The following is a 115,343-nucleotide window of genomic DNA, read 5'->3' as shown; positions in this document are numbered from 1 at the left end:
TATTATCGGTACGGTAAACAGCGTCAATCTGACCGATGGGCTGGATGGACTGTGTTCCGGCGTAACGCTGATTGTTTCTGCCACGCTGAATATTATTTTGCTTTCTGTCTGTCAGATGGACCGGACCCGGCATATCGCCTATCTGGCAGAAAACTACGGGGAACTGCTGATCTTTTCTGCGGCGCTGACCGGCGGCTGCCTGGGATTTTTACGTTATAATGCCCATCCCGCACAGGTTTTTATGGGGGATACGGGATCCCTTGCATTGGGAGGCGCTGTTGCGGCCCTTTCCGTTCTGCTCCGGATTCCTCTCTGGCTTCCTATAATCGGCGGGATTTATATGGTCGAGGCCCTTTCCGATATTATTCAGGTGGTTTCCTTCAAGCTGAGAGGAAAACGGGTTTTCAAAATGGCACCCCTGCATCATCATTTTGAGTTGTCAGGTATGCCGGAGACCAGAGTGGTTGCCATGTTTATGATTGCGACAGCAATCCTGTGTCTGGTTGCCTTAATGAGTCTTTAGGGAACGGGACGATGTTCGCAACAGGAGGCCCGTGCCTGTTTGAAACGGGTATCTGGAAGGAGAGGTAGTATGGATTTCGCGGATAACGTGAAAGGAAAGGCAATATTGGTTGCAGGACTGGCCCGGAGCGGCGTGTCTGCAGCAAAACTGTTGGATCGATCGGGAGCCAGGGTCCTTGTCAGCGATACCAAAACGCAACAGGAAATTCCCGAAGCGGCGAAGGAGCTCCGGCAGGATACCGGCTGTCGGTTCTTTTTTGGAAAAAATCCGGACGATCTGGTCAGTCAGGTGGATGGAATTGTGATCAGCCCGGGAATTCCGGTGGATTCTTCCTTTGTGAAAAAAGCGCTGGATCTGGGAATTCCGGTCATAAGCGAGGTGGAGCTTGCATATCGATACAACAAGGCTCCGATTATTGCAATAACCGGTACCAATGGGAAAACCACGACAACGACGCTGTTGGGGGAGATGCTGAAGGCAGCCGGGAAAACCACTTATGTGGTCGGCAATATCGGAGTTCCCTTTACGGAAGTGGCGGAAAAAACAAGAGCGGACGATGTGGTTGTAGCCGAAGTCAGCAGCTTTCAGCTGGAAACCATTGATCGGTTCAAACCGGCAATATCTGTCCTGCTTAATATAACGGAAGATCATTTAAACCGGCACAAAACCATGGAAAATTATATTGCCGCAAAATCGCGTATTTTTGAAAACCAGGACAGCGGGGGATATGTGATTTTAAACAGAGATAATGATATCCTGTCCCGTCTGGAACCGGATACCGAAGCACATGTTTTCCATTTCAGCCGGAAAAGGATCCTGCCCGGAGGGGCATGGGTGGAAAACGGCTGGATCATGATGGACATTGGAAAAGGTCCGGTGCGGATCTGCAGGACAGGGGAACTTGCCATTCCCGGCGCCCACAACCTGGAAAATGCGCTGGCAGCTGTTTTGGCTGCAGGCATTGCAGGGGTGGAGTCCGCAGTCCTTGCTGGGGTTCTGAAGAAATTTCCGGGGGTGGAGCACCGGATTGAAAAAGTGGCCACCATCCGGGGGGTTACCTTTTACAACGATTCCAAAGGGACCAATCCGGATTCTTCCATCAAGGCCATTGAAGCCATGTCCGGTCCCACAGTTCTGATTGCCGGGGGCATGGATAAGAAAAGCGGCTTTTCCGACTTTGTGGATGCCTTTGATGATAAGATAAAAGCTTTGGTCTTACTGGGAGAAACAGCGGGTATGATAGCAGAGACTGCCAGAAAAAAGGGATTTCAGAATATTTACAGGGTGGATTCCATTCAGGAAGCAGTGGAGAAATCCTTTGCACTTTCCTCTTCCGGATACAATGTACTGTTATCCCCGGCATGCGCCAGCTGGGACATGTTCCGGGATTACGAAGAGAGAGGCAGGATCTTCAAGGAGGCTGTCCGAACATTGGGGAGGTAACAGGATGAGCAAAAAGCCCATTGATTTTCCGATTCTTTTAACAACTGTCATATTGGTTGCCATAGGGATTGTCATGGTGTTCAGTGCAAGCTTTTATTACGCTACCCAGAGATGGGGGGACAGCTTTTATTTTTTCAAGCGCCAGTGCCTGTGGGCAATGATCGGGTTTGCGGGAATGTTTCTTGCTTCCCGGATTGACTACTCGAGACTGCAGAAATACTCGAAACTGTTTCTGATCATCAGCATTCTCCTGTTGGTTGCTGTTTTGCTCGTCGGACAGGAAAGGAACCATGCCAAGAGATGGCTGGGAATCGGGAGCTTTACCATTCAGCCGGCGGAAGTGGCCAAGTTTGCCATGATATTTTATATTGCGGATGCTGTTTCCAGACGCAAGGGAAAAATGAAATACTTTTTCAAGGGGATGTTTCCCATCCTTGCCGTCGCCGGTGTGGTATTTGCGCTGATCCTGCTCCAGCCGAACCTGAGTACGGCAGGCAGCATTCTGCTTCTGACTTTTGTCATGCTGTTTGTCAGCGGGGCGAATCTGTGGCACATGGGAGGGCTGCTGGCTGCCGGGGCGGCAGGTGCTGTGGCACTGACCATGGCGGAGGGATATCGGAAAAACCGGCTTCTTGCCTTTCGTGATCCGTGGGGCGATCCGCTGGGAAACGGATGGCAGCTGATTCAATCCCTGTACTCCCTTGGTTCCGGAGGCCTGTTTGGGCTGGGACTTGCCAGGAGCCGGCAAAAACTTCTGTATCTTCCTTACCCGGAAACGGACTTTATCTTTGCCATCTATGGGGAAGAACTGGGTTTTCTGGGGGCCGTTGTACTGATCCTGCTGTTTCTGATTCTGATCTGGCGAGGAATCCGGGTTGCCCTGACCGCTCCGGACATGTTTGGAAGCATGCTGGCCGCTGGTATTATTTCCATGATCACCATACAGGTGGTCATCAATATTGCGGTTGTGACCGCATCCATGCCTCCGACCGGATTACCTCTTCCGTTTATCAGTTACGGCGGTTCCTCCCTGGCGATGTTCATGACCAGCATAGGCGTGCTTCTGAATATTTCCAGGCATTGCAATGCTGCATGAGATGCCTTCCGCCGGCGCGGGAAACCAGGATTGTAACACCTCAATTTTCCATGCATATCATGATATTGAACCAGGATTTGTTTTAAAATCCCAAGTGCGATATGGATGAGAACCAAGAAAGAGGTGGAACTTGAATGGATCAATACAGAATTCGAGGCGGAAAAAAGCTGGAGGGAGAAATCCGGGTGATCGGCGCAAAGAATGCTATTCTTCCGATTCTGGCAGCGGTCATATTGGCGGATCAGCCTGTTATCCTGCATGATTTTCCCAGCCTTGTGGATGTGGAGACCATGCTGCTGATATTGAGCTCCATAGGATGCCGGATAAAAAGAGAGGGCAATACATTGATTGTGGATCCTTCCGAGGTGGACAGCTGGACGATTCCGGACCGGTATGTCCGGGAAATCCGGTCCTCCATCGTGATGCTGGGCGCAGTACTTGCCAGAATGAAAAAAGCGGTTATCACTTATCCGGGAGGATGCGACATCGGGCAGCGTCCGATCAACCTGCATCTGCATGGCCTGAAACAGTTGGGCGTCGTGATCCGGGAAGAACACGGCTATCTGATATGTGAAGCGACGAATCTGGCAGGGGCTGATATCCATCTGGATTATCCCAGTGTGGGAGCCACGGAGAATATTATGCTGGCCGCCACCCGCGCCAAAGGACAGACTGTGATACGGAATGCAGCCAAGGAACCTGAGATCATGGACCTTGCGAATTTCATAAACAGTACAGGAGGAAAAATATGCGGAGCAGGGAGCAACACCATTAGAATTGAAGGTGTGGAGCATTTTCACGGGACGGAATATACCGTCATTCCGGACCGGATCGTGGCAGGGACTTATCTTGTGGCAGCTGCCGTCACGGGAAGTGAACTCGTTGTCCGTAATGTAAACGTGGAACATATTCAATCCATTATGACAAAACTGAGGGAAACCGGGTGCAGGATTACCTCCTTCCAGGATTCTGTTAAGATAGTGGCTCCCCAGCGCCTTTGCGCCATTGAGAACACCAAAACCTATCCTTATCCGGGATTTCCGACGGATATGCAGGCTCTGCTCATGAGTGTCCTGTCTGTTGCCAAAGGGACCAGCATCATCAAGGAAAATATCTTTGAGAACCGGTTCCGGCATGTTCCCGAACTGATCCGAATGGGAGCCAATATCCGGACAGAAGGCAATGTTGCCGTTATTCAGGGAGTGCCCGCTCTGAAGGGCGCAGAAGTCCGTGCCGGAGATCTCCGCGGAGGTGCGGCGCTGGTCATGGCCGGGCTGAGAGCGAACGGGGAAACCGTCGTGGATCAAATCCACCATGTGGAACGCGGATATGAAAATCTGGATGGATGCCTTCGGGATATCGGCGCGGATATCGAGCGGATCTGAAATAGTTTTGATTCCACTGCAAAAGCCCTCCGCCACTTTTTGCAGTAGAATCAATCCTATGGAAGGAATCCAAAAAGAAAGAAACAGTTTTCTGTTGTGAGGGATTATTTATGGGACGGAATGGGACAAGCAAAGGGATTATACTTTTTCTGGTTTTGCTTCTTTGCCTGACAGCAATCGTTCTTTTGGGCGCCGGGGTATTTCAGGTGAAAAAGATCACGGTGATATCCGGTGGTACCCTCAGCGAAGATGTTATAATAAACCTGTCCGGAATATCCCGCGGAGACAATATTTTTAAAATCAGCAAGGCAAAGGTAAAGAAGCGAATGGAGAACAATCCCCCCTTTCCTGTGGTGCAGTCCATCTCTTTCCGACTTCCTGCCGAGGTGGTCCTTGTGGTTCGGGAACGGGTCCCGGTTGCGGTCATCCCTTATTTAAGCTCTCATATTATCATCGATGGAAGCGGCTTTGTTCTGAATATTGTAAAGCAGCAGGACGATGAGCCCTATCCGGTGGTGGAAGGAGTTCCTGTTACCAGTCTTACCAGGGGAAGTCTGCTCTCGACGGGAGAGCATGAGAGCTACAGGGAGAAGATTCTTCTGCGTCTGCTGGGAGAGATGGATAAATGGAAGGTCGGCGGGATGCTGAAAGGGATCGGACTGGAAAATCCGGATAATATTGTGCTGACCACCAAAGATGGAATTCAGGTTCAGATCGGTCAGGCCGTGGAGCTGGACAAGAAATTCGGATGGCTGAAATCGGAAGCGTATCAGAGCGTTCTTAAAAATGGAAAGGGAGGAACACTGGATGTACGTGTGCCGGACAAAGCCGTATATCGTCCGGAAGGTGGACAGGATGCGGCGGAATAAGGAGCAGACAGAGAATAAGTGAGGTGGTGGAAACGAAAACACTGGGTGGAAAAATAGCGGTGATGCTGGTCAGTATCATTCTTGGCCTGATGTTGGCAACGCAGTTTAAAAATGTTCAGAACGTCGGTGGGGATGTATCCCTTCAAAGGACACAGGAGCTTACCAGCCAGGTTCAGAAACTGAATCAGGATATCGTGGATCAGCGGAAATATATAGAGGATCTGGAAAAGCGAATTGCGGAATACGAAAATGCTGCCAGGGATGAAGGAAAGATCAACGATACCATGTACAAGGAATTGGAGCGATCCCGTATCCTTGCCGGTCTGGTGGATCTGGAAGGTGCCGGCGTTGTGGTAACCGTAAATGTCATCCCGGTGGAAAACGGAGGAGAATCCGGTATCGTGCGGAATATTTACCATGAGGACCTGCTGATGCTGATCAACGAACTGAATGCAGCCGGAGCGGAGGCATTGTCCGTCAATGGGGAAAGGATTCTTTCCACAACGGAGATCCGCAATGCCGGGGATTATATAGTGATCAACACCAATCGATATTCCGCTCCCTTTGAGATCCGGGCCATTGGCAATCCTGATACGCTGGAGGCTTCCCTGAAGCTGTTGGGAGGGGTGACGGATACTTTGGGAGAAGAACTGGACATCAAAATACACAGGGAAGAGAAAATCCGGATTCCCAAATACAATGGCGTGTTTCAATATGATTATGCCGAACCGGTACAGTAAACAGATGGGGCGATGGGATGAAAATCAAATTGGATAACAATATGCTGCTGATTACATGCGTCTGTATCCTGTTTGGCTTCTTCGCAATTCAGGTTTTTCAAAAACCGGGCCCGGATGTGGAAATTGGAGGGGTGACATCCCTGCAGACTGTTGAAAAAATGCTGCGGCAAAAGGGCGGATTGACAGAGAAGAAGCTTGAGCTGGATGAGACGATTGCGCAAAGGGAAAAAAAGCTGGCGGTATATGAAGACTCCGCGGCGAAAACCAATGGTCAGCTTGAGCATATGAAAAAAGAGACCCAGGATGCCAGGTGGATGGCCGGACTGCTACCCGTGGAAGGGCCGGGGGTGGAAATTATCCTGAATGACCGGAAGCGGGACACGATTTTGACCGACAATCCCTATCTGGGGTATTATGTTGTCCACGACAGTGATATGCTGAATGTCATCAATGAATTGCGGGAAGCAGGAGCGGAAGCCATCGCTGTAAACGATACCCGAATCATGGGAAATTCCAGGATCAGCTGCGGCGGGCCTACCATAAACGTGGGAAAGTATGGACGGTTTGCCCCTCCTTTCGTGATCCGCGCCATCGGGGATCCTGATGCCCTGATGGCCAGCTTTCAAAGGGATGACAGTATTTATCAGAATCTGAATTCCTGGGGCCTGGAGGTTCAGATCCGAAAGATGAGTAAAATTAAAATTCCCCGCTATCTTGGGGATATGGACTATAAGTATGCGCAAGCGGTTCAGGAAGGTGATTGATATGTGGCTGCCTGTTGTTGGTGTGTTTGTTGGAATTGTGCTGGGAATGCTGCTGCCGGTTCAGGTGCCGGTTGCTTATTCCTCCTATATGTCCATTGCGGTGTTGGCTGCCCTGGACTCGGTTTTCGGCGGGATACGTGCCAATCTGGACAAGCAGTTTGAGGCCGATGTGTTCATCTCCGGCTTCTTCGGCAATGCAATCCTGGCGGCTGGTCTGACCTATATCGGAAACCGGCTGGATGTGCCGATTTATCTCTGTGCCATCTTTGTTTTCGGTTATCGGATGTTCAATAATTTTGCCCTGATCCGGCGGCACTTTTTAATCAGTCTGAGGGGAAAGCCGGAACAGCCGGATCTGGAAGAAGATTCAAAGGGTGAATAAAAGCAAAAAAATATTTTAATTTGCTTTTGTTTATGGTAATATATTTACAGGGTAGAAAGTTACTGGAGATTGGAACAGCTTACCTGTATTAGTAAAGTGAGGGCTCTTGTTTTGAACAATGCTATCATGGCAATTGATCCGGGTACGACGAAGATGGCAGTATGGGTCGGACATAGGAACCGGGACGGCTCTCTGGAGTTGTCCGGCCTGGGCAATGTACGGTATGCCGGAGTCTCCGGAGATGGCTGGAGGTCTGAGGGGATGATGTCCCGTGTTTTGGATGATGCTCTCGGACAAGCCTGGAATATGGCGGGCTTCCGGGTTGACCACTGCACCCTGGGGATTCCCAATGAATTCTGTGGCCTGATCCGCAATACCGGAGGCATGACCCCGGATCATCCGATGTCCGGGCAGGACATTGAGGAGCTGAAGAAAATGGCTGCCTCCTACTCCCTGCCTTCCCCGTGGAAGATATCTGATGTATTGTACGGAGGCTTCCGGGCAGATGGAAGCCGTGTGGGAAATCCTCTTGGCATGGAGAGGAAACGGATCCTTCTGGAGGCCTCCCTTATTTGTGTCAACAATGATTTTGCGGAACAGCTGACGCGGATCGTGACTTCCCGAAAAATCGAGGTGGAACGGATTCTTTCCGTACCGTTGGTTTGCGGAGAGATGTTTCTTTCCCGGGAAGAGAAGCAGAAAGGTGCTGTCTGGATTGATGTGGGAGGGCATTCCACAGATATTGTTGTCTATTGGAAGGGGATCCCGGTATTTTTTGACTGGATCCCGGTGGGAGGGGAAAACATTACCCAGGATATTGTGGCAGGGACCGGGGTGACTTCCGAACAGGCAGAAGAGTTGAAAAGGCACTGTATTCTCGGCCTGGCACGGGAGGAAGAGGCTGCTGCCACAGAGATACCGGAAAACGGTGATTCGGGCGCCACGGATGTTTCCCCGGCCTTTCTGCAAGAAATCGTGGAGGCCCGGGTCCGGGAGCTGCTGGAGATTGTGAAGGGCAGGATCCGGGAGGAGGGACTGCTGACCTGTTGCCACAGCGCTGTTCTGGCAGGAGGCGGGATCTCCCTGCTTCGGGGAATCAGGGGGTTGGCTTCCGGGATTCTGGCGGTTCCCATACGGCTGGGGGTACCGGATATGATCGGGCTTTCCAGTCCAACCCTGTCCGCAGTTTATGCACTGGGGTGCAGCAGCCCGGACAAAGCCGGCGGAACTTCGAAAACAATACGGACGTTTATCCGGAAAATAAAACATCGATTTTCCAATTTTATATCATTTTAAAAGGGAGGGTACGGCGTGCTGGAATTTGATATTGACACGGATCAATTTGCACAGATAAAGGTAATAGGTGTCGGAGGCGCAGGCAATAATGCGGTAAACCGTATGATTCAGCATGGCTTGAAAGGTGTGGAATTCATCTCCATCAATACGGACAAACAGGCTCTATACCTTTCGCAGGCGACGCAGAAGATACAGATAGGGGATAAAATCACAAAGGGTCTGGGAGCCGGAGCGAATCCCGATATCGGACAGAAAGCCGCGGAGGAAAGCCGGGATGAAATCCTTCAGGCCATCAAGGGAGCCGATATGATTTTTATCACTGCCGGCATGGGTGGCGGCACCGGAACCGGAGCAGCTCCGATTGTAGCCGAAATCGCCAGGGATCAGGGGATTCTGACGGTTGGCGTGGTCACCAGGCCTTTCCTGTTCGAGGGCAGGAAACGTGCAAAAAATGCGGATAACGGCATTGCTCAGCTGAAGGAGAAGGTGGATACCCTGGTCACGATACCCAATGACAGGTTGCTTCAGGTAGTGGAAAAAAGGACTTCCATGCTGGATGCCTTCAAGGTTGCAGATGATGTTCTGCGGCAGGGCGTACAGGGCATTTCCGATCTGATAGCCGTGCCGGGTCTGGTGAACCTGGACTTTGCGGATGTCCGCACCATTATGAAGGAACAGGGCCTTGCCCATATGGGGATCGGGAAGGGCAGCGGAGACAACCGTGCAACGGATGCTGCGAAGCAGGCCATTCAGAGTCCGCTGCTGGAAACCACCATTGAAGGGGCCAAGGGCGTCTTGCTGAATATCACCGGGGGACCCAACCTGGGATTGTTTGAGGTGAATGAAGCAGCGGAGCTGGTTGCCGAGTCTGCGGACCCCGACGCAAATATTATTTTCGGTGCTGTCATTGATGAAAGCCTGGAGGACGAGATTCAGATCATCGTTATTGCCACCGGTTTTGATAAGCAGGAAGAAAAGCAGGATCGGCGGAAGGCCGGCAAGACCATTGAAAAAGAAACGCCTTCCACAGCAAAGACCGATGAAGATGACCTGGATATTCCGACATTTCTGCGCCGCAACCGGATCAAATAAAGCGGTGGATTCTTTGTCACAGTGGGGAAGGGAAAGAAGCGGACACTTCTCCGGGAAAGGGATCCGTGGAAAGAAGCACGGCAAGAGCGGAATAGCGACAATAAGGAGCATTTATTGTCGTTATTTTTTTGTCCGGATGACCACCATTTGACAGGATTCTTTTTACAGATAGGTTATAATAAGGACAACAAGAGGCAGGTCCGCCTTTACAAAGGATGGGGTTGGGGTGGAGTATCGCTATCTGGATGTCATCTGGCTGGATAATCTGTTCCTTAATTTTATTTTGAACTGGATCACACGGAAGCTGTCCGGAAACGCCTCTCCCATGTGGAGATTATGGTGTTCTGCAGGCGTTGGCGCAGTCTATGCCGTCTTTCTGATCCTTCCCGGCTTTCCCATCCTTTCCCGGTTTCCATTTAAAGTACTGCTGTCCCTTGCCATGCTGGCCATCGGTTTCCGGATTTCCGGCTTCCGGGATTTTATGAAACTTTTCGGCCTTTTTTATGGCGCAACGTTTCTGCTCGGCGGAACGGCCTTTGGAATTTATTATTTCTGCAATGCCGGTATTACCGTAACCAATGGTGCCTTTTTCATCCGGGACTTTCCATTGACGATTGTCATTTTTTCCGTAGTCTGCGTGATTGTGCTGTATCGTTGGCTGTGGCCGCTTCTTCGGCTCCGGCTGAACCGTCATCAATTGATTTATCCGGTGGAGGTGGGTTTCGATGGGGAAAGCATCGGTACCGATGCTTTCCTGGATACCGGGAACGAGCTGACGGATCCGATTTCCGGAATTCCGGTTATGGTGGTGGAGTTTAAGCAGATTCAAACCCTTCTGCCGCCTGAAATAGAAAGAATATTTCAGGAAGGCAGGGAAGAAAATCTGGAGTACATTACCCGGGTGATGGCCGATTCCAGGTGGATCAGCCGGTTCCGTATGGTGCCCTATCATACCCTGGGGCATTCCGAAAGCCTTCTTCTTGCCTTCCGGCCGGACCGGGCCCGGATTCAGGCGGATGGTACCTGGACGGAAATCGGGGAGGTTCTGATTGGCATCCGGAACCAGAGATTATCCGGCAGCGAGGAATACCATGCTTTGATTCAGCCACAAATTATTCCATAGCAGGAGGAGTTGTGAATGTCCATTTATCAGAAAATCGGGATGTACTGCCGGATCCTGTGGATTCGGATAGCCGGCAGGCTGAAAATTCTGAAGAACCGGTTCATCAATTATATCAGCGGAAATGAAGCTCTGCCGCCTCCCCTGTCCGGGGAAGAGGAAACCTTTCTGATCGGCAGGCTGAGCAAAGGCGATGCTTCCGTAAAAAATACATTGATTGAGCGCAATCTCCGGCTGGTGGTCTATATTGCCCGAAAATTTGAAAATACCGGAGTCGGTGTGGAGGATCTGATTTCCATTGGCACCATTGGGCTTATCAAGGCGGTCAACACTTTTGATCCTTCCAAAAAAATCAAGCTGGCTACCTATGCTTCCCGCTGCATTGAAAACGAAATCCTGATGTATCTGCGGCGCAATGGGAAAATCAAATCGGAAGTTTCCCTGGATGAGCCGCTCAACGTCGACTGGGATGGAAATGAATTGCTGCTGTCTGATATTCTGGGAACGGAGAATGACCTGGTATACAAGTACATCGAAGATGAAGTGGACAAGGAACTTCTCAATCTGGCCATGAGCCGGCTGACCCGCAGGGAGCGCAGCATTATCGAACTTCGGTTCGGCCTTCGGGACGGCTCGGAAAAAACGCAGAAGGAGGTTGCCGATCTGCTGGGCATCTCACAATCCTATATCTCCAGGCTGGAAAAACGTATCATCAAAAGGCTGAAAAAGGAAATCAGTCAAATGGTTTAAAGGAATAAATCTCTCCGTCCAGGGCAATACTTTTTTAATAACAGGGTCCTGAATCAGATATGGATGGAGGGGAAAATGCATGCTCACGAACAAGGTTGAAATTTGTGGAGTCAATACTTCAAAGTTGCCTGTTTTGACCAACGAGGAAATGATGGAATTGTTTTCGCGTATACATGCCGGAGACGAAAGTGCCAGGGAAACGTTTATAAAAGGCAATCTGAGGCTGGTTTTGAGCGTCATACAGAGGTTTCACAACAGGGGGGAACACATTGATGATCTGTTTCAGGTCGGCTGTATTGGTCTGATCAAGGCAATTGATAATTTTGATGTGTCACAGAATGTACGGTTCTCCACGTATGCAGTGCCCATGATCATCGGCGAGATACGCAGATATCTCCGGGACAACAATTCCATTCGGGTCAGCCGGTCTCTGAGGGATACGGCCTATCGGGCCCTGCAGGTGAGGGATCAGCTGATCAACAAAAATTCCAGGGAGCCTACGGTTTCTGAAATTGCAAAAGAACTGGACCTTCCGAGGGAAGAAGTCGTTTTTGCCATGGACGCCATTCAGGATCCCATTTCCCTGTTTGAACCCATCTATCATGACGATGGAGACGCTATTTTTGTCATGGATCAGGTCAGCGATGAAAAGAATCAGGATGAAACCTGGCTGGAGGGAATCGCTCTCAAGGAAGCCATGAAAAAGCTGAATAAAAGGGAAAAGCTCATCCTTACCCTCCGCTTCTTCGATGGGAGGACCCAGATGGAAGTGGCTGAGGAGATTGGCATCTCCCAGGCACAGGTTTCCCGACTGGAAAAAACGGCATTGAAGCATATGCGCAAATATATCTGAAAATTTATCATGGACTTCCTCTGCCGGGAGTCATCTTTTTCATACTCCGCAAATACTATAGTAAAAGAGATTGGGATTGCGGGGTGGTTTTTTGCAAAAATCATCGGATTTTCGAACGAAAGAGGTCATTAACATCCGGGATGGACGAAGACTGGGCAATATTATTGATATGGAATTCAATTTGAACGAAGGCCGTATCACAGCCATTGTCGTTCCCGGAGCCAGTCGTTTCCTGGGGCTGCTGCGGGAGGGGGACGATTTGGTGATCCCATGGGAAAGAATCCGGAAAATTGGGGATGATGTGGTACTGGTGGATGTGGAAGTCCAGCCTGTGCCATAAATCGTTCCATTGGGAATCCAATGCAAATAAGGCTCAAAAAAGATGGACGAAAAGGCAGAAAGATAATATAATGGGTACGACAGACAACTTCAGGGAGGTTCTGTGAATGAAGTGCCCATTTTGTTTTGCTGTGGACAGTAAGGTGGTGGATTCTAGGCCTACGGACGAAGGCACGATGATTCGCCGCAGGCGGGAATGCGCCCATTGCGGCAAACGGTTTACCACATATGAGAAGGTGGAACATATCCCCATTCTGGTTGTAAAGAAGGACGGTCGCCGGGAGGTTTTTGACAGTGATAAGATCCTTTCCGGGCTGCTGAAGGCCTGTGAGAAACGACCGATAACCATGAAGGATCTGGAGGCACTTGTACAGGACATTGAAAAGCAGGTCTACAATTCCCTGGATCGGGAGATCACCAGTCAGCGGATCGGGGAAATGGTCATGGAAAGGCTGAAGTCCCTGGACGAAGTGGCATATGTCCGGTTTGCTTCTGTCTATCGGCAATTCAAGGATATCAACACATTTGTGGAAGAACTGAACAAGCTGATGAAAGAAAAGTAGCGATAGCTGGAGATGCATGGCAGAGAAATCAAGAGAAACCATATTCCATTGGTTTCTTTTTCGTTTTTGGTCAGGAGAATGGCATACAACTTCCTGGGAAAGGGAATGATAATCCTGAATCAAATTCAACTAGAGGTGACAAATTATGCCCTTGGGATTAGCACTCCTGGTCGTAGCAAGCATTTTGATCCTGTTCGGGATCGGCCATCGGGTTCTGGACAGGCTGAGATTGAATGACAAGCAGGCATTATTTTTTCTGGCTGCTATTTTCATAGGCGGTATTCTTCCGGATATCCCTTTTGGAAAGAACTTTTCGATCAATCTGGGTGGTGCGGTTATTCCGCTTATCCTGGCTGTTTATCTTTTTGTCAAGGCAGGCACGGGAAAGGAAAAAAGGAGGGCGGTCCTGGCATCCCTGCTGTCCGGCATCGCTGTTTACCTGGCAGGAAGATTGCTTCCTGCAGAGCCGGAAACCATGCTTTTTGACCCGAATTATATCTATGGCATTCTTGCAGGTGTCATTGCCTACCTGTTCGGGCGTTCCAGAAGAGCCTCCTTTATTGCAGGCATTATGGGTGTGATACTGGCGGATGTTGCCCAGGGAATCGAAAACCTGATCCGCAACATTCCGGCGCCCACCCGGATTGGCTCCGCCGGTGTGATGGATGCCGTTGTGATATCCGGTTTCCTTGCGGTGTTGCTGGCGGAATTTGTAGGAGAACTGAGAGAAAAGATTCAGGGCGGCACCAGCAAGAAAAATATGCATTTTGATCATGCGGAATTTACCAGCGCAGTTGGCATGAAGGCGGAGAAAAAACAAGGGGAGGAAGAGGAGAAAAAAGAGAAGAAGGAGGAGGTTACGAATCATGAAGAAGATGATCAATAGGGCCCTGATCCCCATACTGCTTTTGCTGTTCCTGATCCCAATTCCTGCATCTGCCGACGATTGGTTTGAACCGGAGCCGGGCTATTATACCCTTCTGGATGAAAACGAAAAGGAACTGACCGTAATGGGCTGGGAAGTATCCCTGAAGGATGAATATGTCAGCAGCGACAACAAGCATTATATCGTAACCAGGGTAGACAGCGAAAAGAAAACAGCCTATACCAGGCTTTTGGGAGAAGTTCCCCTTCCGGCTGTGCAAACGCAGCCGGAATCCAGGGAAGCGGCGCAGCAGGATAAGGGAAATATCCTGCTGTATTGTACCCATAACGATGAATCCTACGTTCCGACGGACGGGAAGGAAAGCATCAAGGGGAACGGCGGCATTTTCGATGTGGCGGAAGCTTTACAGGCGAACCTGAAGAAGAAAGGCATCGATGCCGTACTGAGCCGGGACAGGCACGACCCGCATGACGCGGGATCCTACCGGCGCTCCAGACGGACCGCAGTCAATCTGATGAAAAAGAATGTTCCTGTGCGTGCCGTATTTGATATTCACAGGGATGCCGTACCAAAAAGCCATTATGCAGCAAAAGTGGACGGGCAGGACATGACCGCCATCCGGATCGTACTGGGCCGGCGTAACCAGAACCGGAAAGCCAACGAGGAGCTGGCATATAAATTTAAAGCGGTTTCCGATAAAAATTATCCCGGTCTGCTGAAGGATATCTATTTCGGGAAAGGTTCCTATAACCAGGAACTGGCCCCCCGATCCCTGCTTTTTGAAGTGGGTACCTATGAGAGTTCCAAGGAGATGGCGGAACGATCCACAGCTTATCTGGCCGATATTGTTTCCAAATCGCTGTACGGAGGGACTGCCCAGAAGCATTCTCCGAAGACCGGGAAGCCGGAAGGGAAGAAAACAAAGGTTACTCCGGTCAACCATGAAAGTGGAAAATCCGGCGGCCATGGCTTTCTTTGGATGATTGGCATTGTGGCAGTCGGCATTGTTGCTTTTCTTTTCATCAGCACGGGCAGCCGGGAGAGGTTTTCCAAAATCAAGAAGTCCAACAGACAGGATTACAGCAGCTTTCTGGGCCGGAAAAAGAAAAAATAACCGGTGGCTGTACATGCTGTGGGAGGTACTGTGCGAATTATCTATTACAGTTATTGGGGAACTTATGCAGCTTATCTTATGGCATCTCTTCATGCAGGGATTTATCCGGAAAAGGAACCGCCTTCCCCGGATACCATTGACCGACAGTATGAGCTGTGCCGCCGGTATGCAAATCAGGCCGGCAATCTGATCTATGTCGGTCTGGACGATCAGTTCCGGGAAGTTTACAGTCTTGGATGCAGACAGCACAGCGGCATGCTGATCCGTGCCATTCAGAATATGAATGTGGTTTTTGGCATCTGGGAGCCGGTTCGTTTCATCCCGGCAAAACCCCGGGGAGGAATTCTTCCCGGAATTCTGCAGAATTTTCTTTTCTTTACCGGGGCGGAAAGGCTGGCTGCGCACTGGTTTCATGTTTGGTTTCGAAGGCATTATAAGGGCTGTGCCGCAGCAGTTGAAAAAGCAAAGCAATCCCTGGAAGGTGAAAAAACCGAGTGAAATTATTTTATTGTTGTTACGGAGGTGCTCACACCTCCGTAACCTGTGCCTCCATTCATCTGCATTATCTTCCGGAAAACCGGATTCCGGCATTCACTGAATTCCGTAGTGTTCCATTTTATGACAAAATGGATCATTGCAGACTGGGAACTCCGGTTTATGTGGGAACGGATGAGATGGGCTGGGACATTTACATTATAGGTATGAAGCATGAAAAACAGCTGGTGATTCCTGCCATGAAAAGCTATTTGAACGCATGCGGGGTGGATCAGACCGGCTTTTTACTGGCAAATGCTCTGGTGGAGCTTCATCCAATCACTTCTGTCGGCGGGATTCTCACGCGAAGGTTCGGAATTGTGTCCATCGGAAGGCCAATGACCGTTTGGGGAATCCGGCGGAGTTACCGGAGACTGGTCAAACTGGTGCAAAGGGTAAAGAAAAATCTGAAAGCCAGACAGGAGATTTCGGATTTTTCTTGACGAAATGCGGAATATGACAGATAATATGGGTACATTGTTGATTTGTGTCCGGCACGGGAAAATATGAAATTTACCCATATGGATGGGAATCAAATGAATTTTTAAAGGAACTGTTTGAACAGGACCGGGAGGTGTGTGTGTGGCAAAACCAATGGTGGCGATTGTCGGCAGACCCAATGTGGGAAAATCTGCTTTGTTCAACCAGTTGACCGGGAAACGGATTTCCATCGTGGAGAATACCCCAGGCGTTACGCGGGACAGAATATACGCCGATGCGGAATGGCTGGACCATAAGTTTACCTTGATTGATACAGGAGGCATGGATCCCGAAAGCCGGGACCCGCTGCTGCAGCAGATGAAAAGTCAGGCAGAGATTGCCATGGAAACGGCGGATGTGATTCTGTTTCTTACCGACGGGAAGCAGGGGGTCACGCCGGCGGACCGGGATGTGGCGGAAATGCTCCGCAGGTCGGACAAGCCTGTTGTTTTGGCTGTAAACAAGATCGACACGCAGGAGAACGAGGCAAATCTCTACGAGTTTTATAATCTGGCAATCGGGGATCCCATATCCATATCCGCAGCCCATAAACGGGGAATCGGAGATTTGCTGGATGAGATGGTGAAGCATTTTCCCAGGGAGAGACCGGAGGAGGAAAAGGCCGAAACCATCCAAATTGCGGTGGTGGGAAAGCCCAATGCAGGAAAATCATCCCTGATCAACCGGATTCTCGGTGAGGAACGGGTTATTGTGAACGATATTCCAGGTACCACCCGGGATGCCATTGATACCTCCTTTGAGAAGGATGGGCAAAGGTATGTGATCATAGACACGGCGGGGATACGGAGAAAGAGCCGGATTCATGATTCCCTGGAGCGCTACAGCGTGGTGCGGGCTCTGAGCGCCATCCGAAGATGTGATGTGGCGCTGGTGATAATGGATGCTTCGGAGGACATCACGGAGCAGGATGCGAAAATCGCGGGATTGGTTCATGAAGAGGGGAAAGGCTGCGTTCTCGTCATGAATAAATGGGATAAAATTGAGAAGGAAACCCATACCATGGAGGAATACCACAAAAGGCTCCGGAATCGTCTGAGTTTTATGACTTATGCGCCGGATGTCTTTCTTTCCGCAAAAACCGGGCAGCGGGTGGGGCGCATTATAGAGCTGGTGAATCAGGTGTATCGCCGATGTACCTTCCGGGTCTCCACCGGGGTACTGAACGATTGCCTTGCCGATGCCATAGCGGTGAACGAACCGCCTGCCGGCAAGGGGAGACGCCTGAGAATCCTGTATGGTACACAGGTTTCCGTGAAGCCGCCTACTTTTGTCCTTTTTGTCAACCATCCGGAGTTTCTGCATTTTTCCTATCAACGTTATCTGGAGAATTATTTTCGAAAGACCTTTGATCTGGAGGGTACGCCTCTTCGTATCCTGGTACGGGAGAAAACGAAACAGGGGGTTTGAAATGGGATATTATATGCTGGCAGCAGTGATTGGTTATTTTGTGGGGAACTTTTCCCCTTCCTATTTATTGGGCAGGTTTTCCAAAGATATTGACATCCGGAATTATGGAAGCGGAAACGCCGGTACCACCAATGCAATGCGTGTATTGGGAACCAAAAGTGGGCTGATTGTTTTTTTATGTGATGTCATAAAAGGCGCTGTTGCCACATGGCTGGGTATGCGGCTGACTTCAGGCAATCCGCTGGGAGGGGCAGTCAGCGGATGCATGGCAGTGATCGGCCATAACTGGCCCTGCCTGCTCCGCTTTCGGGGAGGAAAGGGAATTGCCTGTTCCTTTGGCCTGATTCTTGTTTTATTTCCGACAATCGGCCTGATTCTGTTTTTGCTTCTCATTGCCTTGGTTCTGACGACCCGATACATGTCCCTGGGTTCGATCAGTGCGGCGGTTTTGTTTCCTGTTCTTCTGGCCATCTTCCGGAAGCCGCCTGAGATGATCCTGGTCGGGGTGATTCTGGCACTTCTTGCCCTGTTCCGTCATAAAGAGAATATTAGGCGGCTGCTGAACGGCCAGGAAAACAAATTTTCCTTCTCCAAATCCGGAAAGGATATCTGATATGCGGCAGGGCTTCGGAAACGGAGACCTTCCGCATTTTTTGCTGACAACCTGTCATATTCTTTTCCGGCTCCCAATATATATGAAGTATGAAAACAGAACTGGACGTTAGATATTGGGAACTGACCGGCCCAAATCTAATTCCCAGATGGGGAGGGGAAAGTTAATGGAGAAGTTTGACCTGTACCGGGATATTGCCGAACGCACCGATGGGGATATATACATAGGCGTGGTGGGACCGGTTCGAACAGGAAAATCCACATTGATCAAAAGAATTATGGATTTACTGGTCCTTCCTAATATGGATAACGACTTTAAAAAGGAAAGATCCCGTGATGAAATGCCTCAAAGTGGTGCAGGCCGCACGATCATGACCACTCAGCCAAAGTTTGTTCCCAATGAAGCCGTGCAGATTTCGCTGCAGGAAAATGCGAATCTGAATATCCGTATGGTGGATTGTGTCGGTTACCTGGTAAAAGGGGCAATGGGTCATATGGAAGGGGAAGCTCCCAGAATGGTGAGGACTCCCTGGTTTGATTATGACATTCCATTTGAAGAAGCGGCGGAGATCGGTACACGAAAGGTGATTGCCGACCATTCCACCATCGGCCTGGTGGTTACGACAGACGGCAGTATCACCGAAATCCCACGTTCCAATTATGTGGAGGCGGAAGAACGTGTGATCCGGGAGCTGAAGGAATTACAGAAACCCTTTGTCATGATTCTCAATACCCGGACACCGGATGCAGAGGATACGATAAAGCTCAAGGGCGCCCTGGAGGAAAAATACGATGTCCCGGTTCTGGCACTGGATGTATTGAATCTGACGGATGAGGACATTCATAATATTCTCAGCAATGCGCTGTTTGAATTCCCCATCACGGAAATCAAACTGGATGTTTCCAAATGGGTATTGAGTCTGGATGACGATCACTGGCTGATTCAATACATTATGGATTCCTCAAGGGAGGTATCAGCAAATGCCCTGCGCATCCGGGATATGGATGGATTCGGCAAATCTTTCGAGGATTCCGAGTATCTGGAAAAGCCGAAGATTGAAAACATTGATCTGGGCAGCGGAAAAGTGCAGGTTCAGATGGATGTCAAGTCCGGACTCTTCTATCAGATCCTGGGAGAAGAGTGTGGCTATCATATTGAAGGCGATTATCAGATGATCGGCCTGATGAAGGAACTGGCCTTTGCAAAAAAGGAATATGACCGGGTGGCAGATGCCTTGAAAGACGTAAGGGAAACCGGGTACGGGATGGTGGCTCCGTCCATGGAGGAGCTGACACTGGAAGAGCCGGAAATCATCCGGCAGGGAGGTCGTTTCGGAGTCCGCCTGAAAGCCAGCGCGCCGTCTCTGCATATGATCCGCGCTGATATTGAAACGGAAATTTCTCCCATTGTAGGTACTGAGAAGCAAAGCGAAGAGATGATCAAATATCTGCTGGACGACTTTGAAAACGATCCGTCCAAACTATGGGAGTCCAACATCTTTGGAAAATCCCTCAATGAACTGGTGAGGGAAGGGCTTTCCAACAAGCTGATGAGAATGCCGGAGGATGCCCGGTTCAAGATCCAGGAGACCCTTCAGAGAATCATCAACGAGGGAAGCGGAGGGCTCATTTGCATTATATTATAAAGAGAATTCTCCTTCGGAAGACCCCTCCGAAACACGGATGCAATGCAGCGAACAGAAAAATAAAAATTTGAATACCGGATGTCATTTTGACGTCATTTGCAGAAAGCCTTAAGTACGGTTGCTTAGGGCTTTTATTCTTTTTCGGCGTGCTGCTTCCGCGTGGTACTCGCCAAAATGGGAAATTGGTGATAAAATAGAAGCAATTGATGTAAAATGTATCTGAGATACAGAAGGGAGTCTTTCATGTGACGATAAATGAAAAATTGGGGGCACTGAGGGAGAGTATGAAGGCGAAAGGCATCCACGCTTATATGATACCAAGTGCAGATCCCCATCTGGATGAGTATGTTCCGGATTATTACAGGGCCAGGGAATGGATCTCCGGATTTACCGGTTCTGCAGGAACGGTTGTTGTCACAATGAACCGTGCCATTCTCTGGACTGATGGGCGCTATTACATACAGGCTGCAAAGGAGATTCAGGACAGTGAGTTTGAGCTGTTCAAGAAGGAAAAGGGGGTTCCCGATTATATGGAATTCCTGGAGCAGAGTCTGACTCGGGGACAGGCAGTCGGACTGGACGGCCGGGTGGTATCCTGTGCGGACGTACGGGAGCTGAAGAAAAGACTGGAGAGGAAGGGCGTATTCCTGAAGGGCGATATGGATCTGGTGAGCGAACTGTGGACCGATCGGCCTCCCCTGCCCATGGACAAGGCGTTTCTCCTGGATGTGGCTTTTGCCGGGCTCTCCGTTCGGGAAAAACGGGCGCAGGTGCTTTCCCATATGAAAAAGAATGGAGTGGATCATTATATTGTTTCTGCTCCGGATTCCATCGCCTGGTTCCTGAATCTCCGTGGAAACGACGTTTCCTATACCCCGGTGATTCTATCCTATCTCCTGATTTCCGGGAATTCCGTTACCTGGTTTGTGGATCCCGGTAAGCTGACGGATGAAGTAAGGGATTATTTAAGGGAAAATGATATTTCTGTTCGGGATTACGGGGAAGTGTTTCGGGCTCTTGCGGACCTGCCTGCGGACAGCAGCGTGCTGGTGGACAGCGAAACAAACAGCTATGCGGTCTGCTTTGCGGTGAAGCAGGCCAAAGCCATCGATAAAAGCGACATTATCGTTCCGCTGAAAGCGGTAAAAAATCCGGTTGAGATCAGAAATTTAAAGGACACCTATGTCAAAGACGGCGTTGCCATGGTGAACTTTCTGTATTGGCTGGATACCAATGTCCCAGGGGGGAAAGTTACCGAGCTGAATGCTGCGGAAAAGCTTCTGAAATTCCGGATGCAGCAAAAGGGCTGCATGGGCTGCTCCTTTGGGACCATAGCAGGATACAATGCCAATGCTGCCATGATGCACTATACCGCCACTCCGGAGAACTACTCCGTGCTGAAGCCGGAAGGGACGCTGCTGGTGGACAGCGGAGGTCAGTATTCCGGCGGCACGACGGATATTACCCGGACCATTGTCCTGGGAGAGATCAGCGAAGAAGAGAAAAGGGATTTCACCCTGGTGCTGAAGTCCCATATTGCCATGGCTTCGGCGATATTCCTGGAAGGAACAAGCGGAAAGAATCTGGATGTTCTGGCAAGGCAGCCTGTCTGGAAATATCATATGGACTATAAATGCGGTACGGGACATGGCGTCGGCTTTTGCCTGGGTGTCCACGAGGGTCCTCATGGATTCAGCAACAATGTGCCATTGGTACCGGGCATGATCATAACCATCGAGCCAGGGGTATATAAGGAAAACCGGTATGGCATCCGGACAGAAAATGATGTGGTGGTGGTGGAGGACAAAAAGGTGGAAGACGGGCAGTTCTATCGATTTGATATGCTGACCTGGTGTCCCATCGATATCCGGGCGATGGATCCGTCCCTTTTGAACCGGGATGAGATCGGCTGGATCAATACCTATCACAAAGAAGTCTGTCAGAAGTTGAGCCCTTATCTTGGGGAAGAGCAGAAGAGCTGGCTTCGTAAGATGACATCTTCGATCTGACAGCGAACCTTTATAACGGATTTTCAGGGAGAAAAACAACGAAACAACCACGAAATTATAAGGGAAGGGGCGTGCAGATTCATGAGGGAAGGAGATCCGGCCGGGCAGGACCGGGCAAAGCAGGATATTCCGGAGGGCAGGACCGCACTGGGGATTGAACTGGGGTCCACCCGTATCAAATCGGTGCTGATCGGAGAGGACCATCAGCCCATTGCTTCCGGAAGCTACGACTGGGAGAACAAGCTGGAAAACGGAATATGGACCTATCACCCGGATGATATATGGAAAGGCCTGCAGGGCAGCTACCGGAGCCTTGCGGAGAAAGTACACGGCAAATACGGAGTGGATCTTTCCACTGTGGGTTCCATTGGCATTTCCGGCATGATGCACGGATATCTGGTATTTGACAGGGAAGGGCGTCAGTTGGTTCCCTTCCGTACCTGGCGGAACACCATAACCGAACAGGCAGCTGGCCTTCTGACGGAGAAGTTCGGCTTCAATATTCCCCAGCGATGGAGCATTGCCCATTTGTATCAAGCAATCTGCAGCAGGGAAGACCATGTCCGGGATATTTCCTTTCTGACAACACTGGCAGGGTACGTGCACTGGAAACTGACAGGGGAAAAGATCCTCGGTGTGGGAGAAGCCTCCGGAGTCTTTCCTATTGGCAAAAGCGGAAGTTATCAAGCCGCAATGATGGAGCAGTTTGACGATCTGATTTCCGGTCTTTCCCTGGGCTGGCGTCTGGAGGACATTCTGCCGGAGGTCCGGAGTGCCGGAGAGCCCGGCGGGGTATTGACCGAAGAAGGAGCCAGACTGCTGGATCCCAGCGGAAAGCTGAAGGCCGGAATTCCACTGTGTCCTCCGGAAGGCGACGCCGGCACCGGAATGGTTGCCACCAACAGCGTGGCCGAACATACAGGAAATGTTTCGGCAGGGACTTCCATTTTTGCAATGGTGGTACTGGAGAAAGAACTGAGCCGGATTTACCCCGAAATTGATAGGGTGACCACACCTGCCGGGAAACCGGTTGCCATGGTGCACTGCAACAACTGCACCTCGGATCTGGACGCCTGGGTGCGCCTGTTCGGGGAAGTCCTGGAAGCCATGGGTGTAAAGTTCGAAAAGTCGGATCTGTACGATGCCCTTTACTTCAAGGCTTTGGAAGGAGAGAGCGACTGCGGGGGACTGCTTTCCTACAATTATTACTCCGGAGAGCCGATTACCGGATTCCGGGAAGGCCGTCCACTGTTTGTCCGTACGCCGGACAGCCGGTTTCATCTGGCAAACTTTTCCCGAAGTCTGCTTCTTTCTGCTATGGCGGTGCTCCGGATCGGCATGGATATTCTCACCGGGCAGGAGCATGTCAGAGTGGAGAAAATGCTGGGCCACGGCGGATTGTTCAAAACCAGGGGAGTGGGCCAGCAGATGATGGCCGCTGCCCTGAATGTACCGGTGTCCGTAATGGAATCTGCCGGAGAAGGTGGCGCCTGGGGCATTGCCTTGCTGGCTGCCTATGGGCAGCGGAAGAAGGAAGGTGAAACCCTGGATCGTTATCTTGCGGACAGGGTGTTTGCCCAAATCCAGGGTTCCTGTGTGGAGCCCAAAATCGGTGATGTCCAGGGATTTGATTCCTATATGAAGCGGTATCTGGAAGGGCTGGCCATTCAAAAGGCTGCAGTGGAGCATTTGCATGATTCGTAGGAAATCATGATCCTATAATTTTAGTTTTATTTCAATTTTTCATTTATACCTCATATACTGAGTGAATTCCGGTCTTCTGAATTGGGATGGTATGATTTCAGATGGATACAGATCAGACAAAGTGGATACAGATCAGACAAAGATGGAAACAAATCAGATAAAGCAGAAAGGAGTAAGATACGATGAAAGAAAAACAGTATGCATTTTGGTTTGTGGTGGGGAGCCAGTTCCTGTATGGGCCGGAGACCCTGGCTCAGGTGGAACGGGACGGCCGCGCCATAGCGGACGGATTGAACGGAAGCGGCAATCTGCCATATGACATGGTGTACAAGGATACCGTGAAAACAGCCGGCGGGATTGAAAAGCTGATCCGGGAAGCCAATTATGACGATGAATGTGCCGGCATCATTACTTTTTGTCATACCTTCTCCCCCTCCAAAATGTGGATCAACGGGTTGGGGCTCCTGCAAAAGCCCTGGCTGCATTTCCATACCCAGTTCAATGAAGAAATCCCCAATGAAGCCATGGACATGGATTATATGAATCTGCATCAGAGCGCCCATGGAGACCGGGAGCATGGATTTATCGGCGCCCGGATGCGGAAGGCCCGGAAGATAGTGGTTGGTTACTGGAAGGACGAAGAAACGCAGAAGAAAATCGGGAAATGGATGCGGGCGGCTGTCGGTGCAGCAGTCAGCCGACGTATGAAGGTAATGCGCTTCGGGGACAACATGCGCGAGGTGGCCGTTACAGAAGGCGACAAGGTGGAAGCACAGATCAAGCTGGGCTGGCAGGTAAATACCTGGCCGGTAGGCACGCTGGTGGAATATATGGACGCTGTGACGGATGCTGAGATAGAGGATTGCATGTCGGAATATCGGAAAAATTATGAATTTGCGACGGATGATCTGGAAACCGTTCGGTATCAGGCGCGGGAGGAAATTGCCATAAAGCGTATGCTGGATGAGGAAGGATGTATGGCGTTTAGCAATACCTTTGAGGATCTGTATGGAATGAAACAGCTTCCGGGCCTTGCCAGTCAGGATCTGATGCGCCAGGGCTACGGATATGGCGGGGAAGGGGACTGGAAGGTTTCCGCCCTGACGGCCATTGTGAAGGCAATGACCCACGGTATGGGCGGCGGTACGGCCTTTATGGAGGATTATAACTATGACTTGAAAAACGGCATTTCCCTGGGAGCGCATATGCTGGAGGTATGCCCGTCCCTGGCGGCGGAGAAGCCCAGGATTGAAGTGCACGATCTGGGAATCGGCAACCGGGAGGCTCCTGCGCGGCTGGTGTTTGAAGGCAAGGCAGGACCGGCTGTTGTGGCCAGTCTGATAGACATGGGTGGACGCCTGCGGCTGATCGTTCAGGACATTGAGTGTGTAAAGCCGACGCAGACCATGCCCAATTTGCCTGTGGCCCGTGTGATGTGGAAGCCTGAGCCGGATTTGACCACGGGAGTGGAATGCTGGATCCTGGCCGGGGGTGCACATCATACTGTGCTAAGCCGGGACTGCGATGCGGAGATGCTTAAGGATTGGGCCCGGATGATGGACATCGAGTTTGTACATATCCATCGCGATACCCGGCCGGAGCAGCTGGAGCACGATCTCTTCCTTTCTGACCTTGCGTGGAAACTGAAAGGATAACAAGGAGGGACAAAGACAAAAAGCAAAGACAAAAGGCCAGGATAAGGCAAAGACAAAGAAAGGGAAAAGGCAAAGAAAGAGACAATAAAAGAGGGCAATCCGAAAGGCAGAAAACAGATCAGGAACAAGGGAGAGGCGATTTCATGACAAAATATATTGTAAACGCCAATCACAGAAAAAGCCGGATTCATCCGGAAATTTACGGACATTTTTCCGAACATCTGGGCCGCTGCATTTACAACGGAATTTATGTGGGGGAGGATTCTCCCGTTCCCAATACCCACGGCATCCGGAACGATGTTGTAGAGGCCCTGAGAGCAATCCGGATTCCGGTGCTTCGCTGGCCGGGAGGATGTTTTGCGGATGAATATCACTGGAAAGACGGCGTCGGACCGAAGGAAAATCGAAAAAAGATGATCAATACCCACTGGGGAGGTGTTGTGGAAGATAACTCCTTTGGCACGCATGAGTTTATGGAGCTTTGCCGGCAGTTGGGCTGTGAGCCCTATGTCAATGGAAATGTGGGCAGCGGAAGCGTCCGGGAAATGAGCGAGTGGATGGAATATCTGACCTTTGACGGCGTTTCTCCCATGGCAGACCTGCGGCGAAAAAACGGTCGGGATAAAGCCTGGCGGGTAAGGTATTTTGGCATCGGCAACGAGAACTGGGGATGTGGCGGCAATATGCGGCCGGAGTATTACGCGGATCTGTATCGCCGGTATCAGACCTATGTACGGAATTATGGAGACAATCACGTGTTCCGGATCGCCTGCGGACCCAATGCAGATGATTATCACTGGACGGATACGGTTATGAAGATTGCCGGGAAGTACATGGACGGTCTGAGTCTGCATTATTACACGATCCCGTCCGGGAATTGGCAGCACAAGGGCTCTTCCACGGATTTTAATACGGAAGAATATTACGCTACTTTAGAGGCTGCCCTGCAAATGAAGGAACTGATTTCCCGCCACAGCGGGATCATGGATCGGTATGATCCGGAAAAGCGGGTGGGTCTGGTCGTGGATGAATGGGGCAGCTGGTATGATGTGGAACCGGGAACCAATCCGGGATTCCTTTATCAGCAGAATACCATGCGGGATGCCATGATTGCGGCGGTTACATTGAATATCTTCAACAAGAACAGTGATCGGGTTGTTATGGCAAATCTGGCGCAGATGGTAAACGTGCTTCAGGCGGTTCTTCTCACCGAGGGGGAAAAGATGCTGCGGACCCCGACCTATTATGTCTTTGATCTTTATAAAAATCATCAGAACGCGGAATTGCTGGAAAGCTATCTGGAAACACGGCAGGTCGGCGGCATCCCTCAGCTTCATGAGTCCGCTTCCGTGGATGAAAACGGACAGGTTCATATTACCATTGCCAACCTTTCCGGGGAAGAGGATGCCGTGATTTCCTGCGAGCTGCTGGGAAAGCAAGCAAAGCAGGTCCGGGGGAGAATTCTGCATGGCAGCATGAGGTCCCACAATACCTTTGAAGCGCCGGAGACGGTACATCCGGAGATTTTTTCAGATTATACGGCAAAGGAAACCTGGGGAGGATCCGCGCTGGAACTTCATATGCCGCCCTGCAGTATAGTGGAGCTGGCGGTAAAATAATGTCAATCAGTATTGAGCCATGCCGCTGTCTGCTTCGTGAAATGGAAGATCAGAAAGAGTTCTGGGCTTTGGTACGAGACCGGCTGAACAATATGCCGATGGAACGGCGCACGGAGGATGGGGTGTATCGGGAAAGACTGAAAAGCTGCAGGGAGTGTGCCCATCTGGTGAATGGGTTTTGCGCTCTTTGCGGCTGCGTAGTGGAATTGCGGGCAGCCAGACGATATATGGGTTGCCCGGATTCCCCGCCTAAATGGAATGGTTCTCCCATTCCTGCTGGCTGAAGGGCCGTACAAAGGTATGATAACTGAGAATTTCGCTCCTCTCCGGATTCATTCGATATTCACTCGGGGTCATTCTTGTGAGCCGCTTGAATTCCCTGGCGAAGTAAAATTGATTGGCATATCCCACGGACTCAGCAATGTCCGATATGGGCTGACCGGATTGTTTGAGACGTCTGCAGGCCTTTTCAATCCGAAGGATTGTGGAAGAGGGTACACATCCGGATCTGCTGGCGAAAGGCGGCGTTTATTCCGCTATGTGGGCAATGCAGGCGACCGACCCACGAAGTTCGTCCCTGTCATGATTCATTTAGGGTGGATACCACAATGGCCGGATAGCCGTAAACAGCCTATAGTCCGTCTCTGTCGTGATTCATTTAGGATTTGAATATCGCTGCTCAATAGAATATAATAGAAGCGATTGCAAAATTATTGACAGGAAATAAACAGGAGGATGAACGGATGAACAAGATTGACCAGCTATGCATCAATTCCATACGTATTTTATCGGCAGAAGCAGTGGAAAAGGCAAAATCCGGCCATCCGGGACTGCCGATGGGATCGGCTCCCATGGCTTATACCCTTTGGGCAAAGGTTTTGAAACATAATCCCAGGGATCCATCGTGGGCAGACCGGGATCGGTTTGTTCTTTCCGCAGGGCACGGATCCATGATGCTTTATTCCCTCCTTCATTTATTTGGATACGGTCTGACAATGGAGGATCTGAAGAATTTCCGGCAATGGGGCAGCAGGACTCCCGGACATCCGGAATACGGCCACACAGCCGGAGTGGAGGTGACCACGGGCCCACTGGGACAAGGAATTGCCAATGCAGTGGGCATGGCAATGGCGGAAGCCCATTTGGCAGCAAAGTTCAACCGGCCCGGATATGAGATCGTAAACCATTATACCTATGCTTTATGCGGGGATGGCTGCCTGATGGAGGGCATTTCTGGAGAAGCCTCTTCACTGGCCGGCACGCTGAAGCTTGGAAAACTGATTCTTCTGTATGATTCCAATTCCATCAGCATTGAAGGAAGTACGGATATCGCTTTTACGGAAGATGTGGGCAAACGTTATGAAGCATACGGATGGCAGGTGCTGCGGGTGGAGGACGGCAACGATACGGATGCCATTGAAGCAGCATTGAAGGAAGCCAGACAGGAGACGGAAAAGCCCAGCATGATTATCGTACGTACCGTGATTGGATACGGAGCGCCTGCAAAGCAGGGTACTGCCGCTGCTCACGGCGCACCCCTCGGTGCGGAGAACGTCCAGGCTGCCAAGGAATTTCTGCATTATTATCCGGATAAATCCTTCTATGTACCGGATGAGATAAGGGAGCATATGAAGGAACTTGTCTCTCAGGGGCAAAAGGCAGAAGAGGATTGGAACAAGCTATGGGATCCCTATCAGGAACATTATCCGGATCTGGCCGCCGACTGGGAAGCCTGGCATCAGCCCTGCCAAAAGGAAGATTTGTTGGATGACAAGGAGTTTTGGCATTTTGAGGGAGATATGGCTACCCGTTCTGCCTCCGGAGAGATACTCAATCGCCTGATCAAAAAGGTTCCCAATCTGATTGGCGGGTCCGCAGATCTTGCTCCTTCCAACAAGACGGAAATAAAAAATATGGGAAACTTTTCCGCACGGGATTATGCAGGTTCCAATCTGCATTTTGGCGTTCGGGAGCATGCGATGGCAGCCATTGCCAACGGCATGACTGCTCACGGCGGGTTAACCGTCTATGTTGCCACTTTCTTTGTATTCAGTGATTACATGAAAGGCGCCATGCGGCTGTCTGCCATGATGAAGCTGCCGGTGCTTTATGTTCTGACTCATGACAGCATCGGTGTGGGAGAGGACGGGCCCACCCATGAGCCCATTGAGCAGCTGGCTTCCCTGCGCAGCATTCCGAACTTTACGGTGATCCGGCCCGCAGATTCCAGGGAAACTGCAGCAGCTTATGTGTCCGCATTGTCCCGAACCGACGGTCCCACCGCTTTGGCGTTGACCCGTCAGAACCTGCCTCTGCTGGATGGTACGGGCAGGGGTGCACTGAAGGGTGCCTATATCCTGAAGGATTCTGAAAAGGAAATACCGGATATGATTCTGATGGCTTCCGGTTCCGAAGTACAGCTGATTGTACAGGCACAGAAGGTTCTGAAAGAGCAGGGAGTCGATGCCCGGGTCGTCAGCATGCCTTCCTGGGAAATATTTGAAGAGCAGACGGAAGACTATAGGGAAAGTGTACTGCCGAAAAAGGTACGGGCCAGACTTGCTGTGGAAGCAGGCACTTCCTTTGGCTGGCAGAAATATACCGGGTTGGACGGAGATGTTATTTCCATGGATCACTTCGGCGCATCCGGCAAATATAACATCCTGTTTGAAGAATTCGGCTTTACAGTGGAGAACATTGTCAAAAAGGCGAGGGAAACAGTCCTTTGACCTGTCCAGGGATAGAATTGAAATAAATAGAAATCAATATAGGATATAGAATTTGGCGAAAACATCAACCGGATATCACGAAAGCTTCGTGGTATCCGGTTGATTGCATTTCCAATGCATTTCCAATATATCTGCAATACTTTTTCAATGCTTTTGATTGCTGTTACTGTTTTCTTCCGGATCAAAACCTGACAGAAACCAGGCATGAAAGGATGCGTCGGCATTTTATATTTTTACAAACTCTGGCTGCCTGTCTGTAAAGAAGGTTACATAGTCAAATCCGGCCTGTTTCAACCATTCCAGTGCTCTCCTGTTTTCATATCCCACATCATTCACGGCATGGGCATCGGATCCGATGGTGACAATTTCTCCGCCCAGATCCCGGTATCGTTTTAAAATGGCAGGATGTGGATGAGGCTGCCTGGAGCTGTGTTTGCAGCCTGCTGTATTCAATTCCAGGCCCTTGCCCCTTTCCACCAGCAGTTTTAAAATGGATTCTATGATTTCCATTCCGATTTTATAATCTTCCGGGGCATAGGGATAGGGCATATAACGTCTCACATAGTCCAGATGTCCCAGGACACAGTAATCGTCATATTGGCGAAGAAGATCGTAAATTTTCTGATAATAGACGGTATAACTTTTTAACTTGTCCCGTCCTTTATAGTATTCCGGGCGGTAGGGGTCCAGCCCGTCCACCAGGTGGAGCGAGGCTATGACAAAGTCAAAGGGATAGCTTCTGACAAGAGATGCGGCGGCTTCCAGAGTCCGGTCCTGAAGACCGATTTCTATGCCGGTTTTTACGGAGAGCTTTCCCTTGTATTTTTCCCGGACGGATGCAATGGATTGAATATATTGATCCATATCCGTGATTTGAAAGGCGTTTTTGTTCTCCGGCAGGTTCATGTCCATATGATCTGTAAAGGCAATTTCTTTCAGTCCTACGGACATTGCCTTTTTACATGCCTCTTCCATGGTCATTTTCCCGTCCGGAGAAAAGAAAGTATGCATATGATAATCGAGCAATACGAGTCCCCTTCATTCTGTATATATTTTCGGGCACATTGTTTCAACGATCCCAAACCGTATTGTAGTAGTCCCGCGTGGGTAAGTCAACTGGCAAAACATATTTCATGGGGTTGGGAGGAAACAGCCGTATCTATGCAGAATAGTACAGGATAGGACATAATTCTGTTTTCTTTGCTTTAGTATGGTTCATGGGAAGAGAGGCGGAAGAATGAAGGAATATCTGCGTGAAGACCTCCGATCGTTGAAACCTTATCGTCCTGTAAGGGGAGAGTTTTCCCTGAAAATGGATGCCAATGAAACCCCTTTTCCAATCCCTCTGGAAATACGGGCGCAGCTGGCTTCTGAGCTGCTCGAAGAAAACAACTATCATCGATATCCCGACCCGGATGCAGATTCCCTGCGCGAGAAACTGGCGGAGGATCTGAAGATCAGCCGGGACAGTATCCTGATTGGCAACGGATCGGATGAGTTGATCCGGATGGTTACCAATGCCTTTGTGGACTGGGGAGATGCGGTATTGTGTCCTTCGCCTTCTTTCCCTGTGTACTCCCAATGTACGCGGATTGCAGGAGGAATTGCGGCGGAATATCCACTGGGCAAGGAATTCTGCTATGATTTGGGAGAGATGGAGCAGTCGATGGAGGAATATGAGCCGAAAGTGATTTATATCGGCTCTCCCAATAATCCGACCGGAAATATCATGCCGGTTCCGGATATCCGGAAGCTGGCCCGGAGCTTTGACGGGATTGTGGTGGTGGATGAAGCTTATTATGAGTTCTGTGGAGAGTCTGTGATTTCATTCATTGATCAATATCCCAATCTGGTGGTTTTGCGGACCTTTTCCCATGCCATGGGGATTGCAGGGCTGCGGGTCGGTTACCTGGCATGCAACAAAAACCTGGCGTATGGGATTCAAAAAATAAAGCCTGTGTTCAACGTCAACTGCTTTTCGCAACGGGCGGCGGAGCTCATATGGCAGTGCAGGGAGGACCGGGAGAAACAGGTACGGGAGATCCGGGATGCCAGGGAGTGGCTTTTTCAGGCGTTGGATGGGCTCCGGGGGGTTCATCCCTATCCCACCAAGGCAAATTTCATCCTGTTCAGGGTGAAAAACGGTGCTTTGGTTTATCAGCGCCTGCTGAAAAAGGGCATTTTGGTAAGACGGTTTGCCGGGGATCCGATGTTGAAGGATTGTTTACGGGTGACGATCGGCCGGATGGAGGACAACCGGTACTTTCTTCACAGTCTGGCGGAAATACTGGTGGACGTGGAGGAACGGTGAGTGGAAATGGAGAATGGAGAAAAGTATATACCGGTTGACAGAGAATTATTCTGCGAAATTTTGACAACAAGTGGTTGACTTCTCCGCCCGGATATATTATAATCTTACTTGCTGCTGAAACAGAGCGGCGTTTGGGAGCATAGCTCAGCTGGGAGAGCATCTGCCTTACAAGCAGGGGGTCATAGGTTCGAGCCCTATTGTTCCCACCATTGGCCCGGTAGTTCAGTTGGTTAGAATGCCAGCCTGTCACGCTGGAGGTCGTCGGTTCAAATCCGTCCCGGGTCGCCATTTGTTTTTGCCTCGGTAGCTCAGTCGGTAGAGCAGTAGACTGAAAATCTATGTGTCGGTGGTTCAATTCCGCCCCGAGGCACCATAAGTCAGTATTGGGACACTTTCCGGCAGGGAAAGTTGTCACAGAAGGAAATCCAATATTGGCAGTTGGTTTTAAAATTTATGCGGGAGTGGCTCAGTGGTAGAGCATCGCCTTGCCATGGCGAATGTCGCGGGTTCGAATCCCGTCTCCCGCTCCAGATAAGGCGGCATAGCCAAGCGGTAAGGCAGAGGACTGCAAATCCTTTATCTCCAGTTCGAATCTGGGTGCCGCCTCCATTTTTTATAGGGTGCTGGGTTTCATCCGGGTTTTATTTATCTGACGAACGAACAGGCTTATTGCCGGAGTGGCGGAATAGGCAGACGCACAGGACTTAAAATCCTGCGGTTCCACAAAAACCATACGGGTTCGATCCCCGTCTCCGGCACCAGTATTGAGGGTTTCAGCATTGCTGAAATTTTTTTGTTTTTGGATGAGATAATTTTTTCATATTGTCATAACGAAATTTTTTCACTTTTTACCGTAAAATATTGTCGGGAAGAATGAACCACCTGGTTCTGCAAAAAATAAAAAGGAAAAATCGAAGTTTCGCATCCTCTTCCATGTTTGCATCATTTTCCATGTCAGCGAGTCACTGATCAACCAATTAATACATCATGACTTTGAAATGCTCATGGGAATACTATCTCCGAGGGAAACTATCCAAACAGCACGGCATATAATGAAACAGGAATTGGATACCTTACCCTTCATAATACAGCAATATCGATCCGGTTTGGCTGGATCGGTCGGAGTACTATGATAACAGCATTCTTCCCCGGAAAAAACAACAATGAGGAAGAATGGAAAGAGGATGGAAGGGAGTGGTAAAATGCAGCTTTTATCCATCGGGGTGGAAGAACGGGATATGAGCGGAAAGGAAGCGTTGTTCCGGAAAGCTCAGATCCGCAAGCCGGATGGACTGGATATCGAAGAAAAAAAAGCAGGGGATCTTTTATTCCTTAACTATACCAGCTGCCAGGATTATGACAGCGTCACCATAAAGTCGGTCCAGGATAAACTGCACCAATATGTTGCCGATACCGTATCTGAAATCATTTTGGAGGATTTGCAGTCTGAGATGGTGGAAAAGATTATCCGGGATGAATATTTTTATTTTGAGCAGGAGGAGCGCAACAAGATACTTCGGGATGCCATGGCGATTATGTGGGGCGGAAACCCCACGGTTCGTTCCGAAGTGATCCGAAGCAGATGGCGCAGCCGGGTATGGAAACGTATCATGGAGCATCTGGAGGACAATGATGAACTGGTGCTGGAAGGGTTTATCCGGTTTCGAATGAAGGATTTTACCTGCGAGCTGGAGGAAGCAGTGGATCGGGCAGTGGATGACCTGCTGATCGAAAAAGAGTACAGGGAGTTTATTAAGTTGCTTCGATATTTTGTGGAAATACAGGAGCCTAAGGTGGATGAAGTTCATGTTCAGCTGGGAGAAGATAAAAAATATATATTGCTGGATTCCAGTCTTCATGTCATCAACAACGATATGCTGGAAGATTTGGCAAGGGAAATTTCCGACAAGGAAATCAGTCACGATGATCTGCTGATCAGTTCGCTGATTACCATAGCGCCAAGAAAGATTACTATTCATCAGTGTGACCGGATCAAGAATACAGAGCTTTTGAATACCATCAGCAATGTTTTTTGCGGCAAAGTCACTATATCAAAGGAAGGTGTTCTGCCAAAGCAGTAAAGGATCCGGAAAGAGTCTATTTTCTCCTTGACAACATGGGCTTCTGCGGATATAATTGTAATAAAATCAAAAATGGCTAAAATGTGAGGAAAAGGACGAGTAAACACAGGTTCCCATGTCATCAGAGAGGAAATATCAAAGGCTGAAAGTATTTCCGGACAGGATCGGTTGAAAACCACCTTGGAGCATTTCGGCCGGTTCCCGTTAAAGGACCACATAAGCCGGGCATTATTTGCCAATCAGGGTGGAACCGCGAGCAGAGCTCTCGTCCCTTATACAGGGATGAGGGCTTTTTTGATGTATATACAAACTTTCTTCGGTTTATGGAATCCTTTATGGGCTAATAATTTTTGGGGAAAGGAAGTGCAGAGATGATTCAAATCAAATTGAAAGACGGTTCTATTAGGGAATATCAGGAAAGCATAACCGTATGGGATATTGCAAAGGATATCAGTCCGGGTCTGGCCCGGGCGACGCTGGCAGGAGAGTGGAACGAAGAGGTTGTGGACATCCGGAAGAAAATCGATGGGGATGGCACGCTGAATCTGCTGACTTTTGAGGAGGAGCAGGGCAAAAAAGCTTTTTGGCATACTTCCTCCCATATTATGGCACAGGCGGTAAAGCATCTGTTTCCGAAAGCCCGGCTGGCCATTGGGCCCGCCATTGATAACGGCTTCTACTATGATTTTGATGTAGACAAGCCGTTCAGCACAGAGGATCTGGAGGCCATTGAAAAGGAAATGGAGCAGATCGTAAAGGAAAATCTGAAGCTGGAGCGGTTTGAATTACCCAGGCAGGATGCCATACAGTATATGGAGGAGAGGGAAGAGCCCTATAAAGTGGAACTGATCCGGGATCTGCCGGAGGATGCCGTGATTTCGTTTTATCGGCAGGGAGATTTTACGGACCTTTGTGCCGGCCCGCATATAGCCTCCACCGGATCGGTAAAAGCCATCAAGCTTTTGAGTGTTGCCGGAGCCTATTGGAGGGGAAGCGAGAAAAACAAGATGCTTCAGCGCATCTACGGGATTTCATTTCCCAAAAAGAGTCAGCTGAAGGAATATATGAACCGCCTGGAGGAAGCCAGGAAGCGCGATCACAGAAAAATTGGCAAGGAACTGGATTTGTTCAGCATTCAGGAAGAAGGTCCGGGCTTTCCGTTTTTTCATCCGAAAGGCATGATCCTGCGGAATCAACTGGAAGATTTCTGGAGGAAGGAGCATGTACAAAGAGGTTATCAGGAAATCCGCACTCCCATGATTCTGAACCGTGATCTTTGGATCCGTTCCGGGCATTGGGATCATTACAAGGACAATATGTATTTTACCAAAATCGATGGGGAGGACTACGCGATAAAGCCGATGAACTGTCCGGGCAGCATGCTTCTCTATAAGAGAAAAATCTACAGCTATCGGGATCTGCCGGTACGAATGGCAGAGCTGGGGCTGGTCCACCGTCATGAGTTGTCCGGTACCCTCCATGGCCTGATGCGGGTTCGTTGCTTTACCCAGGATGATGCTCATATCTTTATGCTTCCGGAGCAGGTCCGGGATGAGATCATCGGTGTCATTGATCTGGTGGACTATTTTTACAAGGTGTTTGGCTTCCGATATCACGTGGAGCTTTCCACAAAGCCGGAGGATTCCATGGGCAGCCCGGAGGATTGGGACAGGGCAACCAATGCATTGAAAGAGGCACTGGAGATAAAGGGCCTGGATTATAAGATCAATGAGGGGGACGGCGCTTTTTACGGGCCCAAAATTGATTTTCATCTGGAGGACTGTATTGGCAGGACCTGGCAGTGCGGGACCATTCAGCTGGATTTCCAGATGCCGGAGCGCTTTGACCTGACTTATGTGGGGCCCGACGGGGAGAAACACCGGCCTGTCATGATTCATCGGGTGGTATTCGGCAGTATCGAACGGTTTATCGCGATTCTCACCGAACAGTTTGCCGGTGCTTTTCCGGTCTGGCTTTCTCCGGTGCAGGCAAAGTTCCTTTCCATTACCAATCGGTCCGATGACGCTATCGGCAAAATGATGAAAGACTTCGAAAAGGATGGGATTCGGACGGAAAGTGACCTGCGGAATGAAAAGATCGGTTATAAGATACGGGAAGCCCGGATGGAAAAGGTACCCTATATGCTGGTGGTCGGTGACAAGGAAGTGGAAGACGGTACCGTGTCCGTCCGTTCCAGAAGCAAAGGCGATCTGGGTACCATGAAGCCGGAAGATTTCAAAGCCCGGATAGAAAGGGAAATATCGGAAAAAGCACTGGATTAACATTTGATTCCATGGAAGGATTGCGCAATCCGCGAAAAATTGTTGACAGTGGGAAAGCCATGTGATATGATAATAGCACAGCAAGTAGAAGCTATCCACTTCTCACCTTCCGGCATTTTGTCAGGTAAGGTCAAAATTGATTCAGGTGGTGAATGATATTTTGGAGTGGGTAGAGAATTAACCCACTCCTTTTCAGTATTCACATTCGTTGGGTAGGGTGGAATGCTTCATCCGGGCGGATGCGGCAGAATGCTTCATGCGGTGATCAATACGTATAGCGGCAAATCAAACGAAGCTTATGAAATGGAGTAATACATTGGCTGTGGCTCAGGATTTAAAAAAGTGGAGGTGGATAAATATCAGTAGGAAAGAACTCTCCATCAATGAAGAAATAAGGGAAAAGAAAGTCAGGGTAATTGGCAACGACGGGGAACAGCTGGGCATCATGCCTACGGGAAGAGCTCAGGAGCTTGCGGATCAGAAACAATTGGATCTGGTCCTGATTGCACCCAGGGGAAATCCTCCGGTCTGCAAAATCATGGACTATGGAAAGTATCGCTTTGAGATTGCCAAGAAGGAAAAGGAAATCCGTAAAAACCAGCGAGTGATTGACGTCAAGGAAATACGTCTGTCCGCGTCCATAGAAGAGCATGATATGGCTGTGAAGGCCAGGAATGCGGATAAATTTCTGAACGCCGGGGATAAGGTAAAGGTAACCATTCGTTTCCGGGGCCGTGAAATGGCCCATCGTGAGATTGGCTTTCAGGTAATGGAGACTTTCAACTCTATGCTGACCGCAGATATCGAGATAGAACGTAAGCCAAGACTGGAAGGCAGGAGCATGATTATGGTCTTAGCACCAAAGGAATAGACCGCTTGAAAGGAGGAACAGAATATGCCTAAAATGAAAACTCACCGGGGAGCTGCCAAGAGATTCAATCTGACAAAATCCGGTAAAGTAAAGCGAGCCAAAGCTTATAAAAGTCATATTTTAACCAAGAAATCTCCCAGGAGAAAGAGAAATCTTCGGAAGGGGACCTATGTTACGGCGGCAGAGGCAAATGTCGTGAAAAAAATGATTCCATACAAGTAATTCTTAAGACGAAGGAAGGTTTAGGAAATGGCAAGAGTAAAAAAAGCAATGAATGCCAAAAAAAAGCATAAAAAAGTATTAAAACTTGCCAAGGGCTTTTACGGCACCAGCAGTAAGCAATTCCGCCCTGCCAACGAGGCAGTGCTGCGGTCGATGTCTTATGCATATACAGGAAGAAGATTAAAAAAGAGGGATTTCAGAAAGCTCTGGATTACCAGGATCAACGCTGCTGCCAGGACCAACGGCTTGAGCTACAGCAAGTTCATCAATGGTCTGAAAAAAGCAGATATTCAGGTGGATCGGAAAATCCTGGCGGACATGGCAGTAAATGATGCAGACGGCTTTACCCAGTTGGTCGACATTGCCAAAGAAAATCTGGAAGCATAACAGACAGATTGGGAAGTTTCAAAAATAGGGCCTCGGGGGAGACCTTATTTTTATGAGCAGCTGAGCGCCTGCAGATTTCCTGTTTTCCCTGGCTGTCCATCCTGTGGCCGGAAAGGAAACCTGAGATGCAAAAGGAGAAATCAATGGATTCGTTTCGTAAACAGCATGAGAAACAGCGTGAGGATCCGTTTTTAGTCCTGTCCAGCCCATCCAACCACACCGTGAAGTATGTGAAAAGCCTGTTATCTGGAAAATATAGGGAGAAGAACCACTGCTTTTCTGTGGAAGGCCGAAAGATGGTTTCGGAGGCGATGTCTTCCGGGTTCTCCGTGGACATGCTGTTGTTTTCCGAAACCGGTGCGGGCCCGGCTTCTGATCCGGATCCGTTGCTGACTCTTGCAGGGAGAAAGAACATACCATGGAGGATTACCACGGACCGGATTTTCCGGACGGTTTCAGATACGCAGACACCGCAGGGTGTCCTGGCCGTCGTCCGGGAAAAGGATTATTCTCCGGAAGAAATCATTGGGCAATCCCCCGGATTCCTGGTAATATTGGACGGAGTGAGGGATCCGGGCAATGTGGGGACCATTGTGCGTACCGTGGATGCTGCAGGAGGAAAGGGAGTGATCCTGATTCATGACTGCGCAGACCCGTATCAGCCCAAAGTTGTCCGTGGGACAATGGGATCGGTTTTCCGGGTGCCTGTTGTGCGCTGTGAGACGGAAGAGGTAACGGACAGGCTGGTTCATTTGGGATATCACGTTTTGGCCAGTCACCTTGAGGGCTCCGATCTCTTCCAATGGCAGGGAGGGTATGACAGGACGGCATTGGTGATCGGTAATGAATCCCGGGGAGTCAGCCGGCAGATGATGGACCTGGCGGACAGTCTGGTGAAAATACCAATGACTGGCGGGGCGGAGTCTTTGAATGCTTCGGTGGCGGCAGGGATTTTGATTTACGAAATTTTCCGGAAAGGGAGGAATATGGACAAGTAATCCCTTGAACGGGTCAGGCAAGTATGGTACAATTATGTAAAATAAGCCTGTAAAGGAGTTTGGTCTCCATGGTGTCAGAGTTCTTTTGGAGGATCTTCGAAACCACAGGTTCCGTAACTGCCTATATTATGTATCGAAAATTAATTCCAACAAAGGAAAGACAATGAAGGAGAAAAGTAGATTCTGATGGATGGATTCAGGGAGGGAGCGTCGTGGACTGGAAGCGCTCCTGTCATCCGGAATTGAATGTTCGCTCCGGAGCCGGAGGCTGAAACGTAATTGTTCAGGCCTTCCCGGATTTACGCCCGTTAAAACGTATTGAGGTTTCATTGTGAAATGAAGTTGGGTGGTACCACGCAGGAAACAGCCTACGTCCCATTATGCGGGACGGGGCTTTTTTTATATATTCCACACCACTTTTATATATTCCACACCACTTTAAACAGGAAAGGAGCTGTTATAGTTGATAAAGGAGAAACTGGAACAAATCAGGGGAGAAGCCGTGCAGGCCCTGAAAAATATAAGCGATCTCAATCAGTTGGAGGAGTTTCGGGTCCGTGTATTGGGGAAAAAGGGGAAGCTAACCATGGTCCTGCGGGAAATGGGAAGCCTTCCGCCGGCGGAGCGCCCTGTGATTGGTCAGCTGGCCAACAAAATACGGACTTTACTGGAGAAGGAGCTGGCTGAAAAAGCCAATGCCCTTCGGGAAGCTGCTCTCGAAAAACGGCTTTCAGAGGAAACCATTGATATTACCGTCCCGGGCAGGAAGCCTGCCAGAGGGAATCTCCATCCCAATACCAGGACACTGAATGAATTGAAGGACATTTTTTTGGGAATGGGGTTTGATGTTGCGGAAGGGCCGGAGGTGGAATGGAACGAATATAATTTTAAAGCCTTGAATACGCCGGAGAACCACCCGGCAAGGGATGTTCAGGATACTTTTTACATCAATGATGAAATTCTGCTCCGAACGCAGACATCCCCGGTACAGATCCGCACCATGCTCAGCAAAAAGCCGCCCATCAAGATTATTTGCCCGGGAAGGGTTTATCGTTCCGATTCCGTGGATGCCACCCATTCCCCGATTTTCAATCAGGTGGAGGGCCTGGCAGTGGACCGGAATATAACAATGGGAGACTTGAAAGGCGTGCTGGATGTCTTTGCGAAGCAGGTATTCGGTCCGGAAACCAGGACCAAGTTCCGGCCTCATCATTTTCCATTTACGGAACCCAGTGCGGAGGTGGACGTTACCTGTGCCATTTGCCATGGTTCCGGCTGCAGGGTATGCTCCCATACCGGATGGATTGAAATTCTGGGAGCCGGGATGGTGCATCCCAATGTGCTGCGATACTGCGGGATCGATCCGGACATTTACAGCGGATTTGCCTTTGGCATGGGATTGGACCGAATAACAAATCTCAGGTATGGAATTGATGATATCCGTCTGCTGTTCGAGAATGATATCCGTTTCCTGAAACAGTTTTAGGAGGAGGAATTGATATGTTGCTGCCGATGAATTGGGTAAAAGATTATGTGGAAGTAGAAGAAAATACCGGGACTTTGGGTGATCAGCTGACCATGACCGGCTCGAAAGTGGAGGAAATCATAACACTGCATCAGGAGATTTCCAATGTAGTGGTTGGAAAGATTCTTTCTGTGGAGCCTCATCCAAATGCGGACCGGCTTGTGGTATGTCAGGTGGATATAGGAACGGAAGCGCTGCAGATCGTAACCGGAGCCAACAATATCGCCGTCGGGCAGCGGATTCCGGTGGCAGTTCACGGGGCGAAGCTGCCGGGGGGAGTCACCATCAAAAAAAGCAAACTTCGTGGTGTGGAATCCTATGGCATGATGTGTTCCGGGGAAGAACTGGAACTGCAAGACAGCGATTATCCGGGGGCGGAAGTGGACGGCATCCTGATTCTGAAGGAGGACTATCCGCTGGGAATGGATGTGAAAGAGGCGTTGGATCTGGGCGGAGATGTCATCGATTTTGAAATCACCCCGAATCGTCCGGATTGCCTCAGCGTTTTGGGTATGGCAAGGGAAATTGCCGTAACGACCGGAAAGACATGGTCCATGCCGGAGATTGCCTTAAAGCCCGGCGTCGGCCGGATTAAGGATGAGCTGAAAGTTGAGGTGGAGGACGCCGCACTTTGCCCGAGATATCTGGCACGCGCCGTCAGGGATATCCGCATCGCCCCTTCCCCTCAATGGATGCGCCGTCGTCTGGCAGCCGCCGGTGTCCGGCCCATCAATAACATTGTCGATATTACAAATTATGTGATGCTGGAACTGGGTCAGCCCATGCATGCCTTTGATCTGGACAAGGTAGAGGGCAGGAAGATTGTGGTGCGGACTGCCAGACCGGGAGAAACCATTGTCACTCTGGATGGAAAGCACAGGGATCTGACGGAAGGCATGCTGGTGATTGCGGATACGGACAAACCCATTGCAGTAGCCGGCGTAATGGGGGGGGCAAACTCCGGGATCACGGACGGAACCAGGCAGATTGTATTGGAAAGTGCCCTGTTCCAGGGAGCCAGTGTCCGATTGACGTCCAGGGCGCTGGGATTGCGGAGCGAGGCTTCCAGTCGGTTTGAAAAGGGACTGGATATCAATATGGCACGGACGGCGGTGGACCGGGCTGCTCAGCTGATTCAGGAACTGGGAGCCGGGACCGTGGTGGAAGGGTGCATTGATGTACTGGGAGCTTCCACGGATCGAAAGACCATTACGGTAAAATGGAACCGTATCAACGAGCTGCTGGGCCTGAAGCTTTCCGCGGAAGTCATGAAAGACATCCTGACCAGGCTTGGGCTGGAAATCACCCTGGATGGAGATACGCTGTCGGCTGTTGTGCCGACCTATCGCAATGACCTGGAGGGAGTAGCCGATCTGGCGGAGGAAGTCGCCCGCATTTACGGGTATGATAAAATTCCAATGACCTTGATGGAAGGCTCCGCCTCCCGGGGAATCCGAACCCGGAAGCAAAATTGGATCGATGCCGTAAAACAGGCTATGGTTGGCATGGGAATGTATGAAACCATGACTTACTCCTTTGCCAGTCCTGCAGTGTATCAATCCATCGGCATGTCGGATCCCATGGATTTCCCCCCTGCCATAAGGATCGCCAACCCGTTGGGAGAAGATCAGAGCATGCTGCGTACGACCATGATGCCCAGTATGCTGGAGGTTCTGTCCCGGAACTATAACCGACGTCTGGAGGACTGCAGCATCTTTGAAATCAATCCGGTTTTCCTTCCGAAATCCCTGCCGCTGACGGATCTTCCCGATGAAGTCCTGACTCTGGCCATGGGGCAATACGGCGAAGGTTCTGATTTTTATTCCATGAAAGGAAAAATAGAAACAATTGCTGAGCTTCTGGGCCTGGAGTACAAAATCAGTTTCCGGGCTGTCCGGCATCCGGCTCTGCATCCTGGAAGGACTGCGGAAGTCCGGATCGGTGATCAGCCGGTCGGCGTTTTTGGAGAAGTGCATCCGAAAGTTGCAGACAACTATCAACTGGATATCCGGGTCATGCTTGGGGAACTGAATCTTGCAGTTCTGCTGGATCATGCAAAAACCGGCTGCCAGTACCGGCCCCTGCAGCGTTATCCCGCTGTTCCAAGGGATCTGGCCCTCATTGTGAAAAAAACGGTTCCGGCCGGACAGATTCTGGAGCAGATCCGGAAAACCGGCGGAAAAATTCTGGAGGATGTTTCGCTGTTTGATATTTATGAAGGCAGCCAGATACCGGAAGGATACAAGAGCATGGCATTTTCTCTGGTATATCGTGCATCCGACCGTACGTTGAAGGACGACGAAGTAAATAAAGTACACAAAAAGATCCTGGACGTTCTGGAAATGGAAATCGGTGCAAAGTTGAGATAGACATTTCCCAAAAATCATAGTAGAATTAAGTGGGAATTTATTTTGACGGGGGATAGTAACGCAAAATTTAAAATCATGATTGAATAAAATTGCAAGGCATTATCGAATAGGAAGAGGTTTCAGCCGATAGATTGATTTGAGAGGGTTATACGGAATTAAAATGTACGAGAGTATAGGGGTTGATCGCAGATGGCACAAAAAGTAAAGACCGTTGTAAAGATTGCGGGAAAGGAATATACGGTCCGGGCTTTTGAAACGGAGGAATATATCCATAGAGTGGCTATCTATGTAAATCGCAAGATGGAGGAGGTCGAAAGGACTCAGCCGGCTCTCAGTACTTCCATGACGGCTGTATTAACCGCCATAAATCTGGGAGATGAAGTTTTGAAGCTCCAGGATAAAGTGGATTCCCTTCAAAATCAACTGGAAGAGCTGGAGAATGACTCCAGAAAGTCGAATACGGATTCTCCCCACTCGAAACCTGCCCCTGTTATTTATGATGTTTCCCGGAAGGGAAAGCGTTCCTGAAAATGTGAAAAGGATTCTGTCAGAGCCCTGACTAAAACAGCCGGGGCTCTATGTGATTGGTGGAAAGCTTTTGAGAATCCGCATACTATCTGCATGGAGTACTTTGGATGAGCTCCCGGTACTTGCCGGGAGTTATGCCCTCTATCTTTTTAAATTTGCGGATGAAACTGGAGACATTCGTATACCCAACACAAAGAATGATTTCCTTGATCGGTAAATCCGTCTCTGAATCCATACAGTTTATGGGTAAATTTGGAAAAGATCACGGGGTAACCCTTGCCATGGAAAATCTTCTCCGGACCTGCCTGGGAAACTGTGCGGATGAGATCCGGGCTCTGGTGACAATAGAATGTCAAAACTCATAGACCATATCAAATGAAACACTGGACCGGTTGTTGTATCCCCGGCAGAAGATACGATTGTCCTCGCAGGCCTTTGCAACGGAGAAGGCATCTTCCAGCCGCAGTTCCGAGTGGAAGTAGGTATCCATCCGTTTCAGACGGGAAAGATTTGTTATCTCCTGTTCTGTGAAAACATCGTATGCAAATTCCCCGTATCGGCAGTTATTGACATGTCCCAGACAGTCGATATCGCTGTTTCGCACCTTACGATCCTCCACTTTAGAGAAATCCGGATGGCTTTTATTGCCTGGACCAGCCTGGATTGTAATCTCTTCCACTGCATCGATCAATGGGAACGGAAGCTCCTTTTTCCGATAAATTGAGCGCTTGCCCCGGTCCAGCAGGATGGAAAAGCTGGAGCCCTGAAATGCAATTTGATTATCCTTGTTTCGAAAGACAAATTCCCGGCGGAAATAAGGGCCCCGCCGTCCGGAATGCCAGGTGTTTGCATACAATGGAACCAGTCCCTCCACAGGTTTCCTGATTTCAAAGGACAGAGACACCAATACCCAGGCCAGGCCATATTTTGCCAGCTTATCTTCACTGAGATCAATTTTCATAAGATGCTGGTCCGCCACCACGGAAAACAATCTTTGATACGCATAGGGCTTTAAAAGGTTGTTTTCATTTAGATCCGCCACGTCCGGTTGCACTTGATAGATAAATTTCTTTTCCGTGTTTTCCTTCTTCAAGGCTCTCCCTCTTTCTGCAGTTTGCTTTTGTTCTTTTTCCACCCCTGTATTATAGCATAATAGGAGCACTGCCGGACAAATGGTGTTTTGACAAAACAGAGCAATTGCTTCAGATCTGGCACCAGAAGCAGAACAGGAAAAGAGATTTTGCGCATCCCTGTTTTCGTGATATAATGATACGAAGTTTGGCGTTCCTACTATTTACGCCGATAACAAGGAGCGAAAAATGGACGAGAGAACACTGCGTGTATTGGATTATCACAAAATTATAGGATTGCTGGCCGGGTTTACCCAATCGGAACCGGGAAAAAAGCTGGCACTGCAGCTGAAGCCGGTTTCCGACAGGGACCAGATCCAGGAATGGCAGGCGGAAACTTCAGAAGCGGAATCGATTCTTGCAGTGGAAGGGATCAGCTTTCTCTCGCCGTTTCCGGATATCCGGCCACAGCTGAAAAAGGCAAGAATCGGTTCCATCCTGAGTCCCGGGGATCTCTTGCAGATTGCCCGGGTTTTGTCCCTGATCGGCTCGGTCCGGAAGCGAATGAAGGAGCATAAGGCTAAGACGGAGCTTGTGACAATTCCTGTCATGATAGGCGAAATGGTGCCGCAGCCGGCTTTGCTGAACCACATAAACGGATGTATCGAGACGGAGGAAACCCTGTATGATCACGCCAGCCCGGAGTTGAACTCCATTCGGCGAAAGATCGATCGGGCCAATGAGAGGATTCGTGACCGGCTCAACGGGTTTCTGCATACTCCCCAGAAACTGAAATATTTGCAGGATCCGATTATTACCATGCGAAATGATCGCTATGTGATACCGGTCAAGCAGGAATGCCGTTCTGAAATTCCCGGCATTGTCCATGACCAGTCTTCCAGCGGGGCGACCCTTTTTGTCGAACCGATATCCGTGGTGGAGGCGAACAATGAAGCACGGCAGCTGATGCTGAAGGAAAAAAAGGAAATCGAGCGAATTCTGGCCGAATTGACTGCAGAAGTGGAAACGGTTGCGGATGACGTACTGTCTGCGCTGGAGATTCTGACCCGGCTGGATTTTATCTTTGCCAAGGGGGCGTTCAGCCTGTCCATTCGGGGGGTCCGTCCCCGCATCCTGGAGGATCCTGTGATTCGGGTCCAAAACGGGAGACATCCACTGATCAATCCGGACGAAGTTGTACCCATTACACTGGAGCTGGGCAGGAAATTTCATACTCTGGTGATTACCGGTCCCAACACAGGAGGCAAAACGGTCACATTGAAAACAGGCGGACTGTTTGTCCTCATGGCACAGTCCGGATTGCACCTGCCGGCAGACTTCGGGACGGAAATGGGGATCTTCCATAATGTTTTTGCCGACATCGGGGACGAGCAAAGCATTGAGCAGAGTTTAAGCACCTTTTCCTCCCATATGACCAATATCGTGCAGATAGTAAAGGAAGCGGAAAGTGATGACCTTGTTCTGTTTGATGAGCTGGGTGCAGGTACGGATCCAACGGAAGGTGCGGCATTGGCCATGTCCATTCTGGATTTCCTGCATTCCAGGCAGATTCGAACGATGGCAACCACTCATTACAGCGAACTGAAGGTATATGCCATTTCGCAGAAGGAAGTGGAGAATGCTTCCGTTGAGTTTGATGTGGAAACCCTGCGCCCCACCTATCGGCTGCTGATCGGTGTTCCGGGGAAGAGCAATGCCTTTGAGATCTCCAGACGTCTGGGCCTTGATGAGTTTCTGATCAACGGTGCAAAAGAGTATCTCAGCCAGGAAGATACCCGTTTTGAGGATGTTATGAGTACCATTGAGGAAAACCGTGTAGCCTCAGAACGGGAACAGGAAAAGGCGAAGGCCTGTCTGCAGGAGATTGAGGAACTCAAGGGGCAATATCAGAAGGAAAGGGCGGAGTTCGGGCAGCAAAAGGAAAAGCTGTTGGCCCGAGCCAGGCGGGATGCCAGAAAAGTTGTGCGGGATGCCCGGGCAGAAGCGGATCAGATCATCCGCGAGCTGCGACAGCTGAACAGGGAACCTGAAGAAAAGAATCGAAACCGTGCAATGGAGGAATCCCGAAAGGAACTGAAGAGTACCCTGGATAAGCTGGAGGACGATATGGCTCCCAAAACGGTTCGATCCTCCCGAAGGCCGCTGAAAAGTCTGAAACTTGGGCAAACCGTATCCATTGTCTCACTGGATCAGAAAGGACAGGTGCTGACTCTTCCGGATGAAGCCGGCAATGTTCTGGTGCAGGTCGGTATCATGAAGGCAAATGTTCCGGTCTCTGATTTGCAGCAGGCAGATGAGGAGCCCGGACAGGAAAGGGAGGTAAGACGGAAGGTGAGCCCAAGAATGTCTTCCGTCGCTTCCGAGCTGGATTTGAGAGGACAGGATTCCGAAAGTGCCCTGATGGAAACGGATCGTTATCTGGACAATGCGTTTCTGGCCGGGCTGAGCGAAGTCACCATTATCCACGGAAAAGGAACAGGCGTTTTACGAAATTCCATTCATAAGATGCTGCGCCGGCACCCCCATGTGGAGTCTTTCCGCCTGGGTAAATTCGGAGAAGGAGAATCCGGGGTTACGATAGTGAAAATCAAATAATCCCGTTTGAATTGTTTTGTGATGCCAGGGAGAAGAGTTTGGGGAGGAGGAGAATGGAAAGATGAACGATTATCGCATTATGGTGGTGGATGATGACTTTAATATCAACCAGCTGATCAAATTGTATCTGGAAAAAGAAGGGTTCCACGTGGAACCCTTTGAGGATGGACGTGAGGCTTTGAAGGCCTTCAAGGCCAATCCACCCCATCTGGTGGTTCTGGACCTGATGCTGCCGGGAATGGACGGATGGGAAATCTGTAAGGAAATCCGGAAAATCAGCGATATTCCGATTATTATGCTGACGGCCAAGGGGGAGACCTTTGACAAGGTATTGGGTCTGGAACTGGGAGCGGATGACTACATGGTCAAGCCCTTTGATCCCAAGGAGCTGGTTGCCAGGATAAAAGCCGTACTGAGAAGGAACAAGCCGATGAGGGAGGAGACCAAGGAGATTGCCTATCCCAATCTGAGCGTCAACCTTTCGGATTATACGGTGACCTACCATTCCAGGAAACTGGAGCTGCCGCCGAAGGAACTTGAGCTTCTTTATTTTTTGGCATCCAATCCCAATAAGGTTTTTACCCGGGAACAATTACTGGAACAGGTATGGGGATTTGATTTTTTTGGAGATTCCAGGACAGTGGATGTTCATATCAAGCGAATTCGGGAAAAACTGAATCAGGAAGAAGACAGCTGGAAGATCAAGACAGTTTGGGGCGTGGGCTATAAATTTGAGGTGAAATAGATGTTCCGTTCCCTGTTTGTCCGATTGATGTCGGCGTATTTTGTCATTATATTGTCCGCATTGCTGATTATGGGGGTTCTGATGTCATCCTTTTTTCAGCAATATCTGATGGAGACCCGTACCAGGGAGCTGATCCGGGAGGGGAGGGCTCTCTGCGGCTATATTGAGCTTTATCAGGTGGGACTGATTGACCACAGGACCCTGAATTATCAGTATCAGGTCATTGACCGATTCCTGAGCACCACCATATGGGTAACCGACATGCACGGCTATATTCTGGACAGTTACAATTCTTCGGAGCTGGACGATGTGAACTGGAAGAATCAGAAGGTAACGGTGGATGAATTCGTGCAGGTATTGAAGGGAAACACCATTACCCGGGTAGGCAGTTTCGGGGAGGCCTTCCCTGTGCCGGTTCTGACGGTTGGTCTGCCGCTGGAGATTGATGATAAAATACAGGGAACAATTTTTTTGCATTCTCCGGTCAGAGGCATGAACCGCGCGTTATGGGATACTTATGACAGCCTTTTGAGAGCTACCATTCTGTCATCCATTTTATCCATGATTCTTTTGTATTTTATATCCCGGCACTTTTCCAGGCCTTTGACGGAGATGAATACCATCTCCAGGGAAATTGCCACGGGGAATTTCAAAAGAAGGGTTCATGTACGAAGTAACGACGAAGTGGGCCAGCTTGCCACGAATTTCAATGTTATGGCGGATTCCCTGGAGAAAGTGGACTTAATGCGAAGGAGTTTTGTGGCGAATGTATCCCATGAACTGCGATCGCCTCTGACCTCCATGCGCGGATATATCCAGGGGGTTGTGGACAAGACCATTTCTCCTGAGGATCAGGATAAATACCTGAAGATCGCCCTGGAGGAAACCGAGAGAATGAACCGGTTGATCAATGAGCTGCTGGATTTGTCCCGGATCGAATCCGGAGAATTTTCCATGGATATCAGAGTGATGGATATCAACGAGACGATACGGCGGGTGCTGATTGCCCGGGAGGATCGGATCAATGCCCGGGGCATGGATGTGAATGTGGATTTTGAAAAGGATGTCTGCCTTGTTGACGGGGATCCGGATCGGCTTCAGCAGGTGGTCATCAATTTGCTGGACAATGCCATCAAGTTCAACCGGGAAGGCGGAGTGATTACACTGAAAACCTGGCTGCATAAGGAAAAAGTCTATGTAAAAGTCGCAGATCAGGGTTCGGGTATTCCCAAAGCGGAAGCCGTGCATATCTGGGAGCCTTTTTATCAGGTTGACAAATCACGAAGCAAGAAAAAAGGCGGTACCGGCCTCGGACTTTCCATTGTCAAGAAGATTATTGAGGAACATGGTCAGGACATCTGGCTCAACAGTGAGGAAGGCAAAGGGTCGGAGTTTATTTTTTCCCTGAAGGAAGCAAAGAAGCAATGATTTTTATTTTATCCTGTTTTGTTGGTTTTTGTTAACAGCATGTTCATATTTTATTCAAAAAACCTGCCTATAATAAAGCATGAAGATAAAAGAACCCAATAAGTTTTAATGGAGGTGCAATAAATGAAAGATTTCAATGAATTTGATGAAAAACGCTATCATAAGAAAAGCAGCATTAAAAACTACGTTATTATCGCTTTGTTATTTGCTGTAATAGGAGGTCTGGCAGTTTATGCCATATCCCCCAATCTTATGGGACGAAACGGAGTAAGGGCGGATCGGACGGTCCCACAGGACAGCAATGTTTCGGATAAGGCAAAGACTTCAGCAAAGGACGACCTTCCCTCCATTGGGAACATGAAAGCCATGCTGGTGGATGAGAACAATCCGGTGGTGGACATTGCAGCGAAGCTGGACAAAGCAGTGGTTGGCATCACTTCAAAATCGGAAGTGCTTGTACCGGACTACTTCTTCAATTCCCAGACCAAAAAAGACGTGGAAGGTTATGGATCCGGCATTATTATCAGTGAAGACGGATATATCGTGACCAACAACCATGTTGTGGAAGGCGCAAAAGAACTGTTCGTTGTATTGTCCGGAGAAGAAGAACCGATCAAGGCCAAACTGATCGGGACGGATCCCCAGAGTGATATTGCCGTCGTGAAGATTGACAAGCCCGATCTGACCGTGGCAAAGCTGGGAGATTCCAAAAAGGTGAAGAAGGGAGAGTTTGCCATTGCTATCGGCAATCCTCTGGGACATGAACTGGCCGGTACGGTAAACTTCGGCGTTATCAGTGCTGTGGACCGGACCTTGCAGCTGGAAGGAAAGGAATTGAAGCTGTTGCAGACCGATGCAGCCATCAATCAGGGCAACAGCGGCGGGGCTCTGGTCAATATGAACGGTGAAGTGATCGGCATGAACACTGTAAAGCTGGGCGGAGAACTGGTGGAAGGATTGGGATTTGCCATTCCCTCCAGTGTCTTCAAGCCCATTGCCCAGGAGATTATCAAATATGGCAAGGTAAACTATCCCGCAAAACCCTGGCTGGGTGTCTCCATCCAGCTGGAAATCAATAAGGATACCGCCAAAGAATATGGATATCCGGAAGGTGTTCTGATTTATGATGTTGTGGAAAACGGACCGGCAGCGAATGCGGGGATCAAACCGGGAGATGTCATTACCGGCCTGAATGACCAGAAGATTGCAAAATTTGATGATCTTAAGGCAGAGCTTGCAAAGCAGAAAGTGGGTGAAGTGGTAAACGTTAATTTGTGGAGAAACGGATCTGATTTTGTGCTGAAGGTCAAGCTGGCCGATATGAATGAAAGTCAAAACGCAACCCAAAGCCAGAATGGGGAATGATGGAACAAAACAGGATTTGTATGGGCAGAAAAAGCCCGGGGAAGGGAGGACCTTCTCCGGGCTTTTGGCTTTTCCATGCATCCGGTTAGCTTTTCAAAATTTGAAATAAGGGGGTACCATAAGGGGAGAATTCATGATAGAATAAGAACAACGTGATGAAATTGGACAGATTCCGGGTATTCTTTATTCTGTGAAAGGATACCAAAGTTCATTATGCAGGGAGTGTAGTTTTCAATGATGGATCTTTTTCGGGAGGAATCGGTGCGGAAGGTGAATACCGGCCTCAACAGCTTTTTGTTTATCCTGGCTTGGGCCGGCATGATTTTATTTGGTTTTCTGGCTTTGAGCTTTCTGATGGCACTTTTCAGTGGTGCACTGAATGTGCCTGTCATCGCGGGGCTGATTGTGTCCGGCGTACTTACTTTTCTTTGTTACAGGCTTCGCAACAATCAGAGGATCGAATACGATTACACTTTTACCAATGGGACCTTCGACATTGCCAGGGTAATCAACAACAATAAGCGGAAAAAGCTGCTGACGACGGAAATCAAGGAATTTGAGGTCATTGCTCCAACCAGTGATGAAGGATTTCAGCGGATGCTCCAGTATCCCGGTATCAAAAAGCTCAATTATTTTCTGAACCGGGGCGGCGGGCTGTACTATGGTATTTTTACCCATGAAGGGCAAAAGTCCATATTGATTTTTGAGCCCAGTGACGAGCTGATCCAGATGTTCAGGAAGACAAATCCCAGGATCGTAAAAACGGCGTGAGCGGCGGGAAACCAGCACAGCGGTAACAACAGGATAACTGTGTCAAGGCCATGATGGCAGAAAAATGCTCCCGGACAGGGGGCTTTTTTTGAGTCAGCAGGGATTCATATGAGTGGAACAATTTATTTTGTGATAGGATAGATAAGATGGAAGGGTAACGAAAGGCAGAGTTTTGTGCATTTCGTTGCAAAGGTATATATTTTACGTAAGCGGGGAGCGAAACAATGGAACAGATTTATCTGGATTATGCTGCAACGACGCCTGTTGTACCCGAGGTGGCGGAGACAGTTACCGATTGTCTGAAAAAGGACTTCGGGAATCCGTCTTCCATGCATCGGCTGGGCATTCGGGCGGAAAAGCGGATCCGAAAAGCAAGGGAACAAGTCAGTCGTTTACTGCAGGTGGAACCGGAGGAGATTATTTTTACTTCCGGCGGAACAGAATCCAACAATATGGCTATTTTGGGTACTGCATATGATAAGAGGCGCAGGGGAAAGCATTGCATTACCACGGCGATTGAGCACCCGTCCGTGCTCAATTGTTTTGCTCATCTGGAAAAGATGGGTTATGAGGTAACATATCTGCCGGTGGATCAAAAGGGTGTGATTTCACTGGAGTCTTTACAGAATGCCCTGCGGGAGGATACCATTCTGGTCAGTATTATGCATGTCAACAATGAAGTTGGATCCATAGAGCCGGTTCAACAGGTCGCGTCCCTGCTGGATCAATGCAAAAACCGGCCTGTATTCCATGTGGACGGCATTCAGTCCTTTGGCAAACTGCCGCTTTACCCCAAAGGATGGGGGATCGATCTGGTTTCACTCAGCGGCCATAAAATACATGCACCCAAGGGAATCGGCGCATTGTACCGGAGAAAGGGAGTCCGGATTCAACCCATTCTGTTTGGAGGCGGCCAGCAGGGAGGCATCCGCAGCGGTACGGAAAATATCACCGGTATTGTCGGAATGGGGACAGGTGCAGATTGGATTGCAGAAAGACATGCGGAGAATGACAGGTATCTGTATGAGCTGAAGGAAGCTCTGGTCTCCGGTATCCGGAGGGATTTTCCGGATGTGGTGATCAATGGGGATCCGGAAAACAGTGCACCGCACATTCTGAATGTCAGTTTTCCCGGCGCAAAGGGAGAAGTTCTGCTGCATACCCTGGAGGAAGAGGAGGTCTATGTCAGTACCGGCTCCGCCTGTTCCAGCAGGGAGAAGAAGATCAGTCATGTGTTGAAGGCACTGGGGCTGAATGACCGGACTGCGGACGGGTCGATCCGGATCAGTCTTTCCTACCTTACCACACCGGAGGAAATTGCGTCCTTTCTTCCAATTCTGAGCCGGTCTGTACAAAGAGTACGGGAATACACCAGGAGGTGAAGCCATGGAGCGGGTTGTTTTAATCCGGTATGGAGAGATTTATCTGAAAGGACAGAATCGTCCGTATTTCGAACGGGTGCTGTATGACAATATCAGGAAGGCGCTGGCGGAGTTTCCCGGCATACGGGTGACCAGGGCGCAAGGGCGGTTCTATGCGGAAAATTATAAAGATGAAGCGGCCGTTCTCCAGGCGCTGCAGAAGGTATTCGGCCTGGTTTCCGTCAGCCCCGCCTATAAAGTGGGCAAAGATTTTGAGACACTTTTCGAATATTCCAAAAAGATCATGACGGATCAGCTGTCCCTTTTGCAGGGGAGGGAGATTCTTACCTTCAAGGTGGAGTCCAGACGGTCGGATAAGAAGTATCCCATGAATTCCATGGAAATCAACCGGGAGATGGGCGGCAGGCTTCTGGAGGCTGTGCCGGGACTGAAAGTGGACGTTCATCATCCGGACGTGGTTCTGAATATTGAAATCCGGGAATCCGGTTATTTGTATCATGAAATTCTTCCCTGTGCAGGGGGCATGCCCGTCGGGACCAGCGGAAAGGCGGTTCTTTTGCTGTCCGGCGGGATTGACAGTCCCGTTGCCGGTTATATGATTGCAAAGCGGGGAGTCGCCCTTTCAGCGGTGCACTTTCACAGCTTTCCCTATACCAGCGATCGTTCCAGGGAAAAGGTTATCGATCTGTGCCGGATTCTTACCCGCTACTGCGGAGCAATCCGGCTGCATGTGGTACCCTTTACCAGGATACAACAGGAACTGTATAAAAAATGTCCGGACAGTCAGCTAACGGTTCTGATGCGATGCTATATGATGAAAATTGCAGAGGCGGTTGCCCGTTCAGAGGAAGCGGCCGCCCTGGTGACGGGGGAGAGCATCGGACAGGTGGCAAGTCAGACGATGGATAGCCTGGCAGTTACCAATGCTGCGGTTTCCATGCCGGTGTTCCGTCCTTTGATCGGCTTTGACAAGGTTGACATCGTAACGGTTTCCAAAAAAATCGAGACCTATGAGACGTCCATCCTTCCTTATGAGGACTGCTGTACGGTTTTCACACCCAGGCATCCCGTGACCCATCCCCGGCTGGAGAAAATTCTGGAATCGGAAAAACGGATCAATGGGGAAGAACTGATACAGGAAGCAGTTGCCAATATTGAAGTGATTGGGATCCGGCCGGGCCGGAATCGGTTCTAACCTCTTCCCTCCTGCGAATAGAATGGAGATAGGCAGGAGGTGTATGGAGGTGCGGATCATGTTCAAGAAGGTACGGCCGGGAAAAATACCTGCGGTTTTTTATATCCTTGCAATCCTTCTTTTGTACCGGGGGCTGGATTTATCGGTGTCACGGCCGGATATTTTGTCCCCTGTCGGAGAGCCGGCGCTTTCCGCGGAGAAGTCCGCTGTGGCAGAGCCGGAGGTGCAGGAAGGGAAAGCGGAAGATACAGAAGATCCATATGATATATGGATTGATTTGACACAATCCACACTTTATCTTTTTGAAAGCAACAAACTGATTAAAAAATATCCGGTTGCCCAGGGGAAATCAGGCACTCCGTCCCCCATCGGGACCTGGTATATTACCAGCAAGGCACGGCATTGGGGGACAGGATTCGGCACCCGCTGGATGGGGTTGAATGTGCCATGGGGGATTTACGGCATCCATGGTACAAACAAGCCGGGTTCCATCGGCTACCAGGCTTCCCACGGATGTTTCCGGATGAGGAACCGGGATGTGGAGGAGCTGTACAGTATCGTGCCGTTCCAAACCCGTGTCGTTGTATATGGAGGCCCCTATGGCAATATGGGAAGCTCATTTGACCGGCTGGAGCCGGGGGATCGAAAGTCTCAGGTAGTTGAAGTGCAACTGCGTCTGGAGAAGCTGGGCTATTATAAAGGGTCCATAGATGGGATTTATGGAGAAGGATTGAAGGCTGCGCTGCTGAAGTTTAAAAAAGACCATAACATGCCGCTGTCCCACTATGTGGATGGGGAAACCTATCAGGCACTGGGCATACTGGCTTTTGAATAAAGTTCAATGGAAGTATATTCGATGAAAGAGATGAAAAACCGATCGTATTCATGCACAGAACAAAAAGTAAATCAAATGAAAAAACAAATGTTATGAGAATTCTGGATACCCAGAAAATCAGCTACCAAAGCCACTGTTATGCAGATACCGATGCAGTCAGCGGCATGGAAATTGTGAAGGCCTTGAACCAGGATCCTGATCGGGTGTTCAAGACTCTGGTTACCGTCGGCAAATCAGGAAATCACTATGTTTTCATGATCCCGGCAGCAAGAGAACTGAACCTGAAAAAAGCTGCGGAATGTGTAAGGGAAAAGTCGGTTCGGATGATCAAATCCAGGGATCTGCTGCCGGTTACCGGTTATATACACGGCGGATGTTCCCCCATTGGCATGAAGAGAAAATTTCCGACAGCCATTCACGAGACAGCAGCCCGCTTTGATACTGTTTTTTTCAGTGCCGGAAAGATTGGGTATCAGGTGGAAATGAGCCTGAATGATCTGAGAAAAGTAATGGAAATCCGCCTGGCAGATCTTATCTGAGCCTGGAAAACAGGATTGAATTGTTAGCGTAAAGTTACCGTAGGGATTAGGAGTAATAAATTACCATAAGGATTGAAAAGAAGGCGACATCCTGCTAAAATATTGATCATCACAAAAATATTAAGAAAGGGTGTCACCTTCCATGTACAGTATACAAGATTTTAACGAGTTTGCAAGAAAAACAGAAAATAAGGTAAGAGAATTTTTAAGGGAAGGTAAGGATCTGGCAGAACTGACTCTGGGGCTGCAGGAGGATCTGTTTGAACTTGGTCGGAATATACTGGTGGAGACTCTTGAGGGGATGGATGAACAGCTTCGAAAGTCCGGGGTCAGGAAAAACAATTGGGAGATTGTCAGGAAAGATGAGACAGGGATCTTAACGACCTTTGGAACGATCAAGTATAATAGAACGTATTTTAAGCCAAAGAGTGGTGGCAAAAGGAAATATCTCGTTGATGAGCTTGTTGGTCTTAAGCCACATGACAGAGTGAGTGCGGATGTGGTGATCAATGTGGTGGAAGAGGCCATAGACAGCAGCTACAGGAAAGGTGGAGAAAGAGCCGGATATATGGACGAAATAAGCAAGCAGGCTGTTATGGATAAAATACATAACCTTGAGATCAGCGAACATGAGCATAAGGTGGACAAGAAGAGGGATGTCAGGATACTGTATGTTGAAGCAGATGAAGATCATGTTTCCCTGCAGGGAGAAGACGATAAAAGCAAGATAGCTATGCCCAGGCTGGTTTATGTTCATGAAGGCGTAGATCCCGAAAAAAGCAGCCAAACAAGGACCAGGCTTAAAAACGTTAAATATTTTGGCGGCATGTATGATGAGAGCGAGGATTTGTGGCTGGAGGTCATAGAATATATAGACAAGCAGTACGACATGGATTTCATTGAAACCATATACCTTTCCGGGGATGGGGCATCATGGATTAAGGCCGGGCTTGACTGGATTCCCAAAAGCAAGTTTGTGCTGGACAATTTTCATCTTAAGAAATATATGATAACTGCGACTGCACACTTAAACGATGGAGACATCTATCAGGAGTTGAAGGATGCATTGGATTGGCCGGACAAGGACATGGTCAAGGATGTTTTCAAGAAGATCCTCAAACGAACGGTTTCCAAAACGAAGAGGAAGGCAGTTAAGGATGCCAGACGGTACATATTGAATAACTGGCATGGAATAGAGATAAAGGCTGATAAGGGCCATGAACTGATAGGATGCAGTGCCGAAGGTCATATAAGCCATGTGTTTTCAAGCAGGCTAAGCAGCAGGCCTAAGGGATGGTCTGAAAAAGGTGTTGCCAGGATGTCCAAACTTATCGTATATAAGAAAAACGGTGGCAGGATCTATGACCTGGTTATGGCACAGAAGCTTAAGGAGAAGGAGAACAGGAAACATGAATTGCAGGATGAGTTAATCAAGGAAGTAAGGAAATCATCAGAAAGCAGATATGCTGGTTCATGGAGCAGCAGCCCAACTGTAATTACCATGGGGAAAAAGACAGGGCTGTTTAATGAGATGAGGAGTATGGCCGGAATACGCTATTAGGCCCTTCATAAAGCTCGTTATGGCGTTTTTAATAGCCGGGACGACATAGATCAAGCGTTTATGCCGCGAAAGCTGCTTGATAACGAGAAGTCGGTGTGGTAGCATTGAGGTACGGCAGCAACCGCTCCAAAGCCTATCCCGCTGTTAGAGATGGCTGCTGCCGACATCTGCCGTAAGCCACACCGGCAGAGGCTCGTTGTCAAGCAGATCGTGGAATAAATGTAGCTGACAAGATTGATTGCTGTTAAAATTAATGAAATCAATCAAGACCACTGTTGCTAGTAAGAATATTTCAGGATGTCTCTATTCTTTCTTTCCCTACAGTAAATTGACGCTATCGATTGAATTTGCGAATTTGACAATTTTGTAATCAAGTGTTATTATATACTAAACGTTGCAGTGCGAAAGGATTAACTCAGCGTGAAATGTATCCTGGAGTGTCAGGAATGAAACCAGCCGTGTCAGGCAGTTTACAAAAATACCTGAGCAAAAGGGGCTTTCCGGGTATATTTCCAATGAATAAGAATGGTTAATTGCAGGTAATCCTACTTGAACCGCTGAATCGCAAGAACGGGGAAACCGAACATGGGGTGAATCCCGGGTACCAGTCTGATGATATCCGGGTAGGGTCAATTCAATCGATCCGAATCCGTCAGCTAACCTCGTAAGCGTTGATAGAGAAGTGACAGGTTTACGTGAAGCTTTTATTTTTATATCAAAAAGGCTGCAGAGACTTCTCGGTAGCCTTTTTCTGTTCATATGATTGTTTTTTGCCCATGTCTTACCTCTATTTGCTTACGACGTTCCGCCTGTTCCTGTTGCATCCGACCGCGTAATATCTTCCTGTGTACCCTGTGGCAGAATGGGAAGAGAAATTCAGATGAATACTTAAATATTATTTTGGACAGCAAGACTTGTTTCAGCGTTTATTGACCGGGTTGATCCGTTTTTACATCCTCCGTGAGACATTGCACGAAATAAATGAAATATTTTATAGGGGGCTTCATTTGTGTACAAAAAAAGCCGTTTGCAAAAAGCAGTTATTCTATTTTTGCTTTTATGTACGGTACTGACAGGATGTACATCACAAAAAAATTCTTCTTCATCAAATGGTTCTTCTGCAAGAAAGGACAAGGGGGTGAGGAAGGTCGTCGTCGGGACGGAAGGAACGTATCAGCCATTTAATTATAAGGATGAAAAGAATCAACTTACAGGATATGACATTGATGTGGTAAAGGAAATCGATAAGCGCCTGGACGATATGGAGTTTGACTATGTTGCCGCTCAGTGGGACAGTCTTTTTCTGGGATTGGAATCCAAAAAATACGATATGATCGCAGATCAGATTTCGAAGGATGAGGAAAGGGAAGGAAAATATTCTTTCCCGGACAACAGTTATTTTAACTCCGTCGCCAGCCTGATCGTCCGGGATGATAATGACATCATAAAGACCATGGATGATCTGAAAGGCAGGAAGGTAGGGGTATCGGTGGGGACTACCTTTGCCCAGATACTGGAGAAATATAATGAGGAACATGACAGTCCCATTTCCATTGAATACTATGAGGGCAATATTTCTTCCGTGCTGCAGGATATTGAAGCCGGCCGGCTGGACGCAACCATCAATGACAAAGTCATTGCAAAGGAACATATCAAGGAGCTTGGATTGAAGCTGAAGACGACCGGGGAACCGGTTACAACCGTTCCGTCCTATTTTGTATTCCGGAAGGGAAGCGATTCGGAGGAGCTGCAGTCCGAAGTGGATGAAGCGTTATCGGAAATGAGGTCCGACGGAACCTTGTCGGAAATCTCCGTTAAATGGTTCGGGGAGGACTTTACAGCAGTGGAGGAGCAGGATCAACAACAAGCCGGAGAAGGAAAGAAGGAAAGTGTGAGTGAATTACTGGATATAAAGTATATGGTAAAATCCTTTCCGGAAATACTTCGCTACGCTCCTGTTACCCTGATGATAGCGCTTGTTTCCATGCTTGTTGGTCTGATTATTGGTCTGATCACGGCACTGGTCAAGATCTACCGTGTTCCGGTGCTGAAATGGATCGCATCCTTTTATGTTTCCTTTGTCCGGGGGACTCCGTTGCTGGTGCAGATGTATCTGTCCTATTATGGAATTCCGAAGATACTGGGATTTATGCAAAGCCATTATCAGTGGAATGCTGATGTGAGCAATATTCCTGCCATCGTTTTTGTATATATTTCATTTTCCCTGAATACCGGAGCCTATCTTTCCGAAACGATTCGTTCCGCGATTCAGGCCGTGGACAAAGGCCAGCTGGAAGCCGCCTATTCCGTTGGAATGAGCCGGTTTCAGGGAATGGTCCGCATTGTGTTTCCACAGGCATTGACCATCGCATTACCCAATTTTGGAAATTCCTTTATCAGTTTACTGAAGGATACTTCTCTGGCCTTCATCATCGCTGTGGTGGATATTATGGGCCAGGCCAAAATCGTCGGCGCGAGAAGTTTACGGTTTTTTGAAGTCTATATTGACTCGGCAATTATTTATTGGCTGATCTGTCTGGTGGTAGGAAAGGGAGTCTCCGTTATGGAGAAAAGATTAAACAAATATGAAGGAGGAATGGCAGCATGATCGAAATAAATAACATGCACAAATCTTTTTATAAAAACGAAGTTCTGAAGGGTATCGGATTCCATGTAAAAAAAGGGGAAGTCCATGTCATCCTCGGGCCCAGCGGTTCCGGAAAATCCACCTTGCTGCGTTGCATCAATTTTTTGGAAAAGCCGGACAAAGGCAGGATTCATATCGACGGGCTCACGGTGGAAGTTGGCAAAACGAATCGGAAACAGATTACCGAACTTCGGAAAAGAACCGCAATGGTATTCCAGCACTATAACCTGTTCCGCAATAAGACATCGGTGGAAAATGTGATGGAAGGGCTGATTACAGCTCAGAAAATGGATAAAAAGGAAGCATACGAGAAAAGCGTATCCTATCTGGAAAAGGTCGGACTGGAAGACAGATTGAACTATTACCCCTGCCAGCTGTCCGGCGGACAGCAGCAAAGGGTGGGAATTGCACGGGCACTGGCATTGGATCCGGATGTAATTATGTTTGATGAGCCCACTTCCGCGTTAGATCCGGAATTGGTCGGAGAGGTTTTGGATGTCATGAAATCCGTTGCCCGGGACGGGCGGACCATGATCGTTGTCACTCACGAAATTGAATTTGCAAGGGAAGTGGCAAGCCATGTCCTGTTTATGGACGATGGAGTGATTGTGGAAGAGGGATCGCCTTCCGAAGTGATCGATCATCCGCAGGAGGACCGGACAAAGCAGTTCCTGAGCCGCGTAACCCACGACAAGCTGCGGATGGTGCAGTAACTTCACTCCGTTTCCCACACCGGCGCATCCATAAAAGGGTTTGATTCCCGCAGGAAAAATGGATATAATGATAGGAAGATGACTTGAGGGAATGAGGGGATGCCATCATGAATATCGATCAATTGGTGGATCAGATACGCCATAATCCGGCTGTTATGAAGAACGTTACCGGGTGGAAGGAGATTCCGCCCAGGGAAGCAACCTATGGTCCCTTCCCCAGGGGCCTGCAGCCCGAATTGCTGGATGTTTTGAAAAAGAGAGACATTCATCAGTTGTACTCTCACCAGTCCAGGGCGATTGATCTGGTGCTGCAGGGAAAGAATGTTGTGGTGGTTACCCCTACGGCGTCCGGGAAAACCCTTTGCTATAATCTCCCTGTTGTCAATGAGATATTGAGGAATGACGATACCAGGGCCTTGTATTTGTTTCCCACAAAAGCACTTTCCCAGGATCAGGTCAGTGAACTGCACGGGATGCTGGATATGCTGGATCATCCCATCAAAACCTATACTTATGACGGGGATACCCCTGTCGGTGCACGGAAGGCCATCCGGCAGGCAGGGCACATTGTCGTAACCAATCCCGATATGCTTCATACCGGGATCATGCCTCATCACACCAAGTGGGTGAAGTTGTTTGAAAATCTGAAGTATGTTGTCATTGATGAAATCCATTCCTACCGCGGCGTATTTGGGAGCCACATGGCCAATGTTCTTCGCCGCCTGAACCGCATCTGCCATTTCTATGGCTCACATCCCCAGTATATCTGCTGTTCCGCCACCATAGCCAATCCAAAGGAACTGACGGAGAGAATCATTGGACAGGAAGCGGAACTGGTGGAGGAGAACGGTGCGCCCTCCGGCAGGAAGCATCTGATTTTTTACAATCCTCCGGTCGTGAACAGGCAATTGGGTATCCGCAGAAGCTCTCTTCTGGAAACGCGGAATCTTGCAGCTGACTTTTTGAAAAATGGTATACAGACCATTATTTTTACCAGGAGCCGTTTATCCGTGGAAGTATTGGTGACGTATCTGAAGAAGCTGGTGCGGGACAAGCCCGGTTCCTCCAGCCGCATCCGCGGATATCGCAGCGGTTATCTGGCAAAGGAACGGCGGGAGATTGAGCAGGGCCTTCGTGCCGGCCGGATACTGGGAGTGGTCAGCACCAATGCGCTGGAGCTGGGGATCGATATCGGAAAGCTTCAGGTATGCATTATGTGCGGTTATCCCGGCACCATAGCCAGCAGCTGGCAGCAAGCCGGACGTGCGGGACGCAGAAGCGATACTTCCGTTGCCCTGATGGTTGCCTCCGGCAATCCTCTGGATCAGTACATCATCCGGCATCCGGAGTTCTTCCTGGATTCCAGTCCGGAGCATGCGCTCATCAATCCGGATAACCTGTATATCCTGATGTCCCATATCAAGTGTGCTGCCTTTGAGCTGCCGTTTGAAGATGGAGAGACCTTTGGAACGGACACGCTGGATCCCATTCTCGCTTATCTCGAGGAGGAAAAAGTGCTTCATCATGTAGGCGGTCGGTGGCATTGGGTGGCCGATCAATTTCCTGCCAATGCCGTAAGCCTCCGCAGTGCTGCGGATGAAAATTTTGTTATCATTGATATCAGCAAGCCAAAACGCCGGGTCATCGGAGAGATGGACCGGTTCAGTGCGCCTCAGCTTCTCCATGAAGAGGCGATCTATCTTCACGAAGGAACACAGTATCAGGTGGAAGAGCTGGACTTTGAGGAGAAAAAAGCCTATGTCCGGAAAGTGGATGTGGATTATTATACCGATGCCAATCTGGCGGTTACCCTGAAGGTGCTGGATGTCTTTCAATCTGAGGAGGATGGAAAGACAGGCAGAAGCTACGGAGATGTCATGGTGACCTCCCTGGTGACCATGTTCAAGAAGATCAAATTTGATACCCATGAAAACCTGGGATGGGGACCGGTGCGGCTGCCCGAACTGGAACTGCAGACAACGGCCTATTGGGCAACATGGAATGAGATCCCTGCCGGCATCAAAAGCCAGGATGATCTGCAGAATGCACTGATGGGCATTGCCAATGTGCTGGGCCAGATTGCGCCGCTTTATCTTATGTGCGATCCCGGTGATATTCATGTGATTTACCATGTAAAGTCCCCTTTTACGAAAAAACCGACCATCTATATTTATGACAGCTGTCCCGGTGGGATCGGCTTCAGCAAACGGCTGTATGAGATGCATCTGGAGCTGTTCCGGAAGGCCTATGAATTTCTGTCCGGCTGCGGATGCGAAAATGGCTGCCCCGCATGCATCGGGCCTGCCGCCGAGGTAACGACCGACGACAAGGCACTGGCATTGACGATATTGGGAGGGATCCTGGATGATAGCCAACCTGAAGAGCAAGCTGAGGGCCATGAAGTCCGGTTCCCATCCCGGTAAGCCGGAAACCGCCCGGGATACAGGAACAACCGTCCGGAGTGCAGGAATGGAAAGCATGTCAAATTTGGGACGAAGCGGGAATCCAGGCAGGGAATGCAGTCCGAGCCCGGGGATCTGTCCGGACAGAGGCAGCCTTGGAGGGACTGTTGTTTCGGGACCGGATGGGGAGTTTGTACGAAAACGGACGATATATGGATATGAGGAGAACTATGGAAGGATTCCTCTTTTCGATCTCCGGAATGCCGTCTTTACGGACAGTTTCTGGTGGACCCGTCTGGATCGGGACTTGTGCCCGAAGGATATTGTCTTTCTGGATACAGAGACAACAGGACTGGCCGGAGGGACCGGGACCGTGGCATTTTTGGTGGGACTGGGGTATGTGGAGGAAGACGGTCTGGTGGTGGATCAATATCTGATGCGGGACTTTGATGAAGAAGTTCCCATGCTTCAGGCTGTGGCGGATCAATTACGACACCATTCAGTCCTTGTTACTTTCAATGGAAAATCCTTTGACTGGCCTTTGCTGGAGGGCCGGCTGATTCTTTCCGGAATTCCGCCGATTCATTGTGAGGATGCCCATTTGGATCTGCTTCCTGTTGCCAGGCGTTTATGGGCTGCCCGCCTTCCGGACTGCTCTTTGTCCACATTGGAGGAAAAGATTTTATTCCATCACCGAACAGAGGATATTCCCGGTTCCATGATCCCCAATATCTACCTTGATTTTCTGAAATCGCGCACACCGGGGAAAATGCGGCAGGTCCTTCAACATAATGAATGGGATATTGCAGCGATGGCTGCCTTGCTGGTGCATTTCGCCACGTTATACCATGATCCGGAGATCAACCGGGATGCCTGTGAGCTGCTGGGTATCGGCAAGGAACTGGAAAGGGCGCATCGCATCCGGCAGGCTGCAGTCTGCTATCAGAAATGTATTGATCTGGCACCGCATTCCTTCGTGTTGAATGCCAAAAAACGGCTTGCCTATTTGACGAAGCGGTACAGGGGACCTCAGGAGGCTATGGAGCTTTGGGCGGATCTTGCAGGGAAGGAGGGAAGCTCCCTGTGTTTTCCGCTTATTGAGATGGCAAAGTTTCTGGAACACCGGGAGAAGGACTTCCCGGGGGCCCTGGAATGCACGGAAAAAGCCATACTGCTGGTGAACCGGTTTTCTGATTCCGATATTGGCCCGAAACGGCTTCAGACAGAACTGCTTCACCGCAGACAACGTTTGATGAAAAAAATGAGAAGGAGAATGGAGCAATGGGGCTAATTGGAAATTTTTATGGTTTTCGGGGATATTATAATCATTCCAGAGGGAAGACGGAAGAGGCTTTGAAATGGTATCAAAAAGCGGAGGAGCACAGTGTCACCAGCGCCAATTATCAAATGGCTTATGGAGTTTTGCTGCTTCGGACCGGACAATTTGAGAAAGCGGAGAAACTCTTCAACAAGCTGCTTGTATTTTTCCCCGGGAAGCCGAAAATAAAGACCAATGCAAAGCTCAATCTGGCTCTTACCCACTGGAAGCAGGGACAGCTGGATCTGGCATTGGAGTCCATGACGGAGCTTCACCATCAGTTGAAAAATTCACAGACCTATGGATCCCTGGGATATCTGCTGATTGAGGCCGGAGACTATGAAAAAGCCCTGAAGTTCAACCAGGAAGCTCTTGAATACGATGATGAGGATCCCGTGGTCCTGGATAATCTGGGACAAACCTATTACCGAATGGGAAATACGGAGAAAGCCTTTGAGTATTTTAAAAAGGCTCAGGAAGAAAAAGAGGACCAGGCAGTGACACTCTACCACCTGGGAATTCTCTATGAAAAACGGGGTCAGACCGAAGAAGCGAAAGCAGTTCTGGATCAGGCACTTACCTGCAGAATATCCGCTCTCAGTACGGTTACCCGGGAAGAAATCGAAGAGGAGCGGAAAAAGCTGGACTAAACAAACGGATTTTACGGACCCGGTGTCGGTGTGGCATCCGAACCCGGGCCTTTTTCCGGGTTATCATCCCCTGACGGAGCACCCGTTTCCTCTCCGTCATCATTGTCATCGGGACTTCCGGACTCTTCCGGAGTGGGAGACGGAGTGACTTCGTCATCCGGTGCAGCCGAATTTTCCGGCTTTCCTTCATTATTATCCTGATCCGGGCCGTTTGGATTGTCTGTCCTGTCACCCGGGTGGAGCCAATCCGGCAGTTTGTCCCAGATGCCATTTTTCTCAGAGGCTTCCGGTACCTGAACATATATGGTTTTGGTCTTTTCTCCCTGAACCGGTTCGCCTTTTGACTTCATATCGGGATGAACCGGTACGATATAGTAGCCATAGCTTTTGCCGGGTTCCGCCTGCGTATCCGTCCATTCCACAGGATCCATTGCGCCGGTGCGTACCTGCTGCATCAGGACGGCTTCTCCGTCCTCTCCTTCCATTCTCATGATATTGTAAGCAGCGTAGGTGTTCTGCGGAGTAAAGGAAACAACGGGCAATCCCTTGTCATTGCATACTGCATTGAAATCGGACGGGGGAATGGGTGTGGTCCAATAATCCGATTGTTCGGTGGGAGCCGTGTCTTTCCTGAAATATTCTTTCATCACATATTCATCAGGCGTCATATCCGAAGCCAGCAGAACCCTGTGCTGTTCCAGCAGGGCCTTTTTATCCAGCCGCACATCAATGACTCCAACAGGCTGTTGAAAATCGGGAAATTCCTTTCCCTGATAAAGATGGTCGAATATATATTTTGAGATCTCTGTAGGATAATTTCCGCCGGACGTACCGGAAGGAAGATAATCTTCCTTTGTTCTTTTATCAAATCCCATCCATACGGCAACGGTATATTCCGGATTATAGGCAGCAATCCAGGCATCGTTGCTTCCTTTTACCGCTGTATTTTTGGGCAGCTGGACCGTACCGGTCTTTGCTGCGAGATTCCGACCCTTCAGACGTGACGCAGTGCCGCCTGTATCCGCAGCGGACTGGAGCAGATTGCTGATCAGAAAGGCCGTTTCCTCTGATATGGCCTGTTCTTTTTTGGGTCGGTATTCGTATAGCGTCCGGCCAAGCGAATCATCGATCCGGCGAATCGTGGTGCTGCTCTTATAGCTTCCCCGATCACCAAAGGTGGTGTATGCACTGGCCAGTTCCATCGGACTGACCCCTTTCTCCATCCCGCCCAGTGCTATGGCAAGATTGTAATGATCGCTTTCCGTGAACGGGATCCCCATCTTTTCTGCCGTTTCAATCCCGTTCTCAATGCCCACATCATTCAGCACCTTGACAGCGGGGATATTGATGGATTTTGCCAATGCCGTCCTCAGGGTAACCATGCCGTGGAAGGTTCCGCCGCTGTTTTTGGGGGAATAATTTCCAATGGTAATGGGGGCATCTTCGATGAAAGTAACGGGGGTATATTGATTGCTTTCTATGGCAGGCGTGTACACGACCAATGGTTTAATGGCGGAGCCCGGCTGCCGTTTGGCATTGGCCCGATTCAGCACATGGGTCTGTCCCTCCGGATAGCTTTTTCCTCCCAGGACGGTGCGCAGTTCGCCGGTTGCCGTATCCATGACGACCAGGGCGGATTCACTTCTTTTCCCGGAAACGGGACTTTTGGGGAATAACTCATCCCTGGTATACAGCTGTTCGGCATAGGTCTGCAGTTCGCTGTCCATTGTAGTGTAGATCCGGTATCCACCGGTATACAGCTTTTCCTGCTTCACGCCAAGACACTTTGCCGCTTCCTCCACCACCATATCCATAAAATATCCGTGAATATAGGCTGGCTTTTTGTCTTCGGCAAATTGAATCTTTTCCTTTTTTGCAGCTGTCCCCTCTTCCGGAGACAGATAATGGTTTTTTATCATCAGATCAAGCGCCAGGTCCTTCCGCTGCTGGGACCGTTCCATATTGATAAAGGGAGAATTCCGGTTGGGATTTTTGATGAGCCCAGCCAGCATGGCGCCCTCTGCGACCGTCAGCTCACTGGCGGATTTGCTGAAATAGGTCCTGGCGGCAGATTCGATGCCATAGGCTCCCTTTGCAAAATAAACGACATTCAGATACATTTCCAGTATCTGATCCTTTGAATACTGCTGCTCCAGCTGCCAGGCCAAAAAGATTTCCTTTACCTTGCGATCGATGGTTTTTTCCTGGGTCAGCACTGTATTGCGCACGACCTGCTGTGTAATGGTGCCGCCGCCTGCCACAATGCCACGTGCCTTGATATTCTGGAGCAGGGAGCCGAACATTCTCCGGACATCAAAGCCCGGATGGGTCCGGAAACGGACATCCTCCACGGCAATGAATGCATTCTGTACATCCTTTGGTATTTCATTCAGGGGTACGTAGATCCGGTTCTCAATGCCATGGATGTTGGATATCGGTTTGTCCTGATTATCGTATACCAGAGAGGTCTGCTCATAGTTTTCCAGTGCCTTTGGATCGAAATCCCGAAGGGATCCCAGAATGGAAGCCAGGTAAATGGTTCCGGCAAGCAGGACTGCCAGACAAAGAATTCCAATAGCTGTTAATATTTTTTTCCACCGTGGCCACGTGGATTTTTTTGCTTTGCTGTTTTTTTCCCTTCTTGCTTTTCTGCTTTCAGGAGATTCGGACATATTCTGCACCTTCCTTGGTTTGACAGATATTATTCCATCTAATATTTTGTCCATTTAAGAATACAGCTAAACCATTTTACAATGTTATGGTGGACTTATCAAGTCATAGCGTGTATAATAAATAGACGTTATATATTATGTAAACTAGAAAACGCTGTTTTGATCATAAAATTTTGGATATTTGTTTGAGAAGGAAGGGAGGAGGAAGAATTGAAAAGAAAGAAGAAAATTATTATCATACTGGTAGTTCTGATTCTGTCTGCTTCTGTTTTGACGGTTCTCCTGCAGCGAAGGATGCCGGAACCGGAGAAAATCACATATAATGCATTCCGGAAGGCTGTTCAGGAGGAAAAAGTAAAAAAGGTCTATCTTACGGACGAGGATTGGATCAAGGGAGTCTTCAAAGACGGAAAGCCGTTTCTCACGGACAATCCACGCAGGGAGGACCTGAAGGAGATTCTGCTGAGGGAAAACATAGCTGTGGACGAGAAGGCAGGCCAGATCCGAGGCTCGCAGATCATTGGTGCGGTGCTTATGATGAGTCTCTTTGGATTTTTGATCTTTACGGTTCAGCGGAATGCCTCAAAACAAATACAGGGCAAGCCGGGGAAATCTCCGATGAATTCCATACAGCCGGAAAAATCTACGGTTCATTTTGACAGTGTTGCCGGCAATGAGGAAGCAAAGGAGAGTATTCAGGATCTGGTGGATTTCATTCAGAATCCGGAAAAATATACGAAATATGGTGCCCGTCTGCCCCGGGGCGTTATCTTTTACGGCTCGCCGGGAACAGGAAAGACCCTGATGGCCAAAGCGGTGGCAGGGGAAGCGGGAGTGCCTTTCTTTGCCGTGTCCGGTTCGGATTTTGTCCAGGTTTATGTTGGGGTTGGTGCAAGTCGGATCCGGGAACTGTTTAAAAAAGCAAGAAGTTATGGAAAAGGCGTTATCTTTATCGATGAAATTGACGCTCTTGGAAAAAAGAGGGAGAGTACGGACGGCAGCGGGAATGAGGAGAGGGATCAGACGCTGAATGCCCTGCTGTCCGAGATGTCCGGTTTCCATGACAACGAAGGAATTGTTGTCATTGCGGCCACCAATCGTCTGGATACACTGGACGAAGCCCTGCTGCGGCCCGGCCGGTTTGACAGGCATATTGAAATTCAGCTCCCGGATATCCGCAGCAGGCTGAAAATACTGAAGCTTCATGCGGAAAACAAGCCCATGGACAAAAGTGTGAATCTGGGAAAAGTTGCTCAGCAGACGGTATATTTCAGCGGAGCCAAGCTGGAAAACCTGCTCAATGAAGCGGCCATCCTTGCAGCAAAGCGTGGCGGCGGCTGTATCGCAGCGGAAGACATGGACAAGGCATTCTATACAGTCATTGCCGGTGCGGAAAAAAAGGACCGGAGCGCCATTGCCGAACGGGACAGAAAAGTCACAGCCTATCATGAAGCAGGACATGCATTGGTTACCAGGCTGATGGTTCCGGAAAACCGGGTTTCCCGGATCACGATTATTCCCAGTACAAAGGGGGCTGGAGGCTTCAGCATGAACATTCCGCCGGATCGCATGTACTATCGGAAAAAGGATATGGAGAACAGCATCCGGATCGGTTTGGCCGGCAGAGCTGCGGAAGAGCTCATATTTGGCGAAGAAAATGTTACCACCGGGGCGTCCAATGACCTGGAGAAGGCTACGGAAACCATTCTCAATATGGTAAGGCGTTTTGGCATGAATCCAAAATCAGGCCTGCTGAATTACGATGTCCTTTACCGAAACGGGATGCAACAGGTGCAGGACGAGATATTGCAGGAATGTAAGAATACCATGGATCAATTTTATCGGGAAGTCCAGGCGCTTCTTCAGGAAAATCGAAGAATCCTGGCAGCTATCGCAGAGAATCTGCTGGCCCGGGAAACGCTGGAGGAAAGGGATCTGGATGCTATCCTTCAGGCATATGGAAAAGCGGGATGAATTCTGAAAGAGCCATTGCGGAGTTTAAAACCTGTTGTTTTGGATACACTATGGACTGTTATTTTTTAGCAAGATGAAAGGATGATTGCATGAGCAACAGGGAACAGCTCCCGATTTCCCCGCGAATGCCGCAGTTCAGGGCAAGAGAACTGAGACGTAAGGGATATATTCCGGGAATACTGTATGATAATGGGAATCAATCAATTCCCGTTCTGTTTGGAAAAAAGAATGTGGATGATTTTATCAGATATACGGGCAGAAATGCTGTTTTTGATATATCTTTAAATGAACAGATACAGTCGGTGAAAATCCGGGAATTGCAGAGGGATCCCGTCTCGAAGGAAATTATCCATATTGACCTGCAGAGGGCGCAGGAGGACGGAGAGATCTCCGATGGAACCCCACCGGTTCCATTGTCATAGCCTTGAATTCCGTACCATATTGTAGTAAAATAGTAAGCGCTATTATATGTTAAGGAGCTTGGAAAATATGAAATATGTCTATGCGTTGCTTACTGTTTTGGAAAACAAGCCTATCATGCAGACTTTGGTCAGCAATCGACAATTAACCGGAAGGGAAATCCTTGACAAAAAGATTCTGACGAAAGAGGAACGACAGAAATATAAAGATTGGCCGGATGGGAACAGCATATTGGAGGATTTGAACAAGCACCAGTCCATCCGGGTGGAGATCCAGGAAGTGGAAGTTTGAAAGAACAGGGACTCTCACGACAAAAGTCGTGGGGGTTTTTATTTTTTGTCCAAAATATTCCAAAATAAGTCACAATTCGTGGAAGGATATTCCTGCCCATTGAAGAATATATCAATGAATGATTTCAAATATATGATTTCAGGGGACTGGGCAAAGGAGGCAGGGACCTTGCTGATGAACAACAGGAGGAAAAAGGATATTTTGATTGTAAAGCTGGAGGGAGAGCTGGATCATCACCACGCAGATGACATCCGGAATGCCCTGGACAAGCAGCTGGATGATACTTCCATTCGAAATCTGATTCTGGATCTCAGTAATCTGTATTTTATGGACAGTTCCGGCATTGGTGTTTTTATCGGAAGGTATAAAACCATACGGGAACGGAATGGGCAGGTCTGCATCACCAACATCAATGCGCAGCTGGAGAGAATGCTGGAGGTTTCCGGACTCTATCGGATATTGAAGGTGTATGATACCGTTCAGGACGCGATAAAAGGCATAAGGGGGAAAACGCAATGAATAGCAGAAACGAGATGAAAATGGAGTTTTTAAGCAGATCCCAGAATGAATCCTTTGCCAGAGTGGCGGTGGCTGCCTTTGCATCCCAGCTGGACCCGACTCTGGAGGAGATCGCCGATATCAAGACTGCGGTGTCGGAAGCCGTTACCAACGCTATCATACATGGATACGACAGTCCAAATGAATGGGTCCGGGTCATTACACAGATCGATGATCATTCTGTGACGATTGAAGTCATCGACCATGGCCGGGGGATTGAGGATGTGGAGTTGGCCAGGCAGCCCCTGTATACCTCAAAACCGGAGCTGGAACGATCCGGTATGGGATTTACCGTAATGGAGACTTTTATGGATGAGGTGGAGGTGAGCTCTGCTCCTGGTCAGGGTACCAGGGTCCGAATGGTGAAACGGATCCGGAGCGATGCGGCTGAAATGGGGAAAGACGGATGAGTACCATGTCAGATTTTCAGGACGGGGAGCGGCGTCTTCTTACTCATGAAGAAACCCTTGCCCTGATCGAACAGGCACAGAATGGCGATGAGAATGCGAAGGATATTCTGGTCCGCAGGAACATCGCCCTTGTCAAGAGCCTGGTGAAAAAATTCCTGAACCGGGGCTATGAGTATGAAGATCTGTTTCAGCTTGGGTCCATCGGCCTGATCAAGGCAATTCAAAACTACGATCCGAAATACAACGTACAGTTTTCCACCTATGCCGTTCCCATGATTGTGGGGGAAATCAAGCGGTTTTTGAGAGACGATGGAATGATCAAGGTAAGCCGTTCCCTCAAGGAGCTTGTGAGCAGGGCGGTATCCGCCAGGGAACAGCTGAAGGCCAAATGGAACAGGGATCCCAGCATCCAGGAGATCGCAGATGCCGTGGGCACGACCTCCGAGGATATCGTCTATGCAATGGAAGCGGTGCAGACTCCGGCCTCCATTTACGACGTTATATATGAGGACGATGACAATCCCATTCTGCTGATTGATAAAATGTCGGAGAACAGCAACCAGGCGGAGGATACCCTGGAGCACATTACATTGAAGGATCTTCTTTCCAGACTGGATGAAAGGGAAAGAACCATTATCACCCTCCGGTATTTTCGTGATAAAACCCAGAGCGAAATTGCGGAGCAATTGGGAATTTCGCAGGTTCAGGTCTCGCGCATTGAAAAAAAAGTTCTGTTGAAAATGAGAGAGATGATGTAGAAGGCATTCCCATCATAGAATAGCTTTGAATAAAAATCCAAATCCTGTATACAATAACAAAAGCCTGGATAACAAATTGTGGTGGGGAAGGATTCTATGAAAATATGGAATAAGAAGTCCATTCGCTGGACGGTTGTTTTGATTGTTGTCGTCCTGGCAATCGGCACGGTTTCCCTCTGGTCCATTCTGAGTCGTCGTGCGAACCAGGAGAAAACCTATACGGGTGCCAGATTTATACGTGCAGAGGCGGAGGAGAAGGCTTTTCGGGCGGAGGGATCGGCTGTCCGCACATACTGTCCTTCGTCTGTGTCTGCTGTCCGGAATGGGCTGTGACGATACTCCGGACAGGGACAAAAAAGAAGAGAGGATCCTCTCTTCTTTCGTTATGCTTCCTTATATGGTTTATTTGTTGTCAATTGTTTGATCTTTTTGCTTTTGCTGTTGATCCGTTTCTTTTCCCGAAGACGGGTTTGGTGTTACAGGAGTTACCGCACCGGGATCCGGGCTTTTATCGGGATTGTTTTCTTCTCCTTTTTCATCCTCCGGATTGTCGGTACTGTCGGGATTCGGGGGAATACCCGGATCTTTGGCGGGTTCCTTCGGGATCCGGCTGAGGATCTTTTCGTGAATCGCCCGCAGGTTGCCCATTTCCGTTTTTACTTTTCCGGTGTCCATGCCGGATCCTTCCTTTGAAGGTGTATTTGCACTCAGGGCTTCCTTCAGCTTGTTGATCGCTGTTTCCAGAGCATCTTTATCCTGTGCACTCATTTGACCGGAATATTGCTTTATGCTTTCCCGGACCTGGCGGATCAGCTGATTAGCTTCGGAAACCAGCTGATTGAACTGCCCTTCGTTCTGTTTCCAGTTCTCTCCGTGGATCGGGCAGAAGGCACCTCGCTGTTTTGGGTTGTTGTAGTCGTAAGAGTCCAGGGAAGTCAGGGAACGGAATGCGCCGGGAATATACTTCTGCAGCTGTTCGTCCGACAGTTTCTGATAGACAGAGTCTTTTGGAATCACCACAACGGAGCTGACTTTCAGCTGATCCTTCGGACAATAAGGAGTAGGAAGCTTGCCGGAGGACGAACAAACCGTGTATTCCTGATGCATGTCGCATTTCTTCTTTGGCACGGCACCGGCCGGGAAATACTCTGTAACGGTTTCCTTGCAGTTTCCGTTTGGCAGTTTGCCGGACAATGCGCAGACCCGGACGGACCGGATGCCTTGCGGAGTATGGTCATAAAACGGCTTGTTGGCAAGGCCCTTATGGATCGGCTGCATGATTTCCTTCCAGAGAGGAGCAGCAAATTTACCACCGCTGGCTCCATGCAGCAGGGAGACATTGTGATTGTCCGGTGCGATCACCACCGTGGTTGTATAATAAGGGGTATAGCCGCCAAAAAACACGCCGTGGTAATCACTGTTGGTACCGGTCTTGCCGGCGATGGACATCCCGCTGAACTTTGCCCGGGTTCCTGTTCCTTTGTTTATGGCGTTTTCCAACAGATCCGTCATGATAAAGGCAGTGCTTTCCTTGAATACGGAGACTTTCTGCCGGGATTCGTTGTCCAGAATCACCTTGCCGTCCTTGTCCAGCACCTTCCGGATGGAGATGGGCTTCTGATAATTCCCTTTGTTTGCCAGTGTGCCATAGGCAGCTGTCAGTTCGATCATATTGATCGGGTCGCTGCCCAGGGCAAGGTTGGAGGGAAGAGCGGTTTCCACATAGCGCGGCTCGGTAATGCCAAGCTCCTTCAGCTTTTTCATGGAATAATCGGTACCGACCCGTTCCAGAACGGTCCGTGCAGCAGATACGTTGTAGGATTGCTCAATGGCCTTCCGCAAAGGCACCGGCCCATAGTATTTGCTGGCGTTGTTGTTGGAAGGAAAGCCCTTGCCTCCGTTCCATCCCTTAATGGAAACCGGAACGTCTTCCAGGATAATTCCTCCGGGATATCCTGCCTCGATAAAGGGGGCATAGACGGCCAGGGGTTTGATGGAAGAACCAGGTGCCCAGGGGAGCCTTGCCCGGTTGCTCCAGAATTGCTCCTTGGGTTCCATCCTGCCGCCGACGATCGCCTGCAGCTCGCCGGTATGGTGATCCATTACCACTGCGGAAGCCTGCGGCTGAGCGACATCCATCATCCTGTCCCCGTGCTGCTCCCGCTTAACGCTGTCCTTTGCCTTGGCGGTCCGCGGGTATCCATTGAAATGGTAAATGGTATCCTCTGTTGTCTTCTGAATGGCCGGATCCATAGTGGTATAGATCTTCAGTCCGCCGTTCAGAATCATATTGTTGGCCTTTTGCCGTCCTTCTTTTCCTTCCCAGCCGTTTTGCTTCATCAGTGCTTCGGTCAGATCCTGTATGGCATATTCCACAAAGTAGGGATAATCGTAAAGCTTCTGATTGCTGGATTGTTCAATCACCTGAAATTCTTTATTTTTTGGATCAGACGGGTTCTTCTCGTCAAATCTGGCATTCTCATAATCCGATTTGCTCAGAAAGCCATTTTCATACATCAGCTGAAGGACAAGATTCGTCCTTTTATAGGTGACTTCCGGCTTCTCCCTGCTGTAGAAGTTGAGTCTTGGGTCATAACGGTAGGGATTTTTGGTGATGCCGATGAGAACGGCGCTTTCCCTCAGGTTCAGATCCTTCAAATCCTTGCCGAAATAGTCCTCCGCGGCGACTTTGACGCCGTAGTTGCCGCTGCCAAGATAAATGGTGTTCAGATAAGCTTCCAGGATTTCGTCCTTGCTGTATTCCTTTTCCAGTTGAAGGGACAGGTAAGCTTCCTGTATTTTGCGCTTATAGGTCTGCTCCATGCTCAGCATGGTGTTCTTTACCAGCTGTTGGGTAATAGTGCTGCCGCCCTGTACTGATTCACTTTTCAGATTGTTGAAAAAAGCGCCGGCCAGCCGCTTGTAATCCAGCCCGTTATGAGCATAAAACCTCACATCTTCCGTGGCAATCAGGGCATTTTGAACATTCCTGGGTATCTCATCCAGGCTGGCCCAGATACGATGTTCCAGACCATTGTATTCCGTAATCAGGTCCCCGTTCCTGTCATATAGAAAGGAGGTCAGACTCTGATCCTCGATGCGGTTTACATCCAGGGCGGGGGTTCCATCCACATAAGCCTTTGCAACGCCAAGGACCGCACCGAATCCGGAGAATCCCAGGATGAGAAGGAATATAACAAAGAGTTTGATGGTGGTAATCAGTACGGAAAGCAGGAAACCGGAAGGCTTCTTCCTTTCTGTCAGATTCTGTTGGATGGTCTCCACCAATGGAATCCGCTTTTTATGTTCCTTTCCCTTGTTTTCATTTCTCTTATCCATAATACCTCCGAAGCATGTACTCCGATACATGCATGTAATGTAGTAGAAATTTCATAACAATTATATTATGGCATTTCCCAAAAGTAAAGCAGGTAAAAAGGAGCCATGCCATGCGCCCTGTGTGGTCACAGTTCGCTGCTTCCGTGCATAGAATATATGGGGGGTGTATGTCATGAGCAGGATGGGCATGAAAAACAGGATTCTCATTATAGGCATCAGTATTCTGACGTTTCTTCTGACTTCCTTCCTGCTGATTGACTGGGGAATCAAACCGACCATCATTGCCATGTCCGAAGCAAAAGTGGAGTATATCGCCGTTCTGGCCATGAACAATGCCGTCAGCCAGATCCTCGGAGGCAATATCAAATATACCGATCTGACGGATGTGCTGACGGATAAAAACGGTAAAATAACAATGATCCAATACAACACCATATTGATCAATACCCTTGCCAGGGAAACTTCCACTCTTGCACAGAATGAGATCCGGTCCCTTGGCGCAGAGGGAATCAGTGTGCCCCTTGGTTCGGTAACAAAGAGCAAACTTCTTTCCGGCAGAGGGCCGGATATCGATGTGAAAATCATTCCGGTTGGTTCCGTATCGACGGACTTTACCGATGAATTCCGGCAGGCCGGCATCAATCAGACCCGTCACAGGATATTCCTGTTGCTGAAGACCCAGGTGCGCATTGTGGTGCCTCTGGGCAGCAACGTGATCAATGTATCCACCAAGGTTCCCATCGCTGAGACGATCATTGTGGGAGATGTGCCGGATTCCTATGTCAATGTGGCGGATGAGGATCAGATGCTCAACCTGATACCAAACGGAGATTAGTTTTACTATTTTCTGAAAAATTCAGGAATCTTTACAGGAGGGACAGCATGTGGTATGATGAGAGCGTTCAATGAGAGGTAGGAGGTTTATTTATGTCAGGCCATTCAAAATGGGCAAATATTAAGCATAAAAAAGAAAAAACCGATGCGCAGAGAGGGAAGATCTTTACAAAGATCGGCCGGGAAATTGCAGTAGCGGTAAAGGAAGGCGGAGGCAGCGATCCGGAGGTGAATTCCAGGCTGAAGGATGTCATCGCCAAGGCAAAATCCAATAATATGCCGAATGACAACATCCTCAGAAGCATTAAAAAGGCGGCAGGTGAGGACAGTTCCGTCAGTTATGAGAATATCGTATATGAGGGATATGCTCCTCACGGTGTTGCGATCATCGTGGAAGGACTGACGGACAACCGGAATCGTACCGCCAGTGAAATGCGGTATTGTTTCGCTCACAACGGAGGCAGTCTGGGAGCCAGCGGATGCGTTTCCTGGATGTTTGACCGGAAGGGCGTTCTCGTCATTGAGAACAACGGGGAAGTGGATGAAGATACCCTGATGATGGAGGCCATCGAGGCAGGAGCCGAGGATGTCGCGGACGATGTGGAGGATTATGTTATCTATACCGATCCTTCCGATTTCTCTGCGGTAAGGGATGCACTGGAGAACTCCGGATATGCGTTTGAGTCTGCAGGCATCGGGATGGTCCCGAAGAATACGGTCCGGATCACGGAGGATCAGGCGGAGAAGGTTTCGAACCTGATCGATATGCTGGAAGATAGCGACGATGTCCAGAACGTATTTCACAACATGGAAATCGAATAATCGGCAGGGCATCTGCACATTTGATGCAGGCACACCGGGAAGCCTTTGCATATACTGGTTTTATCAAGGATGCAGGGGGCTTATTTGTTATGTTCCATAATATGTTGGCAGGATACAACAGGCAGGCAGCGTTGGAATATTCGAATTTCTGGGCATTACGCAGGAATCCGCAGTATTATGACTATTCCGATCTGGGAGGTGACTGCACCAATTTTATCTCCCAGTGCATCTATGCCGGCAGCGGCGTTATGAATTACAACGGGGACGCAGGATGGTACTATCGGAACGGCAATGACAAAGCACCTGCCTGGACGGCAGCCCGTTTTCTTTATCCCTTTCTGACCGGAAATTTTATGGGGCCTGGGCCTTATGGGATGGAGGCGGATGTTTCCCGGATCGAAGCCGGTGATATTGTTCAGCTTGCTTTTCAGGATCCGGGGATTTTCACCCATTCCCTGTTTGTTGCGGCATGCGGCAGCCCGGCAACAATGGACAACATCCGGATCAATACACATACCTATGACAGATTGAACTATCCCCTGATCCAATACAGCTGGAGCGGGATCCGTTTTATCAAGATCCTGGGGGTACGAATCCAATAAAGTTTTTCATATTATGGGTAATATATCTGTATAATGTGATAGATGGTGGGAAACACTATACTCAAAGGTAATATATGGAGGGATTGTAGTGTTTACCTATAAATCGAAAAGAACTGTTTTTCTCTTTTCCGGTTTGATTGTGTTATTGATGCTGATAGCATTCTCTTTCGGTTATTTGGCTAGAATGTCCGGCAAACAGCCGCAGGAAGGTTCCCTGACAGAAAATGCAGACACGGAGAAGGGGAAAGAAACCGGAGACGAGGTGCGTGAAGTCAGCAAAACCGGACCGGATTCCGTGCTGGTTTTCAAGCGGTCCTATACCCGCTGCAGGCATACGTTGGAAGAGGAAACGGAAATGGACAGCGGGAACGTCGGGAAAACCGGAAAGCAACTGAAACGGGCTTTTCCGGAATGGCAGCTTGCAAAGTTCACACCGGAAGAGGTGACGTTCCGGAAAAGCATTGATGGTTATTGCCCAAATCACTATGTGATCAAGGCGAAGGAAGGCTATCTGGTCATTTACCGTCCGGAAAAGGATACAGGCAAGCTGGAAGCGGTGGAGGAATCCAATATATCGTATCGCTGGCTGAGTCCGGAAATGAAGGAACAGGTGGATAAGGGCCTGGCAGTGGACAGCAGGGAAGCGGTGGAACGGCTGATGGAGAACCTGGAAAGTTAATGGGCGCAGGTTTCCCAGGTTTCCGGAAAGGATTCGGACAGCCAGACTTTGTCCTGCCGGATGGCATCCTGTACGGTTTCCGGTGCGGGACCGCCCGGCAGATCCCTTTGATTGACACAGGTTTTAAGGGACAGGGCTTTATGGATGTCCTCTCCGAACAGGGGAGAGAAGCGTTGCAGCTCTTCCAGCCGCAAATCCAGCAGCGCCTTGTTTTCCCGGATGCAGTAAAGGACCAGCCTGCCTGTGATTTCATGGGCAGTGCGAAAGGGCATTCCCTTCCGTACCAGGTAATCCGCCGCGTCGGTGGCATTGGAGAAACCGGACAGGGCGCTTTGCTCCATCCTGTCCTTCCGGAAGGTTACGGTGGAAATCATATCGGTAAAAATGCGGAGGCACTGCTTCAGCGTATCAAAACCGTCAAACAACGCTTCCTTGTCCTCCTGCATATCCTTGTTATAAGCCAGGGGAAGCCCCTTCATCATGGTCAGAAGGGTGATCAGGTCCCCGTACACCCGTCCGGTTTTCCCACGGATCAGTTCCGCTACATCCGGATTTTTTTTCTGCGGCATGATACTGCTCCCGGTGCTGTAACTGTCGTCCATTTCCACAAACCGGAATTCATCCGTAGACCACAGGATCAATTCTTCGCAGAACCGGCTCAGATGCATCATAATCACGGAACAGCAGCACAGAGCCTCTATGGCAAAATCCCTGTCTGAGACGCCGTCCAGGCTGTTTTTTGTGATGGCGTCAAAGCCAAGCGCATCGGCGACCCACTTCCGGTCCAGGGGATAGGTGGTTCCGGCAAGAGCGCCGGAGCCAAGAGGCAGGATGTTTGTGCGCTTCCGGCAATCCTTCACCCGCTCTATGTCCCTTCGGAACATCTCAAAGTATGCCAGCAGGTAATGTGCCAGGGTAATGGGCTGTGCTTTCTGCAAATGGGTATATCCGGGCATATAGGTTTCTGTGTTCTCTTCCGCGATGGAAAGCAGTTCGGACTCCAGGACAGCCAGCAGGGAAAGGATCTGTTTCGTTTCTTTCATGGAAACCATCCGCACATCCAGTGCAACCTGGTCGTTCCGGCTTCTTCCGGTGTGAAGCTTTTTTGCCGTTTCGCCGATTCGTTCCGTCAGAAGGCTTTCCACATTTGTATGAATATCCTCCGCTTCGACCTGAAATTCAACTTTGCCCTGCCGGACGTCTTCCAGAATCTGGTCCAGTCCGGTGCAGATTTTTTCGGCATCTTCCGCGGGAATAATGCCCTGGCGGCCCAGCATGCGGGCATGAGCGATACTGCCCAGAATATCCTCCCGGACCATCCGGCAGTCCATGTGGATGGAGGACTGAAAATCATCCACTTCTTCTGCAGTCTTTTTCCTGAACCGTCCTCCCCATAGCTTCATGACAGAAATCTCTCCTTTTCTCTTTCTTCCTTTCCTGCCTGCAGGGCGTGCATTTTCAGCGGCAGGCCAAAAAGATTGATAAAGCCTTCGGCATCTTTCTGGTTGTAGACTTCATCCTCTCCGAAGGTGGCATATTCCGGACTATAGAGGGAGTAGGGGGATTGTACGCCGGCCGGGATGATATTCCCCTTATACAGTTTCAGGCGTACTTTTCCGGTGACTTTTTCCTGCGTCGAATCGACGAATGCAGAAAGGGCCTTGCGCAGCGGGGTAAACCAGTTGCCGTCGTATACCAGTTCGGAAAATTTGATGCCGGCCATCTGTTTGTAATGCTGTGTGGCACGGTCCAGGGTAATGGATTCCAATTTTTGATGGGCATCATAAAGGATGGTTCCTCCCGGCGTTTCATAAACTCCCCGGGACTTCATTCCCACCAGTCGATTTTCCACAATGTCGGCAATTCCCACCCCGTGCCGGGCACCGATCTGATTGAGCTGTTTGATCAGGGCAACACCATCCAAAGAAGTTCCGTTGACTTTTACGGGAATGCCCTGTTTAAAATCGATTTCCACGTATTCCGCTTCGTCCGGTGCCTCGGTCAGCGGAGTGCAGATCATCAGAAGATCATCCTTCGGCTCATTCCACGGATCTTCCAGATCGCTGCCTTCATGGCTTAGATGCCATAAATTCCGATCCATGCTGTAGTTGTCTTTTTTGGAAACCGGTACCGGGATATGCCGGGCATTGGCATACTCGATTTCCTCTTCCCTGGATTTGATATTCCAGATGCGCCAGGGCGCGATGATTTTCAGATGAGGATTCAACGCTTTGATGGTCAGTTCAAACCGCACCTGATCGTTTCCTTTTCCGGTGGCACCGTGGCAGATGGCAACAGCGCCTTCCTTTTCGGCAATTTCCACCAGTCTCTTTGCAATCACAGGACGGGCGAAAGAGGTGCCAAGCAGATATTTTTCCTCATATACGGCGCCGGCCTTTAATGTAGGAAAGATATAGTCTTTGACGAATTCCTTCTGAAGATCCTCGATATATACCTTACTTGCTCCCGTTTGCAGCGCCTTTTCCCGAAGGCCGTTCAATTCCTTTCCCTGACCCACATTTCCTGCAACAGCAATGACATCATAGTCATAGTTTTCCTTCAGCCAGGGTATAATGATGGAGGTATCCAACCCGCCTGAGTAGGCGAGAACTACTTTTTCCCTTGTCGACATGGGTATCACCTTTCCTTTCTGAATGAAATAATTATACGCCTATATGTATATATATGCAAGCATTTTTTCTTTTTGCTGAACAGTCAAAAGTTCCATGGACAAAGACGCCTGTAAATTCTTTGAAACATCAGGGGTTTCCTTTTTTCCTCGGGATTAAGCTTTCTCAGATGACTCCCTCAGGATATGTGCTGGGTCCATGGCGAATTGTATGGTTGATCAGCTGTAATTGTTTGTTCCTTTTCCTTGGGTGCGCTGCATTTTCTTCGAGCCTCCATGCAGTGAAAAATAATGGATTCATGAACAGATACTAATGACTGACTGATTCGCCAAAAGGAAGGATAACGGCCCTGCAGGATTGCATTGTTCATTGACACCGCAGCATAAATGTCATATCATACTGTTATTGTGGGAAGGAGTTTTACACCTGTTATCACGCTATTAATCGTGTCTGCAACGATCAGCTATGCTTTCAAACGGTAAGAGTGTTTTATGAGAGCATGGTTGGCTTTATGAAAGTATGGTTGGTTTTATGAGGAGATTGGTGATGTTGTGAGAGTATTGGGGATCGATCCGGGTATGGCGATCATGGGTTACGGCGTAGTGGAGGACCGGGAAAACAGTGTAAAGATGCTGGATTATGGAGCGGCGACGACTCCTTCCACCATGGAAACTCCGCAGCGTCTCCTGCACATATTTAATTCCACGGAACGTTTGATTGAAGAGTTTTCTCCGGACGCAATCGCCTATGAGGAGTTGTTTTTCAATAAAAATGCAAAGACAGCCCTGATTATCGGACATGCCAGGGGAGTGTCCGTTCTGGCAGGCGCCCGGAAAGGGATTGACCTGTTTGAGTACACCCCCCTGCAGGTCAAACAGGCAGTGGTAGGATATGGAAGGGCAGATAAGCAGCAGGTACAGCATATGGTAAAGCTGCTGCTGAGTCTTCGGGAAATCCCGAAGCCGGACGATGCCGCCGATGCTCTTGCAGTGGCGATATGTCACATCAACAGTGCCCGGTACGGGAGAAAGATCGAGACCCGTTACCATTAGGAGGAAAGCAGGATGTACGCATACATAAGGGGAATTCTGGAGGAAGTGGACAATCAAAGGGTTGTTGTGGAGGCAAATGGGGTGGGCTACCTTATTTTTGTGCCGAATTCCGTGCTGCATCGGCTGCCTCCCGCCGGAGAAAGGATTCGGCTGTTCACCTATTTTCACTTAAGGGAAGATACCCAGGAACTATATGGCTTTCTGGAGCAGGAGGAAAAACGGTTCTTTGAAAAATTGATTACGGTTTCGGGTGTGGGACCCAAGGCGGCACTGGGAATGTTGTCCGCCTTTTCTGCCAGGCAGTTGGCAACTGCCATTGTGACAGGAGACCGGAAACTGCTCTGTACTGCGCCCGGAATAGGGAAAAAAACAGCAGAGAGGATTTTGCTGGAGCTGAAGGATAAAATAGATCAGAATGCCCTTGCGGAAGGGGGTGCCGCACCCGTTCCGACCGTCCAATGGAATGAGGAACGCATGGAAGCTCTGGAAGCGCTGCAGGCCCTGGGTTATCCCGCAGCAGAGGCAGAGCACGCCCTGGCAGGCGTTCAGGAGACGGATCCTTCTGAACTGGTGCGTCTGGCACTGAAAAATATGGATCGTCGCGGGTAAGGGGGAATGGATTTGGAGGAGCATCCGGAGCGGATTATTGCAACCGATAAAATAACGGAGGATCAGGATACCGAGCTGAGTCTTCGGCCCAGAAAAATGACCGACTACATCGGGCAGGAAAAGGTCAAGGAAAAAATGCTGATTTTCATCCAGGCTGCCCTGCAGCGGGGGGAAGCTCTGGATCATGTGCTGCTTTACGGACCTCCCGGGCTTGGGAAAACCACCCTTGCCAATATCATAGCCAATGAACTGGGGGTCAACATACGGATCACTTCCGGGCCGGCCATTGAAAAAGCCGGGGATCTGGCCGCCATACTGACCAACCTGGGAGACCGGGATGTTTTGTTCATTGATGAAATCCATCGGCTGAACCGGAGTGTGGAGGAGATCCTCTATCCGGCTATGGAGGATTTTGTGCTGGATATTATCATCGGAAAGGGGCCCAGTGCCCGTTCCATCCGTCTGGATCTGCCCCGGTTTACCCTGGTGGGGGCGACCACCCGGGCAGGGATGCTGACGTCTCCCCTGCGGGATCGTTTTGGTGTCATCAGCCGGCTGGAGCTTTATCACACCGATGAATTGAAGAAAATCGTCATCCGCTCTGCAGGGATTCTGAACATTGCAATTGACGAGGAGGGTGCCTGGGAGATCGCAAGGCGTTCCAGGGGAACTCCCCGTGTTACCAACCGCCTGCTGAAGCGGGTTCGGGACTATGCCCAGATCCGGGCGGACGGAGTGATTACCCTGCCTGTGGCAAAGGAAGCCCTGGATATGCTGGAAATAGATGATGTCGGACTGGACGATGTGGACAGACGGCTTCTGGAGGCAATTGCCCTGAAGTTTGACGGAGGGCCGGTGGGCCTGGACACCCTGTCCGCATCCACCGGGGAGGAAAGTTCCACCATAGAGGATGTCTGTGAGCCTTATCTGCTTCAGCTGGGCTATATTGCGCGGACTCCCCGGGGAAGGGTTCTGACTCCCCTTGGCCGCCGTCATCTCAATCTGCCGGTTCAGGAGCAGGAAAATCTGCTTTCAGCAGAACAGCACAGGGAAAAAGAATAACACTGCCGGAATACCATAAAGAATGGAGAAACAGGATGGAAAGACAGGAAACGGAGAAACCGGCTTTGAAGGTTTCTGATTTTGACTATGAGCTGCCGAAGGAACTGATTGCGCAGTCTCCTTCGGAAAAGAGGGATGAATCCAGACTGCTGGTTTATCACCGTTTTACAAAAAAGACAGAGCACAGGATTTTCCGGGATATTGTGGATTATCTGAATCCCGGAGATTGCCTGGTGATCAATGATACGAAGGTGCTTCCTGCCAGACTTCTGGGAAAAAAGGAAGATACGGGAGGCAAGATGGAGTTTGTGCTGCTCCGCAGGGAGAGCGGGGATACCTGGCGTGTATTGGTAAAGCCGGGGAAAAGGGCAAGGATCGGCACAAAGTTTATTTTTGGCGACGGTTTGCTGAAAGCAGAGGTGTTGAGCGAAACGGAGGAAGGGGGACGCCTGGTCCGCTTTTTTTATGAGGGGGTCTTTGAAGAGATCCTGGATAAAGTGGGTGTCATGCCTTTGCCCCCTTATATTCATAAAAAACTGAAGGATCCCAACCGCTATCAGACGGTCTATGCGAAGCAGAAGGGCTCCGCAGCGGCGCCTACGGCAGGGCTGCATTTTACCCCGGAGCTGCTGGATCGCCTGAAGGAAAAGGGCGTTGTCATGGTAAGGATTACCCTGCATGTAGGGATTGGCACCTTTCGCCCGGTAAAGGTGGAAAATGTCCGGGATCATAAAATGCACCGGGAAGTCTATGAGGTGACGGAGGCTGCAGCCCGACAGATCAATGCGGCAAAGGCTTCCGGAAAACGGGTTGTATCAGTGGGTACCACATCCCTGCGGACACTGGAATCCGTTGCGGATGACAATGGAGTGGTGCATGCAGGAAGAGGCGAAACAGGAATTTTTATCTATCCCGGTTATCGCTTCAGGATCATTGATGCCCTGATCACCAATTTTCATCTCCCCAGGTCGACGCTTCTGATGCTGGTGAGTGCGCTGGCCGGGCGGGAGGAAATGCTTGCCGTTTACCGGGAAGCCATTTCGCTGCAATATCGTTTTTTCAGCTTTGGCGACGCAATGTTTATCAGCGACGACTGAAGATGCGGGCGATTCATGACAGGCGGCCTGCGGCCTTCCTTTGGGAAAGCAGAAGGTCGGGGAGAGAACCCATCAGGGAGGATTTATGTTTGAATTTGAAGTGATCAGGGAAGACCCGCGGTCGGGAGCCCGGCTGGGAAAATTCCATACACCCCACGGCAGCTTTGACACCCCTATTTTCATGCCGGTGGGGACCCAGGCTGCGGTGAAAGCCGTTTCTCCAAGGGATCTGGAGGAGATCCGGGCACAGATTATCCTGAGCAATACCTATCATCTGGCGATGAGGCCAGGACATGACCTGGTCCGGGAAGCGGGAGGACTGCACCGGTTTATGAACTGGAACCATCCGATTTTGACGGACAGCGGCGGATTTCAGGTTTTCAGCCTGGCGGAGCTCCGGAATATCCGGGAGGAAGGCGTATGGTTCCGATCCCATCTGGATGGTTCCCGGCATTTTCTGAGCCCCGAAAAGGCGATGGAAATTGAAAATGCGCTGGGTGCCGATATTATTATGGCATTGGATGAATGCATGCCATATCCTGCCACCTATGATTATGCGAAGAAGTCGACGGAACGGACGGCCCGGTGGCTGGGCCGCTGTGTGCAGACTCACAGCCGGGAGGATCAGGCCTTGTTCGGCATTATACAGGGCAGCATGTTTGCGGATCTTCGCAAGGAAAGTGTGAAACGATCCCTGGAATATGATCTTCCGGGATACGGGATCGGCGGGCTGAGCGTCGGGGAACCCAAGTCCGTGATGTATGACATGCTGGATGTCATTATGCCGATGATGCCGAAAGGCAAACCGAGATATCTCATGGGTGTGGGTTCGCCGGATTGTCTCCTGGAAGGGGTTGTCCGGGGAGTGGACATGTTTGACTGTGTCCTGCCCACCCGGATTGCCAGGAACGGAACGGTGCTGACCAGCCGGGGAAAGATTGTGGTGCGCAATGCGGAGTATGCGAGGGACTTCACCCCCCTGGATCCGGAATGCGACTGTTATGCCTGCCGCAATTTTACCCGGGCGTATATCCGGCATTTGATCAAGGCAAATGAAATCCTGGCTGCCATCCTTACCAGCATCCATAACCTGCGCTTCCTGATTCACCTGATGGAGGAAATCCGCAGGGCCATCCGGGAGGAGCGCCTGTTGGAATTCCGGAACGATCTCCATGAAAAATTCAGACGGGAGTAATATTTTTCTACAAATCCTTGAATTCACGGGACAAACAGGTTAATATAATACTATAGTTGCAGGAAAAGGAGGGAATCGAATGGCACAGGCGGCAAAGAATACAAAGGGTGCGGCGGGCACAGCTGGTCAGAATGCCGGTGCAGTAGGCGGTGCAGGAGTTCTGATAGCAAACCTGTTACCTTTCGTCCTGTTGATTGTCATCTTCTACTTTATGTTGATCCGTCCCCAAAAGAAAAAGGACAAGGAAAGCAAGGCGATGCTGGCATCCCTGAAGGTAGGGGACAATGTTACGACAATCGGCGGACTTTGCGGCAAGATTACTTCGATCCGGGATGATGTATTGACTCTTGAAGTAGGAGCCGACAAGGTAAAACTGGTCTATGAGCGCTGGTCCATCCGCGATGTGGATAAGCCGATTTCAGACGATTGAGGGTAAACCGGAAAAAGAGCTGTGTTTCCATTGGAAACCGGCTTTTTTTGTGTTGACGGATCCTTCCCGTGGTTTGTCATAACCGTTTCTCCTGATGCATATGTTTGAAATAAGATGCATAGAGGGAGTTGGGAAGGATGAAAAAGGGTCGGAAAGTTGCGGCGAAACAGGAAGAGAGTTCCCTTACAAAGGACCTGGCGCAGATCACCAGGGGGTCCGCCTTTGCGGTACTTCTTACATTGCTTTGTATCATCCTGTTTGCGGTTGTCATGCAGCTGTCCAGCTTATCGGAATCGATTATCCGGCCTGTTGTGCAGGTGGTACGGATATTGAGCATAGCGGTGGGCGGGATATATGCCGCCGGAAAGGGTGTCCGCAGGGGATGGCTGAAAGGTGCCGGGACCGGAATCCTCTACGTGATACTGGTTTCCCTGATCGGGATTTTTTCCGGAGGAAAATTTGCCTTTGACCGGATTTTTCTCTCGGATATGATTATGGCCATTATTGTGGGTACCGTGGGCGGCGCCATCGGAATTAACCTTCGCTGACTGAAAGAATCAAAAGCGGAAGGATGCGCGGCCCTTTTCATTTGCCGGACTTTATGATATAATGAATTGTAATTTTGAATTTTGTTTAGGGAGAGGGAGTTGCATTATGAAGCATATCAAGACCCTTTGCAAGGGCAATCTGAAGCAGACCATGCATCGGGGTGGCTGTGGAGAGTGCAAGACATCCTGCCAGTCCGCATGCAAGACATCCTGCACGGTTGGAAACCAGAGCTGCCAGAAGTAATATTTTATTTCTTACATAAAAGACATGGATAGCAGTAGCTCAGCTACTGCTATTCTTTATGAAGCACCTGGTTCTGTCAGGGCTTCCGTTCACCGGGGCATTCTGTTTTTGGATAGCTGCGGCGCCGGGGGTTCCGTACAGGAGAGCAGGAATGGAATCGGAAAGGGAAAAGGCCAATGATACATAAATTTGAAGCAGGCGGTGTCCGGCTGGTATTGGATGTAAACAGCGGTGCCGTTCATGTAATTGATAAAATTGTCTGGGATTTGTTGGATTATGGTCCGGACTTTGTCTGGGAAGATATTGTGAAGGGATTGGGCGATCGGTATCCGGTCGGTGATCTGCGGGAAGCCCTGTCCGAAATAAACGAATTGGTGGATGCAGAAATGTTGTATACCACCTGGGATCCGAAGGATCGGCCCGTTATGGCGGGGGAGCCGATGATCAAGGCCATGTGTCTGCATGCGGCTCATGACTGCAATCTCCGATGCCGGTACTGTTTTGCCTCCACCGGTGATTTTCATGGCCAGCGGGCCATGCTGGATCTGGAAACGGGAAAAAAGGCTCTGGAGTTTCTCGTAAATCATTCCGGTTACCGGAGAAATCTTGAGGTGGACTTCTTCGGCGGAGAGCCCCTGATGAACTTTGATGTGGTGAAGAAGCTGGTGACATACGGCCGGCAGCTGGAAAAGCAATACAACAAGGAATTCCGGTTTACCGTTACAACCAACGGACTGCTGCTGGATGACGATACCATAGCCTATATCAACCGCGAGTTTGTCAATGTGGTTCTCAGCATTGACGGACGGCGGGAGGTGCATGACTGTCTTCGCAAAACCGTCAACGGCAGGGGAAGCTACGATGCTATTGTGCCGAAGGCAATCCGGCTGGCGGATTTGAGAAATCAGACCGATTACTACGTCCGGGGGACCTTTACAAAATACAATAAGGATTTTGACAAGGATGTCCTGCATTTGGCCGATCTGGGCTTTCAGCAGATCTCCATTGAGCCGGTGGTTGCTTCGGAGGATGAGGATTATCATCTTTCCCGGGAGGATCTTCCTGAGATTTTTGCGTCCTATGACCGACTCCTGAAAGCCTATCTGGAGAGACGAAAGGAAGGGAAAGGCTTCAACTTCTTTCATTTCCAGGTGGATCTGGAGCAGGGGCCCTGTGCAGCGAAACGAGCCGCAGGCTGCGGAGTGGGCAATGAATATATCGCAGTGACCCCCACAGGGGATATTTATCCCTGTCATCAGTTTGTCGGGGAGGAAAAATTCAAGATGGGAAGTGTGCTGGATGGCTCCTTCCGTCAGGACATGCAGCAGAACTTCCGGAAATGCAATGTATTTACAAAGGAAAAATGCTCTTCCTGCTGGGCCAAATTTTATTGCAGCGGCGGGTGCTCCGCCAATGCCAGTCATTTTTCCGGAAGCATCGATGAACCTTATGAACTGGGCTGCGAGATGGAAAGGAAAAGGCTGGAATGTGCTTTGGCTGTGAAAGCCATAGAAGCAGAGGAAGAATAACAACATTTATGGAATTGATACCAAAGATGCAGGGACAGGGAGTTATTCATGTCAATTTATCAGGTATGCCAACCGGATTCGGAAAATACCGAAACTGTTAAAATGCTGCTGCAGACGGAACTGAATATCAGTAAAATCACTGCCGGGCTGCTGGTGAACCGCGGAATAACCAGTGTGGAGGAAGCCAGGGCGTATCTTCATCCCACTTTGGATCAGCTGAACGACCCCTTTGATTTGTCGGGTATGGACCGGGCAGTGAAAAGGGTTCGAAGCGCTGTTGCATCCGGAGAGAAGATTACAATTTACGGGGATTACGATGCCGACGGGATTACTTCCTCTTCGGTGTTGTCCCTTTATCTGAAATCATTGGGAGCCGATGTGGATGTCTATATTCCCAGCCGGCAGGAGGAAGGTTACGGACTGCATCCTGAGGCTCTGAAGCGGTTAAGGAATGGAGGAACCGGTCTGGTCCTGACGGTGGACTGCGGCATTGCCGCTGCGGAGGAGATCCGGGAGATATCGCCGGACATGGATATCATCGTTACGGATCATCATATGCCGGGAGCTGCCCTGCCGGATGCTTTTGCCGTGATCGATCCGAAAATTCCCGGACAGGCTTATCCATACCGGGAGCTGGCGGGAGTGGGTGTCGCATCCAAATTGGTTCAGGCATTGGGGGGACGGGAAGCTGTGGTTCCTTTCCTGGACCTGACAGCATTGGGTACGGTGGCGGATGTGGTCCCGCTGACGGGAGAAAACCGGGTGCTTGCTGCACTGGGGATCCGTCAGATCCGGGGAAAGCCCCGTCCCGGAATCGCCGCTTTGCTGCAGAAGCTTGAGATGGAGCCCTCTGCAGTAAATTCCGGCAGGATATCCTTTACCATCGCACCTTGCCTGAATGCGCCGGGGCGGATGACCACTTATCGTGCAGGATATGAGCTGCTGACTGCCTCCCGGCCGGATCAGGCCCTGCCTGTGGCGGAGGAGCTGATCGGGTGCAACCGGGACCGCAGGGAAACCGAGCAGCGTATTCTGGAATCCGTGCAGGAAATTCTTCCGGATCAGGTCAATCTGGCCGATGACCGCTTTCTTGTGGTGGCCGGGGAGGGATGGCATCCCGGAGTGATCGGGATTGTGGCTTCCAGGATATCCGAACGATATCACCGTCCGTCTGTCGTCCTGTCCCTGGATGGAGAGCAGGGTGTGGGATCCGCCAGAAGTGTCCCGGGATTTGATCTGTACCGTGCCCTTTCTTCCTGCAGGGATCTTTTTTCGCGGTTTGGCGGGCATGAGCAGGCGGCAGGCCTTTCCATCCTTACAAAGGATATTCCGGAGTTCCGCAGAAGAATCTGTGAGTATGCGGGAAAAGTTCTGGATGATGAAACGTTGATTCCCCATTATGTTTATGACGGAGAGATTGCTCCGGAGGATATTTCCCCCGGATTACTGAAAGAGATCGACAGCCTGGCACCTTTTGGAGTCGGCAATCCCACTCCCAGGTTTCTGATTTCCTCTGCCGTTGTGGAAAACAGCAGGCTTATAGGCAGGAACGCCAATCACATTAAGCTTGCCCTGGCGCTGGGGCAGCGCTCCTGGGATGCAGTGGGCTTCGGGATGGCAGAAGCGGGCAGGGATTTGCAGAAAGGATGCCGGGTAAGTCTGCTGACTTCCCTGAAGCGGAATGAATGGAGGGGAGTCAGCAGTACGCAGCTTCAGATATGCAGTCTGAAAAGAATATACCGGGATCACCGGGATTTGGACAACCTGTTGGCTTCTTTCTATTTTAAATTTTTTGATGTCTTTTTTGATGATTTTTTGTATAATGGTGATGTGCAGCAGGCACGGGATGATACCGATCCGGACGATTATGAGGTCCTTACGGTGGATCAGGCTACGGCTCTTTTGAAGGATTCTGCAATTGGAACCGGCATTTTTGTCAGCACCCTGGAGTCTGCGGTTTGTATTCTGGAGGATCTGCTGAAGAAAGATATGCTGGATCGGATCCCGGTTCGATATCATTCACCGGATCCTGCAGACGGGGCAGGCAGGAATTCCGTTATTCTGATTCCCGGGCCTCGATTCCATCCGGAAAGATATTATCATACGGTTTTACTGCCCGCTGTGGAAGAAAAATTTCATGGGACTGGTTTTGAAACGGGGGTTCCACCGGACAAGCTCCGATACCTTATCGTGTCGGGTGCTGCCGGAGAGGCGGTTTCATTGAAGGAGATCCTGCGCAGGTCCTTTACCCTGACGCGCAGGGATCTGGGTATCATTTATAAATGGCTGCGCAGAATCGTTCCGGGCAGGGATTACTGGCCGGATTCCGAACAGCTGCTGCTTTGCCTCAGGGAGGGGTCGGGAAGGGACTTCAACGGTTTTCAGATGCAGCTGGCTCTGGAGATCTTCAGGGAGCTGAATTTTATTTCGATGAAAACCGGAAACCAGACGATCCGGATCCGATGTTTTCGGGATCCGGCCAATCGGCAACTGAAGGAGAGCAGGCTGTATGTCTTTCACAGGCACTGGTTGATGGGTTACGGCATAAAGGATTAAAAGCCCTTTATGATTCCAATAATTGTCTGAATTTAAGGAGGAAGCGGTATGGATTTAAAGGAAAAGATAAGGGTGGTAGAAGGCTTCCCGAAAAAGGGTGTTTCCTTCAAGGATATTACAACTCTGCTGAAGGACAGAGAAGCGTATCATGAAACCGTCGACGCTATGGTGGGCCGGTGCCGGGATAAGAACGCGGATCTGATTGTCGGCCCGGAAGCCCGGGGGTTTGTGCTTGGCGCTCCGGTTGCGTATGGCCTGAATGCCGGCTTCGTTCTGGTCCGCAAGCCGGGGAAACTTCCTGCCGAGACCGTCCGCTATGAATACGGTCTGGAATATGGCACGGATACTCTGGAAATACATAAGGATGCCATATTACCTGGTCAAAGGGTTGTGATTGTGGATGATCTGCTGGCAACAGGAGGCACGGCACTTGCAGTGGTCCGGCTGGTGGAGAAACTGGGCGGAAAGGTCGCCGGGATCCTCTTTGCCATGGAACTAAGCTTTTTGAACGGCAGGGAAACATTGAAGGGATACGATGTGGACTCTCTTATTCAATATGAAAAATAGCAAGGATGCCCATCGTTCAGACGGAAGGATGGAAGGAATGGTACGATCCGTATTTGTCTGATGGAGGGATTCAGAAAGGGAGATGGCTGTGCTGGAAGAACTTTTAACAAAAATTGAAAAGGCATTCGGACCGGAAGCCGTCGACAAGATCCGGGAAGTCTATGAATTTGCTGCCAAAGCCCATGAAGGGCAGAAAAGATCTTCCGGCGAGCCATACAGCATTCATCCCCTTGCCGTCGCAAACATCCTGGTGGATCTGGGCATGGATGTGGATACCATTGCCGCAGGTTTGCTGCATGATACCATTGAGGATACCAGTGTTACCAAAGAGGAACTGACGGAGAGGTTCGGCGACGAGGTCACCGATATGGTGGATGGCGTTACCAAATTGAGCCGGCTTTCCTATAAATCGAAGGAAGAGCAGCAGGCGGAGAGTCTGCGCAAAATGTTCCTGGCCATGGCAAAGGATATCCGTGTGATTATCATCAAGCTGGCAGACCGGCTCCATAACCTGAGAACGCTGGAATATGTGGATGAGGAAAAGCAGCGGGAAAAAGCATATGAAACGCTTGAAATTTACGCTCCGCTGGCACACCGCCTCGGCATTTTCAAAATCAAGTGGGAGCTTGAGGATATTTCGCTGAGATATATTGATCCCAGGGGCTACTATGATCTGGTGGACAAGGTGGCTGCCAAACGCAGGGAACGGGAAGCCTATATCCGGAAAGTCATCGGGACACTGCAGAAAAAGCTGAAGGAGTTCAACATTGACTGCGAAATTGAAGGGCGCCCGAAGAATTTTTACAGCATTTATAAAAAAATGTATATGCAGCACAAGGATTTTGAACAGATTTATGATCTGCAGGCGATCCGTGTCCTGGTCAATACGGTAAAGGACTGCTATGGCGTCCTGGGGGTTGCGCATACCCTGTGGACGCCGATCCCCGGCCGATTCAAGGATTACATTGCCATGCCAAAGCCCAATATGTATCAGTCCCTTCATACCACTGTGATCGGGCCAAGGGGGGAACCCTTTGAGATCCAGATCCGGACCTGGGAAATGCACCGGACTGCGGAATATGGAATTGCGGCTCACTGGAAATACAAGGAGGGCGGCAAGACTTCCTATGATATGGACAAGAAGCTGGCATGGCTGAGGCAGCTTCTGGAATGGCAAGGCGATTCCAGGGATCCCAAAGAATTTATGGAAAGCCTGAAGATTGATCTGTTTACGGACGAAGTATTCGTATTTACTCCCAAGGGAGACGTGATTGACTTACCCAAGGGTGCCACTCCTCTGGATTTTGCATATGCCATTCACAGTGCGGTTGGAAACCGCTGTATCGGAGCGAAGGCAAATGGAAAGATTGTTCCCCTGGACTGTCCGCTCAAGACCGGGGATATTGTGGAAATACTGACTACCCGGGATGCCGGCCGCGGACCCAGCCGGGACTGGCTGAAGATTGTCAGGACCAGTCAGGCAAAAAACAAAATCCGGCAATGGTTCAAAAAGGAAAGACGGGAAGAGAATATTGAGAAAGGCCGGGAATCGCTGGAACGGGAGGCCAAACGTCAGGGGTATACCCTGTCTTCCCTGATTCAGAGCGCATGGATGGATAGTATTCTGAAAAAGTATGGCTTTGCCTCCGTGGAGGATCTGTATGCTGCTTTGGGGTACGGGGGGGTCCCGGTGAATCATGTCCTGACTCGGTTGATCGATGAGTATCGCAAGGCCAACAAGGAGCAGTTCCCGGAAGATATTGTGAAGGAAACCAGATCCGGGAAGGAAGAAAGCCCGTCGGACAATGGCATCCATGTCAAGGGTATCGATAATGTAATGATCCGCTTTGCAAAGTGCTGCAATCCGGTGCCCGGCGATCCGGTGATCGGATATATTACCCGGGGAAGAGGCGTTTCGGTGCATCGGGCGGATTGTGTCAATCTTTCAGACGGCTCAGTGGATCCCAAGCGCATGATTGAGGTAAACTGGGTCGGGGAGCACAAGGCGTCCTACAATACGGAAATTCAGATTGTAGCAAGGGACAGGCCGTCCATACTGGCGGACATTACCAACGCCGTTGCCGAAATCAAGCTGAATGTAACGGCAATCAACGCCCGTACGGCCAGAAATAAGATTATAGTCATCAATATGAATATGGACATACAGGACACCCAGCAGCTGGATAAGGTGATTAAATATCTGAAACGCCTGCAGGATGTCGTGGATGTATTCCGCGTGAACGCATAAGGAGGGATGATCTTGCGGGCAGTGATACAACGGGTAAAGAGTGCCGGTGTCGTGGTGGAGGACAGACAGATTTCGCATATTGGAACCGGCTATCTGGTACTTTTGGGTGTGGAGCAGGGAGATGCCGATCAGGATGTGGAATATCTGGCGGACAAAACGGTGAATCTGCGCGTGTTTGAAGATGATGAGGGCAAAATGAATTTGTCCGTAAAGGATATCGGAGGAGAGCTGCTGGTGGTATCCCAGTTCACACTTTACGGGGACTGCAGGAAAGGAAGGCGCCCGGGCTTCTCCGCAGCCGCCGCACCGGAAATTGCCAGGCCCTTTTATGAGAAATTTTGCGGACGCTGTGAGAAGCAGGGGGTGCCGGTAAAAAAAGGCGTCTTCCGTGCCCATATGGAGGTTTCCCTGGTAAACGACGGTCCGGTAACCATGCTGCTGGACAGCAGGAAAACATTCTAGAATGATTTTTCAGGACAAACAGCAGGAAAGGATGGGAATGGATGAAGGTATTGGTGCTGCCGGTTGGGCCCCTGAAAGCCAACTGCTATACCGTCTGTCAGGAAGAAACGGGGGATTGTGTGGTCATCGATCCCGGCGGAGACCGGGAACTTCTTCTTCATAGTCTGGAGGAGCATCGGCTGACGCCGAAAGCCATTCTGCTGACCCATGGACATTTTGATCATATCGGCGCAGTGGACGATCTGAAAAAGCGTACCGGGGCAAAGCTTGTCATTCATCCGGAGGATGTCGGGCTGCTGCAGGATCCGGACAGGAATCTGTCCCGCCCATTCGGAATCGGGGATCTGCGGGTCAAAGCAACACCGGACCGGCTTCTGAAGGATGAAGACATGCTGGAAATCGGAGGGATCCGGTTCCGGGTGCTCCATGCCCCGGGACATACCATGGGCGGCGTATTCTATATCGGGGACGGGATTCTCTTTTCCGGCGATACCCTGATGCAGGGAACCGCCGGCAGAACGGACATGCCCGGAGGAAACCTGCAGATGCTGATGAAATCCCTGTCCAGGCTGTCGGATCTGGACGATTCCGTGGTGATCTGTCCGGGGCATGGCCCCCAGAGTACATTGGCCCGGGAGCGCATCTCCAATCCTTACCTGCAGGCTGCGGGAGGTCCTGAAAAATCATGATCTGGATAGATGCCCCGCAGGTATCCTACGGCAATGAAATTGTGGAGCTGGCAAAAGAATTTTTCCCGACGGAAACCATATCCGCCATGGGAAACGAAACGGATCCCTCGGAAGAGGACCTGATTCTGAAGAGCACCTGGTCCGCAGAAGGATCGGAATCCTTTTCCTTTCTCACAACCCTGCGAAAAGGTCCGGTTTTGCTGGGCGAGAGAAAAAATGTCGAAGCCCCTGACAGGGAAAACGGGGAAGGGGAAACTTCCTTTCTTTTTGAAAAGCGCAGAAGACGGGAAATGAAAAATGGCCTGAAAGGCTCTGTCTATGACCTGCTGTCCTCCTTTACGGGTAAACATCCCAGGTGGGGGATCCTGACCGGGATCCGCCCGGTGAAAATTGTCCATGAATTGCTGGATCGGGGCTGTTCCCGGGAGGACGTCCGGCATACGCTGCAGGAGATATACCGGCTGCATCCGTCCAGGGTGGATCTGATGATGAAAACAGCGGAGGTACAGCGGCCCCTTATCCGAAAGGGGGGACTCCGCACCGTTTCCGTCTACATTCATATTCCCTTTTGTTCCTCCCGGTGCTTTTACTGTTCCTTTCCATCCGATTTGTTTGGCCGGATTTCCGATAAAATCGGGGATTATCTGGATTGCCTGCATCGGGAGATGTCCGCTTTGTCGGATGAATTTCAGAGGCTTGGAATCTCCGTGGATACCGTCTATATCGGCGGGGGGACGCCGACAGTTCTGGCGTATGCCGATCTGGAGCGTCTCCTCTGCATGACGGAGTCCTGTTTCCGCTCCCGGTTCCCCTTGTCAGAATATACGGTGGAAGCCGGCAGGCCGGACAGTCTGGATCCACAGAAGCTTCGGCTGCTGAAGAACTATGGCGTTACCCGGATCAGCATCAACCCGCAGTCCATGAACCAGGAAACGCTGGACCGGGTGGGCCGGAACCATACAACAGAAGATGTGGCGCGCACTTTTCAGCAGGCTAGGGAAACCGGCTTTGACTGCATCAATATGGATGTCATACTGGGGTTGCCCGGTGAAACGCCCCGGCATATGGAACATACCATGGAAGCGATTGCCGCTCTGGGGCCTGAAAATATCACTGTGCATACGCTGGCGGTGAAACGGGCGTCTGCCCTGAAAGAATCCTTTCATCAATACGATCCCTCCAGACGGGGACTGGCGGAGGAAATGTCGGCGGTTTGCAGGAGATGGATGGAACATCTGGATATGGTTCCTTATTATCTTTACCGCCAGAAATATATGCTGGACCATCTGGAGAATGTGGGCTATACGGTCCCCGGAAAGGAATGCCGGTATAATATTGATATCATGGAGGAAAAGCGGAGCATCTGGGCATTCGGCGCCGGCGCGTCCAGCAAGCTCTATCACCCGGAGGAGGACCGCCTGGAACGGGTGGCCAATGTGAAGAATCTGGAGGACTACATTGGCCGGATTGGGGAAATGATTGAGAGGAAGCGGAAAGCGCTGGGCACTGGAATATAGATCCGGCCATTGACAGCTGCCGAAGGGAACGTGGACAATCAAACGGATCCGGCATTATGAAGCGAAAGCGTGGCCGCACCATCGGATGTTACATTACATCCGTATCCCGGAGAATTATGTGAGTGACAGGTTCATTGCTCCGCGATGACAAAACGGCGAAGGGGATGGTGATGATAAAAAAGATTGCAATACTGGGAGGAGGCAGTTGGGGAACGGCACTCTCAAAGCTTCTTTCGGAAAACGGGCACCAGGTTACTGTATGGCTCCGGGACGAAGCCCAGTGCAAATTGCTGAGTATTGAAAGAGTAAATAGAAAATATCTGCCAAATGTTAAAATTCCGGAAAACATAGTATTCACTTCAGATATAAACGAAGCTGCTAAAAATTCGGAAATATTATTGATAGCTACACCGACACAGCATATCAGAAGGCTATTGCGGCAAATCAATAATGAATATAAGACAGGTAAAATAATTGTCAATGCTTCGAAGGGAATTGAAATAGGAACGATGAGCCTGGGTTCCGACATAGTTCGGGAAGAGACAAAAGATTGTATTTTTGCGGTTCTGTCAGGGCCTTCGCACGCTGAAGAAGTAGGCCTTTCAATGCCTACGGCCATTACGATCGCGTGCGACAGCAAAAAAGTGGCAGAAGAGATACAGGATATTTTTATGTCGACATATTTCAGGGTCTATACAAATGAAGACGTGGCAGGAGCAGAGCTGGGAGGAGCTTTAAAAAATATTATTGCTCTCGGCGCAGGAATATCCGATGGTGTGGGATACGGCGACAATGCCAAAGCGGCCCTGATGAACAGGGGCATAGTTGAAATAGCGCGGCTGGGTATTGCAATGGGCGCGGATGTTCATACCTTCTACGGCCTTTCGGGGATCGGTGATTTAATGGTAACATGCACGAGCAGGCACTCAAGAAACCGGAATGCCGGTTATCTTATCGGGCAGGGTATGTCCAGGGATCAGGCCATTAAAAAAATCGGGATGGTTGTGGAAGGGATCCCTACCACATACGCTGCATATGAGCTTTCTATAAACCGTAACGTGGAAATGCCCATTGTCAAAGCGATGTATGATATTTTAAATCATAATGCAGATGTCCGAAAAACGGTCAATCAATTGATGCTGAGAGACAGGAAGGAAGAAAGACTTTGATAATATCTGTGAGCCGAACATGAAACCGGCAGGCTGTGAATGGCAGGATGGTATTATGGGTAACACGAAAGCTTGAATAATGTTTGACAAAATGGCCGCAGGATGGATATAATACAGTAAAATCCAATGAAAACCGATGACGGAGAAAGTACCCGGGGGAAAGCAGCAGAGAGGGAATGCCAAGGCTGAAAGCATTCCCGGTGGGAAGCCGGGGAAGGACACTTCGGAGGGGATCTGCTGAAACGGTATTAGGCAGATTCGCAGGAAAGCGTTATTTTCCATGAAGTGGGAGATGCATGGGCAGGCATTTCCAACAAGGGTGGTACCACGGGTTGATCTCTCGTCCCTTTTCGGGATGAAGGGATTTTTTTATACCCAATTCCGTTTCCGGCGGGGATGATGAAGAACAATGAATAAGCAATGGATAAATTAGCCTGCATAAATTTATGAGGAGGAATCAGTATGTTGGTAAAAGCGCCGAAAGGTACGAAGGACATCCTGCCGCAGGAGTCTTATCAATGGCATTATGTGGAGGACAGGATCCGCCGCATTTCCGAATCGTTTGGATATCGGGAGATCCGCACCCCGGTATTTGAACATACTGAACTGTTTCAGCGGGGAGTGGGGGACACAACGGATATTGTACAGAAGGAAATGTATACCTTTGAAGACAAGAGCGGAAGAAGCATCAGTCTGAAGCCGGAGGGAACGGCAGGGGCCGTTCGGGCCTATATCGGGCATAAACTGTATGCCGGACCCCAGCCGGTGAAAATGTATTATATCAATCCCTTTTATCGCTATGAGAATCCTCAGGCAGGACGATTAAGGGAATTTCATCAGTTTGGCGTGGAAGCTTTCGGGGCGCCGCAGGCCTCTGTGGATGCGGAGATCATTACCCTGGCTATGGCCTTGTTCCGGGATCTGGGCGTAAGGGATCTGACGGTAAAGCTGAACAGCATCGGTTGTCCGAAATGCCGGCCGGCCTATCAGGAAGCGCTGAAAAGCTATCTGGGCGGACATTTGGATGAATTGTGCGATGACTGCAGGGAAAGGTATGAAAAAAATCCTCTGCGCATCCTGGACTGCAAGAACAAGGGCTGCCGCAAGATCCTGGAAGGAGTCCCCCATATGCTGGACTATCTTTGTGAGGAATGCAGGGATCATTTTGAAGAGATGCAGGGTTATCTGAAGGCGGCAGGGCTGGACTATGAAATCGATCCGATGATTGTACGGGGGCTCGACTATTATACCAAAACGGTGTTTGAAATTGTTTCGGATGCCATCGGCGCCCAGGGAACGATCTGCGGAGGCGGACGGTATGACGGCCTGGTACAGGAATGCGGAGGCCCGCAGGTACCGGGCATCGGGTTCGGGCTCGGTTTGGAACGGCTGCTGCTGGTTCTGAAGAGTCAGGGGGTTGCAATCCCTCAGCCGGGAATCTGCGATATTTTCTTTGCCACCATTGGGAAAGGCGCAAGGAAAAAAGCCTTTGAACTGGTTACCCGGATGCGGCAAAATGGAATCGCATCCGACATGGATCATGTTGGCCGGAGTCTCAAATCCCAGTTCAAATATGCCAATAAGCTGGGAGTGCGTTATGTTGGTACTCTGGGCGATGAGGAACTGGAAGCAGAAGAAGTGACCCTGAAGAACATGGAAACAGGAACGGAAGAAAAGGTCCCTTTTGATCGGATCGGAGATGCTGTCCGGCCCTTCCTTCCGGACAGGGGACAGATCAGTCGTCCGGGCCTGCAGGACGTTATACGGAAAAGATAATAGGAAAAATCCGCTGAAAAGGCAGCAGGAATGAGGAGGAAGCAAAATGAACAAACAACGGACGGATGGGTTGAAAAGAACCCATATGTGCGGTATGATAAACAAAGATCATATCGGTGAAAAAGTAACCCTCATGGGTTGGGTACAGCGCAGACGGGACCTGGGGCATTTGATTTTTATTTATCTGCGGGACCGGACGGGTTTTATCCAGATTGTATTCAACGGGAAGAAAAGCGGAGAGACATTGGATAAAGCGCAGCAGATCCGCAGCGAATATGTTGTGGCAGTTTCCGGTACCGTGGTAAAGAGGGAAGAGTCGGCCATCAATCCCCAATACCCCAACGGGGATGTGGAAGTGGGTGCGGAAGAGTGCAGGATCCTCTCTTCTGCGAAGACGCCTCCCTTTTACATTGAAGACGGTCTGGATGCATCGGAGACGCTGCGTCTGCAGTACCGGTATCTGGACTTAAGGCGTCCTGAAATGCAGAAGAATCTGATTCTGCGGCATAAAGTCACCAAATGGGTTCGTGACTTTATGGACAGGGAAGGCTTTCTGGAGATTGAGACCCCTATGCTGACGAAAAGCACACCGGAAGGGGCCAGGGACTATCTGGTCCCCAGCCGGGTTCATCCGGGCGCATTCTATGCTCTGCCCCAGTCTCCCCAGTTATTCAAACAGCTGTTGATGCTGGCGGGATTTGACCGCTATTTTCAGATTGCCCGCTGCTTCCGGGATGAGGACCTGAGGGCAGACCGGCAGCCGGAGTTTACGCAGATTGATATCGAGATGTCTTTTGTGGAAGTGAACGATGTGATTTCCCTGAATGAACAGCTGCTGGCGGACCTGTTCCAAAAAGCGCTGGGCGTGAAGCTGTCCCTTCCGCTGCCCAGGCTGACCTGGAAGGAAGCAATGGAACGGTACGGCTCCGATAAACCCGATACCCGTTTTGGAATGGAGCTTCAGGATGTCAGTGATCTGGTCAGGGACTGCGGGTTTCAGGTATTCGTCAATGCGGTCCGCAAGGGAGGCAGTGTGCGTGCCATCAATGCCAAAGGCTGCTGCCGCAAATTTTCCAGAAAAAAGCTGGATGCCCTGAGCGAATCCGTGAAAACATATAAGGCAAAGGGCCTGGCCTGGATTCAGGTGACGGAAACAGGGATTAAGTCCTCCTTGTCGAAATTCTTTTCGGAGGAGCAGATGGGCGCCCTGCTGAAGCGGCTGGATGCGAAAGCGGGGGATTTGCTGCTGTTTGTGGCGGACAGGGACGAGATTGTCTTTGCCGCTCTGGGATACCTTCGTCTGGAGCTGGCCGAAAAGCTCGGATTGCTGGATGATCAGGAGAAAAGCCTGCTCTGGATCACGGAGTTTCCCCTTCTGGAATACAGTGAGGAAGAGCATCGTTATGTTGCGGAGCATCATCCCTTTACCTGCCCCATGGATGAGGACATCCCTCTCCTGGAGGAGCATCCGGAACGGGTACGGGCCAAGGCCTATGATATTGTGTTGAATGGTGTTGAAATGGGCGGCGGCAGCATCCGTATTCACGATACAAAGCTTCAGGAAAAAATGCTGGAAATTCTGGGCTTTACCCGGGAACAGGCATGGGAGCGCTTTGGATTCCTGCTGGAGGCCTTTCAGTATGGAACGCCGCCCCATGGAGGCATTGCATACGGGCTGGACCGGATGATCATGCTGCTGACAGGCTGCGATTCCATCCGGGATGTCATAGCCTTCCCCAAGGTGCAGAATGCATCGGATCTTATGACGGAAGCACCGTCCCGGGTGGATGACGCCCAGCTGAAGGAGCTTCATATCAAGCTGGATGAACGGAATGAACATCCGGACGAACAACCGGACGGACTTTAAAAACGAGGTGCACGGCAACGATGGTTGGCGCCGGACAGCAGTGGTCGAATGATGGTTGTTTGGGAAGGGAAATCAGAGGGTAAATATAAATAGGTGTGAAGGGGATGGACGGATGCCGGATGCATTTTCCAGATCCGAAATGTTGATTGGAACAGAGGCGCTGGAGAAACTGAAAGAAAGCAAAGTGGCCATATTCGGCATAGGAGGTGTGGGATCCTTTGCTGTGGAAGCTCTGGCAAGAACGGGAGTCGGGTCTTTTGTACTGACAGACAGCGATCGGGTGGAGAAGAGCAATATCAACCGTCAGCTGCATGCAACCTGCAGGACAATCGGCAGGCTCAAGGTGGAGGTCATGAAGGAGAGGATCCTGAGCATCAATCCCGAAGCAAAGGTCCGGACCCAACCGGTTTTCTACAGGAAGGAGAACAGGGCGGAGCTTTTACAGGGTGATGTTGATTATGTCGTTGATGCGGTGGATACGGTAACTGCCAAAATCGATCTGGTGGTCTGCTGCGGGGAAATGGGTATCCCCATTGTATCCTGTATGGGAGCCGGCAATAAAATGGATCCCACCCGGTTTCAGATCGGCGATGTATATGCGACTTCGGTGGATCCCCTGGCGAAGGTCATGCGGCGCGAACTGAGAAAAAGAGGGATCCGGCACCTGAAGGTGGTATACTCCACCGAGCCGCCGCTTTCCCTGAAGCCCTCCCTGACGGAGCAGGATACAGATCAGACCATGGAATCCGGGGAGAGCCGGCCCGGCACCCGTCCCAGGGCAGTTCCGGGAAGTATTTCCTTTGTTCCGTCGGTTGCCGGTATGATTCTTGGAGGGGAAGTCATCAGGGATCTGATTGGCTGGAAGGATAATCCGCAGGGGGATCGGAGAGGATAGACATGAATGAGCAGGGAGAAATCGTGGCATTGCAGGACAGGAATGCATTGATTATGGTACACAGAAGTGATATGTGCGGAAAATGCGGCGCCTGTGAAATGGGAGAGCAGGCCGGAGAAATGTTTCTGACCATTCCAAACCGGCTGCACGGCGAAGTGGGTGATTTTGTGCAGTTGGAGCTGGCATCCGGTCAGGTTTTAAAAGCCTCTGCCATTGCATATTTGTTTCCCCTTTGTGCCTTGGTTCTGGGAGTCCTGGCAGGCATTTTTCTTGGTCACAGGTACGATCTGGATGTGGAACTAACTGCCTCCATACTGGGCCTGGTGTTTGCCGGAATATCATTTCTGGTGATCCGGGGAATGGAGCCGCATTTTAAAAGATTGCAGCACTTTTCACCGCAAATGGTGCGCATCACGAGAGGCTCAAAAATGGGTAATCAGCCCAAAGTATCTGAAAAAGGAGACGAGGGTAGTGGCAAGTGAAAAAATCGTGAATCTGACGGAAAAAAGCTTCAAGGATGAGGTGGAGCAGTCCACCATACCGGTATTGGTTGATTTCTGGGCATCCTGGTGTGGTCCCTGCCGAATGATCGCACCTATCGTGGATCAGTTGGCAGAGGAGTTTGATGGAAAAATAAAGGTGGCAAAGCTGAATGTGGATGAGAACAGTGAGCTGGCGTCCCGGTATCAGGTAATGAGCATCCCGACCCTTCTGCTGTTCCGGAACGGAAAGGTCGTCAATCAGATGGTTGGTGCGAGACCAAAGGGCGAGCTGGTAAAAATACTTCAAAGCAATATTTGAGATGTCCGGTTTGTCCCGGCAATTTGCTTCCCTTTATATAATCAAAAGCGCTTGTGCCGTGTAGAGCAAATGTACAATTGGGTACTTTATAAGCCGGCTGATCAACCGGCTTTTTCTTTTTTTCAAAAAATTAGAAAAATATGTAAGGAGTTTGGCCATGATTGATTTAAAGGAAATTGCAAATGTGGATCCGGAAGTGGCTGCAGCGATGAAGCAGGAATGGGAACGCCAGAGGAATCATCTGGAGCTTATCGCGTCGGAGAATTATGTCAGCCCGGCTGTTATGGCAGCAATGGGATCCCATCTGACGAACAAGTATGCGGAAGGGTATCCGGGAAAGAGATATTACGGCGGATGCGAATTTGTGGATATTGTGGAGGAGCTGGCAAGGGAAAGGGCAAAGGCGATTTTTGGAGCGGATCATGCCAATGTACAGCCCCATTCCGGCGCACAGGCCAATACTGCGGTTTATTTTGCCATGCTTCAGCCCGGAGACACCATTATGGGAATGAGTCTGGATCAGGGCGGTCATCTGACTCATGGCAGCCCGGTCAATATATCCGGCAAATATTTTCATTCCGTTTTCTATGGAGTGGATCCGGACACCGGCCGGATCGACTACGATCAGGTGCTTGCCCAGGCGAGGAAGCACAGGCCCCGTATAATCATTGCCGGAGCCAGCGCTTATCCCAGGACGATCGATTTCCGGAAGTTCCGTGAAATTGCAGATGAAGTCGGCGCGCTGCTGATGGTAGATATGGCCCATATCGCAGGTCTGGTGGCGGCAGGACTGCATCCCAGTCCGGTGCCTTATGCGGATTTTGTTACCACAACTACCCACAAAACCCTGCGGGGCCCAAGGGGCGGTATGATACTTTGCCGGAAAGAATATGCAAAGGCCATTGACAAGGCCATTTTCCCCGGCACACAGGGAGGCCCACTAATGCATGTGATAGCTGCCAAGGCAGTATGTTTCAAAGAAGCCATGGAGCCATCCTTCCGGGAATACCAGGGGCAGATCATCCGGAATGCAGTGGCACTGGCTCAGGCTCTGACAGAAGGAGGATTTCACCTGGTATCCGGCGGGACGGATAACCATCTGATACTGGTGGATCTGAGGGATCATGGCATTACCGGGAAGGATGCGGAAAAGCTTCTTGATAAAGTGCGGATCACCGTCAACAAGAACACCATTCCCAATGATCCGCAGAGCCCCTTCGTTACCAGCGGCATTCGGCTGGGCACCCCTGCCGTAACCACAAGGGGAATGAAGGAAGAGGATATGAAGCAGATTGCCGCAGCGATCCGTCTGACGATCGGCGACTTTGATCAAAACAGGGATAAGGTACAGTCCATTGTGGGGGAACTGTGTGATGAACATCCGATTTATTCGGAAGACATAAAATAGAATGCATTCATAAAGGGATTTACCTGGGAAAAGGCCTTCGGGCCTTTTCTTTTGAAATGGAATACTTATCTGGCTGGAAGGATGGAGGAGGAAAGAAGCATGGAACAACGAATGCCGCTGGCTGCCAGAATGCGGCCGGTTACTCTGGAGGAATTTGTCGGGCAGCAGCAAATTATCGGCAAAAACAAGCTGCTGTATCGTGCCATTAAGGGCGACCGCCTGTCTTCTGTGATTTTTTACGGCCCTCCCGGTACCGGAAAAACCACACTGGCTAAAATTATCTCTCAGGAAACAAAATATAAATTCATACAGCTCAATGCGGTTACGGCGGGAGTAAGGGAAATACGGGAAGCAGCATCGGAGGCAGGAAATGCCCTGCTGAACCCAAAGGGGAAAATCATTCTGTTCTTTGATGAAATTCACCGGCTGAACAAGGGACAGCAGGATGTATTGCTGCCCTATGTGGAGGACGGCAGCATCATATTGATTGGAGCAACAACGGAGAATCCATACTTTGAAGTAAACAAAGCCCTGTTGTCCCGTTCCACCATTTTCCGGTTTGAACCGCTTCGCGATGCCGACATCAGGGTGTTGATGGAGAGGACTTTGAAGGACAAGGAAAAAGGCCTGGGAAATACTTCTGTAAAAATCGATTCCGATGCCATGGATCATATTGCCATGTTGAGTGACGGCGATGCCAGAGTGGCATTGAACGCTTTGGAACTGGCCGTTTTAACCACGGAGCCGGACCCGGACGGAGTGATTTCTATTGATTTGAAGACGGCCGGGGAATGCATACAGCAAAAGACTTTGAAGTATGATAAGAACGGGGACAACCATTATGACATCATCAGTGCATTTATCAAAAGCATGCGAAACTATATGGAACCGGATGCGGTGCTGTATTGGCTTGCGCGTATGATCGCATCCGGAGAAAAGCCGGAGTTCATTGCGAGAAGAATCATCATCTGTGCGGCAGAGGATGTGGGCCTGGCCAGTCCCGCTGCCCTTCAGGTGGCAGTGGCGGCATCCCAGGCAGTGGAGCGGATCGGATGGCCGGAAAGCAGGATTGTCCTGGCGGAAGCGGCATTGATGGTTGCCTGCTCTCCCAAGTCCAATTCCTGCTGCGTCGGGATTGACAGGGCACTGAAGGATGTCCGGAATCAAAGGTCCGGGCAGGTTCCTGTCAATCTGCGGGATTCCCATTACAGGGGAGCAAGGGAACTTGGCCATGGGGCAGGATATAAATATTCCCATGATTATCCCATGGGCCGGGCCATACAGCAATATATGCCGGAGGAATTCCAGGGGAAAAAATACTATTTTCCCAGGGAGGCCGGCAATGAAGCCAGGATCCGGCAGCGCCTGGATCAAATTCTCGGCGATCTGGAAGAAAGGGACAAGGCCCGGGGAAAATAGTGATCTCCGGGTATAGCGGAAAGGAGTTCAAAAGATAAGATGGATGACAGAGTTTATTTGGATCACGCATCCACTACTTTTACCAGGCCGGAGGTCCTGGAGGAGATGCTTCCTTATTTCACAAAAATATATGGCAATCCTTCCAGCGTTCACAGTTTTGGCCGGGAGGCCAAAAAAGGTCTGGATCTTGCAAGGGAACGGACAGCCAGGGCCCTGAATGCCGATTTCGGCGAAATCTACTTTACAGCCGGCGGCAGCGAATCGGACAACTGGGCACTTCGGGGAGCTGCACTGGCCAATCGAAAAAAAGGCAATCACATCATCACAACTTCCGTGGAACACCATGCTGTTCTGCGTACCTGTGAAGATCTGCAGCGGAACGGCTTTGACGTCACTTATCTTCCAGTGGACAGGGAAGGGCTGGTCACTCCGGAGCAGGTTCGGGATGCCATTACCGAGCGGACGATTCTCATCAGCGTGATGACGGCAAACAATGAGATCGGAACGATCCAGCCAATCCGGGAGATCGGAGCGATTGCCAGGGAAAAAGGGATTCTCTTTCATACCGATGCGGTGCAGGCAATCGGCAGCGTTCCCATTGATGTAAAGGGCATGAAGATTGATATGCTTTCCCTGTCCGCACATAAATTCTATGGACCAAAGGGAGTGGGAGCCCTTTATATCCGAAAGGGCGCAAAGGTCCGGCAGCTCATCAGCGGAGGCCCGCAGGAAAGGGACCACAGGGCAGGTACGGAAAACCTTCCGGGTATTGTTGGTCTGGGAAAGGCAATGGAAACAGCCACTCGGGATATTCCGGGGCATAATGCCCGATTGTCTGCCATGAGGGACCGAATGATACAGCAAATCCTGACTACTGTGGATTATACCCGCCTGAACGGGCATCCGACCAAAAGACTCCCCGGCAATGTCAATATCGGATTCGGATTTACAGAAGGGGAATCCCTTCTGCTTCGTCTGGACCAAAAAGGCATTGCGGCATCCAGCGGTTCCGCCTGTTCCAGCGGTTCCCTGAACCCTTCCCATGTACTTCTGGCGATTGGACTGCCTGAGGAAATTGCCAGGGGCTCCCTTCGTTTGACGCTGGGAGACGAGAATACGGAGGAAGAAATGGATTATGTACTGGATGTACTTCCCCGGATTGTACAGAGTCTCAGGGAAACCTCCCCTCTTTTCCTTCAGGAAAGAAAAGGTGCGAAGCACATATAAATCCGATCAATTCGTTTTCGTTCCATGTATTCCTTTGGAAGACAGGGAGAAAATAAAGGGAAGAAAAGCAAGGATGAGGGACGGGAAATGGAAAAGAAACGAAGCAGCACCATGATCAAGCGCCAATCCATCATTGGCATGCCGGTGATAGAAGGCAGAACGGGCAAAAGGCTGGGAATGGTCCGGGATGTGTATACAAGCGGGCAAAACGCCAGGCTGGAAGGGTTTTATGTAACGAATGGGGGGTGGGGCAAAAAGTTTATCGGAATTCCTTTTATGGATGCCACCATCGGATACGACATGATCCTCACGGAAGGGGAGTTTCCGGGAAACAACAGATTTCCGGAAGACAGTGGTGGATTGAAAGATTTTTTGAACAAAGAGGTTCTGCGGGAGGACGGAAAGCAACTGGGTCAAATCAGCGACATTCTGCTGGATCCGCTGACCGGGAAAGTTGAAGCCCTGGAATTGTCGGAAAGCATCTTCGGGGATCTGGTATCCGGAAGACGGATTCTGCCCTGGCAGCCCTTTGAGCATCCGGAAGGCGATATGCTTGTGATTACTTTGGAACAGGCAGACAGCATACTTCCCTGTGACAAGGGAATAAAAAACATTTTTTTCAACAAACTATAGCTATGAAAGGGGAGTGTTGTTTCTATGAAAAATCACAATATGAAAAGCTTTGTGGCAGGCAGTTTGATTGGTATCGTGACAGGCAGGCTCTTTATGCCTCCGGCTGATTCGAAGACCAGAAGAAAGATTCTGAACAAGGGATTGGACATGGCAGATGATATTTCCCGGAAGGTATCCGATTTGAAACGGAAATGACGGAAAAGCAAGGGAAGGGACTTCTGTTTGTCCCTTTTTTCTTTTCAAAGGATGAAACCTCATGAGACCAACCAGAAAGCAGGCAGGCATATGTCTGGCCATTCTGATTTCAGCTGCAGTAATATGGTTCATAACCGCAAAATGGGATAAGTTCGCCGGCCTTTTCCGGTTATTGATCACCGGAGTCATTGCAGCATATCTTTTTACCCCTCTGTGTAATATTCTGGAACGTAAGGTATCCAGGGTATGGGCAATTGCAGGCATTGTGCTGACTCTGGCAGCACTTCTGATTGTGATTGCCCTGTTTTTCCTGCCCAGGATGGCAAATGAAGTCATGGAGCTTGTGGAACGGTTTCCGGCACTGATGGCGTCGGTTCGGGATGCTTTGAACAACATTCAGGAGAGCATGGAAAGAATGGGCATTCCGGACGGAGTACAGAGCTCCCTGAACGAATATCTGCTCACCTTTCAGAAAAAGGCAATGCACTATATTGCAGGCTTTCTGGATCGTTCCATCGTCGGGGTATCGTCTCTGCCCTCCCTCTTCATGGGATTTGTCGCCGGGCTCTATTTCCTGAAGGACCGGGAATACTTTGCCGGAAAGCTGACCCATCTCATTCCGGTTCATTCCAGGAGAACGGTAATGATGGTGGCATCGCAGATCAATCATATCCTGCACTGTTTTATCCGCGGGGAAGCGTCCACTGCCGTAGTGGTCGGCATTCTGGCAACCATAGCCTATCTGATCATAGGACTTCCCTATGCTTTTTTCCTCGGATTCCTGGCAGCGTTGTTTGAAGTCATCCCCTATTTCGGCCCATGGATAGGAGCCGCTCCGGCCGTTGTCCTGGCCTTTCTCGCAGGACCGGACAAATGTCTCTGGACGATTTTTGCTGCCGTCCTGATTCAACAGCTGGAAAACATTCTGATCTCCCCCAGAATCATGGGCAGCGTGGTAAACCTGCATCCTGTGGCTGTTATTTTGTCCCTGTGGGTGGGAGGACAGTTTTTCGGCATTGCCGGAATGTTTTTTGCTGTACCGGTTGTCCTGATTCTCCGGGTCATCCTCAAGTATATCTATCTGGGTATTGTTGCACCTCAATAGGAACGAAAAGTACAAAAAAATCAAAAAGTGACAAAATTTTTGAAGCACGGTTCGGATTTCTTGCCATGTTCTGTTTCTCATGATAAAATGTTGAGAAGGAATGCATGCGCTTTCGGATAAACGGATGCACAGCAAAAAGAAGGAAGCAGGATATGACGACAAAACATGATCAGATCATTCAATATATCATGGATCTGGAAATAGGGTCTGCCATTTCCGTCCGAAAGGTTGCGCGGAAGCTGGGAGTCAGCGAAGGTACGGCATATCGTGCTATAAAGGATGCGGAAGGCAGAGATTATGTCAAAACCTTCCCCCGGGCAGGTACCATCCGTGTGGAGAGAGCGGAAAAGCGCAATATTGAACGGCTGACATTTGCAGAGGTAGCTGCCATGGTGGACGGAACGATTCTCGGAGGCTTTCATGGATTGAGCAGGACGCTGGCCAGATTTGTCATCGGCGCCATGACCCCGGATGCCATGGTGAAATATCTTTCCTCCGGCAGTCTGCTGATTGTGGGCAACCGGGAGGAAGCGTTCCGTCTTGCCCTGGAGCATGACTGCGCCGTTCTGATTACCGGTGGATTCCGCTGCGGGGATGAGATACGTGATCTGGCGGACCGCAAAGGTCTGCCTGTCATATCTTCCACTTATGATACCTTTACGGTGGCTTCCATGATCAACAGGGCCATCTCCGAGCGTATGATCAAAAAGGAAATTCTGCTGGTCGAGGATATCATGATTTCAAAACCGCTGTATCTTCATGGAAAGGATCCCATCGGTAACTGGAGAAAGCTGCAGAAGAAATCCGGACACAGCCGTTTTCCGGTTGTAAACGAATCCGCTCATGTGGTGGGCGTTCTTACCTCAAAGGATATTCCGGAGGTGCCGGATGGACTGGTTCAGGACTATATGTCCTGCCATCCCATTACGGTAACCAGGCAGACGACGGTTGCCTACGCCGCCCATATCATGATCTGGGAGGGCATTGAACTGCTGCCGGTGACGGAAGACGGCAGGCTGATCGGGGTTATCAGTCAGTTGGATGTGATCCGGGCCATGCAATATATGAAGAACCAGCCCCAGGTGGGAGAGACCCTGGAGGATTCCATCCTTGCCAATTTCAACAGCAAGCGTCTGAACAGGAAGACGCGTTTCTCCGGCAGGGTTACGCCCATTCTGCTCAGTCATATGGGAACGGCCAGCTGGAACGCGATGACCATGTTGATGTCCACGGTGGGAACCCTGACGCTGAAGAGTTTCCGGAAGTCCGATATTGCTGTGGATACCTTTACGGTCTATTTTATCCGTCCGGTCCAGATGGAAGATATGCTGGACATCGATGTGGAGCCGGTGGAAGAGGGGAGAAGCTGGAACAAGGCGGAAATCAACGTATATCATGAGAAGGCACTGATTGCCAGGGGAATGCTTGCCGTCAAGGAAATGAAGAAATGACCATGGGGAATAAAGGTGATAAGATGTCTGACTTTGTGCATCTGCATGTGCATACCGAATACAGCCTGCTGGATGGGGCAGGCAGAATACCGGAGCTGCTGGACCGGTGCAAGGAGCTGGGAATGCCCGGAATGGCCATTACGGATCATGGTGTCATGTATGGCGTGGTGGAATTTTATCAGGAGGCAGTTGCCAGGGGGCTGAAGCCGGTCATCGGCTGTGAAGTCTATGTGGCGCCCCGCAGCATGAAGGACAAGGAGGCGCATACGGACGGCAATTATACCCATCTTGTCCTTCTTGCAGAGAATCAAACCGGTTATCGGAATCTGATGGCTCTGTCTTCCCTTGGGTTTACAGAAGGATTTTATTACAAACCACGGATTGATTACCCAACCCTTGCCAGGTATTCAGGGGGCCTGATTGGGCTCAGCGCATGTCTTGCAGGAGAGATTCCCCAATTGCTGAAACAAAGGCGCTATGATGATGCAGTGGCTGCCGCCAACCGCCTGAACGGGATTTTTGGACAGGGATCCTTTTATCTGGAACTGCAGGACCACGGATTGCCTGCCCAGAGAGAGATCAATGAAGGGCTGGTTCGGATCAGCAGGGAAGCCGGCATTCCGCTGGTCGCGACCAATGACGTGCACTATATCAACCGGGAGGATGCCGATGCCCATGATGTCCTGCTCTGCATCCAAACCGGAAAGACCATAGAGGATGCCGACCGGCTCCGCTTTGAAACTCCGGAGTTCTACCTGAAATCCCCGGAGGAAATGGAACTTTTGTTTCGGGAGTATCCGGAAGCTCTGAAAAATACCGTGAGGATCATGAACCGGTGTCATGTCGGGTTTGAATTCGGCAGGCTCCACCTCCCGAAGTATGATGTTCCGGCTGGCTGTACCGCAGAGCAGTATCTCAGGGACCTCTGCTACAAAGGGTTGAAGGAACGATATCCGGAAGTGACGGAAGAAATCCGGGATCGCCTGGAGTATGAGCTCCAAACCATCATTCAAATGGGATATGTGGACTATTTCCTCATTGTATGGGACTTTATCAAATATGCCAGGGACAACGGGATTGTTGTCGGACCGGGTAGAGGCAGTGCCGCCGGGAGTCTGGTGGCCTATACCCTGTATATCACGCAGATCGATCCGATGAAGTACGGCCTGCTGTTTGAGCGCTTCCTGAATCCGGAGCGTGTCAGCATGCCGGATATTGATGTGGATTTCTGCTATGAAAGACGGCAGGAAGTCATTGATTATGTCATTCGGAAATATGGGGAGGATCATGTGGCCCAGATCATTACCTTTGGCACCATGGCAGCCAGAGCTGCCATCCGGGATGTGGGACGGGCTCTGAACATGTCCTATGGCGAAGTGGATCGGATTGCCAGGATGATTCCCTATGAAATCGGAATGACCATTGACAAGGCAATGGAAAGGAATCAGGAGCTGAAAATGCTCTACGGGGAGGATTCCTCCACCCGGTCCCTGATTGATATGTCCCGGAAGCTGGAAGGACTGCCGAGACATGCATCCACTCATGCGGCCGGTGTTCTGATCACCGGGCAGCCGGTGACGGATTATGTTCCGCTGCAGAAAAACGATGATTGTGTTACCACCCAGTTTCCCATGGGAACGCTGGAACAGCTGGGACTGCTGAAAATGGATTTTCTCGGTCTGCGCACCCTGACGGTGATCCGGGATACGGTCGGGATGATTGGGCGGAGCAACGGGGAAAAGCTTGATATCTATTCCATTCCGCTGGATGATGCATCGGTTTATGATATGCTCAGCCAGGGGGATACGGATGGTGTGTTTCAGCTGGAAAGCGCCGGCATGAAGCAGTTCATGAAGGAGCTCAGGCCATCCACCTTCGAGGATATCATAGCCGGGATTTCCCTTTACCGGCCGGGACCCATGGACCAGATCCCAAGGTATATTGCAAACAAAAACCATCCGGAGTCCATAGAGTATACGGATGAAAGCCTGGAACCCGCACTGAAGGTGACATATGGATGCATGGTCTATCAGGAGCAGGTCATGCAGATTGTGAGGGATCTGGCGGGATATTCGCTGGGAAGATCCGATCTGGTGCGCCGGGCCATGGCGAAGAAAAAGGCCGATGTCATGCAGAAGGAAAGGGAGTACTTCATTCATGGTATCCTGGATGAAGACGGGAATGTGACCGTACCGGGAGCGCTGCGCAACGGCGTTCCGGAGGGAAAGGCCAACCGGATCTTTGATGAGATGATGGAATTTGCCAAATATGCCTTCAACAAGTCCCATGCTGCGGCATATGCCCTGGTTGCCTACCATACGGCGTGGCTCAAATGCCATTATCCGGTTCCCTTCCTGGCAGCCCTGATCACCAGTTTTATGGGGAACAGCGGGAAAGTTTCCGGCTATATTCAATACTGCAGGAAGAAGAACATCCCGGTGCTTCCGCCGGACGTGAACGAAAGCTATGCCAGATTTACGGTTCGCGATCATTCCATCCGTTTTGGCCTGGCTGCCGTGAAAAATGTGGGAACGTCGGCGATTGAAGCGATTATCAAAGTTCGGGAGGGAAAGGGCCGGTTTGTCAGCTTCCTGGATTTCTGCCGGAAGACGGAGGACGTGGGGATCAATAAAAAGATGGTGGAAAGCCTGATCAAATGCGGCGCGTTCGATTCCCTGGGGGCCCATCGTTCTCAGCTTCTTGCGGTTTATGAAAAGATTCTGGACAGCTTCGCCCAGGACAGAAGGCGAAATGTTTCCGGACAGCTGTCCCTGTTTGGCGGCGCTTCATCTGCTGCACCTGCCGCATACCAGCTGGATATTTTGCCGGATCGGGAGGAATTTCCACTCAAAACCTTACTTTCCATGGAAAAGGAAATGACAGGTGTCTATATCAGCGGGCATCCTCTGGATGAGTACAAGGAATCCCTGGAAGGCTTTCAGACCACTCTGGATATTCTTGGCCTGCAGGGTGAGGATGAGAAGGAAACGATGGCGGAAGGAAGCCTGCCGGCTACGGATCTGGCAGACGGATCCCCGGTTACACTGGGTGGTATTCTTATGGATAAGAAGATCAAATATACCAGGAATAACAGCATCATGGCATTTGTTACCCTGGAAGACCTGTATGGCACTATTGAAGTCATTGTGTTTCCCAGAGTGTATTCCAGGTTTTCTTCCTTATTGAATACCGATCAGGCTGTGATTTTGAAGGGTAAAATCAGCCTTCGGGAAGAGGAGGATCCCAAAGTCATCTGCAATGAGGTGGAGCCCCTGGTGTCCGACAGGATGTCCGGAAAAGCATCCGGGAAAAGGATCGGAAAACGGACCGGAAATGCATCAGGAGATACTTTCGGCAAGGCGTTCAGGAGCACCTCCGGCAAGGCGTCTGGAAGCACCTCCGGCAAGACGTCCGGGAGCACCTCCGGCAAGACGTCCGGGAGCACCTCCGGCAAAACATCTGTAAAGGAGCCCGGGAAAAAGGGACACAGGCTGTACCTGAAGATATCCAGGGACCGCAGTCCGGATGTTCAGCAGGATATCTGCAGCGTGTTGAAGAAGTACAGAGGAAGTATTCCGGTGTATTTATATCTGGAGGCGACGGACAAGCTGTATCAGTCCAGCCCGGATTTATGGATCCGGCGGGATTCTGTCCTGCTCCGGGAATTGACCGGAATGCTTGGGGAACGGTGTGTTAAAATGGTATAATGAGTATATCTTAATAATAATGAAGGGCAATGCACAGCAACAGATGGAAAACGGGAAAGAAGGAGGCACGGCATGTGGAGGGTTGTCTATATGGCCCGGACAAAAGCGATGGCTGACCACATAAACAAACTATTGGTCAGGGAAGGGTTTCTGATCAAATTAAAGCCTGTCTATCGGAATGTCCCGGAGGAAGAGAACTACTACGAAATTCTGGCTCCAAAAACAGAAGCCCAGGAGGTCCATAATATATTAATGGAAAATGGTTTTTAAATCGTTTGTAAAGTGCTACAATGCTTGATAGAATTCCATGAGAGGAGAAACATTATGAAAAAAATCGGAGTTTTAACCAGCGGCGGCGATGCACCCGGCATGAATGCAGCGATCCGGGCGGTGGTAAGGACAGCTGTCTACAAGGACATGGAGGTTTATGGAATACGGAGAGGATTTGACGGCCTGGTCAACGCAGAGATTGATCGGATGGACGTGAAATCGGTTGGAGAAATCCTTCATCGAGGCGGCACGATTTTGAATACGGCGCGGTCTGAAGCGTTTAAAACTGAGGAAGGGCTGAAAAAGGCAGCAAATGTACTGGAGATATTTGGAATTCAAGGGCTTGTGGTGATAGGAGGAGATGGATCCTTTCACGGGGCTATGGACTTAAGCGAACGGGGAATTTCTGTCATTGGGATACCTGGTACGATTGACAATGACATATCCTGTACGGATTTTACCATTGGATTTGATACTGCGGTCAATACCGTGCTGGATGCCATCAGCAAGATCCGGGATACGGTATCTTCCCATGAGAGAACGAATATCGTCGAAGTGATGGGCAGACATGTGGGGGACATTGCAATCTATACGGGGATTGCCGGCGGAGCGGAAGGGATCCTGATACCGGAAAAGCCGATGGATATCGATCAGCTGTGCAGACGGATCATTGAAGGCCGGCATCGCGGCAAGAACTCCAGCATCATTATTCTGGCCGAAGGAGTCGGCAAGGCTTTCGAAATGGAAAAGGTGATTGAGGAGAAAACCGGAATGGAGACCAGGGCAACGGTACTGGGCTACATTCAGAGAGGCGGCAGCCCGTCGGCGGCAGACATCATACTGGCCAGCCGGATGGGCCATTATGCAGTGGAGCTGCTGGAAAAGGATGTGGGCAATCGGGTGATCAGTACCCGGGGAAATCAGATCGTGGATGATGATATCAAAGACGCTTTGGCTATGACCAGGCCATTCAACAAGGAATTGTATGATCTCGCACAGATTCTTTCCATTTAATGAAACAACCGGATACTGCAGTATGAAATATCGGACTGCCCGGGTACGAATACCGGGTAGCTTGAATTATCTGGGAGAAATAAGCCGGGGAGGAATCGGATGATTTGTGAGAATACGCAAATCCGGGTACGGTACAGCGAGACAGATCAGATGGGTGTGGTTTATCATTC

102 protein-coding genes, 6 tRNA genes, 1 riboswitch and 3 other annotated features (2 of these 112 running past the window's edge) are annotated in these 115,343 nt (G+C 50.0%); of the genes, 102 read left to right on the top strand and 6 right to left on the bottom strand.

The genetic code is table 11. From position 1 onward, the window contains the following. From mraY to tkt, 28 genes are all read left to right on the top strand, one after another. A protein-coding gene (gene mraY, locus QBE55_13205) for a phospho-N-acetylmuramoyl-pentapeptide-transferase (protein WZL78446.1) crosses the window boundary here: on the top strand, nt 1–523 show its 3' portion. 473 nt of this gene lie to the left of the window's left edge; only the last 523 of its 996 coding nucleotides appear in the window; its start codon lies off the left edge, out of view; its stop codon occupies nt 521–523. A 69-nt stretch (nt 524–592) separates the two neighbouring features. Then, a complete protein-coding gene (gene murD, locus QBE55_13200) occupies nt 593–1,966 on the top strand; it encodes a UDP-N-acetylmuramoyl-L-alanine--D-glutamate ligase (protein ID WZL78445.1) in 1,374 nt (457 codons plus the stop codon). Nucleotides 1,967–1,970: 4 nt separating this feature from the next. After that, on the top strand, nt 1,971–3,062 hold the full coding sequence (gene spoVE / locus QBE55_13195) for a stage V sporulation protein E (protein ID WZL78444.1): 1,092 nt from the start codon (nt 1,971–1,973) through the stop codon (nt 3,060–3,062). Nucleotides 3,063–3,196: 134 nt separating this feature from the next. Next, nucleotides 3,197–4,447, top strand: coding sequence for a UDP-N-acetylglucosamine 1-carboxyvinyltransferase (gene murA, locus QBE55_13190; GenBank protein WZL78443.1), 1,251 nt, complete (start codon nt 3,197–3,199; stop codon nt 4,445–4,447). Between the two features lie 110 nt (nt 4,448–4,557). Beyond that, nucleotides 4,558–5,316, top strand: a complete 759-nt coding sequence (locus QBE55_13185) for a cell division protein FtsQ/DivIB (protein WZL78442.1) — start codon at nt 4,558–4,560, stop codon at nt 5,314–5,316. Nucleotides 5,317–5,342: 26 nt separating this feature from the next. Next, the gene (locus tag QBE55_13180) at nt 5,343–6,056 is read left to right on the top strand and encodes a DUF881 domain-containing protein (protein WZL78441.1); all 714 of its coding nucleotides are present in this window, start codon (nt 5,343–5,345) and stop codon (nt 6,054–6,056) included. Nucleotides 6,057–6,073: 17 nt separating this feature from the next. Continuing rightward, entirely contained in the window at nt 6,074–6,820 is a 747-nt protein-coding gene (locus tag QBE55_13175) for a DUF881 domain-containing protein (protein ID WZL78440.1), read from the top strand. Between the two features lies 1 nt (nt 6,821). Further along, a complete protein-coding gene (locus tag QBE55_13170) occupies nt 6,822–7,202 on the top strand; it encodes a small basic family protein (GenBank protein ID WZL78439.1) in 381 nt (126 codons plus the stop codon). 111 nt (nt 7,203–7,313) lie between these two features. Beyond that, nucleotides 7,314–8,498: a cell division protein FtsA gene (gene ftsA / locus QBE55_13165; protein ID WZL78438.1), complete on the top strand. Its 1,185-nt coding sequence runs from the start codon at nt 7,314–7,316 to the stop codon at nt 8,496–8,498. Nucleotides 8,499–8,513: 15 nt separating this feature from the next. Further along, nucleotides 8,514–9,590, top strand: coding sequence for a cell division protein FtsZ (gene ftsZ, locus QBE55_13160; GenBank protein WZL78437.1), 1,077 nt, complete (start codon nt 8,514–8,516; stop codon nt 9,588–9,590). A 226-nt stretch (nt 9,591–9,816) separates the two neighbouring features. Further along, nucleotides 9,817–10,713, top strand: coding sequence for a sigma-E processing peptidase SpoIIGA (gene spoIIGA / locus QBE55_13155; GenBank protein ID WZL78436.1), 897 nt, complete (start codon nt 9,817–9,819; stop codon nt 10,711–10,713). Between the two features lie 15 nt (nt 10,714–10,728). Next, the gene (gene sigE, locus QBE55_13150; GenBank protein ID WZL78435.1) at nt 10,729–11,460 is read left to right on the top strand and encodes an RNA polymerase sporulation sigma factor SigE; all 732 of its coding nucleotides are present in this window, start codon (nt 10,729–10,731) and stop codon (nt 11,458–11,460) included. A gap of 79 nt (nt 11,461–11,539) precedes the next feature. Continuing rightward, nucleotides 11,540–12,313, top strand: a complete 774-nt coding sequence (sigG, locus tag QBE55_13145; GenBank protein ID WZL78434.1) for an RNA polymerase sporulation sigma factor SigG — start codon at nt 11,540–11,542, stop codon at nt 12,311–12,313. Between the two features lie 91 nt (nt 12,314–12,404). Beyond that, the gene (locus QBE55_13140; protein ID WZL78433.1) at nt 12,405–12,653 is read left to right on the top strand and encodes a YlmC/YmxH family sporulation protein; all 249 of its coding nucleotides are present in this window, start codon (nt 12,405–12,407) and stop codon (nt 12,651–12,653) included. Nucleotides 12,654–12,759: 106 nt separating this feature from the next. Then, nucleotides 12,760–13,215 carry a transcriptional regulator NrdR gene (gene nrdR, locus QBE55_13135; GenBank protein ID WZL78432.1) on the top strand — a complete coding sequence of 152 codons (456 nt, stop codon included), beginning with the start codon at nt 12,760–12,762 and terminating at the stop codon, nt 13,213–13,215. Between the two features lie 145 nt (nt 13,216–13,360). Then, complete coding sequence (locus tag QBE55_13130) at nt 13,361–14,101, top strand: DUF1614 domain-containing protein (GenBank protein ID WZL78431.1); 741 nt, start codon at nt 13,361–13,363, stop codon at nt 14,099–14,101. Continuing rightward, the gene (locus QBE55_13125) at nt 14,082–15,215 is read left to right on the top strand and encodes a stage II sporulation protein P (protein ID WZL78430.1); all 1,134 of its coding nucleotides are present in this window, start codon (nt 14,082–14,084) and stop codon (nt 15,213–15,215) included. The genes QBE55_13130 and QBE55_13125 overlap by 20 nt, the downstream gene beginning before the upstream one ends. Before the next feature lie 30 nt (nt 15,216–15,245). Then, nucleotides 15,246–15,713, top strand: a complete 468-nt coding sequence (locus tag QBE55_13120; GenBank protein ID WZL78429.1) for a DUF3189 family protein — start codon at nt 15,246–15,248, stop codon at nt 15,711–15,713. Continuing rightward, entirely contained in the window at nt 15,710–16,192 is a 483-nt protein-coding gene (locus QBE55_13115) for a DUF3189 family protein (GenBank protein WZL78428.1), read from the top strand. Before QBE55_13120 ends, QBE55_13115 begins: the two co-directional genes overlap by 4 nt. A gap of 139 nt (nt 16,193–16,331) precedes the next feature. Continuing rightward, the gene (gene der / locus QBE55_13110; GenBank protein ID WZL78427.1) at nt 16,332–17,657 is read left to right on the top strand and encodes a ribosome biogenesis GTPase Der; all 1,326 of its coding nucleotides are present in this window, start codon (nt 16,332–16,334) and stop codon (nt 17,655–17,657) included. Nucleotide 17,658: 1 nt separating this feature from the next. Next, a complete protein-coding gene (plsY, locus tag QBE55_13105; GenBank protein ID WZL78426.1) occupies nt 17,659–18,270 on the top strand; it encodes a glycerol-3-phosphate 1-O-acyltransferase PlsY in 612 nt (203 codons plus the stop codon). 166 nt (nt 18,271–18,436) lie between these two features. Beyond that, nucleotides 18,437–19,915: a stage IV sporulation protein A gene (gene spoIVA / locus QBE55_13100; GenBank protein WZL78425.1), complete on the top strand. Its 1,479-nt coding sequence runs from the start codon at nt 18,437–18,439 to the stop codon at nt 19,913–19,915. Between the two features lie 245 nt (nt 19,916–20,160). Beyond that, nucleotides 20,161–21,924 (top strand): aminopeptidase P family protein, encoded by a 1,764-nt coding sequence (locus QBE55_13095; protein WZL78424.1) that lies wholly within the window; start codon nt 20,161–20,163, stop codon nt 21,922–21,924. Nucleotides 21,925–22,005: 81 nt separating this feature from the next. After that, nucleotides 22,006–23,628, top strand: a complete 1,623-nt coding sequence (locus tag QBE55_13090) for an FGGY-family carbohydrate kinase (GenBank protein WZL78423.1) — start codon at nt 22,006–22,008, stop codon at nt 23,626–23,628. Nucleotides 23,629–23,810: 182 nt separating this feature from the next. Further along, entirely contained in the window at nt 23,811–25,283 is a 1,473-nt protein-coding gene (gene araA, locus QBE55_13085) for an L-arabinose isomerase (protein WZL78422.1), read from the top strand. 143 nt (nt 25,284–25,426) lie between these two features. Further along, nucleotides 25,427–26,902: an alpha-N-arabinofuranosidase gene (locus QBE55_13080; GenBank protein ID WZL78421.1), complete on the top strand. Its 1,476-nt coding sequence runs from the start codon at nt 25,427–25,429 to the stop codon at nt 26,900–26,902. Continuing rightward, nucleotides 26,902–27,186 (top strand): DUF6171 family protein, encoded by a 285-nt coding sequence (locus tag QBE55_13075; GenBank protein WZL78420.1) that lies wholly within the window; start codon nt 26,902–26,904, stop codon nt 27,184–27,186. Before QBE55_13080 ends, QBE55_13075 begins: the two co-directional genes overlap by 1 nt. A gap of 459 nt (nt 27,187–27,645) precedes the next feature. Beyond that, nucleotides 27,646–29,631, top strand: a complete 1,986-nt coding sequence (gene tkt / locus QBE55_13070) for a transketolase (protein WZL78419.1) — start codon at nt 27,646–27,648, stop codon at nt 29,629–29,631. Nucleotides 29,632–29,856: 225 nt separating this feature from the next. On the opposite strand, the gene QBE55_13065 is transcribed toward tkt, so the two are convergent. Beyond that, a complete protein-coding gene (locus QBE55_13065) occupies nt 29,857–30,657 on the bottom strand; it encodes a histidinol-phosphatase HisJ family protein (protein ID WZL78418.1) in 801 nt (266 codons plus the stop codon). Nucleotides 30,658–30,868: 211 nt separating this feature from the next. Between QBE55_13065 and hisC the strand changes: the two genes are divergently transcribed. The 16 genes from hisC to QBE55_12985 all read left to right on the top strand — a co-directional run bounded on the left by hisC (nt 30,869) and on the right by QBE55_12985 (nt 43,205). Further along, entirely contained in the window at nt 30,869–31,942 is a 1,074-nt protein-coding gene (gene hisC / locus QBE55_13060) for a histidinol-phosphate transaminase (GenBank protein WZL78417.1), read from the top strand. Nucleotides 31,943–32,075: 133 nt separating this feature from the next. Next, nucleotides 32,076–32,151, top strand: a tRNA-Val gene (locus QBE55_13055). A 2-nt stretch (nt 32,152–32,153) separates the two neighbouring features. Beyond that, nucleotides 32,154–32,230, top strand: a tRNA-Asp gene (locus tag QBE55_13050). Nucleotides 32,231–32,239: 9 nt separating this feature from the next. Then, a tRNA-Phe gene (locus QBE55_13045) sits at nt 32,240–32,315 on the top strand. An 82-nt stretch (nt 32,316–32,397) separates the two neighbouring features. Next, nucleotides 32,398–32,472 (top strand) — tRNA-Gly (locus tag QBE55_13040). Nucleotides 32,473–32,477: 5 nt separating this feature from the next. Next, nucleotides 32,478–32,551: transfer RNA gene (locus QBE55_13035), tRNA-Cys, on the top strand. A 62-nt stretch (nt 32,552–32,613) separates the two neighbouring features. After that, nucleotides 32,614–32,703 (top strand) — tRNA-Leu (locus QBE55_13030). Between the two features lie 441 nt (nt 32,704–33,144). After that, nucleotides 33,145–34,023 carry a putative sporulation protein YtxC gene (ytxC, locus tag QBE55_13025; GenBank protein ID WZL78416.1) on the top strand — a complete coding sequence of 293 codons (879 nt, stop codon included), beginning with the start codon at nt 33,145–33,147 and terminating at the stop codon, nt 34,021–34,023. A gap of 371 nt (nt 34,024–34,394) precedes the next feature. After that, complete coding sequence (thrS, locus tag QBE55_13020) at nt 34,395–36,305, top strand: threonine--tRNA ligase (GenBank protein WZL78415.1); 1,911 nt, start codon at nt 34,395–34,397, stop codon at nt 36,303–36,305. A 76-nt stretch (nt 36,306–36,381) separates the two neighbouring features. Beyond that, nucleotides 36,382–36,505: a sequence feature (ribosomal protein L20 leader region), on the top strand. 122 nt (nt 36,506–36,627) lie between these two features. Next, nucleotides 36,628–37,176 carry a translation initiation factor IF-3 gene (infC, locus tag QBE55_13015; protein WZL79950.1) on the top strand — a complete coding sequence of 183 codons (549 nt, stop codon included), beginning with the start codon at nt 36,628–36,630 and terminating at the stop codon, nt 37,174–37,176. A 24-nt stretch (nt 37,177–37,200) separates the two neighbouring features. Next, nucleotides 37,201–37,398 carry a 50S ribosomal protein L35 gene (rpmI, locus tag QBE55_13010; protein ID WZL78414.1) on the top strand — a complete coding sequence of 66 codons (198 nt, stop codon included), beginning with the start codon at nt 37,201–37,203 and terminating at the stop codon, nt 37,396–37,398. A gap of 27 nt (nt 37,399–37,425) precedes the next feature. Further along, nucleotides 37,426–37,785, top strand: a complete 360-nt coding sequence (gene rplT, locus QBE55_13005; protein WZL78413.1) for a 50S ribosomal protein L20 — start codon at nt 37,426–37,428, stop codon at nt 37,783–37,785. A 143-nt stretch (nt 37,786–37,928) separates the two neighbouring features. Further along, nucleotides 37,929–38,783 (top strand): RNA methyltransferase, encoded by an 855-nt coding sequence (locus tag QBE55_13000; protein ID WZL78412.1) that lies wholly within the window; start codon nt 37,929–37,931, stop codon nt 38,781–38,783. A gap of 154 nt (nt 38,784–38,937) precedes the next feature. Further along, nucleotides 38,938–39,164 (top strand) — a binding site (T-box leader). 85 nt (nt 39,165–39,249) lie between these two features. Beyond that, nucleotides 39,250–40,269, top strand: a complete 1,020-nt coding sequence (gene pheS / locus QBE55_12995; GenBank protein WZL79949.1) for a phenylalanine--tRNA ligase subunit alpha — start codon at nt 39,250–39,252, stop codon at nt 40,267–40,269. Between the two features lie 14 nt (nt 40,270–40,283). Beyond that, complete coding sequence (pheT, locus tag QBE55_12990; protein WZL78411.1) at nt 40,284–42,677, top strand: phenylalanine--tRNA ligase subunit beta; 2,394 nt, start codon at nt 40,284–40,286, stop codon at nt 42,675–42,677. A gap of 189 nt (nt 42,678–42,866) precedes the next feature. After that, nucleotides 42,867–43,205 carry a cell division protein ZapA gene (locus QBE55_12985; GenBank protein ID WZL78410.1) on the top strand — a complete coding sequence of 113 codons (339 nt, stop codon included), beginning with the start codon at nt 42,867–42,869 and terminating at the stop codon, nt 43,203–43,205. Between the two features lie 352 nt (nt 43,206–43,557). Here the strand turns inward: QBE55_12985 and QBE55_12980 are convergent, their stop codons facing one another. Beyond that, complete coding sequence (locus QBE55_12980) at nt 43,558–44,298, bottom strand: thioesterase (protein ID WZL78409.1); 741 nt, start codon at nt 44,296–44,298, stop codon at nt 43,558–43,560. 226 nt (nt 44,299–44,524) lie between these two features. Between QBE55_12980 and QBE55_12975 the strand changes: the two genes are divergently transcribed. The 15 genes from QBE55_12975 (at nt 44,525) to QBE55_12905 (ending at nt 64,442) form a co-directional block, all read left to right on the top strand. Then, nucleotides 44,525–46,891 (top strand): endonuclease MutS2, encoded by a 2,367-nt coding sequence (locus tag QBE55_12975; protein ID WZL78408.1) that lies wholly within the window; start codon nt 44,525–44,527, stop codon nt 46,889–46,891. 61 nt (nt 46,892–46,952) lie between these two features. Further along, nucleotides 46,953–47,636, top strand: coding sequence for a response regulator transcription factor (locus tag QBE55_12970; protein ID WZL78407.1), 684 nt, complete (start codon nt 46,953–46,955; stop codon nt 47,634–47,636). Then, nucleotides 47,637–49,064: an ATP-binding protein gene (locus QBE55_12965; protein WZL78406.1), complete on the top strand. Its 1,428-nt coding sequence runs from the start codon at nt 47,637–47,639 to the stop codon at nt 49,062–49,064. A 123-nt stretch (nt 49,065–49,187) separates the two neighbouring features. Then, nucleotides 49,188–50,429, top strand: coding sequence for a trypsin-like peptidase domain-containing protein (locus QBE55_12960; protein WZL78405.1), 1,242 nt, complete (start codon nt 49,188–49,190; stop codon nt 50,427–50,429). Between the two features lie 234 nt (nt 50,430–50,663). After that, nucleotides 50,664–51,200, top strand: coding sequence for a hypothetical protein (locus QBE55_12955; GenBank protein WZL78404.1), 537 nt, complete (start codon nt 50,664–50,666; stop codon nt 51,198–51,200). Nucleotides 51,201–51,424: 224 nt separating this feature from the next. After that, entirely contained in the window at nt 51,425–52,582 is a 1,158-nt protein-coding gene (locus tag QBE55_12950; GenBank protein WZL78403.1) for a cysteine desulfurase family protein, read from the top strand. 4 nt (nt 52,583–52,586) lie between these two features. After that, complete coding sequence (gene thiI / locus QBE55_12945) at nt 52,587–53,777, top strand: tRNA 4-thiouridine(8) synthase ThiI (GenBank protein WZL78402.1); 1,191 nt, start codon at nt 52,587–52,589, stop codon at nt 53,775–53,777. Between the two features lie 58 nt (nt 53,778–53,835). Next, nucleotides 53,836–54,612, top strand: a complete 777-nt coding sequence (locus QBE55_12940; GenBank protein WZL78401.1) for a L,D-transpeptidase family protein — start codon at nt 53,836–53,838, stop codon at nt 54,610–54,612. 92 nt (nt 54,613–54,704) lie between these two features. Then, the gene (ybaK, locus tag QBE55_12935; protein ID WZL78400.1) at nt 54,705–55,151 is read left to right on the top strand and encodes a Cys-tRNA(Pro) deacylase; all 447 of its coding nucleotides are present in this window, start codon (nt 54,705–54,707) and stop codon (nt 55,149–55,151) included. Between the two features lie 142 nt (nt 55,152–55,293). Next, nucleotides 55,294–56,712 (top strand): ISLre2 family transposase, encoded by a 1,419-nt coding sequence (locus QBE55_12930; GenBank protein WZL78399.1) that lies wholly within the window; start codon nt 55,294–55,296, stop codon nt 56,710–56,712. A 545-nt stretch (nt 56,713–57,257) separates the two neighbouring features. After that, a riboswitch (cyclic di-AMP (ydaO/yuaA leader) is annotated at nt 57,258–57,399 on the top strand. A 451-nt stretch (nt 57,400–57,850) separates the two neighbouring features. After that, nucleotides 57,851–59,320: an ABC transporter permease subunit gene (locus tag QBE55_12925; protein WZL78398.1), complete on the top strand. Its 1,470-nt coding sequence runs from the start codon at nt 57,851–57,853 to the stop codon at nt 59,318–59,320. After that, nucleotides 59,317–60,072, top strand: coding sequence for an amino acid ABC transporter ATP-binding protein (locus tag QBE55_12920; GenBank protein WZL78397.1), 756 nt, complete (start codon nt 59,317–59,319; stop codon nt 60,070–60,072). The genes QBE55_12925 and QBE55_12920 overlap by 4 nt, the downstream gene beginning before the upstream one ends. Nucleotides 60,073–60,179: 107 nt before the next feature. Beyond that, nucleotides 60,180–62,495 (top strand): DEAD/DEAH box helicase, encoded by a 2,316-nt coding sequence (locus tag QBE55_12915; protein ID WZL78396.1) that lies wholly within the window; start codon nt 60,180–60,182, stop codon nt 62,493–62,495. Further along, the gene (locus QBE55_12910) at nt 62,437–63,765 is read left to right on the top strand and encodes a ribonuclease H-like domain-containing protein (protein WZL78395.1); all 1,329 of its coding nucleotides are present in this window, start codon (nt 62,437–62,439) and stop codon (nt 63,763–63,765) included. The genes QBE55_12915 and QBE55_12910 overlap by 59 nt, the downstream gene beginning before the upstream one ends. After that, the gene (locus tag QBE55_12905) at nt 63,756–64,442 is read left to right on the top strand and encodes a tetratricopeptide repeat protein (protein ID WZL78394.1); all 687 of its coding nucleotides are present in this window, start codon (nt 63,756–63,758) and stop codon (nt 64,440–64,442) included. Before QBE55_12910 ends, QBE55_12905 begins: the two co-directional genes overlap by 10 nt. An 11-nt stretch (nt 64,443–64,453) precedes the next feature. Here the strand turns inward: QBE55_12905 and QBE55_12900 are convergent, their stop codons facing one another. Beyond that, complete coding sequence (locus QBE55_12900) at nt 64,454–67,114, bottom strand: PBP1A family penicillin-binding protein (GenBank protein WZL78393.1); 2,661 nt, start codon at nt 67,112–67,114, stop codon at nt 64,454–64,456. Nucleotides 67,115–67,324: 210 nt separating this feature from the next. On the opposite strand from QBE55_12900, the gene QBE55_12895 reads away from it, so the two are divergent. From QBE55_12895 to QBE55_12865, 7 genes are all read left to right on the top strand, one after another. Then, nucleotides 67,325–69,088, top strand: coding sequence for an AAA family ATPase (locus QBE55_12895; GenBank protein WZL78392.1), 1,764 nt, complete (start codon nt 67,325–67,327; stop codon nt 69,086–69,088). An 89-nt stretch (nt 69,089–69,177) separates the two neighbouring features. Then, nucleotides 69,178–69,510: a hypothetical protein gene (locus tag QBE55_12890; protein WZL78391.1), complete on the top strand. Its 333-nt coding sequence runs from the start codon at nt 69,178–69,180 to the stop codon at nt 69,508–69,510. Nucleotides 69,511–69,577: 67 nt separating this feature from the next. After that, entirely contained in the window at nt 69,578–69,799 is a 222-nt protein-coding gene (locus QBE55_12885) for a hypothetical protein (GenBank protein WZL78390.1), read from the top strand. 114 nt (nt 69,800–69,913) lie between these two features. Then, entirely contained in the window at nt 69,914–70,318 is a 405-nt protein-coding gene (spoIIAA, locus tag QBE55_12880) for an anti-sigma F factor antagonist (protein ID WZL78389.1), read from the top strand. Then, a complete protein-coding gene (gene spoIIAB, locus QBE55_12875) occupies nt 70,315–70,767 on the top strand; it encodes an anti-sigma F factor (GenBank protein WZL78388.1) in 453 nt (150 codons plus the stop codon). The genes spoIIAA and spoIIAB overlap by 4 nt, the downstream gene beginning before the upstream one ends. Before the next feature lie 5 nt (nt 70,768–70,772). After that, nucleotides 70,773–71,525 carry an RNA polymerase sporulation sigma factor SigF gene (sigF, locus tag QBE55_12870; protein ID WZL79948.1) on the top strand — a complete coding sequence of 251 codons (753 nt, stop codon included), beginning with the start codon at nt 70,773–70,775 and terminating at the stop codon, nt 71,523–71,525. Nucleotides 71,526–71,621: 96 nt separating this feature from the next. After that, nucleotides 71,622–71,858, top strand: coding sequence for a hypothetical protein (locus tag QBE55_12865; GenBank protein WZL78387.1), 237 nt, complete (start codon nt 71,622–71,624; stop codon nt 71,856–71,858). Nucleotides 71,859–71,927: 69 nt separating this feature from the next. On the opposite strand, the gene QBE55_12860 is transcribed toward QBE55_12865, so the two are convergent. Further along, entirely contained in the window at nt 71,928–74,864 is a 2,937-nt protein-coding gene (locus QBE55_12860; GenBank protein ID WZL78386.1) for a PBP1A family penicillin-binding protein, read from the bottom strand. 172 nt (nt 74,865–75,036) lie between these two features. Between QBE55_12860 and yunB the strand changes: the two genes are divergently transcribed. From yunB to QBE55_12840, 4 genes are all read left to right on the top strand, one after another. After that, nucleotides 75,037–75,699: a sporulation protein YunB gene (gene yunB / locus QBE55_12855; protein WZL78385.1), complete on the top strand. Its 663-nt coding sequence runs from the start codon at nt 75,037–75,039 to the stop codon at nt 75,697–75,699. 92 nt (nt 75,700–75,791) lie between these two features. Then, nucleotides 75,792–76,520 carry a YebC/PmpR family DNA-binding transcriptional regulator gene (locus tag QBE55_12850; GenBank protein ID WZL78384.1) on the top strand — a complete coding sequence of 243 codons (729 nt, stop codon included), beginning with the start codon at nt 75,792–75,794 and terminating at the stop codon, nt 76,518–76,520. A gap of 89 nt (nt 76,521–76,609) precedes the next feature. Continuing rightward, the gene (locus QBE55_12845; GenBank protein WZL78383.1) at nt 76,610–77,122 is read left to right on the top strand and encodes an amidase domain-containing protein; all 513 of its coding nucleotides are present in this window, start codon (nt 76,610–76,612) and stop codon (nt 77,120–77,122) included. An 88-nt stretch (nt 77,123–77,210) separates the two neighbouring features. Further along, complete coding sequence (locus tag QBE55_12840) at nt 77,211–77,801, top strand: hypothetical protein (GenBank protein ID WZL78382.1); 591 nt, start codon at nt 77,211–77,213, stop codon at nt 77,799–77,801. Here the strand turns inward: QBE55_12840 and argH are convergent. Together argH and QBE55_12830 are read right to left on the bottom strand one after the other, a co-directional pair. Beyond that, nucleotides 77,798–79,204, bottom strand: coding sequence for an argininosuccinate lyase (gene argH / locus QBE55_12835; GenBank protein WZL78381.1), 1,407 nt, complete (start codon nt 79,202–79,204; stop codon nt 77,798–77,800). The genes QBE55_12840 and argH overlap by 4 nt on opposite strands. Further along, nucleotides 79,201–80,433 carry an argininosuccinate synthase gene (locus QBE55_12830; GenBank protein ID WZL78380.1) on the bottom strand — a complete coding sequence of 411 codons (1,233 nt, stop codon included), beginning with the start codon at nt 80,431–80,433 and terminating at the stop codon, nt 79,201–79,203. The genes argH and QBE55_12830 overlap by 4 nt, the downstream gene beginning before the upstream one ends. A 549-nt stretch (nt 80,434–80,982) precedes the next feature. On the opposite strand from QBE55_12830, the gene ruvC reads away from it, so the two are divergent. The 32 genes from ruvC to QBE55_12670 all read left to right on the top strand — a co-directional run. After that, nucleotides 80,983–81,483 (top strand): crossover junction endodeoxyribonuclease RuvC, encoded by a 501-nt coding sequence (gene ruvC / locus QBE55_12825; GenBank protein ID WZL78379.1) that lies wholly within the window; start codon nt 80,983–80,985, stop codon nt 81,481–81,483. 12 nt (nt 81,484–81,495) lie between these two features. Further along, nucleotides 81,496–82,092, top strand: coding sequence for a Holliday junction branch migration protein RuvA (gene ruvA / locus QBE55_12820; protein ID WZL78378.1), 597 nt, complete (start codon nt 81,496–81,498; stop codon nt 82,090–82,092). A gap of 6 nt (nt 82,093–82,098) precedes the next feature. Beyond that, nucleotides 82,099–83,154: a Holliday junction branch migration DNA helicase RuvB gene (gene ruvB / locus QBE55_12815; GenBank protein WZL78377.1), complete on the top strand. Its 1,056-nt coding sequence runs from the start codon at nt 82,099–82,101 to the stop codon at nt 83,152–83,154. 65 nt (nt 83,155–83,219) lie between these two features. Then, the gene (queA, locus tag QBE55_12810; GenBank protein ID WZL79947.1) at nt 83,220–84,251 is read left to right on the top strand and encodes a tRNA preQ1(34) S-adenosylmethionine ribosyltransferase-isomerase QueA; all 1,032 of its coding nucleotides are present in this window, start codon (nt 83,220–83,222) and stop codon (nt 84,249–84,251) included. An 85-nt stretch (nt 84,252–84,336) separates the two neighbouring features. Beyond that, nucleotides 84,337–85,446: a tRNA guanosine(34) transglycosylase Tgt gene (tgt, locus tag QBE55_12805; GenBank protein WZL78376.1), complete on the top strand. Its 1,110-nt coding sequence runs from the start codon at nt 84,337–84,339 to the stop codon at nt 85,444–85,446. Nucleotides 85,447–85,525: 79 nt separating this feature from the next. Further along, complete coding sequence (gene yajC, locus QBE55_12800) at nt 85,526–85,876, top strand: preprotein translocase subunit YajC (protein ID WZL78375.1); 351 nt, start codon at nt 85,526–85,528, stop codon at nt 85,874–85,876. A gap of 137 nt (nt 85,877–86,013) precedes the next feature. Further along, a complete protein-coding gene (locus QBE55_12795; protein ID WZL78374.1) occupies nt 86,014–86,424 on the top strand; it encodes a TIGR04086 family membrane protein in 411 nt (136 codons plus the stop codon). A 106-nt stretch (nt 86,425–86,530) separates the two neighbouring features. Beyond that, a complete protein-coding gene (gene scfA / locus QBE55_12790; GenBank protein WZL78373.1) occupies nt 86,531–86,668 on the top strand; it encodes a six-cysteine ranthipeptide SCIFF in 138 nt (45 codons plus the stop codon). A 176-nt stretch (nt 86,669–86,844) separates the two neighbouring features. Beyond that, a complete protein-coding gene (gene scfB / locus QBE55_12785; protein ID WZL78372.1) occupies nt 86,845–88,197 on the top strand; it encodes a thioether cross-link-forming SCIFF peptide maturase in 1,353 nt (450 codons plus the stop codon). A 48-nt stretch (nt 88,198–88,245) separates the two neighbouring features. After that, nucleotides 88,246–90,753 (top strand): single-stranded-DNA-specific exonuclease RecJ, encoded by a 2,508-nt coding sequence (gene recJ, locus QBE55_12780; protein WZL78371.1) that lies wholly within the window; start codon nt 88,246–88,248, stop codon nt 90,751–90,753. 48 nt (nt 90,754–90,801) lie between these two features. Continuing rightward, a complete protein-coding gene (locus tag QBE55_12775; GenBank protein ID WZL78370.1) occupies nt 90,802–91,320 on the top strand; it encodes an adenine phosphoribosyltransferase in 519 nt (172 codons plus the stop codon). 88 nt (nt 91,321–91,408) lie between these two features. Continuing rightward, nucleotides 91,409–93,568 carry a bifunctional (p)ppGpp synthetase/guanosine-3',5'-bis(diphosphate) 3'-pyrophosphohydrolase gene (locus QBE55_12770; protein WZL79946.1) on the top strand — a complete coding sequence of 720 codons (2,160 nt, stop codon included), beginning with the start codon at nt 91,409–91,411 and terminating at the stop codon, nt 93,566–93,568. 12 nt (nt 93,569–93,580) lie between these two features. Beyond that, a complete protein-coding gene (gene dtd, locus QBE55_12765; GenBank protein WZL78369.1) occupies nt 93,581–94,030 on the top strand; it encodes a D-aminoacyl-tRNA deacylase in 450 nt (149 codons plus the stop codon). A gap of 41 nt (nt 94,031–94,071) precedes the next feature. Then, nucleotides 94,072–94,719, top strand: coding sequence for an MBL fold metallo-hydrolase (locus QBE55_12760; GenBank protein ID WZL78368.1), 648 nt, complete (start codon nt 94,072–94,074; stop codon nt 94,717–94,719). Next, the gene (gene hemZ / locus QBE55_12755; GenBank protein ID WZL78367.1) at nt 94,716–96,236 is read left to right on the top strand and encodes a coproporphyrinogen dehydrogenase HemZ; all 1,521 of its coding nucleotides are present in this window, start codon (nt 94,716–94,718) and stop codon (nt 96,234–96,236) included. The genes QBE55_12760 and hemZ overlap by 4 nt, the downstream gene beginning before the upstream one ends. Before the next feature lie 170 nt (nt 96,237–96,406). Beyond that, nucleotides 96,407–97,405 carry an NAD(P)H-dependent glycerol-3-phosphate dehydrogenase gene (locus QBE55_12750; protein ID WZL79945.1) on the top strand — a complete coding sequence of 333 codons (999 nt, stop codon included), beginning with the start codon at nt 96,407–96,409 and terminating at the stop codon, nt 97,403–97,405. A gap of 127 nt (nt 97,406–97,532) precedes the next feature. Further along, nucleotides 97,533–97,756, top strand: a binding site (T-box leader). 111 nt (nt 97,757–97,867) lie between these two features. Next, nucleotides 97,868–99,181: a histidine--tRNA ligase gene (gene hisS / locus QBE55_12745; protein ID WZL78366.1), complete on the top strand. Its 1,314-nt coding sequence runs from the start codon at nt 97,868–97,870 to the stop codon at nt 99,179–99,181. A gap of 46 nt (nt 99,182–99,227) precedes the next feature. Next, nucleotides 99,228–101,048 (top strand): aspartate--tRNA ligase, encoded by a 1,821-nt coding sequence (gene aspS / locus QBE55_12740; protein WZL78365.1) that lies wholly within the window; start codon nt 99,228–99,230, stop codon nt 101,046–101,048. A 112-nt stretch (nt 101,049–101,160) separates the two neighbouring features. Continuing rightward, complete coding sequence (locus QBE55_12735) at nt 101,161–101,943, top strand: tRNA threonylcarbamoyladenosine dehydratase (GenBank protein ID WZL78364.1); 783 nt, start codon at nt 101,161–101,163, stop codon at nt 101,941–101,943. A 2-nt stretch (nt 101,944–101,945) separates the two neighbouring features. Next, nucleotides 101,946–102,425 (top strand): SoxR reducing system RseC family protein, encoded by a 480-nt coding sequence (locus QBE55_12730; GenBank protein WZL78363.1) that lies wholly within the window; start codon nt 101,946–101,948, stop codon nt 102,423–102,425. Further along, complete coding sequence (trxA, locus tag QBE55_12725) at nt 102,415–102,744, top strand: thioredoxin (GenBank protein WZL78362.1); 330 nt, start codon at nt 102,415–102,417, stop codon at nt 102,742–102,744. The genes QBE55_12730 and trxA overlap by 11 nt, the downstream gene beginning before the upstream one ends. Before the next feature lie 157 nt (nt 102,745–102,901). Continuing rightward, nucleotides 102,902–104,152: a serine hydroxymethyltransferase gene (gene glyA / locus QBE55_12720; protein WZL78361.1), complete on the top strand. Its 1,251-nt coding sequence runs from the start codon at nt 102,902–102,904 to the stop codon at nt 104,150–104,152. A gap of 99 nt (nt 104,153–104,251) precedes the next feature. Beyond that, nucleotides 104,252–105,571 (top strand): replication-associated recombination protein A, encoded by a 1,320-nt coding sequence (locus QBE55_12715; GenBank protein ID WZL78360.1) that lies wholly within the window; start codon nt 104,252–104,254, stop codon nt 105,569–105,571. Between the two features lie 39 nt (nt 105,572–105,610). Further along, nucleotides 105,611–106,798 carry a cysteine desulfurase NifS gene (gene nifS / locus QBE55_12710; GenBank protein ID WZL78359.1) on the top strand — a complete coding sequence of 396 codons (1,188 nt, stop codon included), beginning with the start codon at nt 105,611–105,613 and terminating at the stop codon, nt 106,796–106,798. A gap of 87 nt (nt 106,799–106,885) precedes the next feature. Next, a complete protein-coding gene (locus QBE55_12705) occupies nt 106,886–107,431 on the top strand; it encodes a PRC-barrel domain-containing protein (protein ID WZL78358.1) in 546 nt (181 codons plus the stop codon). A gap of 24 nt (nt 107,432–107,455) precedes the next feature. Then, nucleotides 107,456–107,626: a YtxH domain-containing protein gene (locus QBE55_12700; protein WZL78357.1), complete on the top strand. Its 171-nt coding sequence runs from the start codon at nt 107,456–107,458 to the stop codon at nt 107,624–107,626. Nucleotides 107,627–107,687: 61 nt separating this feature from the next. After that, nucleotides 107,688–108,731: an AI-2E family transporter gene (locus QBE55_12695; protein WZL78356.1), complete on the top strand. Its 1,044-nt coding sequence runs from the start codon at nt 107,688–107,690 to the stop codon at nt 108,729–108,731. 152 nt (nt 108,732–108,883) lie between these two features. After that, nucleotides 108,884–110,182: a DRTGG domain-containing protein gene (locus tag QBE55_12690; protein ID WZL78355.1), complete on the top strand. Its 1,299-nt coding sequence runs from the start codon at nt 108,884–108,886 to the stop codon at nt 110,180–110,182. 23 nt (nt 110,183–110,205) lie between these two features. Beyond that, the gene (locus tag QBE55_12685) at nt 110,206–113,889 is read left to right on the top strand and encodes a DNA polymerase III subunit alpha (GenBank protein WZL79944.1); all 3,684 of its coding nucleotides are present in this window, start codon (nt 110,206–110,208) and stop codon (nt 113,887–113,889) included. Between the two features lie 72 nt (nt 113,890–113,961). Then, complete coding sequence (locus QBE55_12680) at nt 113,962–114,159, top strand: hypothetical protein (GenBank protein WZL78354.1); 198 nt, start codon at nt 113,962–113,964, stop codon at nt 114,157–114,159. A gap of 54 nt (nt 114,160–114,213) precedes the next feature. Continuing rightward, nucleotides 114,214–115,173, top strand: a complete 960-nt coding sequence (gene pfkA, locus QBE55_12675; GenBank protein WZL78353.1) for a 6-phosphofructokinase — start codon at nt 114,214–114,216, stop codon at nt 115,171–115,173. Nucleotides 115,174–115,272: 99 nt separating this feature from the next. After that, nucleotides 115,273–115,343, top strand: partial view of a thioesterase family protein gene (locus QBE55_12670; GenBank protein WZL78352.1) — the 5' end (the start) only. 346 nt of this gene lie beyond the right edge of the window; only the first 71 of its 417 coding nucleotides appear in the window; it begins with the start codon at nt 115,273–115,275; the stop codon falls past the right edge of the window.

The sequence above is a fragment of the Eubacteriales bacterium mix99 genome (genome assembly GCA_038396605.1).
Lineage (GTDB): Bacteria > Bacillota > Clostridia > Caldicoprobacterales > DTU083 > UBA4874.
This window is presented reverse-complemented; position numbering and strand designations above follow the sequence as displayed.

Excerpts from the sequence above, each read along its gene's own strand:
- murD (WZL78445.1), top strand. The coding sequence starts at position 593 with ATGGATTTCGCGGATAACGTGAAAGGAAAGGCAATATTGGTTGCAGGA.
- spoVE (WZL78444.1), top strand. The coding sequence starts at position 1,971 with ATGAGCAAAAAGCCCATTGATTTTCCGATTCTTTTAACAACTGTCATA.
- murA (WZL78443.1), top strand. The coding sequence starts at position 3,197 with ATGGATCAATACAGAATTCGAGGCGGAAAAAAGCTGGAGGGAGAAATC.
- QBE55_13185 (WZL78442.1), top strand. The coding sequence starts at position 4,558 with ATGGGACGGAATGGGACAAGCAAAGGGATTATACTTTTTCTGGTTTTG.
- QBE55_13175 (WZL78440.1), top strand. The coding sequence starts at position 6,074 with ATGAAAATCAAATTGGATAACAATATGCTGCTGATTACATGCGTCTGT.
- QBE55_13170 (WZL78439.1), top strand. The coding sequence starts at position 6,822 with ATGTGGCTGCCTGTTGTTGGTGTGTTTGTTGGAATTGTGCTGGGAATG.
- sigE (WZL78435.1), top strand. The coding sequence starts at position 10,729 with ATGTCCATTTATCAGAAAATCGGGATGTACTGCCGGATCCTGTGGATT.
- sigG (WZL78434.1), top strand. The coding sequence starts at position 11,540 with ATGCTCACGAACAAGGTTGAAATTTGTGGAGTCAATACTTCAAAGTTG.
- nrdR (WZL78432.1), top strand. The coding sequence starts at position 12,760 with ATGAAGTGCCCATTTTGTTTTGCTGTGGACAGTAAGGTGGTGGATTCT.
- QBE55_13130 (WZL78431.1), top strand. The coding sequence starts at position 13,361 with ATGCCCTTGGGATTAGCACTCCTGGTCGTAGCAAGCATTTTGATCCTG.
- QBE55_13125 (WZL78430.1), top strand. The coding sequence starts at position 14,082 with ATGAAGAAGATGATCAATAGGGCCCTGATCCCCATACTGCTTTTGCTG.
- plsY (WZL78426.1), top strand. The coding sequence starts at position 17,659 with ATGGGATATTATATGCTGGCAGCAGTGATTGGTTATTTTGTGGGGAAC.
- spoIVA (WZL78425.1), top strand. The coding sequence starts at position 18,437 with ATGGAGAAGTTTGACCTGTACCGGGATATTGCCGAACGCACCGATGGG.
- QBE55_13090 (WZL78423.1), top strand. The coding sequence starts at position 22,006 with ATGAGGGAAGGAGATCCGGCCGGGCAGGACCGGGCAAAGCAGGATATT.
- araA (WZL78422.1), top strand. The coding sequence starts at position 23,811 with ATGAAAGAAAAACAGTATGCATTTTGGTTTGTGGTGGGGAGCCAGTTC.
- QBE55_13080 (WZL78421.1), top strand. The coding sequence starts at position 25,427 with ATGACAAAATATATTGTAAACGCCAATCACAGAAAAAGCCGGATTCAT.
- QBE55_13075 (WZL78420.1), top strand. The coding sequence starts at position 26,902 with ATGTCAATCAGTATTGAGCCATGCCGCTGTCTGCTTCGTGAAATGGAA.
- tkt (WZL78419.1), top strand. The coding sequence starts at position 27,646 with ATGAACAAGATTGACCAGCTATGCATCAATTCCATACGTATTTTATCG.
- hisC (WZL78417.1), top strand. The coding sequence starts at position 30,869 with ATGAAGGAATATCTGCGTGAAGACCTCCGATCGTTGAAACCTTATCGT.
- ytxC (WZL78416.1), top strand. The coding sequence starts at position 33,145 with ATGCAGCTTTTATCCATCGGGGTGGAAGAACGGGATATGAGCGGAAAG.
- thrS (WZL78415.1), top strand. The coding sequence starts at position 34,395 with ATGATTCAAATCAAATTGAAAGACGGTTCTATTAGGGAATATCAGGAA.
- rpmI (WZL78414.1), top strand. The coding sequence starts at position 37,201 with ATGCCTAAAATGAAAACTCACCGGGGAGCTGCCAAGAGATTCAATCTG.
- rplT (WZL78413.1), top strand. The coding sequence starts at position 37,426 with ATGGCAAGAGTAAAAAAAGCAATGAATGCCAAAAAAAAGCATAAAAAA.
- QBE55_13000 (WZL78412.1), top strand. The coding sequence starts at position 37,929 with ATGGATTCGTTTCGTAAACAGCATGAGAAACAGCGTGAGGATCCGTTT.
- pheT (WZL78411.1), top strand. The coding sequence starts at position 40,284 with ATGTTGCTGCCGATGAATTGGGTAAAAGATTATGTGGAAGTAGAAGAA.
- QBE55_12985 (WZL78410.1), top strand. The coding sequence starts at position 42,867 with ATGGCACAAAAAGTAAAGACCGTTGTAAAGATTGCGGGAAAGGAATAT.
- QBE55_12975 (WZL78408.1), top strand. The coding sequence starts at position 44,525 with ATGGACGAGAGAACACTGCGTGTATTGGATTATCACAAAATTATAGGA.
- QBE55_12970 (WZL78407.1), top strand. The coding sequence starts at position 46,953 with ATGAACGATTATCGCATTATGGTGGTGGATGATGACTTTAATATCAAC.
- QBE55_12965 (WZL78406.1), top strand. The coding sequence starts at position 47,637 with ATGTTCCGTTCCCTGTTTGTCCGATTGATGTCGGCGTATTTTGTCATT.
- QBE55_12960 (WZL78405.1), top strand. The coding sequence starts at position 49,188 with ATGAAAGATTTCAATGAATTTGATGAAAAACGCTATCATAAGAAAAGC.
- QBE55_12955 (WZL78404.1), top strand. The coding sequence starts at position 50,664 with ATGATGGATCTTTTTCGGGAGGAATCGGTGCGGAAGGTGAATACCGGC.
- QBE55_12950 (WZL78403.1), top strand. The coding sequence starts at position 51,425 with ATGGAACAGATTTATCTGGATTATGCTGCAACGACGCCTGTTGTACCC.
- thiI (WZL78402.1), top strand. The coding sequence starts at position 52,587 with ATGGAGCGGGTTGTTTTAATCCGGTATGGAGAGATTTATCTGAAAGGA.
- QBE55_12940 (WZL78401.1), top strand. The coding sequence starts at position 53,836 with ATGTTCAAGAAGGTACGGCCGGGAAAAATACCTGCGGTTTTTTATATC.
- ybaK (WZL78400.1), top strand. The coding sequence starts at position 54,705 with ATGAGAATTCTGGATACCCAGAAAATCAGCTACCAAAGCCACTGTTAT.
- QBE55_12930 (WZL78399.1), top strand. The coding sequence starts at position 55,294 with ATGTACAGTATACAAGATTTTAACGAGTTTGCAAGAAAAACAGAAAAT.
- QBE55_12920 (WZL78397.1), top strand. The coding sequence starts at position 59,317 with ATGATCGAAATAAATAACATGCACAAATCTTTTTATAAAAACGAAGTT.
- QBE55_12915 (WZL78396.1), top strand. The coding sequence starts at position 60,180 with ATGAATATCGATCAATTGGTGGATCAGATACGCCATAATCCGGCTGTT.
- QBE55_12910 (WZL78395.1), top strand. The coding sequence starts at position 62,437 with ATGATAGCCAACCTGAAGAGCAAGCTGAGGGCCATGAAGTCCGGTTCC.
- QBE55_12905 (WZL78394.1), top strand. The coding sequence starts at position 63,756 with ATGGGGCTAATTGGAAATTTTTATGGTTTTCGGGGATATTATAATCAT.
- QBE55_12900 (WZL78393.1), bottom strand. The coding sequence starts at position 67,114 with ATGTCCGAATCTCCTGAAAGCAGAAAAGCAAGAAGGGAAAAAAACAGC.
- QBE55_12890 (WZL78391.1), top strand. The coding sequence starts at position 69,178 with ATGAGCAACAGGGAACAGCTCCCGATTTCCCCGCGAATGCCGCAGTTC.
- QBE55_12885 (WZL78390.1), top strand. The coding sequence starts at position 69,578 with ATGAAATATGTCTATGCGTTGCTTACTGTTTTGGAAAACAAGCCTATC.
- spoIIAA (WZL78389.1), top strand. The coding sequence starts at position 69,914 with ATGAATGATTTCAAATATATGATTTCAGGGGACTGGGCAAAGGAGGCA.
- spoIIAB (WZL78388.1), top strand. The coding sequence starts at position 70,315 with ATGAATAGCAGAAACGAGATGAAAATGGAGTTTTTAAGCAGATCCCAG.
- sigF (WZL79948.1), top strand. The coding sequence starts at position 70,773 with ATGTCAGATTTTCAGGACGGGGAGCGGCGTCTTCTTACTCATGAAGAA.
- QBE55_12865 (WZL78387.1), top strand. The coding sequence starts at position 71,622 with ATGAAAATATGGAATAAGAAGTCCATTCGCTGGACGGTTGTTTTGATT.
- QBE55_12860 (WZL78386.1), bottom strand. The coding sequence starts at position 74,864 with ATGGATAAGAGAAATGAAAACAAGGGAAAGGAACATAAAAAGCGGATT.
- yunB (WZL78385.1), top strand. The coding sequence starts at position 75,037 with ATGAGCAGGATGGGCATGAAAAACAGGATTCTCATTATAGGCATCAGT.
- QBE55_12850 (WZL78384.1), top strand. The coding sequence starts at position 75,792 with ATGTCAGGCCATTCAAAATGGGCAAATATTAAGCATAAAAAAGAAAAA.
- QBE55_12845 (WZL78383.1), top strand. The coding sequence starts at position 76,610 with ATGTTCCATAATATGTTGGCAGGATACAACAGGCAGGCAGCGTTGGAA.
- argH (WZL78381.1), bottom strand. The coding sequence starts at position 79,204 with ATGAAGCTATGGGGAGGACGGTTCAGGAAAAAGACTGCAGAAGAAGTG.
- QBE55_12830 (WZL78380.1), bottom strand. The coding sequence starts at position 80,433 with ATGTCGACAAGGGAAAAAGTAGTTCTCGCCTACTCAGGCGGGTTGGAT.
- ruvA (WZL78378.1), top strand. The coding sequence starts at position 81,496 with ATGTACGCATACATAAGGGGAATTCTGGAGGAAGTGGACAATCAAAGG.
- ruvB (WZL78377.1), top strand. The coding sequence starts at position 82,099 with ATGGATTTGGAGGAGCATCCGGAGCGGATTATTGCAACCGATAAAATA.
- tgt (WZL78376.1), top strand. The coding sequence starts at position 84,337 with ATGTTTGAATTTGAAGTGATCAGGGAAGACCCGCGGTCGGGAGCCCGG.
- yajC (WZL78375.1), top strand. The coding sequence starts at position 85,526 with ATGGCACAGGCGGCAAAGAATACAAAGGGTGCGGCGGGCACAGCTGGT.
- QBE55_12795 (WZL78374.1), top strand. The coding sequence starts at position 86,014 with ATGAAAAAGGGTCGGAAAGTTGCGGCGAAACAGGAAGAGAGTTCCCTT.
- scfA (WZL78373.1), top strand. The coding sequence starts at position 86,531 with ATGAAGCATATCAAGACCCTTTGCAAGGGCAATCTGAAGCAGACCATG.
- scfB (WZL78372.1), top strand. The coding sequence starts at position 86,845 with ATGATACATAAATTTGAAGCAGGCGGTGTCCGGCTGGTATTGGATGTA.
- recJ (WZL78371.1), top strand. The coding sequence starts at position 88,246 with ATGTCAATTTATCAGGTATGCCAACCGGATTCGGAAAATACCGAAACT.
- QBE55_12775 (WZL78370.1), top strand. The coding sequence starts at position 90,802 with ATGGATTTAAAGGAAAAGATAAGGGTGGTAGAAGGCTTCCCGAAAAAG.
- QBE55_12760 (WZL78368.1), top strand. The coding sequence starts at position 94,072 with ATGAAGGTATTGGTGCTGCCGGTTGGGCCCCTGAAAGCCAACTGCTAT.
- hemZ (WZL78367.1), top strand. The coding sequence starts at position 94,716 with ATGATCTGGATAGATGCCCCGCAGGTATCCTACGGCAATGAAATTGTG.
- QBE55_12750 (WZL79945.1), top strand. The coding sequence starts at position 96,407 with ATGATAAAAAAGATTGCAATACTGGGAGGAGGCAGTTGGGGAACGGCA.
- hisS (WZL78366.1), top strand. The coding sequence starts at position 97,868 with ATGTTGGTAAAAGCGCCGAAAGGTACGAAGGACATCCTGCCGCAGGAG.
- aspS (WZL78365.1), top strand. The coding sequence starts at position 99,228 with ATGAACAAACAACGGACGGATGGGTTGAAAAGAACCCATATGTGCGGT.
- QBE55_12735 (WZL78364.1), top strand. The coding sequence starts at position 101,161 with ATGCCGGATGCATTTTCCAGATCCGAAATGTTGATTGGAACAGAGGCG.
- QBE55_12730 (WZL78363.1), top strand. The coding sequence starts at position 101,946 with ATGAATGAGCAGGGAGAAATCGTGGCATTGCAGGACAGGAATGCATTG.
- glyA (WZL78361.1), top strand. The coding sequence starts at position 102,902 with ATGATTGATTTAAAGGAAATTGCAAATGTGGATCCGGAAGTGGCTGCA.
- QBE55_12715 (WZL78360.1), top strand. The coding sequence starts at position 104,252 with ATGGAACAACGAATGCCGCTGGCTGCCAGAATGCGGCCGGTTACTCTG.
- nifS (WZL78359.1), top strand. The coding sequence starts at position 105,611 with ATGGATGACAGAGTTTATTTGGATCACGCATCCACTACTTTTACCAGG.
- QBE55_12705 (WZL78358.1), top strand. The coding sequence starts at position 106,886 with ATGGAAAAGAAACGAAGCAGCACCATGATCAAGCGCCAATCCATCATT.
- QBE55_12700 (WZL78357.1), top strand. The coding sequence starts at position 107,456 with ATGAAAAATCACAATATGAAAAGCTTTGTGGCAGGCAGTTTGATTGGT.
- QBE55_12695 (WZL78356.1), top strand. The coding sequence starts at position 107,688 with ATGAGACCAACCAGAAAGCAGGCAGGCATATGTCTGGCCATTCTGATT.
- QBE55_12690 (WZL78355.1), top strand. The coding sequence starts at position 108,884 with ATGACGACAAAACATGATCAGATCATTCAATATATCATGGATCTGGAA.
- QBE55_12685 (WZL79944.1), top strand. The coding sequence starts at position 110,206 with ATGTCTGACTTTGTGCATCTGCATGTGCATACCGAATACAGCCTGCTG.
- QBE55_12680 (WZL78354.1), top strand. The coding sequence starts at position 113,962 with ATGTGGAGGGTTGTCTATATGGCCCGGACAAAAGCGATGGCTGACCAC.
- pfkA (WZL78353.1), top strand. The coding sequence starts at position 114,214 with ATGAAAAAAATCGGAGTTTTAACCAGCGGCGGCGATGCACCCGGCATG.